This is a genomic window from Rhizobium terrae, from assembly GCF_003425685.1.
GTDB lineage: Bacteria > Pseudomonadota > Alphaproteobacteria > Rhizobiales > Rhizobiaceae > Neorhizobium > Neorhizobium terrae.
The window spans coordinates 1-97,133 of the sequence record NZ_QJKM01000020.1 but is presented as its reverse complement, the minus strand read 5'-3'; the positions used below and the strand labels follow the sequence as shown (position 1 = coordinate 97,133).

The following is a 97,133-nucleotide window of genomic DNA, read 5'->3' as shown; positions in this document are numbered from 1 at the left end:
CACCCTGCATCCCTCTCGACAATGCAGGATTCACCGAAATCTCAATCGTCATCTATTGCTCCTCTCAAAACAGAGGGGTCACTTCTTTATGCCGTCCGGGGGTCAATTGTGCATGTCGCCCGACAACTGGAACGTGTTGGCCGCAAGGATCCAGGCGATCCAATTGCCTGCGACATCGGTTCAGCCTACCACGCCTAATTCTGTCGAGGAGCGTATCCCCGTGGTCCCTATGCGGGACATGGTCTTGTTTCCGCACATGATCTCGCGGATTTTCGTGGCGCGCGACAAAACCCGTCAGGCCGTGGAACACGCTCTTGTCGGTGATCGGCGCGTTGTCGTTGTCGCCCAGAAGCGTATTACGGATGACCGCCCTAGCACTCTTGATGCTCTCCATCCGGTAGGCGTCATTGCAAACGTGGTCGATCGCCAGACACAGGTGGACGGGGCTCTCAAGGTCACCGTCTGCGGGTTTCAGCGAACAGGCATCGTCCGCATTACCGATGGCGAGTTCTTGGCGGCGGAGGTCACTCCGATTGGAGAGCAAGGTGGCCAATCGAAGGAGGCAGCCGCTCTTTCGAGTGCGGTTCTCGATGCCTATCAGATCTACGCCGAGGTTGATTTTTCCGCGCTTCCACCAGGATCCAAAGCGCGTTTCAGCCTGCCTTCAATCGGCGATCCAAGCCTGTTGGCCGATACAGTCGCTCCGTTGCTATCGACCGGTATAGAGCAGAAGCAGCAACTCTTGGAAACCAGTGACGTGGTGACTCGACTCAAAAGACTCATCGAGTTGATGAGCGCTGGCCGCCCCAAAGCTGTTGCATGAATCTAACTTTGGCAGCTGTCGCAGAATATGGAATTTTGCGATAGCCGCAATGTCCGCTCATGGCGGATACCGTTGAAAAAGGGGTGCGGTAATCTTGCTCCGATGTTTCCGTCGTAGGGACGTGCCGAGATATATTCCCCTTCACGCCGGTTTTGGGGTTGGTGCCGGGATCAGCTTTGCGAGTTTCCGGAGGTTTTGGGCTGCGGCTGCGAGGTGGAACTCATCACGCGCTCCGTTCGGACCTCGTAGTCGCAGGCGATCCAGTTTGAGGATGCGTTTAAGGTGCGCAAAAAGCATCTCAACCTTCTTCCTCTGATGCCTCGACGTAACATAGGCTTCGGTCTTGGCGATATCGCGCGCCATGTCGCGAGCGCCCTCATGGATGGAACGTGGTATCTTGCGCGCTGGAGCGTTCGGGCAGCATCGAGATTTTAGGACGCAGGCATCGCAGTCGAGCTTGCTGGCCCGATAGCGTACCATGCCATCTTCATCGACGAGCGGACGTTCGTTCTGGTAGGTGATCTGTCGCGAGCGTAACTCCTTGCCGCCAGGGCAGGTATAAAGATCGCGCTTGTGATCGTAAGCAAAGTCGGCGCGCTCGAATGTGCCATCACGCCGTTCGGACTTATCGAAGACGGGAATATGCGGCTCTATTCCGCGTTCGTGAACCAGCCAGCCCAACATCTCTGCTGAACCATAAGCACTGTCGGCAGCCAACCGTTCCGGATAGAGCCCGAAGCTCTCTTGAGTGCGCTCAATCATGGTGCGTGCCGCGCCGACTTCGGCCTGCCGGATCGCACGGCTCGCCTCCACATCAACGATAACGGCATTATCCAGATCAATCAGATAGTTGGTAGCGTACGCGAAGAAGGCATGGCCTTTCATTGCTCCGGTCCACTGCGCCGCCGGGTCCGACCTCGATACGAACTTCGGTTTTGCTTCGCTGGCTGCACCCCATGCCGCGTCATCGAGCGTGTCGAGATATTCCTGAACCGAGCGACGGGTCTCGGCCATAACTTCCCAGTCGACGGCCTCCGACCCCTCCGCCGAGCGCTGCTTGTTGGCATCCGCCTTGATCAGGCTCGCATCAACGGCGAAGCCTTCGCCACCGACGAGTCCCTCTTCGATGCAACGCCTTACTGTCGTCTCGAACAGTTCGCGCAGCAGATCGCTATCGCGGAAACGACCATGCCGGTTCTTGGAGAAGGTCGAGTGATCCGGGACATCGCCTTCAAGGCCGAGCCTGCAAAACCAGCGATAGGCCAGGTTCAGGTGTACCTCCTCACACAGCCGACGCTCCGAACGAATTCCGAAGCAGTAACCAACGATCAGCATGCGCATCATCAGTTCCGGATCGATCGAGGGCCGCCCGATCTCGCTGTAGAAAGGGCGCAAGTGAGTCCGAAGGCCAGACAGATCAACGAAGCGGTCGATAGACCGCAGAAGATGGTTCGCCGGGACGTGACGCTCGATGCTGAACCCGTAAAACAGTGCTTCCTGCGCCACTGTTCGCTCGCCCATCATCGGCACACCCTCCTAAATCCCTAGAAGGAGTGAATCAGAACTTTGCACTGACAGCAACGCCGACTTTTTCAACGCTATCGGCGCTAAGCGGCCACAAACACCCCATCTGTTGGCATCTGCCGCCGAATTCCACAAAAAAGCCGCGTCCTGAGACGCGGCTTTTTCTATTTCCCGAGAACGCCCCGAAGGGCAGATCATCAACGCGAGTAGAATTCGACGACCAGCTGCGGTTCCATGACGACCGCGTAAGGAACGTCGGTCAGGCCCGGAACGCGGGCGAAGGTCGCAACCATCTTGTTGTGGTCGGCTTCGATATAATCCGGAACGTCGCGCTCAGCGAGCGAAACGGCTTCGAGAACCGTCACGAGCTGCTTGGACTTCTGGCGGACTTCGATGACGTCGCCGGCTTTGCAGCGGTAGGAACCGATGTTGACGCGGACGCCGTTGACGGTAACGTGGCCATGGTTGACGAACTGGCGGGCGGCAAAGACCGTCGGAACGAATTTGGCGCGGTAGACGATCGCGTCGAGGCGCGATTCGAGCAGGCCGATCAGGTTCTCCGAGGTATCGCCCTTGCGGCGGTTGGCTTCGTCGTAGATGGCGCGGAACTGCTTCTCGCGCAGGTCGCCGTAATAGCCCTTCAACTTCTGCTTGGCGCGAAGCTGGACACCGAAGTCGGAGAGCTTGCCCTTGCGGCGCTGACCGTGCTGGCCCGGGCCGTATTCGCGGCGGTTGACCGGGGACTTCGGACGGCCCCAGATGTTTTCGCCCATGCGGCGGTCGATTTTGTACTTGGACGATTCGCGCTTGCTCATCGCATTTCCTTCTCAAACGGTTACATCGGTCTGTTACCAGACCGGATCAAGGAAACACGCCCTCCTCTGAGCCCTGATTTAAGAGCTCTGACAGGCCTCTCACGAAAGCGATCGGAGACGACCACGGGACATGTCAAATGAAACACCGGGCTTGAAGGCCCGGCGTTGGCGGGGTCTTTAGGCGGATGTCATGGAAATGTCAACAGCGCCCGGCGCCACTTCGCATCTTAACCTTTCGGCAAACCTGTTTGCAGGTTCTTTCGACTCCGCCGACCGCAACACCATATCCATAAAGAAGGTAACGTGTCATGATCCGTGGAAGGAGGTAACGTGTCATGCGTCCGAAAGCCTGGAAAAGCCCAATCAGGATCGAAAACCCCGAGACCGGCGTGATCCGCACGGTCAAGACCGTGCGCGAGGCAAAGACCGTGCTCGACCGTTTCTGGCCCGCCTATCACGGCAGCCAGCATCATCGCGCCGAAGAGGTATGCGCGGCGGCGCTGAATGGGAAATCAGAACCGACCGAAGCACGGCAGGCCTTCATCGCGGCGGCCGTCGAGGCGCATTTCCACATCCAGTGACGATCTATTCGGCCGCGGCGCGCGGTTCGCCCTCGTCCGGCGCATCGGCATTGCCGGGTGCGGTTTCCGCCTGGAGGTCCGGAAAAGCGACGATGCGCTTGCCGGAAAAGTCGGCATGCACGACGATCAGCCCCTGTTCCTCGAAATAACCCAGCAGGCGGCGGGCGCGGCGGGCCGAATGGGTGCCGTAGGCTCGTGCGATGCGCGCGTCGGATGGGCAAGGTTCACCGCCGATCGCCGCCTTCGCCATCATCAGGAAGACCCCTTGGAGGTCATCGGAAACGTTGATCGAGAGCGACAGTGCGGTCGCCCACGCATCGCTCGCCGCCGTCTGCGCATCGACGCCCGAACGGGCGATCGCGGCACGGCGGCGGAACTCCGAAAGAGACAGCGGCGGTCCCGGCAGGCGGCGCATGCGGGCGCGCACCAGAAAATCCTGATAGAGAACCGAATCCGTCCGGTAACCGGATTGCGGGTCGTCGAGGATTTCCGAGAGAACGGCGGCAAGCCGTTCCTCGCGCTCCTCCGGCGTCAGTTCCGGCTGGGCCGTGCGCGGTTCCTGCGGTGCCGGCGTTGCGGCCGGCATCGAGCGGGTGAGTTCGGCGAGGATATCCGTCGTCGGACGCGGCGCGGGCGTCGCGCGGCGCACCGCGACCGGCCGGGTGAATTCCTCCGGATCGGGCGTGAAGATCAGGTCCTCGACATCCTGCGGCGCATCCGGCAGCGGCATCAGCTTCGGGCTCGACGAGCGCGCGGACGTCTCGACCGCACCGATGACGATCGGCAGCGGCCGGCGCGACAGAGCGGGACCAAGCGCGACGAAATTGCCGCGCTTCAGGTCGCGGAACATTTCCGCCTGGCGCCGGTCCATGCCGAGAAGATCGGCGGCGCGCGCCATGTCGATATCGAGGAAGGTGCGGCCCATCAGGAAATTCGAGGCTTCGGCCGCGACGTTCTTGGCAAGCTTCGCCAGGCGCTGGGTGGCGATGACGCCGGCAAGGCCGCGCTTGCGGCCGCGGCACATGAGGTTGGTCATCGCGCCGAGCGAGAGTTTTCGCGCGTCCTCGGAAACATCGCCGCCGACCGAGGGGGCAAACATCTGCGCCTCATCGACCACGACAAGCACCGGGTACCAGAACTCGCGGTCGGCATCGAAAAGCCCGTTCAAGAAAGCGCCGGCGGCACGCATCTGCTCTTCGAGATCCAGTCCTTCCAGCGTCAGCACGCAGGAGACGCGGTTCTTGCGGATGCGGTTGGCGATGCCCGCAAGCTCGGCCTCGGTGCGCTCGCCATCCACGACCACATGGCCGAACCTGTCCGCCAGCGTGACGAAATCGCCTTCCGGATCGATGACGACCTGTTGCACCCAGGGCGCGGACTGCTCCAGCAGGCGGCGCAGCAGATGCGACTTGCCGGAGCCGGAATTGCCCTGGACAAGCAGGCGGGTGGCCAGAAGCTCCTCGATATCGAGCTTGGCCGGATCACCGCCGGACACAATTCCCATATCGATGCCGACCTGCAATGCACTTTCCTCTTACGCCGTTTCCTGAGCGGAGACTCGCCGGTTCCGCGACTCCGAAGCCTTAACAGAGATCGGGATTCGTTTCGCCGGGCAAGAGCGAAAATGCACAGAGTTTGCGGCTATTCGAAATTGATCTGCCAGGAGATGCCGAAGCGGTCTTCCAACCAGCAGAATTTTCGGCTGAAGCCATAGTTGTCGATCGGCATCATGAACGTCCCGCCCTCGCTGAGAGCCGCGGCCAGCCGCTCCAGTTCCTCCTCCGTCCCGCATTCGACGAAAAAGGAAAAGGACGGCGTGAATTCGAAGGCGTGCTTGACCGGACTGTCGATACAGTCCACCTGCTGACCGGCAAGCTCGAAAGTGGCGCGATACACGCTGCCTTCGGCTCCCATCTCACCCGACCCGTAACGCTTGATATCGACGATCCGGCTTTCCGGCAGCACCGACGTATAGAAGGCGATCGCCTCCTCGCACCTGTTGCCCTGGAACATCAGGAAAGGCCGGACGGATTTCACCGGTTTCGACATGATGCCTCCTTCTACGAAGCGGCCCGGCGATAGAGCGCAAGCGAACCCGCGAGCGCCAGAAGCGCGCCGCCGCAGGCGCGATCCAGCCAGAGCGCACCCTTCCGCTTCAACAGATGCACAGCCCGCGAGCCGAGCAACGCATAGGCGAACATCACCATGAAGTCGATCAGTGCAAAAACGATGGCGAGAATGGCGTATTGCGGAACCTGCGGCGCCTCCGGCGCGATGAACTGCGGCAGAAAGGCCGAGAAGAACAGGTAACCCTTGGGATTGGTAACCGCGACCAGAAAGCTCTTCAGGAAGATCGACCTTGCAGACCCCGAGCCTGACGCTACGGCACTTTCCGTTACGTCAAGCGAGCCTTTGGAGCGGATCAGCATGATGCCGAGGAAGGCGAGATAGGCCGCGCCCAGCCATTTGACGACCGTGAACCAGAATTCGGAGGCCGCGAGAAGCGCGCCGAGACCGAGCGCCACCGCGCCGATCAGCACGAAATCCGAAATCATCGCGCCCGCCATGCCCGGCAGCGCTCGCTTCAGGCCGTAACGCGAGCCGTTGGTAAGTGCGAGAAGCACGGTCGGCCCGGGCGTGGCGATGCCGATGAAGGCAACAATCGCAAAGGCGAGCAGGGTTACGTCGCTCATCAGTTTCCTCCTACCAGAGATGACGTCCGTCGATGACGGTATGCGGCCATTCCTCGGCGTCGAAATCGTCGAACAGCCGGGCATTGATGGCAAGTCGCCGTGTCTTGCCGTCCCAACTGCCATCCATCTGGAAATCCGGGCTGTCGCTATAGGTCGTGCAGCCGCAGGTGCCGCAGAAATGATGCGCCACCATTTTCATCTGCCAGCGATAGACCCTGTCGCTGGCAGGTTCGGCCGTCACCCGCACCTGGGCCGGCTCGTAATAGGCAAACAGATGGCCGCGGCGGGAGCAGAGGGTGCAGGTGCAGCGGGTCAAGGCCTGCGGCAGTTCGCCATCGACCTTGAAGGTCGTCTCGCCGCAATGGCATCTTCCGGTCAGCATGGGTTCCTCCTCCCGGAAAACTTCAGGCAGCGGCGCGCTTGAAGCCGAGCGACAACAGGCCGGCGCCGATCATCAGCGAACCGCCGGTCCGGTTGACGATCTTCTGCACCTTGGGCTTGCGGATCGTGTTGCGGGCCATCGACGCCAGCAGGCCATAAAGCGCCGCGTTGAGGGTGGCGAGCGTCAGGAAGGTGACTTCGAAGATCATCATCTGCGTGAACAGCGGCTTGGTCAGATCGAGAAACTGCGGCAGGAAAGCCACGAAGAAGACGATGCTCTTCGGGTTCAGCGCCGTCACCGCATAGGCATGCAGGAAGATGCGGAAGGGCCTTGCCGACGACACGTCGGCCTCGTCCACTTCGGCTGCGAGTTCCGAAACCGGGGCGCGCCAGAGCTTGATGCCGAGATAGATGAGGTAGGCCGCGCCCGCCCATTTCAGGATCGTGAAGAGAGCGGCAGACGTCGCAAGCAGGGCGCCGAGGCCGAGCATCGAGGCGGTCATTGCGGTAAAATCGCCGAGCGCCACGCCAGCCACCGTGGCAGTCGCCACCTTGCGGCCGTGGCTCAGCGCATAGGAAATGACGAGCAGGATGGTCGGCCCGGGAATGGCGAGCAGGACGGACGACGCGGCGACGAAGGCGAGCCAGTGTTCAAGCGACATTGCGAAATTCCTCCAGAGAAGGAGGCGAGCAAGCCACCGATTTTTCCGCTTTGCAAGCGGTGTTTTTTTGGAGATCAGGCAGCCTTGCTGTTGAGCGGCCGGACCGGCGGCTGCTCGCGCCTTAGTGCCTGCGCCAGATCATAATTGGCTTGCATGGACAACCACGCTCGAGCGGTGCTGACACCAGCCCGCTCCAGACGTACCGCGAGATCGGGGCTAACGGCAGCCCGGCCATGGAGCACCCGCGACAGAGCGACCCGCGACATGCCGAGACGTCCGGCCGCTTCCGTCACCGATAAACCTAGCGGCGCTAAAACATCCTCACGGATCAGTTCACCAGGGTGAGGCGGAAATCTCATCATCGCACGACGCCTTGAGTGATAGTCTTGATAGTTTTGCTGGTCGACCAGTTCGACGCGATACAAGTGTTACCTGAGCCACCGATAAAGCACGTCCGGCTCTCTTTCCTCATTTTCGGCGCCGTCGGTTTCCTCGACCATCACAAAGCCGCGCGCTTCGTAAAAGCGGCGGGCCGGAGCATTGCGTTGAAAGGTCCAGAGAAGAAGCTCGGGATACGCTGCCTTGGCAATCCCCAGAAGCTTCGAGCCGATCCCCTGCCCCTGCGCTTCCGGCAGGATGTAGAGCTGGTCGATCCAGCCCTCCCGGAAAGCGATCGTCCCGAGCAGGTCACCATCCCGCTCTGCACCCCGGATATCGCAGGTCCCGAAGAGATGGCCGCCCCAATAACCGCGATCTTCCTCCGGTGTATGCAGGCCGGCGAGCCAGGGCAGTCGCTCGTCGAAGGAGACCCGGTGGACCAGCGCGGCGGCCGGCATATCGGCCAAGGCGAGCTTGCGGAAGGTAGGGCCGGCGATCATTTTTGAGTGCTCGATAAATCATCGTGCGAAACTTCGCTCAACGCCGACAACCCGGCCTCGTCGAGCCGATAAAAGACCTTCGGCATTTCCGCCGCGCCAAGTCGGCCGTAGAATTTCTGCGCTCCCAGGTTGGACCGCTCCGTGGTGAACTCCAGCCTCAGACCGCCCCTTGCCAGAACCACCTTTGCCGCCTCGCACATCAGCAATTCTCCAACCCTCCTGCCGCGTGCGCCTGCGGAAACATAAAGCTCCTTGAGATACCACATCGACGTGAGACCGGTCGTGGGAAACATCTGGAAGAGCGAGGCGAAACCGAGGGCCTGCCGGTCCAGTGCGACAAGCATCACGCCCTCGCCCCCGTCCAGTGCTTCGGATAGCCGCGCCCTCGCGGTCATCCCGTCCACGCCATCATCGCCGTCATAGTGCCGCTCCATATCAAGGAACAGCGGCAGCAGGAGCTCGACGTCCCCGGCCGACGCCTCTTTGATCTCGATGTCCATATTACCCCTCGTTCACTCTCCAACGTCCATCAATGGAAATATCGCAAGTCGGATCCGTCTCCGACAATTCAGATCATGGCAAGCAGCCGTCTCGCTCCGGCGGATGGACCGCCGGAGCGAGGTTCATTGGGGATGAATCCGGATGCCCCAGTAGGAGAGCCTGCGCTCCCCGGGCGCATCCTCGATTTCTGGTAAGCCGACATCGCGGCGCATGCGGTTGGACAAGTGGGAGACGTCGTTCCGCTCCCGATGCCGCCGCCAGACTGCTGCGATGAGCGCACGAGCGGTGTTCCAAACTCCATATTCCCTGCACAGTTCCGCGATCGTCGCCGACAAAGGATCCGCAACCCAAGATTGTGATTTGCGCATAAGTTTTCCGTCCCGGCGCAGCTACGCAGCCAGGTCCTCTCGAAGGTGAAAAGACGCGCGGAGACGAACGCGAAAAACGCGAACAATCGCTTCGTCAGCCGATCACGTCAGATCAATGGGAAAATGCCAAATGGCAGAAATTTCAGGCTTAATTTGCCTGAAGGCAAATACCCCCCGGCATCGATACATCGAGCGTCGAAGCCGAAAGGACCATTCCGCCAGAGAGGCGCATAGTCACGAGAATGGGGGTCATCTCACGCCTCCTATGTTTGAATAGCGGACAGTCCTCATAGTACACGAAAACAGCCCGTCGGCAAGCGCACAATCTTGAATTGCAGGCATTCGCACCAAAAATGTGGCAGAAAAGCAACAATTACGATGGACTGGAGCAAAGGATGCTCAAACAATGCCGAACCATTTGAGCGTCCCGTTTTCTAAGCCACGGCCAGTCCGAAACCCTGCATCAGCCGGCGCGTCGCGAAGTCCGGATTGCCGGAGGTAAAGACCGCAAAGTCGTAATTGTCCGGATGTTCGGCCCCCTCCACGAGCGGCACTTTCCGGCGCGCCTGGCGGGCGATCGCCTCGGCCGGGTCGAGCCAGTCGACCGGCCAAGGAGCCAGCCGTCGGAAGACGTTGGCCATAAAGGGATAATGCGTGCAGGCGAGCACGACGATATCTGTCTGCTTGTCGTCCCTTTCGATGAAGCAGGGCGATATTTCCGCCATCACCGCTTCGTCGGCGATCGTCTCGCCGCGGATATAGGCCTCCGCCATCCGTGCAAGATTTTCCGAACCGACGAGCCGGACATGACATTGGGTCGCGAAGGACTGGATGAGATCGCGGGTATAGGCGCGCTTGACCGTGCCGGGCGTCGCCAGCACCGAGACGAGGCCTGAACGGGTGCGCTCAGCGGCCGGCTTGATCGCTGGCACCGTGCCGACGAAGGTCATGGCGGGAAACTTTTCGCGAAGGTCGGCGCCGGCCAGCGTGAAGGCGGTGTTGCAGGCGATCACGCAGATTTCCGGATTGTAGTCCTTCAGGAGTTTTTCGAAGAGGGTCAGTATGCGCTTGCGCAGCGCCGGCTCTTCCCAGCCGCCATAGGGGAAACCGGCATCGTCGGCAACGTAGACGAAGCCGCGTTCCGGCATCAGCACGCGCGCCTCGCGCAGCACGGTCAGGCCGCCGATGCCCGAATCGAACATCAGCACCGGCTTCAGCTCATTCCTCTGCGTCATTCCCGGTATTCTCCCCCGTCTTTTCCCCCGGCGCTCCCGCGGATTCGTTCGGGATCTCGTCCGCCGTTCGCTTCGGCCATCGGCGCGGAAAACGGTCGAGCGAGTTGATGACGCCCCGGAACACGCTGATCTCCTGTTCCGTAAAACCTCGCCGCGAGATGACGGCGCGGAGATTGTCGATCATTCTGGGCTTTTTCGAGGGCGGGTGGAAATAGTTGCGGGCGTCGAGCGCCTCTTCCAGATGTTCGAACAGGCCGAGCACCTGTTCCTTGGTCGAAGGCCGCTGTTCGATCGGCAGGAAAACCGTCTCGGCAAGATCGTCCATGCCGGATTTCATCCATTCGTAGGACATCAGAAGCACCGCCTGGGCGATGTTCAGCGAGGCGAAAGCCGGGTTTACCGGAAAGGTGACGATCTCGTCGGCCAACGCCACCTCCTCGTTGGTCAGCCCCCAGCGTTCGCGGCCGAACAGGATGCCGGTCTTTTCGGCTGCCTTGAACTTCCGACGCAAGGTATCGGCGGCCGTGACCGGCGAACGCACCGGTTTAAAGCCGTAGCGCTCCCGCGCCGTCGTCGCATAAACGAAATTCAGATCGGCGATCGCCTCCTCCAGCGTCTCGTAGACCTTGGTGCCGTCGATCACGTGGTCGGCCTTTGAGGCGGCGGACCGGGCTTTTTCGCTCGGCCATCCGTCGCGCGGGTTGACAAGCCTCAGTTCGACTAGTCCGAAATTCGCCATGGCGCGCGCCACCATGCCGATATTCTCGCCGAGCTGCGGTTCGACCAGAATGATCGCCGGGCCTTCGGCAATCAGTTCGCGCTCGCTGTTGGTGCCTGACATTCTCTGCTTCCGTCTCATGGATCCGGAGCCGGAATACCGGCGCGCGCTTCAATCGGCAAGTCTCACGCCACGGCCGGATAAAGCCTGCCCAGCATAGTGCCGATCATTTCCACGCCGACGCGGCTACCGTGCTTGAAGATCGGCAGGTACCTGCCCGCCGCGCGGTTCAAGTTGCGCCTGACGGCAAAGCATTCCGAGCCGCGCGGCGCGAGTGCCTCGATATTGCGCAGTATCTCTTCAAGCGCCGCCAGCACCTCGCCCTCCGGCCTCTGCCCCGCCTCGACCGCGTTTCGGGCAAAGATGCGCGCCCAATAGGTGGCGCCGAGAAAAATTCCAAGCGTCTGGCGCACCTGCCCGGGCCTGGTCACGATCGACCAGGAGGTGCCGAGCGGACGGGCGGCAACTGTCACGTCACGATAGGCCGCGTCGAGCTTGCGGGAAAGCTCGATCGCCTCGAAGCCGCTGCGGCCCTCCTTCACGGCGGAGAGCAGGTCCTTCAGCCCTCCGTACCAGCGGCCGAGCGCCTGATCGAGCGTCGAACGGGTCGGTGCGGGAAAGACCAGAAAGGCGACGATCGTGCCGGCGGCCGCACCGATCAAGGTTTCCTCGATACGCAATTTAAGAAGATCGACCGTCAGCGTGCCGGTCAGACCGTAGATCAGGCAGAGCACGATCGAGATGAAGAAGGTCATCGATGCATAGGAGACCTGCAGGAAATAGAAGCCGAGGAAGATGCTGAGGGCAATCAGCGGCACCGAGACCAGCGGCTGCGGACCGATGAATGTCGCGACCACCAGCCCGATGCCGATGCCGAGAAACGTGCCGGTCGATCGCTGCAGGGCGCGGATCGCGGTATCGCCGCGCGACTTGGTGTTGGTGAAGATCAGGAAGGCGGTCATGACCGCCCAGAACCAGCGGTCGCGCGACAGCATCAGGCCAAAGACCATGGCGAGGCTCGACGCGATGGTGATCTGCACCGCCGAGCGCATCACCGGGTTCTTCAGGGAGAAATCGGGCTTTGCGGCGGGCGGCGCCGCGGCGGAGCGCTCGATCGTCCGGAAGCCCGTCACCCGTCCCTCCCCGACCAGATCCGCGAGCGCCGTCCTCGCCTTCTGCAGCCAAATCAGCGCGCGGGCGGTCTCGGCGCTGCGTTCATCGCCGGCAACCGCGGGGCTTTCCGCTATCTTTTCCGCCAGTGCCTGATCGTTCTCGATCAGCGCATGCACGAGCACGAAGGGCGGCAGCGCTTCGAGCGAAAGGACGATGGCGCTCTCGGCCGCGAGATGAACGTCAAAGATCTTCATGGCAAGCGCCGTCAGCGGTTCGTCCTCCGCCTCGATCGCGCCGTCCGGCGGCCGCGGCAGAAAACCTTCCGCCATCAGCACGACGTCCTTCAGCCGTTCCTCAAGCTGGCGCAGCGCGCGACGGTCGGCGTCGTTCCAGGCCTTGCCGGCGGAAAGTGCCGCCAGCTTCATCAGGATGTCGCCCACCCTGCCCTGGATCGCCACCAGCGACTGGAGAAGATCGCGCCGCCAGTCATCCGGCAGCAGATAGGTCCGCACCAGATGGCCGGTGGCGATCGCGGTCGCCGGGCCGATCACGGCAAGCGGCAGATCGCCGAGGTTCGGCCTGAGATAAGCCCCCATGAAATAGGAGGTGAAGGCGAACATGCCGACCGCAAAGCCGCGCGGTCCGTAGACGCGTCCGACCGTGGCGCCCGCGATGATCACCAGGAACATCGGATCGGAAACGTAACGCCAGTCCTCCAGCGCAGCTGCGAGCCCGACACAGGCGAGACTGGCGACGCCGCCGATCAGCCGCGTCTTCAGCTGCTCCTCCGGCAGCCGGTCGCGCACCGCCACTCCGCCTTCGATCGACAGGATGATCGCAAGCCCATAGGCGATCGGCGGCATCGCCAGCCCGGCCATGTGGATCAGCGCCAGGCAAGCAACGGTCGCGACGACGGTCAGCGTCACGCGCGCAGCCATCCGGAAACGCGACAGGGCCGGATCGTTTGCGAGCAGCCAGTCGCGGATCTTTGCGGAAATTGGCATCAGGCACCCCAGGCGGGCCTCGAAGCGCCCTTCCGGAGACTGAATATATCGCCCCGAGACGGTTTGACGACACCCCACATCGGATCAGGCCGGTCCGGCCAAGACCAGCCAATCATGCGTCCCTGTCATTCATCCTTGTTGGTCACCCTTGTCGGTACCCTTGTCATTCGCCCTTGTCATTCGCCCTTGGCGATCGACTGCATTTCCTCGATCACCGAATCGCGCTCGTTGTCGACGACGCGATGAATGTCGTCGATGACGGGCTTGCCGCCTTCCTGGATCACGTCGAAATGCAGCTCGTTGACGCTGTCCTTCACCTCGGCCTCATCGATACAGGTCCACATCTTGAACGTCACCTTCACGTCGGTCATGCCGTTCTTGCCCGGCGACGGTACGATGGCGATCTCCTTCAGCGGACAACCGTCCTGGGAACTCGTGACCACATCGTAACCGAAGGGATCGCCCGGCTGGTTGTTCTCGGTGTCGTAGGCCGGATGCTTCGCCGCTTCCGCATAGGCCGACTGGAACTTCTTGCTGAACAGGCGCGACAGCGGATCGGCATCGAAAATGTACTTCCACTCGCTGTCGACCGTATTCCAGTTATCCTCGGTGACCTTCATCACCTCCTTGACGGGATCGGTCGCGTCGGCAGCCGACGCGAAGGTAGAGAGCAGCGAAAAGGCGATGGCGAGCGGCAAAGTCCGCATGGGTAGATTCCGGTCGTTCGAGAGAGATCGTGGCGGACATTAACCCCGCTTTGTGGTTTGGCAAGGGCAATCATCGGGCTCCCGGAAGAGCGCGCTGTTTCCGGCACGAAAAGCCGCATATACCGGCCTGAATGCCTTTGCGTTCCGGCCCGGCGATGCTATAGCGCACCCACTGGTGTCCACCCGTAGGGACCACGGTCCCCGCCATTTCCAAAGAGGAATTCCATGCAAAAGATCAAGGTAGCTAACCCGGTCGTCGATCTCGACGGCGACGAGATGACCCGCATCATCTGGCAGCTCATCAAGGATAAGCTGATCCTTCCCTATCTCGATCTCGACATCGAATATTACGACCTCTCGGTCGAAAACCGCGACGCCACCAACGACCAGGTGACGATCGACGCCGCCAACGCCATCAAGAAGCACGGCGTCGGCATCAAGTGCGCGACGATCACGCCGGACGAAGCGCGCGTGAAGGAATTCAATCTCAAGGAAATGTGGAAGAGCCCGAACGGCACGATCCGCAACATCCTCGGCGGCGTCATCTTCCGCGAGCCGATCATCTGCAAGAACGTCCCGCGCCTGGTGCCGGGCTGGACGAAGCCGATCGTCGTCGGCCGCCACGCCTTCGGCGACCAGTACCGCGCCACCGACTTCAAGTTCCCGGGCAAGGGCAAGCTGACCATCAAGTTCGTCGGCGAAGACGGTACCGTCATCGAGCGCGACGTCTTCAACGCGCCCGGCGCCGGCGTCACGATGGCGATGTACAACCTCGACGATTCGATCCGCGAATTTGCGCGCGCCTCGATGATGTACGGCCTGATGCGCAAGTGGCCGGTCTACCTCTCCACCAAGAACACTATCCTCAAGGCCTATGACGGCCGCTTCAAGGACATTTTCGAAGAAGTCTACCAGACCGAGTTCAAGGCGAAGTTCGACGAAGTCGGCATCACCTACGAACACCGCCTGATCGACGACATGGTCGCAGCCGCCCTGAAGTGGTCCGGCGGCTACGTCTGGGCCTGCAAGAACTACGACGGCGACGTGCAGTCCGACACGGTCGCACAGGGCTTCGGCTCGCTCGGCCTGATGACCTCCGTCCTGCTCACCCCGGACGGCAAGACGGTCGAAGCGGAAGCCGCTCACGGCACCGTCACCCGCCATTATCGCCAGCACCAGAAGGGCCAGGAAACCTCGACGAACTCGATCGCTTCGATCTTCGCCTGGACCCGCGGCCTCGCGCACCGCGCTAAGCTGGACGACAATGCCGAACTCGCCCGGTTCGCCACGACGCTCGAAAAGGTCTGCGTCGACACCGTCGAGGCCGGCCACATGACCAAGGACCTCGCACTCCTCATCGGCCCGGATCAGCCTTGGCTCTCGACCACCGCCTTCCTCGACAAGGTGGACGAAAACCTCAAGGTTGCAATGGCCGCCTGAGTCGCCGCTACTGCCCGATCATGAAGACCCGGCCGTCGGCCGGGTTTTTTGTTGCATTCCCGTCAAATCTATCCGCTAAGTTGCAAAAACCAAGGGGGCCGGAAATGACGTTAGACAGCATCGGGAAGATCAGCGACATCCTGTTCAAGGGAATTATCGCAACGGCCGCAAGCGTCGTTGCCATCTATTTGACCTGGCAGAAGAACAGCGGTGATCTCATTAAGCAGTGCGACACCTTCTACACCGCCCTGATCGAAAACGCTGCCGCAACCAAGTTCAGCGAGAGCGCGAATCTGCGGCTGGCCTTTCGCATCACAAATTACAACCGCATGTGCGAGCCGCTCAGCGAAACGCAGGTGCAGAACGTCCTAAACCTGATGGTCACTGAAATACCGCCGAGCCAGCCGCCGGAAGCGCTGAACAGCGACGTCTTGAAAGGCTGGGTCGCTCTGTCGCGAATCCCGGCCGGCCAATATGCCGACACTAATTTCGACGGCGCCGAGGGGAGCAGCCGCTTTTCGACGGGAGACGTCGTGAAAGCCCGCTGGAGCGTCAACCTCAGAGAAAAGAACACCCCGGTCGCCCGCGGCGACAATCCCGTCATCGGAATCATCGAAGCCGGGTCATGCGTCAGGATCGACGAACGCGTGACCGGCCAGTTGAACGAATGGGCAAGAATCAGCCAGCAGGCCTGCCCGCGCTAGGCTGGGTCCGCTCCGCCGCAAGCCAGCTGCATTCAACGGGGAAACCATCCCGTGAGCAGATGCTTTTGTTTCAGCAGAAAAATCAGCTAATCAATGGGCGGCGGGACTTGGGGTTCCGCCGTTTTTCATTTTGAGGAGCCGTCATGACCGTTACCGTCCGCCCGCTCGAACCGTCCGATCGCGCCCAGTGGGGGCCGCTCTGGGAAGCCTACCTGCGCTTCTACGAAACCGTGCTGCCAGAACAGCAGTACGAGCTCACCTTCAGCCGGCTTCTCGATCCGGCCGAGCCGATGTACGGCTTCGCCGCCTTCGAGGACGACAGAAAGATGGTCGGCATCGTGCATGCGATCTTTCATCGCTCCTGCTGGCTGCCGGACTGGTCCTGTTACCTGCAGGACCTCTACGTGCATATGAGCCAGCGCGGCAAGGGAACCGGTGAAGCGCTGATCGACGCGGTCGCCGATCTCGCCCGCCAAAAAGGCGCGAGCCGGCTTCACTGGCTGACCCATGAAAGCAACGCCACAGCGCGTCGCCTCTATGACCGGGTGGCGCAGAATGCCGGCTTCATCCAGTACCGCAAGCCGCTTTGACCACTGCATGGCGAATCCGTCTTGATTCCGCAATATCGACCTTCTAGAACATTTAGAGAACGATTGAGGAGAGCGTCATGACCGAAGAGCTGGTGCTTTACACCAACCCGATGTCGCGCGGCCGCATTGCCCGCTGGATGGTGGAGGAAGTGGGTGTGCCCTACCGTACCGAAATTCTGCATTTCGGTACGACGATGAAGGGCGAGGCCTACAAGACCGTCAATCCGATGGGCAAGGTGCCGGCGGTCGTGCATGCCGGCAGGACGGTCACCGAATGCGCGGCGATCTGTGCCTATCTGGCGGACGCCTTTCCGCAGGCGGGTCTTGCACCGCCGACGACCGATCGCGCCGATTATTATCGCTGGATGTTCTTCGCCGCCGGGCCGCTGGAAGCCGCCGTCAGCAACCGGGCGCTCGGTTTCGAAGTGCCGAAGGAACGGGAGCGGATGATCGGTTACGGCACTTATGCCGACGTGCTGGACACGCTCGAAAAGGCCGTGCGGACCAACCCCTATATCGCCGGCGACAGGTTCAGCGCCGCCGATGTCTATGTCGGAGCGCAGATCGGCTGGGGTCTGCAATTCGGCACGATCGAAAAGCGCGCCGCCTTCGAGCAATATTTCGGCAGGCTCGCACTCCGCGAAGCCTATCGGCGTGCCACCGAAAAGGACAACGCCGCGGCGGCGGAACTCCAGAAGGCGGGATAAGCCGGAATATTTTCCACGGTCAGCGGTCGATGCCGGCCGGCAGCCGCTTGCCCTTGGCACTGCCGGTGTCGAAGCGCAGCATCCACTCGTTGCTGGCGGAATTGGCCAGGACGATCTGCGACGTGGGAGCCATGGCCAGAGCTGCGGAAGCCGGAGCAGCCGGAGCGGAAACAACCGGAGTGGGAGCGGCCGGGGCAGAGGACGGCTGGGCGCTCGCCGTATGAACCGTCACGAAATCTGGCCTTTGAGCGGGGACCGGAACGACGGTCGGCAATGCGGGATCCGTCCCAGGGACGGATGCCACGTCGAATTCCTTCGCCTGGATCAAGCTCAACGGATCGGGCGTGCTCTGCACCAGCGCCAGCACGTATTCATCGGCCGGCTTCGGCGGCGGGGTCTGCAGCTCTCCGTCCCTGTCGCGCTTCTCGTAAAAGGCGTTGCCGCCGGCAACCGTCACATAATGCATGTTCTTGTAAGGGAACTTCAGCCCGTCCTTGTGGAAGAACATGGCATCCTTGACCTCGGGATTCCGCTCGCCACGAATGATCGCGTCAACGGCTTCGTCCAGCTCCGGAGCTGCCGTCGCCTTCACCTCGCGCGTCAGAACACCCGGCGCGAACTGCTTCTCCTGGCCGACGACGCCGCAGATGGTCGAAGCATAGGCCTGCGATGTCAGCCTGTTCATGATGACCGTGCCCACCGCCATCAGACCGTCGCGGCTGGACCGCTGCGATTCGAAATACATGGCCCGCTTCATGCAGTCGCGGTCGGCAGCCGTGTAGTGGTAAACCTGTTTTTTTGGAAGAGGAGCCGGCTTTACGGTCTTGGTGGGAGATACCGAGGAGGTCGTCTGGGTGGATGTACACGCGGATAAAAGGGCCGCTCCAACGAGACCGAGGGCCGGCCGAAGGAAGGTTTTTACGGTCACCGTCATGAGAATCCCCCGCGGTAGAACATCACAAATCATTACAGCGTGAAAAGCGATACCTCGAAAATCGATTCAGATCAAACGGGATTAAATCCACCGCGCGAAGCTGAGAAAACCATTCCTTCTTTCGAGACGGTTGCAGCCCGCGGGCGTCGCCGCATTCACTCCGCATGCAATTTCCGCAACCGCCTATGCAACCTCTCAGGATGATTTGTTAACCTGCCGTTAACTATGATTTACGAATTTCGCACCATTCCCTGGGGCCCATGACGCGGCCGATTCCTCCGGATAATCAGCCAGATAGATACAGGTTTTTCATGACGTCCATTCTCACGAATGCGGCCGCCGTTGCCGCGCTTCAAACACTTCGTTTTCTCTCCGGCCAGATGTCCGAGACCCAGCAGCAGGTCTCTTCCGGCCTTCGCATCGGCAAGGCCGAGGACAATTCCGCCTATTGGTCGATCGCCACCACGATGCGCTCGGACAATGGCGCGCTTTCGGCCGTCCAGGACGCTCTCGGCCTTGGCGCGGCTCAGGTCGATACCGCCTATTCCGGCATGGAATCAGCCATCGATGTCGTCGAGGAAATCAAGATGAAACTCGTCGCGGCGTCCGAAGCCGGCGTCGACAAGGCCAAGATCCAGGAAGAAATCAGTCAGCTTCAGGATCAGCTGCGCAGCATCTCGTCGTCCGCCTCCTTCTCCGGCGACAACTGGCTGCAGGCCGATCTTGGCGGCGCCTATGACGCCTCCAGCCGGCAGGTCGTGGCGACCGACAAGATCACCAAGCAGGTCGTCGGCTCCTTTATCCGCGACGGCAGCGGCAATGTCTCGGTGAACACCGTGCGCGTCGATATTGACGAAAGCAACGTGCTTTTTGATCTTTCCGGCGGTCACGCTGGCATTCTGGACCAGGGAGTTCTCGTCGGCGTGCGGGCCACCGGCTATTTCAACACCGCCGGCCAGGAGGTCTACGTCAAGACCACGGATTTCAACCCGAACTGGACGCAGGAGCCAGACGGCAAGTGGTTCGATGGCATGTTCCGCTATATTGAACTCGATGGCGCCTATATGCACTGGCTCGGCTCCGCGGGCGGCGGTCCATACCAGATCAATATCAGCACCGAGGCGACGCTCGGCGCCGCGAACTACGTCAACGAGATTTCCGTCTCGACGCTCGATATTACCAAGATCGACGATTACAAGACCAAGCTGCAGCTCGGCACGAATGCGCAGGATGGGCAGGTGCTGGCGACCCTGATCTCCCATGTCGACCAGCAGCTCGAAAAGATCATCAATGCTGCCGCGGTTCTTGGCTCGGTCGTGACGCGCATCAGCATGCAGGAGGATTTCGTCTCGAAGCTGAGGGACTCGATCGACCGCGGGGTCGGCCGCCTTGTGGATGCGGAGATGAACGAAGCCTCGACGCGCCTGAAAGCCCTCCAGACCCAGCAGCAGTTGGCGACCCAATCGCTGTCGATCGCCAATGCCGGCGCGGAAAACATCCTGTCGCTCTTCCGGCAGTAACGCGGTATCGGCCACCCGTCCGATCGCACTGGGGATACAGTCGGTGTACGGTCTGGCATATCTCGATCATCGGGGACGGCATGCCTCATGTCGTCCCAAGTCATTCCGCCCCTTCGATGTGGGGATGAAATCGGACTCGACTTCAGCCGAAACAAGCATTTAGATCTTCCGGCATCCCCGGCCTTTCCCGTGCCTATACTTTGCCCGCTTCCGTCGCCGGAGTGTTCGCGAGACGTTCGCGGGCAGGCGGGAGCCGGCGCTTTCATCGGAACCGTAACGTGCGGGGAAGGTGGAAGAGGTGAAAGCCATGGGAGAGGGGTTGCAAGACATCTTTCCCTATCAAGCCTCCCCCTGGCCGCCGGGCCGGGTTCGGTTGAGCCGTGCAAGTGGCGCCAATGCCACGCAGCGAGGCGAGGTGATCACCTGTAGGGACCGGAAGTCCTGACAAGACGCCGAAGGCCACGCGAATGCGGAGCCACACATATAAACTAAATGAGGTTCCGCATTCGTGTGGGCTCTCCGATCTTGACAAAACCACGGCAGGAAACTGCGCGGGGCTGCGGAGTGTTGGCCAAGGCCGGAAATCAATGCAATTGATTTCAACGACGCAGGCCTGAGCGCGTCCCGTGCGAAGGCTTACAATCCTCCTTGTCTGGATCGTCGGGCTTGACCCGAGTATCCAGGCACAAGCAAGAGCAACCGGCTGCGCCCCTGTTGATGGCGGTCACGCCGCCAAGGCCGGCATCGACTGCCTTATCAGCTCCGCAATCCCGGCGCCTCGTAACCCGTTCGCCCGACATATTCGGTGTATCCGCCGTCGTAGCGATGAATCCCCTCCGGCGTCAGCTCCAGCACCCGATTCGACAGCTCGGCGAGAAAATGCCGGTCGTGGCTGACGAAGAGCATCGTGCCTTCGTATTCCGACAGCGCCTTGATCAGCATTTCCTTGGTGTCGAGGTCGAGGTGGTTGGTGGGTTCGTCGAGGACCAGGAAATTTGGCGGATCGAATAGCATGGCGGCCATGACGAGGCGCGCCTTTTCGCCGCCCGAGAGCACCCTGCACTTCTTCTCGACATCGTCGCCGGAGAATCCGAAGCATCCGGCAAGCGCCCTGAGGGATCCCTGCCCGGCCCGCGGAAACTCGGCCTCCAGCCATTCGAAAACGGTCAGGTCACCGTCGAGCAGATCCATGGCGTGCTGCGCGAAATAACCCATCTTGACACTCGCGCCGATCGTCACGGCCCCCTCGTCGGGCTCGGTGGCGCCTGCGATCAGCTTCAGCAGCGTCGATTTTCCGGCGCCGTTGATGCCCATGATGCACCAGCGCTCCTTGCGGCGGATCATGAAATCGAGGCCTTCGTAGATCGTCCGGCTGCCATAGGCCTTGTGGACGCCCTTCAGGCTTGCGACATCCTCGCCAGAGCGCGGCGCCGGCTGGAATTCGAAGGCGACCGACTGGCGGCGCTTCGGCGGTTCGACACGCTCGATCTTGTCGAGCTTCTTGACGCGACTCTGCACCTGCGCCGCATGGGAGGCGCGGGCCTTGAAGCGCTCGATGAACTTGATCTCCTTGGCGAGCATGGCCTGCTGGCGCTCGAACTGCGCCTGCTGCTGCTTTTCGTTCTGGGCCCGTTGCTGCTCGTAGAAACCGTAATCGCCGGAATAGGTGGTGAGCGAACCGGCATCGATCTCGATGATCTTGGTGACGATCCGGTTCATGAACTCGCGGTCGTGCGAGGTCATCAGCAGCGCGCCGTCATACCCCTTCAGGAACTGTTCGAGCCAGATCAGGCTTTCGAGGTCGAGATGGTTCGACGGTTCGTCGAGGAGCATGACGTCCGGGCGCATCAGCAGGATGCGGGCAAGCGCGACGCGCATCTTCCAGCCGCCCGACAGCTTGCCCACGTCGCCGTCCATCATCTCCTGGGAGAAGCTCAGGCCCGCCAGAACCTCGCGCGCCCTGCCCTCCAGGCCGTAACCGTCGAGTTCCTCGTAGCGCGCCTGCACCTCGCCGTAACGTTCGATAATCTGGTCCATCTCGTCCATCCGATCCGGATCGACCATGGCGGCTTCCAGTTCACTCAGTTCAGCCGCCACGATGCTCACGGGACCTGCGCCCTCCATCACCTCGGCAACCGCGCTGCGGCCGGACATCTCGCCGACATCCTGGTTGAAATAACCGATGGTGACGCCCTTATCGACCGAGACCTGCCCTTCGTCCGGCAGTTCCTGGCCGGTGATCATCCGGAACAGCGTCGTCTTGCCGGCGCCGTTCGGGCCGACAAGGCCGATCTTCTCGCCGCGATTGAGGGCCGCGGATGCCTCGATGAAGAGAATGCGATGGCTGTTCGACTTGCTGATGTTTTCGATGCGGATCATGGCGGAAACTTCGAGATGGAGGATGGCAACAAAAAAGCCGGATCGTCGCCGACCCGGCTTTCTTATTCATGGGGTGTGAAGATTATTCGGCGCTGTCTTCAGCAGCCTTCTTCTTCGGAGCAGCCTTCTTCTTCGGAGCGGCGTCATCGCCTTCGGAAGCCTCGTCGGCGGCCTCGGCCTTGGCAGCAGCCTTCTTCGGAGCGGCCTTCTTCTTGGCCGGCTTCTCGGCGCTCTCCGAGCCGCCTTCATCCTCTTCGGCGAGCAGCTCTTCCTTAGTTACGGTCTTGTCGGTGACGTTGATTTCGGAGAGCAGCTTGTCGACGACCTTCTCTTCGAAGATCGGGGCACGCAGCGAAGCGGAAGCGCCGGGGGTGTTGCGGAAGAAATCGAGGATTTCCTTCTGCTGGCCCGGGAACTGCTGCAGCTGAGCATAGAGCGCGCGCTGCATTTCCTCTTCGGTCACTTCGACGCCGGCCTTCTCGCCGATTTCGGAGAGGACCAGGCCGAGACGGACGCGGCGCTCGGCGAGCTTGCGGTACTCGGCGCGGGCGTCCTCTTCCGTCGTGTCCTCGTCCTCGAAGGTCTTGCCGGACTGCTGGAGATCGGTGTTGATCTGGCGCCAGATGTTTTCGAACTCGGCGTCGACAAGGCTCTGCGGCGTGTCGAACTGGTACATGCCGTCGAGCTGGTCGAGGATCTGGCGCTTCACCTTCTGGCGGGTGACCGAGCCGTACTGGCTTTCGATCTGGCCGCGGACGATCTCCTTCAGGCGCTCGACCGATTCGATACCGAGCTTGGAGGCAAGTTCGTCGTTGATTTCGAGCGCGGCGGGGGCAGCAACATCCTTGACGGTGATGTCGAAGGTGGCTTCCTTGCCGGCGAGGTTGGCGGCCGGGTATTCGGCCGGGAAGGTCACGGTGATCTGCTTTTCGTCACCGGCCTTGACGCCGACGAGCTGGTCTTCGAAGCCCGGGATGAAGCGGTTCGAACCGAGCACCAATTCGGCATCTTCGGCAGCGCCGCCGTCGAAGGCAACGCCGTCGACCTTGCCGAGGTAGTTCATCGTGACGCGGTCGCCTTCGGCGGCCTTGCCCTTCTTGGTCTCGAAGGTGCGGGCGCTCTCGGCGATCTTTTCGATCTGCTCGTTGACCTCTTCTTCGGAAACCTCGACCACTTCGCGGACGACCGAGAGACCGTTGGTCGGCATCAGCTCGAACTGCGGAATGACCTCATAGGAGACCGTGAATTCGAAATCGGCCTGCGCGTTCAGGATCTTCTCGGCTTCCGCCTCATCCTCGGTCATCGAGATCGACGGCTGGGTCGCCGACTTCTCGCCGCGCTCGGACAGGATCTGGCCGGGGCGTTCGCGGACGATCTCGTTGACGAGGTCGGCCATGATCGACTTGCCGTACATCTTCTTCAGATGTCCAACCGGCACCTTGCCCGGACGGAAACCGTTGATGCGGACTTTGTCCTTGGCGTCGGCGAGGCGCACGTTCAGCTGCGCTTCCATATCCTGCTTGGGGATAACGACCTTGATTTCGCGCTTCAGCCCTTCAGCGAGCGTTTCGGTAACCTGCATTTTCAAACCTTCATATCGTGGCGGCGGTGCCCAAATATCTGGCGTCTACAGCCGTTGTTTCAGTGAGCACATCGCCGGAACTTCAAAGAGACCGGCCGCGGCTTCGCGGAGCGCATGTCATTCAGCCGAAAGCGGCTCCGACGGCGCTCCCGGCGGTTCTGGTGCGGGTAGAGAGACTTGAACTCCCACGCCTTGCGGCACCAGAACCTAAATCTGGCGTGTCTACCAATTTCACCATACCCGCGCCCCACCGCGTCAAAAATCCTCGTGGCCAGAGGCCTTCCGGAGCGCGCGTCTCTATATCACCCGTTTCAGCACACGCAAAGGGAAAATGACGCTTTTTTGGCAGTTCGGAGAATGCCGCCCGCGGACGGCAACAGCGGCCGAAAGCCTGCCGATCAGCGGATGCTTAACTTTTTATTAAATTCTAATGTGTACATTAAAAAGCATGAGAGGCGAAAGCCATGCAATGAATGCATGCCATCCATTCTCATATTGCACTGCACAATGCGGCCGCAATCTCATAATATGCAAATACAGAGATTGATTGGAACAGTTTTCGATCTCTCTGGTTCAAGCGGTTGGCATCCGCTTCGAATATGCAAGTGCCCTCGATGTTTTATCGAGACAGGAATTCGGGCCGCGCACTCCTCCTCCCAGCGCAGTCCCGATGGGACTGGCGATCCTCCTCCTCCCAAGTCGCCGGTCATTACAAATGACGCCCACCGGACCTCCTCCCCCGGTGGGCGTTATTTTTATCCGTTTCCCCGCATTCCCCTAAACGCCCATCATTTCATCACGAGACGCATGGTTAATAGTCTCGTAATGCGCCGGATGCATAGGTGGCATACCGAATAGGCGCTGTTTCTTTTCGCAGCGCAGCATATATTACCGGTCATGAGATTGAAGTCAGCGCCAAGAGGCAGCTGGCAAGGGCCATAGAAAGGGACAAATCCATGAACATAGCAAAGAAGCTCAACACCTGGCGCAAGTATCGCGAGACCGTGAACGAGCTCGGCCGCATGACTGACCGTGAACTCTCGGACCTCGGCATCGGCCGTGCCGACATCCGCCGCGTCGCCCGGACCGCCGTCGGCTTCTAAGCCGCCGATACATCGCCAAGACACTGCAAAGCGCCTCCCCCGGAGGCGCTTTTTCTTTTGTTTACAAAAACTTCACACTTAAAATGCCTGCCTGCTTTTAAGGCTTAGCCGCAAAAATCATCAATCTCTTGCACATTTGCATGGCAGTCGCATATTTTTTGCACTGCACATTCTTATTATGCGGATGTATAAGACTGCCATCGCTGATGACGAAACGAGCATCAGGACAAAGACACTGAGGAAACGACCATGAACCCGATCCGCATCGCCAAGAACTGGGTCAGCTACCGCCGCACCATGAACGAACTGGGCAACCTGTCCAACCAGGCGCTCAACGATATCGGCCTGACCCGCTACGACATCCGCCACATCGCAGCCCGTTCCTTCCGTTAATCCGCTTCCTGCAGGCGGACCCGCGCGGACCAAAGGCGCCGCGGCGGCGAGAAGCATATGACGGAATGCCCGGGAAATACCCGAGGACATGTCTGAAGGCACCTTTCCAGGTGCCTTTTTGATTCCTGGCCTCCTTGATTCTGGCCTTCCTGTTTCCGGCCTTTTCGTCTTCGATCATTCTTCGGGCGCGTTCCTTCGATCCCGGCCCTTTTTGATTCCGATCCGGCGAACGGCGTGATAATGAGCCGGCCATGAACACGAATTCTTCTTTCTCCACATCTCTCGCCCCCATCCATGTCGTCGGCGGCGGACTTGCCGGTTCGGAAGCTGCCTGGCAGGCGGCTTCCGCAGGCGTGCCGGTGATTCTCCACGAAATGCGCGGCGTGCGCGGCACGGATGCGCACAAGACCGATGGTCTTGCCGAGCTCGTCTGCTCCAATTCCTTCCGCTCCGACGATGCGACCGCCAATGCGGTCGGCGTGATCCATGCGGAAATGCGGCTTGCCGGTTCGCTGATCATGGCCTGCGCCGACAAGAATCAAGTACCGGCCGGAGGGGCGCTGGCGGTCGACCGCGACGGTTTCTCCGATGCGGTCACCGAAGCGATCGAAAAACACCCGCTGATCACCGTCGTGCGCGAGGAAATCCAAGGCCTTCCGCCCAGGGAATGGGATCTGGCGATCATCGCGACCGGGCCCCTCACCTCTCCGTCACTCGCCGCCGCCATCCAGGCGGAAACCGGAGAGGACCAGCTCGCCTTCTTCGATGCGATCGCGCCGATCGTGCATCGCGATTCGATCGACATGACCGTCTGCTGGTACCAGTCGCGCTACGACAAGGTCGGCCCGGGCGGCACCGGCAAGGACTATATCAACTGCCCGATGGACGAAGCGCAGTACAACGCCTTCGTCGATGCGCTGATTGCGGGCGATGCGGTGGGTTTTAAGGAATGGGAAGGCACGCCCTATTTTGACGGCTGCCTGCCGATCGAGGTGATGGCGGAGCGCGGCCGCGAGACGCTGCGGCATGGCCCAATGAAGCCGATGGGGCTGACGAACGCCCATAATCCCTCTGTAAAGCCCTATGCCGTCGTGCAACTCCGGCAGGACAATGCGCTCGGCACGCTCTACAACATGGTGGGTTTCCAGACGAAGCTGAGATACGGCGCGCAGGCGGAGATCTTCCGGATGATTCCCGGCCTGCAGGAGGCGGAATTCGCAAGGCTCGGCGGCCTGCACCGCAACACCTATATCCACTCGCCGGTTCTCCTCGACCGTACACTGACCCTGAAAAGCCGGCCGGGGCTCAGGTTCGCAGGCCAGATCACCGGCTGCGAGGGTTATGTGGAAAGTGCGGCGATCGGTTTGCTGGCTGGCCGTTTCGCGGCCTCGGAGCGCAAGGGCGCCCCGTTGTCGGCGCCTCCCTCAACCACCGCCTTCGGCGCGCTGCTTGGCCATATCACCGGCGGCCATCTGGTTTCGGAGGACGAGCCCGGCAAACGGTCCTTCCAGCCGATGAACGTCAATTTCGGACTGTTTCCCGAACTGGAGCCCGGCTCGATCGTTAAGCCGGACGGCGTCAAGCGCTTCCGCGGCAAGGACAAGACGGTGATGAAACGGCAGTTGCTCGCCGCCCGTGCCCTGAAGGATTGCGCTACTTGGCTTGGTCGGGATTGACGTCCCTTGCGGGAACCGGCGCATCCGCCTCCATCTCCCGGTCGGCGACGCTGACATAGTTGTCGAGGAGCCAGAGGGAAACCTCGGCCGCTTCCTTCTCCGACGAGAAGATGAACGTTCCGTTCTGGGTCGGCGCATCCAGGAATTCGACCGAGAATCCCTTGGCGTTCGGAAGCGGCAGGACGCGCACCCGTCCGGGCTCGATCAGATGGCAGGCATAGTGATTGCGGTGGCTTTTCATGAAGCCGGCCTTGTTGTCATGCAGCCTCACGAAAATCGCTTCGCCATCGGCGGTGATGTGTAGGCTGCGGATCGCCTCGTTGGGAAAGGCTCGGCCAAATTCGAGGATGGCGAGACCGGTGTCGTGGCGATTGCCCTCCTCGTCTTTGCCGGACGAAAGGCGCGTGACATAGTAGGCGAGCGCCATGAGGAGCACGAAGATGATCGACCAGACGACGACGGGGCTCAAACCGCTTCTCCTATGATGGGCCTGCCGCAGCCGCTTTAGACGACGAGCCTTGCGCGAATTTGGCGTCCGTCAAGGCTGGCCTCAGACGCGGCGAACCACGGCTGCCTTCAGAAGAAGCAGTTGGCGCCGCCATTGCGGCGGTTGAAGGGCGGTGTCCCATGCCGAAGCGCCGGCGCGTGCGGCCCGGCGCAGCACCGGTTCTGCCAATGCGACCGGCAGGAAGGCGGGGAATACCGACGCCGGAACCCGCCCCGCCTTGCGCGCCTTGACCAGATGTTCGAGGCCGAGGCCGGCAAAGGCTTCGATCGCCGCGGAAATGCGCGGCTTGTCCTCGCCGCGCAGGAAAGCATCGCGATCGAGCCCCGTCGCCGAGAGAATGTCCAGCGGCAGATAGAGCTGCTGGCGGCGACGATGGATGGGCAGCAGAAGCAGGACACCGGCAATCGCCTGCGCAACGCCCGCGTGGCCCGCGGCCTCCGCCGATCCCGCAGCGTCCGCGGCCGAAAGAACGAGGCTCGCAAGCTGGATCAGCGCCGATGCGGTTTCGCCCGCATATCCTTCGAAGGCGTAACGGTCGGTGAGCGGATCGTCATAGAGATCGAAGATGCGCGCCTCGATCATGTCGACCAGCGTCCGGCGCGGCAGTCGATAGGTCTCGATCGTTTCAAGAAGAGCGGCCGCGATCGGATTGCCGCCGCTATCGCCCTGCGCGGTCCCTTCCAGGAGATCGCGCCACCATTGCAGGCGGATCTCGCCCGGCAGCGGTTCACGCACCACGTCGCGGATGCGGGCGATCTCGGCATTGAAGGCGTAAAGCGCTGCGAGCGCGCCGCGTTTATCGGCCGGGGACAGAAGGCATGCCAGATAGCGATCCCGGTCCGTATCCCGCAGCGTAGCAAGGCAGATATCGTCGGATTGTCTGGAAATATCGGCCATGTCAGACCGCGACGAGTGCCGCGGCGACGGCGCGCGATTCGGCAAGCATGATGTTGAACGTACGGACCGCGGCGCCGGTGCCCATCGGGTCCGACGCTATGCCCCTCGCCTTCAAGGCGGCCTTGAGATCGGTCGGGATGGGCCTCAGGTTCCTGCCCGTGCCGACCAGCAGCACTTCGATGTCGCCGGCTTCCGCCAGAACCCTTGCGAAGGCCTGCACCGTCAGCGGATCGCCCTCCTGTATGTCCCAGCCGTGGATGCCGGAGGGAAGGCAAAGCAGCGAGCCGCGATGCGACATGTCGGCAAAGCGGAAACCGCCATTGCCATAGGCATCGATCGGTGCGCGGCCGGGAAAATGGGCGTCGCGGATTTCGATGCCTTTTGCCATGGGTCGCGCGTGCTTTCCGAATGTGGTGGGCGAGTAGGCCTGAAAGGCCTGAAATTTCGGGCCGGATGTTCCGGCCCGGCGGCATGGGCCTTGGGCGCGGAGCACCAGCCGATCAGGGTTTGCCGGCCGGCGCTTCCGTCTTGACCGGTTCGCCCTTGACGCGGACTTCGGCGATATAGGCGCGCATGGCGCGGATCTTCACGCCCTCGGCAATTTCGACTTCCAGTTCGGCGTCGTCCACCACCTTGGTGACCTTGCCGGTGATGCCGCCGCCCAGCACGACCTGGTCGCCGCGGCGGATGTTCGAGAGCGTTTCGGCACGCTTCTTCTGCTGGGCGCGCTGCGGCCGGATCAGGAAGAAGTACCAGACCACCATCAGCGGCGCGAAGAGAAAGAGCATCTCAAGGCCGGAGCCGAACGCGGAGGCTCCCGGTGCTGCGGCTGGGGCCTGGGCGAATGCTTCGGTAATGAACATCGAAAACTCCTAAGATTACCGGAAGCGCCAGGCCCCCGTTTCAAGCCGCCGGAATATAGTTGCGATAGGCCGGAATGCAACAGAAACACGACCGCCGGCGTACCGAATCCACGGCTCTCAGGCTTTTGATGCACAAACGAGCATGTTACCGCACCGAAAACGGCTCGATATTGGCCCAAGCGACCGGAGAAACACCATGAGCGACGACATCAACACCCAGATCCTGGCCGAGGTTCGCAGGCTCGCGGATGCAATGGAACGGCTCGCAGGCCCACCTGCTGCGGTCAACGACTGGAACGCTGCCGACTGTTTCGTCTGGGTGCCCGCCAACAAGCGCCTGCAGCCCGTGCCGCGGCCGAACCGCGTGGCGCTGAAACTCATCCGCGGCGTAGACCACGTGCGCGACATCCTGCACGAGAATACACTGCGGTTCGCGGAAGGCTTTGCGGCCAACAACGTGCTGCTCTGGGGGGCGCGCGGCATGGGCAAGTCCTCGCTCGTCAAGGCGGTGCACGAGGACGTCCGGGCCGCGACCGGCATTTCGCTCAAACTCGTCGAAGTGCATCGCGAGGACATCGCCTCGCTGCCCGACATGCTCGACATCCTGAAGGCATCCGGCCTGCGGGTCATCGTCTTCTGCGACGACCTCTCCTTCGACCATGACGACACCGCCTACAAGTCGCTGAAGGCGGCGCTGGACGGCGGCATCGAGGGCCGGCCGGACAACGTGCTGTTCTACGCGACATCCAACCGCCGGCATCTCCTGCCGCGCAACATGATCGAGAACGAGCAGTCGACGGCGATCAACCCGTCCGAGGCGGTCGAGGAGAAAGTGTCGCTCTCCGACCGGTTCGGCCTGTGGCTCGGCTTCCACAAGTGCAGCCAGGACGACTACCTGACGATGATCGACGGTTATGCCGACCACTTCGATCTCGGCCTCGACCGCGAGGCGCTGCACCACCAGGCGCTCGAATGGGCGACGACCCGCGGCGGACGCTCCGGCCGCGTCGCCTGGCAATATATCCAGGATCTCGCCGGACGGCTGAGGAAGCCGCTTTCCAGGGACTGAGCAATCCTCGCCCTCCCGGTGCAGGGATCCTGTCGGCACATCATCTCGTAGGGTATGCGCAGCAATTTCCTGCAGCCGGTCCCCGCTTGACTCTTCTAGGTCAATTGTCCTAAACAATCTCTAGGTCAATTGCCCTAGAGCATATCGATGCCGATGAGTTCGGGCTGGAGGAGATGCGGTGAGCGCGGAAGACACTCGACGGCAAATTGTGGACGCCGCCGACCGGCTGTTCTACGAACGAGGTTTCGAAGCAACGTCGTTTGCCGACCTCGCCTCTGCGGTGCATCTGTCACGCGGCAATTTCTATTACCACTTCAAGACGAAGGACGACGTTCTCAAGGCGGTAATCGCGCATCGCCTGCTCAATACCCGCCAGATGCTGGATGACTGGGAGACCCGGAACAGCCACCCGGCACAACGCATCGTCGCCTTTATCGAGATCCTTATCGCCAACCAGTCGGAGATCATGGCTCACGGCTGCCCGGTCGGCACGTTGTGCAACGAACTCGCCAAGCTCCAACATGCAGCCAAGGACGATGCCGCGCAGCTCTTTGCCCTGTTCCGCGACTGGCTTGCGCAGCAGTTCGCAGCCCTCGGCCGCGCGGCCGATGCCGATCAGCTTGCGATGCACGTCCTGATGCGCAGCCAGGGGGTCGCGACGCTTGCGACCGCCTTCGGCGACAGCGCTTTCATCCGCCGGGAAGTCGACAGCATGCGGGATTGGCTGGAGACGCAGCGCGCCCGCAAAGATGTCGTTTGACACTTTCCACCCCCAAAACTCATGCCAAACTCCAGGAGATATGCAGATGTTCGTGGTGACGCTCAGGTTCGCCGAAAACAAGACGAAGGCCCCCGATTTCATGCAGGGCCACAACGAATGGATCGCCCGCGGTTTCGCAGACGGCGTTTTCCTGTTGACCGGCAGCCTAGCACCCGGCCTTGGAGGCGCGATCCTTGCTGACGGCATGTCCCGGTCCGGTCTCGAAGAACGCCTGTTGGACGATCCTTTCGTAGCGGAAGGCATCGTCAGCCCCGAGATCCTGGAGATCGATCCGGGCCGAACCGACGAGCGCCTGGCATTCCTGAAGGCGTGATCCCCGTTCGATGCCATGAACGCAAAAAGCCCGGCACTGCCGGGCTTTTCTCCATACCTTGAAACGCACTACTTATTCAAGGAAGGTAATCGGGTTGACCGGGGTCGCATCCTTGCGGACTTCGAAATGGACCTGAGGCCGCTTGGCGTCGCCACTCATGCCGGAGGCGGCAAGCGTCTGGCCTCGGGTGATCTTCTGGCCGCGCGTCACGTTGATGCTGCCGGCATGGCCGTAGACCGTGACCTTGCCGTCGTCGTGGCGGACGAGAACCGTGTTGCCGAGCTGCTTCAGGCCGTTGCCGGCATAGATGACCACGCCGTTTTCGGCGGCCTTGATCGGGGTGCCTTCCGGAACCGAGATATCGATACCGTCATTGCGGTTGCCGTCGACATTCTGGCCGTAACCGGCGATGACCGCTCCGTTGACCGGCCAACGATATTTGCCGATGCCGGTGGACTGCGGCGCGGCGGACGCGACATCCGACTTCTTTTCGACCTCGGAGACGGAAGCCGTTTCGGCAACAGGCTTTGCCGCCGCCGGTGCGGAAGCCTGGACGACCGGTGCCGCGGGGGCGGCGGCCTTCGGAGCCGCCGCAGGCGCTGCCGCCGGCTTCTGCGGAATGGAGGCGGTCTTGACCGGATCGGCAGCGGGAGCCGCAACACCGTTGGCAACCTTCAGCGACTGCCCGATGCGGACGGAGCCGGTGGTCAGGTTGTTGGCGGCCTTCAGCTGGTCGATCGGCGTACCGGTCTCGCGTGAAATCTTGGAGAGCGTATCGCCGGCCTTCACGGTGTAGGTGCCGCCGAGCGGTTTGCCGCCGGCAGGCGGGGTCAGCTTGGCGGGTTCGGCGAGCGCTTTGTCGCGGGCCGGCGTCGGCAGGACGGCAACCTTCTGCTCCGGCTCGCGGGCGGGCGTCGGAACCTTGTTCTGCAGGTCGATCGTGCCGGCTGCGGTCTTGGCCGAGTTCGTCGCGGTACCGAAAGTCGGGATGACGACCGACTGGCCGGGAGCGACGGTGCCGCCGTTTGCCTTCAGGATTTCCTTTTCCGGAACACCATAGCGCCTGGAAAGGGTCGAAACCGTTTCGCCGGGCCTCAAAGTGACCTTCGGTGCATTGACCGTCGACCAGCCGGACATCGGTTGCCCCTGGGGCTGACCTTGGGGCCGACTTGCACTCTGGGGCGAACCGAGCGGCTTGGTCGTGCCGGTGACGAGGTTGTCGGACCTGGCGGCGGCAACCGAGGGAGCGGCAAGATGCGGAGCGGGCTCACGGCCTGGGAAGGGCTGGGCCATGGCTTCCTGGCGCGTCACCGGATCGCGGTCCCGCGGCGGCATGCTGCGCGGCGCGCTGGCGACGCTCGGGGGAGCGAGCTCCGTGCGCTGGACGGATACCGGTGCGGATGCCGCGCGGGCCGGTGAGGCGTAACCGCCGGACGGATAGGGCTGAGCCATGGCGGCGCTGCGCGAACCGTAGTCGTTCTGGGGGATCGGCGGCAGGGCCTGGGCGGCTCCGGACCCGAGGTCGGCGCGCGGCGTCGGCGTCACGCCGTAAGCCCCGCCACCCTGACGTTTCGGAATGGACGCCGTCGTTATATTGTCGGATTTGGAGAAAAGGCCGGAAAAGCGTGTCGCATCCGAGCTGCACCCTGTCGCCGCGCTGGCGAGAAGCGCCGCAACAGCAAACTTGACAACGGACTTTCCGAATTTCGGAGAACTCATATGACGCATGACTCGACCTACAGATACGCAACCATCGTAGGACTGATTAAAACGCGTTAGTCTTACTGCCCGGTTAAAGGGCATGCCTTCGATGAAAATTTTTGGGAAATTGATAACCATGACGCGCCAAACGCCCGGCAACGCCTGGAACAAACCGTCAGAGCGCCGCCGCGATATTGGGAACGATGGGCAGATAGGGCGCGGGAAACAGGTCTTCACGCTCGAATCGGCTGCCGGTCTTGGTAAGCCGAACCATCATGCAAGTCTCTTCGTCCACCATCAGCGGCGCGACCATGGAGCCGCCATGGGTGAGCTGCTCGGCATAGAATCGCGGCAATGACGGGAAGGCTGCGGTGACGAAAATCCGGTCGAACGTGCCCTCGCCCGGCATGCCGTTGCTGCCGTCGGCCTGGCGCACGATGACGTTGCGCAGGCCGAGCGCGTCGATGCGCGCCTGCGCTGTGGTGACCAGAGTGCGATAACGTTCGACGGTCAGCACCCGCTCGGCGGTCCGCGCCATCACGGCTGCGGTGAAGCCGCTCCCCGTGCCGACTTCCAGCACCCGGTGCCCGGGTTTGACCTGCAGGCGATGCAGGAGCCGGACGACGAGATCGGCGCCTTCCATGAATGATCCGCAGTCGATCGGTATCGTCCGGCTGGAATAAGCCTCATCGGCAAGCGGCGCCGGCACGAACTGCGAACGGGGCGTCTGCTCGACGGCAGTCAAAAGATCGAGGTCGGAAATGCCCTCCGACCGGAGCCGCAGCACGAGTGCTGCGAAACCCTCTTTTTCGACCATGCCCGATTTCAATCGGCAGCTCCGAATCCTAACGCCTTGGCGACACGATCCTGAACCGAATAGTCGGTGAGGTCCAGCTTGAGCGGCGTGACGGATATCTTATTCTCCTTCAGCGCCTGGATATCGGTGCCATCGCGGAAGTTGCCCTTCCGGTCGCCGAAGCGGAGCCAGTAATAGGGTTTGCCGCGACCGTCCTCCCGTGCATCGATCGTCAGGCCGAAATCGAGCTTGCCCTGCGAGGTCACCTCGACACCCCGGACATCCTTCGGCTCGCAGTTCGGGAAGTTGAGGTTGAGGAAGGTGCCATCCGGCAATTCCACCTCTATGAGCTTGCGGATGAGGTCGGGCGCGTAGGATTCGACGACTTCCCAAGGAGCGATCCGGCCGTTCTCGCGGCGCACCGCCTGGCTCAGCGCAAAGGAACGCACACCTTGAAGCGTGCCTTCGATCGCACCGGCGATCGTGCCGGAATAGGTGACGTCATCGGCCATGTTGGCGCCGTCGTTGACGCCGGAAAGCACCAGATCCGGCTTTCCCGGCAGGATTTCGCGGATGCCCATGATGACGCAATCGGTCGGCGTACCACGCAGCGCAAAGTGCTTCTCGCCCACCTTGCGCAGACGCAGCGGCTCGGACAGCGTCAGCGAGTGGGCGAGCCCGCTCTGGTCGGTCTCCGGCGCGACGATCCAGACATCGTCCGAAAGCACCCTTGCAACGCGTTCGAGCGCCGCGAGGCCCTCCGCATGGATGCCGTCGTCGTTAGTGAGCAGAATACGCATCAGGCGGCTCGTTCGATCTTCTTGAGGCCACCCATATACGGCAGGAGAACGTCCGGAATTGTGACCGAACCGTCCTCATTCAGGTAGTTTTCCATGACGGCGATCAGGCAACGGCCGACCGCGACTCCCGAACCGTTCAGCGTATGGACGAATTTCAGGTTCTTGTCGTCCTTCGCGCGATAACGCGCGTTCATGCGCCGCGCCTGGAAATCGCCGCAGACCGAGCAGGACGAGATTTCGCGATAGGTATCCTGACCCGGCAGCCAGACCTCGATATCGTAGGTCTTGCGCGAACCGAAGCCCATGTCGCCGGTGCAGAGGGTCATGGTGCGGAAATGCAGACCGAGACGCTTCAGCACGTTCTCGGCGCATTCCGTCATCCGCTCGTGCTCGGCAATCGACGATTCCTGGTCGGTGACCGAGACGAGTTCGCATTTCCAGAACTGGTGCTGGCGCAGCATGCCGCGTGTATCGCGACCGGCCGAACCCGCTTCCGAACGGAACGAAGGAGTGAGCGCGGTAAAGCGCAGCGGCAGCTTTTCCTGTTCCAGCGTTTCGCCGGATACCAGATTGGTGAGCGTCACTTCCGCAGTGGGGATCAGGTAGCGTCCGTCGGTCGTCTTGAAGAGATCCTCTTCGAACTTCGGTAGCTGGCCGGTACCATACATCGCCTCGCCCTTCACCATCAGCGGCGAGGAGACTTCCGTATAACCGTGCTCAGTCGTGTGCATGTCGATCATGAACTGCCCAAGGGCGCGTTCGAGCTTTGCAAGCTGGCCGGTCAGGACCGTGAAACGGGCGCCGGAAAGCTTGGCAGCGCGCTCGAAATCCATATAGCCCAGCGCTTCGCCGATCTCGTAATGCTCACGTGCCGCATGGTTCCAGCGCGGCTTTTCGCCGACGACATGCTTGACGACGTTGTCGTGCTCGTCCTTGCCGACCGGCACGTCGTCGAGCGGAATGTTGGGGATGCGCGCCAGAGCGTCTTCGAGGGCCGAAACAGCCTCCCGCTCTTCCTGCTCGGCCACCGGCATCGTGTCCTTGATGGACGCAACCTCAGCCTTCAGCTTTTCGGCGAGCTCGGTGTTCTTCTGGGCCATCGCCGCGCCGATCTCCTTGGAGGCGGCATTGCGGCGGGACTGCATGTCCTGAAGCGTCTGGATGACAGCGCGGCGCTTGTCGTCCAGCGCCAGCAGGGTTGCCGCCATGGGGTCGGCACCGCGCTTCTTCAGCGCGGCATCGAGAGCCCCTTCGTTTTCACGGATCCACTTGATATCGAGCATCGTTCCTAGCCTTAAACGCGAGACGCCGCACGTATCATAGGCTGAAGAAAAACCTCAAGCCTTCTCGGTTTCCGAAACGTCCGACGCTGCCTGCTCCTGGAGAGCATCTTCAGCACGTTTGCGCTCGACGAGTCGTGCGGCGTAGATGGAAATCTCGTAGAGAAGGATGGTCGGCAGCGCAAGGCCGATCTGGGACATCGGGTCGGGCGGGGTCAGCACCGCGGCGACGACGAAAGCCAGCACGATCGCGTATTTGCGCTTTTCCCTGAGCCAGGTGCTGCTCAGAATGCCGACGCGCGCCAGGAGGGTGGTGATGACCGGCAGCTGGAAGACCAGCCCGAAGGAAAGCACCAGCGTCATGATGAGGCTGAGATATTCCGAGACGCGCGGCAGGAGCGAAATGCCGACCTCGCCCTCGGTCGGCGCCTGCTGCATGGCCAGGAAGAACCACATCACCATCGGCGTGAAGAAGAAATAGACGAGCGCCCCGCCCATCAGGAACAGGATGGGCGAAGCGATCAGGAACGGCAGGAAGGCCGCCCGCTCGTTCTTGTAGAGACCCGGCGCCACGAACTTGTAGATCTGCGAGGCGATTACCGGGAAAGCGATCACCAGCGCGCCGAACATCGCAACCTTCACCTGGGTGAAGAAAAACTCCTGCGGCGCGGTGTAGATCAGCTCCGACTTTGCAAGATCCAGGTGAGCCCAGACGACCGCCCATTTGTAGGGAACGACCAGCAGGTTGAAGAGCTGCTTGGCGAAAAAGAAGCAGACGACGAACGCCACGAAAAACGCACCGATCGACCAGATCAGACGCGTGCGCAGTTCCATTAGGTGCTCGATGAGCGGCTGCGGCTTGTCTTCGATGTCACCGCTCATGCGTCATCCTTCGGCATATCGGTCTTCTTCGCCGCACGCTTGCGGGCGGGCGCCTTGACGGCCTCCGCCTCCGCCACCTGGGCCACAGGCGCAGGCTTGGCCGCGGCGCGGCTGCGCTTCGGTTTTTCGACGGCACCCGTCACGGCCGGCACAGGCGCCGGTTCGGCGGCGGGCTTCGCCTTGGCGGCAGCAGGCTTGCGGGCGGGCTTGGGCTTTTCGATGGCGGCGACCGGTGCGGATGCGGCTGGCGCCGACGCCGGCCCGGATTGCGCGGGAGCAGCCGCGGTCGCCTGAACGGTCGGCTGGCTTGAGGGCATCGCGGGCGCCGGCGACGGGAAATTCATCGGAATTTCCGGCGCGGCCTCACCCTCGGCCGTACCTTCGATCGCCTGCTGCGCCTCGACATCCGCCGGGCTCGCCTCCGGCGCGCCCGGCATCTGCGTCGCCTTCTGCAGGTCGGCCTTGATCTCCTGCCCCATCTGGCGAAGCGGATTGATCGCATCGCGCAGGGCATTTGTCGGGTTCAGCCGCTGCGCATCCGAAATGGTCTTGCGTACGTCGTCAAGCTCCGACTCGCGCAATGCCTCATCGAACTGCGTTCGGAATTCGCCGGCCATCTTGCGCAGGTTCGCCGTCATCTTCCCGAACGCCCGAAGCATGGGCGGCAGATCCTTCGGACCGACCACGACGATAAGGACGATCGCGATGACGAGTAGCTCGGTCCAGCCGATATCAAGCATGCAATAAGGCTCCCGGAACCTTCAACCCGGTCTTACGACCGGCTGGTTTCCTTGACCTCATCAGGCTTGTGATCGACCGTCTTTGCGGTGGTCGCCGCGCCATTTGCTTCCTGGGCGTCGTCGTCCGACATACCCTTCTTGAAGCTCTTGATGCCCTTGGCGAAATCGCCCATCAGTTCGGGAATCTTGCCGCGTCCGAAAAGAACGAGCACGATGACCAGAACGATCAGCCAATGCCACACACTGAAAGAACCCATAAGTCCAACTCCATTAGAAACGTAATACCGATGTAAGCCCTTTATGGCGCTTTTTCAAACACCAAAATATCCTCCAGGAATACCGGTATCGGAACCCCGTCAACCGGCGCGGAGACTGCCGGTTCACTTACTCGTCTACCCTTTCGACCTTACACGATCCACGACAGCCGTGGCGCCTTGCCGGACGCTTTAAGCCCCGACATCCCGGGGTACGAGGAAAATACGGTCCTATTCCTGATCGCCGCCGCCCGGCGCGAGGAGGCCGAGTTCTTCGAGGTCCAGCTGGGTGATCGGATCCTCGTCCTCCGAAAGCTCGTCGGCATGCTGCGGGACAGGGATTGCAAAGCCCGGCGGAATGCGGCCGGAAAGCAGTCCCGCCCCCTTCAATTCTTCGAGACCGGGCAGGTCGCGCAGTTCTTCGAGACCGAAATGATCGAGGAAATCAGGTGTCGTGCCCAAAGTCACCGGCCGGCCGGGTGTGCGGCGGCGCCCCCGAAAACGCACCCAGCCTGCCTCCATCAAGACATCGAGCGTGCCCCTCGATGTCTGGACGCCGCGGATCTCCTCGATCTCGGCGCGCGTCACCGGCTGGTGATAGGCGATGATCGCCAACACCTCAAGCGCTGCGCGCGACAATTTCTTCGCCTCGTTTTCCTCGCTGCGGATCACGAAGGAAAGGTCGGCGGCGGTGCGGAAGGCCCAACGGTCACCGGTGCGGACGAGATTGACGCCGCGGGTCGCATAGGAGGCCATCAGGCTCTGCATGATCGCCGCCACATCCGTGCCGCGCGGCAATCTGTCCGCCAGAAAGGCTTCCGAGACGGGTTCAGCCGACGCGAAGACCAGTGCCTCGGCAATCCGTTCCGCTTCCTCAAGCGTGAAATGCTGCTGCCCGACGCCTTCCTGCGGGGCCTCCGGCAGATTATCCATTTTCGACGTCAATCAGTGCCTCCCGGGCCAGCGCCTCCCGGGGCCGGCGCCAAGGGCCTCGGCCGCCCCTCCCCCTTGCGCAGATAGATCGGCTGGAAAGCGCCGTCCTGGCGGATCTGCAGGCTGCCTTCGCGCACCAGTTCCAGCGCCGCGGCAAACGCACTCGCAGTCGCGGTCACCCGGTCCTCCGGCGGCAGATACGGCAGGAGATAATGCTGCAGCGTCGTCCAGTCGGCGATCTCGCCCAACATGCGGGTGAGGAGTTCGCGCGCATCCACCAGAGACCATACCTTGCGCCGTTCGATCGTCACCTGGGTAACCGCATTGCGCTGGCGCAGGTTGGCATAGGCCGAAAGAAGATCGTAGAGCGTCGCATCATAGGCGGACTGCATCCGGTGCGGGATATGTTCCGGCGCGCCGCGGGCGAAAACATCCCGGCCGAGCCGGTTGCGGTTGACGAGCCGGGTCGCCGCCTCGCGCATCGCCTCCAGGCGTTTCAGGCGGAAGGCCAGCGTCGCGGCGAGTTCCTCACCGCTTGGCCCGTCGTCGCCCTTGGCCTGTTGCGGGATCAGCAGCTTGGACTTGAGGTAGGCAAGCCAGGCCGCCATCACCAGATAGTCGGCGGCAAGCTCGATGCGGACCCGGCGGGCGCTTTCGATGAACTGCAGATATTGCTCGGCGAGCGCCAGCACGGAAATACGGGCGAGGTCGACCTTCTGATTGCGCGCAAGGTGTAGAAGCAGGTCGAGCGGGCCTTCGAAACCGCCGACGTCGATCACCAATAACGGCTCTCCGCTCGCACGCTCTGCACCATCCTGCCAGAGCTTGTCCATCGGAATGGCGTCTTGCGGTGTATTGGTGGCCATTCCTTCAAACCTCTTTCCGGAGAGGACCGTCAGGAAACGGCAAGCAGGCCGTGGAACTCCGCGCGGATCGCATCTTCGTCGGCATCGTCTCCCGGACCAAAAGCCGCCTCCACCGCTTTTGCGCGCCTCAGCGCCTCACCAGCCAGCGGGATCGCCTCTTTTACAACGGCCTTCATTTCGTCCATGACGCCATTGCAATGCAAGACAATATCGCACCCACCCCCAACTATCCGTGCCGCACGCTCGCCGATCGTGCCTTTGAGCGCGTTCATGGAGGTATCGTCGGACATCAGGAGGCCGTCAAAGCCGATATGGCCGCGGATGATTTCCTCGATCACCTTGCGCGAGATCGTCGCCGGTTCGCTCGGATCGATGGCCGTGAAGACGATATGGGCACTCATCGCCATCAGTTCGTCCCTCATGGCGACGAAGGGCAGGAAATCGTGCGCTTCGAGTTCGGCGCGCGACACCGTCACCACCGGAAGCTCGTGGTGGCTGTCCGCCATGCCGCGGCCATGGCCGGGAATGTGCTTCATGACGGGCAGCATGCCGGCGGCCTTCAAGCCTTCCGCGGCAGCCTTGCCCATCTCGGCGACCGCCTTCGGGTCGAAACCGTAGGCGCGGTCGCCGATGACGTTGCTGGCACCTTCCACCGGCACGTCGAGCACTGGCAGACAATCCACGTTGATGCCGAACTTCGTGAGGTCGAAGGCATGCAGCCGGGACATCAGCCAGGCGGCACGCAACCCTTTGTCGCGATCCCGGCGATACAGCTCACCCAGCGCGGCGGCCGATGGATATTTCTCGATCATCGGCGGACGGATGCGCTGCACCCGGCCTCCCTCCTGGTCGATCAGGACCGGCGCGTCCGGCCTCCCGACACTGTCGCGCATGGCCGAGACGAGATCGGCGATCTGCTGCGGCTCCACGCAATTGCGGGCAAAGAGGATGAAACCCCACGGGCGCTCGTCGCGGTAAAGGGCGATTTCATCGGCGGTGAGGGTCGGGCCGCTGGAGCCCAGGATCATGGCTTTTGATTCGGTCATGGGACGATCCTAGAACATTCGGTGCTCAACGAAAAACGGGGCGCCCGGCGCCCCGTCCCGATTTCGTTCGTCACGTATTTCCGGCGATCCCGGAATTACCGGCCGACCAGGCAGCTCCCGCCAGCCGCGCGATACTTTTCGCAGAGCGCCACCGCGTCGTTCTTGCTGCCGGCCGGGATGCGGACACGGTAGAAGGTGCCCTTGCCGGCGATTTCGGCGGCCTTGATATCGACGCCGCGGCCGCCGATGACGCTGCCGAACTTCGACGACAGGCTCTGATAGGACTTCTGCGCTTCCGCCTGGGACGGCAGGGAGGCGATCTGGATCACGTAACCGCCCTCGCCGAGCGAGGCGACCTGGGCGGATGCGGCAGCCGGCTGGGCCGATGCAGCCTGAGCCTGGCCCGGTGTGCGGACGGTACCCTGGTCGGAGACCGCAGCGACCACGTTGACCGGCTGTTCGGCCGGGCGGGCCGCCGGAACCGGTGCCCTGGAGGTCGCCTGGACAGGCGCGAGGGTGGCGGCAGGCGTGACAGGAGCCAAGGGAGCGGATGGTGCGAGCGGAGCGGGAGATGCCGTCGCCGCAGGCGGAGCGACCTGGCCGCCCCTCGGAGCGGCGCCGTTTGTCGACGGGGCCGCCGTGTTGACCGGTGCGGAGACCGGAACGATGCCGGCCGGGCCTGCACCCGTTGCGGGCGGCGCGGGCTGAGCCGTTGCCGATTTGGCCTGGGCGGGAGCGCTGGCGGCGGGCAGCGATGCCACCTCCGTGGTCTTCTGGCCGGCAGGCGGAAGCTTCGCGGGTTCCGGTGCGGCGAGCGCCGGCACCGGAGCTTCCTGTTCCACCAGCTTGCCATCCGGGCGCACGATCATGGTTTTGACTTTGCGCGGCATGACGGTGACCGGCTGCTGTTCGGCAGAAGCGGCAGCCTGCTGTTCCTGCGGCAGCAGGCGCGGATCCCGCGTCTCGCCCACATCCGTCGGCTCGATGTCGTTTTCGCCTTCCAGCGGCAGCGTGTCGGGCATCAGCGTCTTCTGGACAACATCGACCGGCTGTTCGTTGGAGGAGATCAGCGCATGCTGCTTCGGCTCCTGGGGAGCCAGACCGGCGACGCGGTCGTAGACAGCCTTGTCTTGGTTCGGAACCGTCTTGCCGCCCGGATTTTCGGGGGCGACCTTCACCGGATCGGTATCGGCTGCGATGATGACCGGCTCGCCACCGGACACGACGCCCCGCACACCGTTGCCGAGCCAGGCATAGGCACCCGCGCCGCCAAGAATGACGACGCCGGCCAGAACCAGCGGCACGGCCCAGCTGCGGACCGAACGACGGGCATTCTCCACCGTCGCGACATAATCGGCGTCGGGATAATGCAGTTCCTCGCGGTCGGCAGGCGCCAGAGGCGCGGACAGGCTGCGGCGGAAATCCTCTTCGAGCGCGCGCTCGAAATCATCAAGATCGGCATAGTTCGGCGCACGCGCGGCCTGTGGCGGGCGATCGGACGACGAGAACGCCACAGTCGGCGTGACGGCGACCTCGGGTTTGGCGACCGGCGCGGCGTCGGCCCTGCCCGGCGTCATCAACAGCGATGCCAGTTCTGCATCGATGTCGAGATCGTATTCCGGACGATAAGCCGGCGGCTGCTCGGGTTCTTCGACGGGGAGCGCGGGTACGTCAAGCTCGGCGATCGCCTCCACCTGATCTTCGGAATCGGCGATCTGCGCCGGATCGAAGGGCAGGTCGGCGACCGCTTCGACATCCTCCGCCATCTCCGGCCCGGCGGCCACGGGAGCGGTGGCGACCGGTACGGCAGGTTCTGCCGCGACGACCGGCTTAGCTGTAGCTGCCTGCTCTTCCGCCTTGGCGACCGGTGCGGCGGCCGGCTGTGCGACGGCTTCCTCGACAACGATATCGGCAAGATCGAGTTCAAGCTCGTCGAGCGACAGTTCGAACGCGTCGTCGGCAAACGGATCCTGCTCGGCGGGCGTCGGCTCGTCCGCGACCGGAGCGGCGACGGCCGCCGCGGCAGGCGCCGATACGGCCGGGTTCGCGACGGGTTCGGCGGGAGCGACTGAGACAGGCTGCGACCACGTCAGCGGAGCCGTCGGTGACGGCGTGGCCGCCGTCGGCAGGGAATAGCGCTGCACGTCATAGATCAGCTCGTCGAGGGTCGAGAAGCGGTCCTTTGCCGGAGGCGTTTCGGACCATGTCGGCGAAGCGTCCGGTTTGGCGGCTGCAGCGGAGACCGGGGCGACAACAGGAGCCGGCTGCGGAGCATCGACAGGAAGCGCCGGCTTTTGGACGGGCGCCTCTTCCTTCGGCTGAGAGATGGAAGCTTCCGAGCTCCACGAAAATGCGGCAGCCGCGACCTGAGCTTCTACGGCAGGCGGCGGCTGCGGGGATGCAGGCGCGACGTCGCGCGCCGGATTGAAATTGGCGAGCGGCATGCGGAAGCCCGGAACGTAGCCCTTCGGCTTCTGCTCCAGCTTCACCTCGGGCTCGGGAGCGGCAACGAATACGGGTTCGGCCGCGACAACCGGCTCGCCGCCGATCGAGCTTTCCAGCTCGGCGGCAAGATCGAATTCGGCGACAGTGGGCTCGACCTCGACCACCGCTGCGGCCGGCACGGAGGAAACCGGGCCAGCCACGGGAGCGTCGGGAAGATCGAAGACCGGTTCGAAACGCGCGGTTTCAACAGGCTGTTCGGCAATCGGCTCGGAAGCGGAAAGCTGCGGCGCAGGATCGTCGGCCTGATGCGCTTCAGCGGATGCCTGCGGAGAGGCTTTCGGCTCGTCGTAACGCAGCGCATCGAAATCCACGCGGCCAGAGTCCGCCTGATCCGCCTCGAATACTTCAAGTTCATCGGGAACGAAACGCGGCTCTTCCCGTTCGGAGAACGGATTGAACAGAGCCGGCGGCGGCTCGATGCCGCGGCGCGGAGCTTCGTCAACCGCGATATCGTGGACCGGGTCGAGACGAGGCGCGTCGTAGCGCTCGAACTCCCGCAACAGCTCGTCTTCGAGATTGAAGGCAGGTTCACGCTTGGCCATCTGCGGCGCAGCCGCCGCAGGCCTCGACGCGACCGGCAGATCGTCATAACCTACGATGCGGGCGAGTTCTGCCAGCGGATCGTCATCGGCAAAGAAATCCGGCACATCATTCCGGCTACGCGCAAGGTTGTTATCGGCCATTACCTCGTCCACTCACCTACACTACTACGCATCTGCCAGTGCAATGTGGGGAAATGAGGGCGATATCTACCGCATTTCTTCCGGTGCCGCAGTGCCTGTGATCGCAAGTCCGGACTTCAAAACACAGGCGACAGCATGCACCAGCCCAAGTCTGGCAATGCTCAATTGTCGGTTTTTATCGTTAACAAAGCGTAATTCCGGTTGTTCCTTACCTTTATTCCAATGCGCGTGGAAGAAACTTGCCAGATCATACAGGTAAAAAGCAAGCCGATGCGGCTCCTGCGCCTGGGCCGCAGCCTCAATGATTCTGGGGTATTCGGCGAGTTTTGCGATCAGCTGCAGCTCGTTCGGGTCGTCGATCAGAGCCGTCGAACCCACAAGGTCGAGCGAATCGAAATCAAGGTCCGGAAACGCGTCCTTCGCCTGGCGGAACACCGAAGCGGTGCGGGCATGGGCGTATTGAACGTAAAAGACCGGATTGTCCTTCGACTGCTCGGTGACTTTCGCGAAATCGAAGTCGAGCGGCTCCGAACTCTTCCGGTAGAGCATCATGAAGCGCACCGCATCGCGGCCGACCTCGTCGACCACCTCGCGCAGGGTGACGAAATTTCCCGACCGCTTCGACATTTTCACAGGCTCGCCATTGCGGAACAGCTTGACGAGCTGACACAGGAGCACCGTCAGCTTGGCCGACCCCCCGGATACGGCCCGCGCCAGCGCCTCCAGGCGCTTGACATAGCCGCCGTGGTCGGCGCCGAGCACATAGATCATCTCGTCGTAGCCTCGGTCGTACTTGTCCTTGAAGTAAGCAACGTCGGCCGCGAAATAGGTATAACTGCCGTCCGACTTGATCAGCGGCCGGTCGATGTCGTCGCCCACCTCGGTGGAACGGAACAGCGTCTGCTCGCGATCCTCCCAGTCTTCCGGCAACTGCCCTTTCGGGGGTGGCAGAGTGCCCTTGTAGACATGCCCCTTGAAGGTCAGGTCGTTGATCGCCTGGCGGATGCGCTGCGCGCCGTTGGCATGCAGCGCACGCTCGGAAAAGAACACGTCGTGGGTGACGTTCAATGCAAGCAGGTCGTCGCGGATCATGGCCATCATCATGTCGATGGACTTGTCCTTGACGATCGGCATCCAATCTTCTTCCGGCATGTTGTGCAGCCGCGGACCATATTCGGCGGCCAGTTCCCGGCCGACCGGAACAAGGTAGTCGCCGGGATAGAGACCCTCCGGGATCTGGCCGATGTCTTCGCCCAGCGCCTCGCGGTAACGCAGGAAGGCCGAACGAGCCAGCACGTCGATCTGGCTGCCCGCATCGTTGATGTAATATTCCTTATCGACCTCGTAGCCGGCAAATTCCATGAGATTGGCTAGCGCATCACCGACAACGGCGCCGCGGCAATGGCCGACATGCATCGGGCCGGTCGGGTTAGCCGAAACGTATTCGACATTGGCCTTCCTGCCCTGACCAAGGGTCGAGCGGCCATAGCTCAGGCCGGCCTTGATCATCGAGGCCAGCAGGTTTTGCCAATAGCCGGTCGAAAGGCGGAGATTGATGAAGCCCGGACCGGCGACCGAGACCTCGCTGACATCGGGGTCGGCGCGCAGTGCGGCGGCGATCACGTCGGCAAGCGCACGCGGATTGGTGCCGAGTGGCTTTGCCAGCACCATGGCGGCATTGGTGGCGACGTCGCCATGGGTCTGATCGCGCGGCGGTTCCACCGTGATACGGCCGAAATCCACTTCGCTTCGCTTTTCCTTCACAATATCAATTGTTTCCAAAGCGTTCTTGATTCTAATTTCGAAGTCGGCGAACAGATTCATGTCACTCATCCGGGCAAGCCGGTCCTGGGGCCGTTAAGAGCCGTTAACAATGGCGGGGTGCCTAGCGCAAATCAGGAGTGTGGTCAAACAGCTCGCCATGCGCCTTGATGGCGAAAGTGTCGGTCATGCCGGCGAGATAATCCCCCACATGGCGAGCAAGCGCGGTCTCGCCCAGTCCGGCAATATGGTTGACCCAATAATGGCTGCGCATGAGGGACGGATCGTTCATGTAGGCCTTGAAAAGATCGGAGACGATCTGCGCCGCGCCGGCGCGGATGCGCATGATGTCCGGATGACGGTAGATGCGCGAGAACAGCAGTTTCTTGATCTGGCGGTCGGTTTCGGCCATTTCGCCGGAGAAAGTGGAAATGACCTGGTCGGCGGCGCGGATGTCGGCGACACTTTGCGGCTCCAGCTTGCGGAGATTGTCCTGTGAAACGCCGATGACGTCCTCCACCATGTGCGTGATCTGCCGGCGCGTTATCTCGTAGGCGAACCGGCTGTCTTCGAGATGCGGGTAACGTTCCCTCACCTCGCGCATCAGCGTCGCCAGGAACGGCACGTCCTCCAGCATCTCGAACGTCAGCAGCCCGGAGCGCAGGCCGTCGTCGATATCGTGGGTATTGTAGGCGATATCGTCGGCGATCGCCGCAACCTGCGCTTCGAGGCTGGCATAGCTTGCGATTTCGAGGTCGTGCAGCAGGCAATAGTCCCGGATCGGCTGTGGCACCGGTCCGCGCGTTCCTTCGCCCGCCTTGGTCAGCAGCGGGCCGTTGTGCTTGACCAGACCCTCCAGGCTTTCCCAGGTGAGATTGATCCCGTCGAATTCGGCGTAACGGCGTTCGAGCTTGGTGACGATCCGCAGCGACTGCGCATTGTGATCGAAACCGCCATAGGGCTTCAGAAGTTCGTCCAGCGCATCCTCGCCGGTGTGGCCAAACGGCGTGTGACCGAAATCGTGCACCAGCGCCACGCCCTCCGCCAGATCCTCGTCGATCTTCAGTGCGCGGGCGAGCGCGCGGGCAATTTGGGCGACTTCGACCGTATGGGTGAGCCGGGTGCGGTAGTGGTCGCCGTCCGGGCTGATGAAGACCTGCGTCTTGTGCTTCAGCCTCCGGAAAGCCGTGGTATGGACGATACGGTCGCGGTCGCGCTGGAATTCGGAACGCGTCAGGCTGCTGTTCTCGGGGAAAAGCCGGCCGCGCGACGCCCAGGGATTGGAAGCGTAGACCGCACGCTCGCCACTGCCGAACCCCAGCGCCACCGTATCGATCGTCATGCCTTCACCTGTTTCTTCATCGCCGGCCGCTGCCCATTGACGCGCCGTTCACGTCTTCATACCTATACTACGAGCTCTGCGCAAAGCAGGTGACATGAATCTCTCCGGGCTTCCTTCCCGGATCTCACCGGGCCTTGAACCCGGCAGGAGGCGAATATGAATGCGAATGTAACCCTTTCGGATGCCGCGGCCAGACGGATCGCCGAAATCGTCGGCGGCGATGCGGGCAAACAGGCTCTTCGCGTCTCGGTGGAAGGCGGGGGCTGTTCCGGCTTTTCCTACAAGTTCGACCTGGCCGAGGCACCTCAGGACGACGACGTGGTCATTGCCAACGGCGACGCCAAGGTGCTGATCGACAGCCTTTCGCTTGTCTACATGGCAGGCTCGGAGATCGATTTCGTCGACAACCTGCTCGGCCAGTCCTTCCAGATCAAGAATCCGAACGCGGTGGCAAGCTGCGGCTGTGGCACGAGCTTCTCGATCTGACATCTCATCTTCGCCCTTCCCATCGCTTGCCGTTTCGCTAAAAGGGAAGCGGAATAGACGGAGGGACGAGCCCATGAAGATCGCCACCTGGAACATCAACGGTGTCAAGGCGCGCATCGACAACCTGCGCCAGTGGCTGACCGACTCCTCCCCCGACATCGTCTGCCTTCAGGAAATCAAATCGGTCGACGAGACGTTTCCGCGGCTTGAGATCGAGGCGCTCGGCTATCATGTCGAAACGCACGGCCAGAAGGGGTTCAACGGTGTCGCCCTTCTTTCGAAGACCAGGCCGGACGAAGTGCTGCGCGGCCTGCCCGGCGGGGAGGATTCCGACGGACAGCCGGACGAGCAGTCGCGCTATATAGAGGGCGTTTTTTCCGTGCCGTCCGGCGTCGTCCGCGTTGCCTCGATCTATCTGCCGAACGGCAATCCGGCCGATGATCCGGTCAAATATCCCTACAAGCTCGCCTGGATGGAACGCCTGCGCCGGCATGCTCAGAACTGCCTGCTGCTCGAAGAGCCGCTGATTCTCGCCGGCGACTACAATGTCATTCCTGAACCGCACGACTGCTTCGATCCGGCAGTCTGGGCGACGGACGCGCTCTTCCTGCCGCAGACCCGCGCCGCTTTCCGGCGCCTCGAAAACCTCGGCCTCGTCGATGCGGTGCGCGCCACGACCGACGCGACGAAGCTCTATTCGTTCTGGGACTATCAGGCCGGCGCCTGGCAGAAGAACAACGGCATCCGCATCGACCATCTCATGCTTTCGGCCGAAGCGGCGGACCGGCTGAAGTCAACGGCGATCGAAAAGCATGTGCGGGCGTGGGAAAAACCCTCCGACCACGTGCCGGTAGTCGGGGTCTTCGACTTCACTTAAAACGAAACGCAAGATCGCCGAAGCATGGCGCGCAGCCGTTCTGCGGCGCGACATGCGAAAACGCGGACCGGACATGGCAGGCGGGCCCGAAGGTTCAGTCGGCGCCCTGGGCAAACTGCTGGGACAGGGCAACAGCGCCGCGACGATCTTCTTCGCCCGCAACCGAGAAGGCCTGTTCCTGCAACTGCTGCATCCAGATGCAATCCTTGGCGCTGCATTTGTCCAGCGCCGCCGTCATGAAGGCAAGCCCGCGCACCGTCTGGCCTTCCTGAAAGAGAACATTGCCGAACACCGCCATAGCTCCGGCATGGCCGTTGCGGCGCGCCTGGTTAAGCCATTTCTTGGCCTGCTGGATGTTGGCGCCGCCACCCTCGCCCGACAGCATCATCTTGGCGAGCTGGAACTGCGCTTCCGAAACACCGAAGGTCGAGGCGACCTGGAAATAAAGCTGGCGAGCCTGCGAAAGGTCGGGCTTGATCGGACTTCCCGGAATGCCGCGCCGATAATAGTTGGCAAGCGACAGAAGGGCATTGATGAAAAAGCCGGTGTCCTCGGAACCCGGCTCGACGCCCTGCGCGGCGATCTCGTTGTAGATCTTGAAGGCTTCGAAATCGTCCTTCGCGACGCCATCGCCGTAGGCATACATGTTGGCAAGCGCCCAGCGCGAACCTGTATGCCCCTTTTCCGCGGCATACCGGTAGGCTTCGACGGCATCTTCCTTCTGGCCGTTCTTGTAGGCCTTGAAGCCGAACTTGAAGAGGTCGAAGGGTCCGGACTCCTTGGTCACGCCGGACTTGATATCAAACGCTGCTGCGGTTCCGGCCAGAATCGAAGCGAACGACGCTCCAAGAAGCAATACTCTCATGGATCCGATATCAGACTTCGCCATCGTTCAGTTTCTCTCATGCCGCTGCAGCGCCATGGGATCGGCAGCCGCAGCTCGAGCATTGCAAGTCGTCGCGGATCGGTCACTCCGGCGATTTCCGGGAACCACTCCTTCCGACTGGCGAAGGAAACTGTAGATGCCGTTTCCGGCAAGACTAGGACCTGTTGCCGTCGCTTCCGTGGCACGGCCGGCGGATGCAAACATCCATCCGTCAGCGCGCAAAAAGCCCGGTTCTTCGTTAAGAAACCCGCCCATGTTACTCCAAAATACGCGCCCCGCCCCCGCGGCCCGCGCCCGTTACCCGTCTATCGCTGCGCCCCGTTTGTGGCGGGAAGTGGACAGAACGCCGCCTCTCGAGGCGCCCGACAATAGTCGCAAAAAAGTGTTGCCAAATCGTCACAACCCGACTTCTGCAACTTCGTGGACATCCACGATGGAGCCCGTTCGCGGATCCACGAGTTCACACGAATACGGAGGGAACGGCCAAAACCATTCCCTCCGTCCCGTAAGATCGAATGCTCAGAATTTAATGTTGTAGCTGGCGGTCAGCGCATAAGCCCAGTCGCCATCCGCAGTCGCGTTGAAATTCGCACCCTTGGCGGTGGACTGACTGCCGGAGGTCAGGTAGCTGACGGCGCCGCCGACGCGCAGCTGGCCCGGGCCGCAGTCAATGGCGGCACCGGCACCGAAGGTCCAGGTATCCGTCATGATGTCGGCACCGTTGCCGACGCCTTTGTCCCAGCGGATATTGACGGTACCAACGATCTTGTCGGTGAACTGATGGCCGACACCGCCCGAGATGGTCCAGCCGTCACGCCAGTTGTAGATGTCCTGCTGCGGCGGAAGGCCGGTGATGTTGTAGTCCAGCGTGTCGAGCACGCTCCAGTCCGTCCATTCCACGGCGCCATATACCAGCCAGCCCGGCGCAACGCCGCTCTGGACGCTGAGCTTCACCGACTGCGGCAGGGTGCCCTGGCCGGTGGCGCGAACCGGCGCAACACCCAGCAGAGGAGCCAAGGCCGCCGGGGTGAAAGTGCCGTCGGCCTCGTGATCGATCTTCGAGCGGTACATCAGCTGGGCGCGCAGGGCATATTCGGGAATGTCATAGCCGACGCCGAAACGGTAGCCGAAGGCAGAATCATCATCGAGGCGAAGCGTGCCGTAGAAGGATCTGGCCGTGTAGCTGAAATCCTGCATGAAGCCGCCGCCAAGGAAATGCAGGCGTCCCTGCCCGACAGCGAGGCTGACATCGCAGGTAATGCCATATTCGTTGGTGTCGAACTTCTTGCTGAAGTAATAATTCGCGCTGGCCGGAAGCCCTGCTGCGGCATCCGCCGCCCGCGCGTTAGGCCCGTATTCCGACTCCGCACCGTAAGGCCGCGTATAGGTGAACGCGCAGGCGAAAGCATCCGAGACGCGGCCCATGGCTGCAACATCCGGGATATAATAGTCCTGCGAGAATGCATCGTCGCTCGACTTGACGCCATTGATCGTATCGAACTCGCGACGCGGATTGACGTAGGTCACACCCGCCTCGATCGCCGCATTCTTGCGCTCGTAGAGGATGTCGGTGCTTGCCTCGCCCCATGAAAAGCCGCCGGCCAAAGCCGACGAATGCGCCGCCCCGACCGCAGCAAGAGCCAAGAGCCCCGTGGAAATGTGTTTTCTTACCATATTTGCTCCCACTCCCTGGTAAGTGATCGGAATCACTGTAGAGGCTTCAACCTAAATGACAACTTTCGGGTGTTCACCGCATCGCGCCGCAAATGTCATTCTGAGTTACGTAAAAAAGTCAGGACTGCGGGTTGATTTTAATCAATGCGCAAAGTTTTACCAAGTTTGGGTAAAATTCTGCATATATTTAGAAATTTATCTTTCCCAAGGCGCCGGTGTGTCAATGTGGCAACATTGCGGCTTTCTGCGAGTTCGCAGATGCACATCTGTGGAGCATAGGCGGCGATTATATCGTTTGAAACGCAAGATGCCGCCCCGATAGCTCGGCGCGGCATCCCGATACGGTGACCGAATCGCTACGATCAGCCGGCTTCGCTGATCCGAAGCAGTGCCGTCTTGAGGTTGGCCATCTGGATTTCCAACTCAGCGAAACGCTCACGCTCGGCGGCGACGACCTCCGGATCGGCATTGGCGATGAATTTTTCGTTGGCCAGTTTCTTGCCGATACGGTCCATCTCGCTCTCGGTCTTGCCGACCGTCTTTTCGATACGGGCCCTTTCGGCGGCAAGATCGATGAGGTTGCCGAGCGGCAGGCAGGCGGTCGCCTCTCCGACGACGATCTGGGCGGCACCCTTCGGAGCAACCTCCGCAAGTGCGATACTATCGACGCGGGCGAGCCGCTTGATCGCCGCCTCGTGGCGCTTCAAGCGGGATTGCGTCAGTTGGTTTGCACCCACCACGATGAGCGGGGCAATCGCGGACGGTGGCACGTTCATTTCAGCGCGGGCCGAACGAAGACCGGAGACGAGATCCACAAGCCAGTTGATCTCTTCGGCCGCAGCCTCGTCGGCGAATTCCGGCGCCGGCCAATCCGCATGGCAGAGCAGGCCGTCACCGGTGTCCGTGTGCGCCCACAGCTCTTCCGTCATGAACGGCATGAACGGATGCAGGAGCTTGTAGGTCTCTTCGAGAACGTAGGCCACGCAAGCCTGCGCCTCAGCCTTGGCCGCCTCGTCATCGCTGGCGAAAACCGGCTTCAGAAGTTCCAGATACCAGTCGCAGACCTGGTTCCAGACGAAACGGTAGAGGGCGCCGGCCGCATCGTTGAAGCGCAAAGCTTCGATCGCCTCGGTCACGTCGAGCACCGCCTTTGAAAGTTCCGTCAGGATCCAGCGGTTGATCGTCAGCTTCGTCGTTTCCGGCGAAAAGCCCGGGTCGCGCTTGACGCCGTTCATTTCGGCAAAGCGGGTGGCATTCCACAGTTTGGTGCCGAAGTTGCGGTAACCGGCGATGCGGGCCGGATCGAGCTTCACGTCGCGGCCCTGGGCTGCCATGATCGCCAGCGTGAAGCGCAGCGCGTCCGCGCCGTATTCGTCGATCAAGCTCAGCGGGTCGATGACGTTGCCCTTCGACTTCGACATCTTCTGGCCGTTCTTGTCCCGCACCAGGGCATGGATATAGACGGTGTGGAACGGTTCGACGCCGTTGCCTTCGTCATCCCGCATGAAATGCAGGCCCATCTGCATCATGCGGACGACCCAGAACGGAATGATGTCGAAACCGGTGACCAGGATGCTGGTCGGATAATAGCGGGCGAGTTCCTTCGTCCTCTCCGGCCAGCCGAGCGTCGAGAAAGGCCAGAGTGCCGAGGAGAACCAGGTGTCGAGCACGTCCTCGTCGCGGGTGAGGATTTCGCCCGGCTGGTAGTTCTCGATCCTTTCCTGCACCCAGGCCTTCCACGGACCTTCATGCGCAAGATAATGCTGGATCGCGGCTTCGAGCGCCTCCTCTTCGGTCTTCTCGACGAAGACCTGGCCGTCCGGACCGTACCAGGCCGGTATCTGGTGACCCCACCAGAGCTGACGGGAGATGCACCAGGGCTGGATGTTTTCCATCCATTGGAAATAGGTGTTTTCCCAATTCTTCGGGACGAAATTGGTGCGGCCTTCGCGAACCGAGGCGATCGCCGGCTGAGCCAGCGTCTTGTTGTCCACCCACCATTGGTCCGTCAGGCGCGGTTCGATCGGCACGCCGCCGCGGTCGCCATGCGGCACCATGTGTTTGTGCGGTTCAACCTTGTCGAGGAGGCCGGCTTCTTCGAAAATCTCGACGATGATCTTGCGCGCCGTGAAGCGGTCCTGGCCTTCAAGGCGATCCCAGGCGCCATGCAGCGCCGCCGGATGGTCGAGGCCTTCAAGGAAGTCCTCGTTGTCCTTGATGGTGATCGTGCCGTCGACGTTCATGACGTTGATAGCGCGCAGGCCGGCCCGCTTGCCGACTTCGAAGTCGTTGAAGTCGTGCGCCGGCGTGATCTTGACGGCGCCGGTGCCGGCTGTCGGATCGGCGTAGTCATCGGCGACGATCGGGACCTTGCGGCCGACGATCGGCAAAATGACATGCTTGCCGACGATCGACCTGTAGCGCTCGTCCTCGGGGTTTACGGCAATGCCGGTATCGCCAAGCATGGTTTCCGGGCGTGTCGTCGCGACGACGATGTAGTCGCGCGTCTCGAACTCGGTCGGCTTGCCCTCTTCGTCAAAGGCGACGGGATGTTGGTAGGTGACCCCCGGCTCCAGCGGATAGCGGAAATGCCAGAGATTGCCGTTGACCTCCAGCTGCTCGACCTCCATGTCGGAGATCGCGGTCAACAGCTTCGGGTCCCAGTTGACGAGGCGCTTGTCCTTGTAGATCAGGCCCTGCTTGTAGAGCGTGACGAAGACTTCTAGGACGGCGGCCGAAAGGCCTTCGTCCATGGTGAAACGCTCGCGCGACCAGTCGCAGGAGGCGCCGAGCCGCTTCAGCTGGTTGAAGATCAGGCCACCCGATTCCGCCTTCCACTCCCAGACCTTGTCGACGAAGGCCTCGCGGCCCATGTCACGGCGGCCGGGAAGCTGGCGTTCCATCAACTGGCGCTCAACGACCATCTGGGTGGCGATGCCTGCATGGTCCATGCCCGGCTGCCACAGCACGTCCTTGCCGCGCATGCGTTCGAAGCGGATCAGGATGTCCTGCAGCGTGTTGTTGAGCGCATGGCCCATATGCAGCGAACCGGTGACGTTCGGCGGCGGGATCACGATCGTGAAGGTTTCCGCCCCGGGCTTCGCATTGGCGCCGGCGCGAAAAGCGTCCGCCTCGTCCCAGGCCTGGGCGATCTTCGGTTCTACCGCTGCGGAATCATAGGTCTTATCGAGCATTTCCTGACCCGTTTTGTCTTTGTCTTGGGATGCTGGGTGTAAATAGGATGGGGTGTTCCAAGTCAATAAAAAAGCCGCCCCGTCGCCGGAGCGGCCGTTTCGATCAACCGGCCAAAGCGCGGTTGCGCTCTTTCAGGTTCGCTCGTCGCGCTTCAGTTTCTTGTTCCTGCGCATGTCGTCATCGCAAAACCGTTGCACACTTTTGCGCAGCATGCTTGAGGCGGATCGGCCAAGCAGCCCACGACCCGCGCCGCTGCCCCCTTTGATCAGCGGCGTGTGCCGCGCGCCACCCGTTCGATTTCCTCGCGCACCAGCCGCTCCACCAGCGTCGGCAGATTGTCGTCCAGCCATTCCTGCAACATCGGGCGCAGCATGTCTCCGGCCATGTCTTCCAGAGACCGACGCTCCATGCCGTTGAATACGGCGGCAAGCTCGCTGAACGACTTTGCGACCTGCGCTCCCGCTTCCACGGAAAGAAGGTTGGCCGCCTCCTCGATCTTTGCGGGCAGGCTGCGGGAGGCCGGGGGCTCCGGAGCAAGCCTCGGCTCCTGGCGAGGTTCCGACCGGACAGGCGTTTCGGACTTTACTGGAGCCGGCTCAGCCGGTTCGAAAATCGAAGGTGGAGGACGACGAACCGGTTCAGGCTGTGGTGCCGCCGGCTGGGCGGCGGCGGTCGGCGGATTGAGCGGTGCGACCGGAGCCGGCTCGCGGAACTCCGGCATGCGTGGCATCGACGGGCGCTCGGAGGCAGGCTCTTCCCGGCGCGAAGCCTGAACCGGCGCGGGCGGAGCGGGCGCCGTCGAGGCGGTGGCAAGGCGGACATTGCCCGGCTCCTGCTGTCTCACGGAAGCCGCGCGCACCCTTGCAGCCACGTCGGCGAGCGACAGCGTGCGCTCCGACTGGGCCGGCTGATTTATGGGTGCGGACGGGAAGTTCATCGGCTCGTTTCGCGAAGGTACACCAGGGTCGTTGGCAGCCATGTCCGGCGCGAAGCCCATCTCTTCGGCCTCATCGGTCTCCTCTTCGCCATAGACAGGCGGCAGTGGGCGGGACAGGACATTCTCGGACGTCGGCTCATTGCTCTCAATGATCCGGCGAATCGACGCCAAGATTTCTTCCATAGAGGGTTCACGCGCTACATTTGGCTGAGCCATTTCTATCCCCGCTGTTACCGGTACTCGATTCGGCTCCGAACGAGGAAGCTCCGAATCGACGTCACTCTAAGGTGTTGGGGGGGCTGGAAACAATGACAAGTGCCCCAGGCTGCCTACCGATACACAGTTTTGTTGGAGAAGTGAATCCCGGATGTCACACTTGCCCCGATGGATCGCAGGAGACCGCGACAGACGAGAAAGAGGCCCCTTGCGTCGACAAAAGGGCAAGGATCAGAAAACAAATTCCCGTGCCTTGCGGAAGCCCGGCAGAGGCTTGACGGAGGCATTGAAGAAAGCGCTCTCGGAGACAACGCCCTGTTCGCGTACAAGGACCTTCGCCTGGGCGGCGTTGCCGTATCCGATGACAGCCACCAGACGGCCACCGTCCCTCAATTGATCGATCAAAGCAGCAGGAACTTCCTCGACCGCACCATTGACGAAAATCAGATCGTACGGCGCCTCGCCGGCATAGCCATTTTCGAGGGCGCCGGTGACGATGGCGACATTGTCGTAGCCGAGCGAGGAAAGCGTTACCGAGGCCTGGCTTGCCAGGGCCTCGTCCGATTCCAGCGAAACCACGGAATCGGCGAGCAGGGAGAGGATCGCGGATGCATAACCGCTGCCGGCGCCGATTTCGAGCACCACGTCATTCTTGGTAACGGCGGCAAGCTGCAGGAGCTTGGCAAGCGGCGAGGCTTCCATGAGGTAGCGGCCCGGCGCCACCTCGATATCCGTATCGATATAGGCAAGCGACTTGGCCTTGGCCGGCACGAAGGCTTCGCGCGGAACGGTATAGAAAGCCCGCAGAACCGAATGCGACGTGACATCGGTGGTGCGGATCTGATTTTCCACCATCTTCGTCCGCGCTGCTTCGAAATCCATCATCTTGAGTGTCCCAAATCACCCGGCACCCGCCGGTCCATATCCGTCCGTCTTACTGACGCCTGGACACGCTTTCAAGACACAGCCCGGTTAGGATGAAAAAAACCGCAGGAAATCACAAGGTCGGAGAGCGCGTCCGACCGGATTTGCGAGGTCAGGCGTAAGCGGGCGGCGCTTCTTCGAGCTTGCGGGCGGTCGTGTAGTCCCGACCGTAGGATGTCCGCAGGCTGTGCCCCCTGTCGAAAGCGGATTGCTCGGCGAGCGTGAGCGGAAAAATACCGTCTGCGAACGTGCCCGTGCCTTCGAAATCGTTGGTCGGCTGACGCCATACGGTGATGATTTTCGTGATCATGTCGCTTTCCCTCCGTTCTGACCCGCTAAAAGCGATGAACAGGTCTTTCAGTTCCGAGCCTAAAGGGAGAAAGTTAAAAATTAACCATGTTGCAGCGCACACAAAGCCTTGTGGTAAACGCTTGGTTCCAAAGGAAGAATGGATTTTAGCAACAGGGTTGAATGAGGGGGAGATGGAGGCCTCGCCCGGAATCGAACCGGGGTGCAAGGATTTGCAGTCCTCTGCGTCACCACTCCGCCACGAGGCCGTCCGAACGCATGAAGAGCGAGTGGTGTCGGGCGTTTAGAACGAATCGAATGACGGTGCAAGAGAGCATTTCCGAAAAACATCCGGTCGATTCCCGAAATGTGTTGCGAGGCGCCCTTCGGCGCAAAACCTCTCGAACCGCGAGAATGGCCGTTCCGCCTCCGGCACGGCCATCTTCACCACCGGACAGCCCTCTTGCTACAGGACGAGCCCCGGCGCGGACAGCAGCAGGGCTCCCGCCCCGACGACGCCGACCTTCAGCAAATAGGCGGCGATCTTGGCAGGGCCTGGCCGATCCGACACCAAGGAAGGCTCGATATAGATGCGGCAGTAGAATTGCTGATCGTCCGAAGCGATCAGATTTTCGAACATGTGTGGCAGAATGCCGGTGTAGCGGCGAACCGAACCGCCCGTGGTTTTAATGAAAAGACGCTGCCGATCCGGATCGTAACATGCGGCCTTCAAATGCCTGCTGTTCAGGGATATCCACTGCATCGCACGCTCCATTCGCACCTGCAGCATTAACCCATCTGAGATGGTCCGCGTCAAGCGCGGCGGCAGCTGGAAACAGCCGGGGGTGCAATTCATGGAAAATTCATCATAACCTGGAACCAAACCCTCCCCGACGAGTTGTCCACGCCGTAATGCAAGGGTGTGGAACAATGCGTGACGTAGCTGAGGCGAGCGAAGTTCTTTGGAGTTCGCCAGTCAGAGTCCGGGTCGGATATGGTTTTCCCGAGACGATCCGAGGGCCAAGAGAGGCTCTGGAATATCTTAACTGGCGTTGGCCGGTGCGTGAAGGCACCTATTATATCAGGGCTTTAAAAGAGTGCGCTGCCTGCCTGCAGCGCAATATTCCGCTCGAAAAGGTGCGCGAGACCTTCGTACTTGCAAGTATCGAAGCCAAGATGCTGTCCTGACGCCGTGCCACTCCTGCGCCGGCGAGGCCGGTCGGCGCAAGACATTGTTAAACATTCTTATTCAGAAGTTTCTTAAAAGCTTTCTCCTAAAATTGTGCGCGGCGGCGATGTTGTCGCCATAATCCTTATGAGAAGGATCGCCATGACGGCGATGATCAGTATGAAGCTCACTGTCTCCGACGCCGTAGCGGCGTGCGCGACCATAGGGTCGCTTTCCAGTATTCTTTACGTAGGGCATCTGTTCATGGCCCTGTTCTAGGCGTCTCCACCAAGGCGACGCTTATGCCGGCCAATAGATATCCGAATCGAAATCCGGCGGGATGACGGCCAATCGGCCCAGCGCGTCCGCTACATAGCCGATCTGCATGGCCAGATAGCTGATTTCGCGCGGGATGGGGATACCCGTCAGCATATGACGGTTGCGCCATGTCTCGTATCCGGCAGCTTTCAGCCGTCGCTCGGCCTCCCGCAGCACGTCGTCGCGTTTTGGATCGCGCCCCCCGTCGCACATCAAGTCGCGCATCAACCCGCGCCTTGGCAGACCTTCGTGGACTTCCGCCACGTCGGCAGGCTTCGACGGGCGGTCCGCAAGCCCGCCCTCGATCACTCTGAACCGCATATTCGCCCTCGTCTTCAATCCCGGGAACGATCCTAGTGATTCGGGACGATCTGCGCCAGAGTCCCTGCTGCATCACTGATGTGGCGAAGTACGCGGATCAGTGGTAGGATATGCATCGTTGTCAGGCGGAGGAGACGCCGGGCGGCGGACATGCGGTAAGAGGAGACCGTCATGCAGTATCTGGAATTCATCACCACGCTCAATCCCGTCGTGCTGGCGATCCTTGCGGTCGTGCTGGCCTGCGGCGCCTATGATTATTGGGCGCAGTCGAAATAGGAAGTTCCCGGCCTTCCACGAGCCCCGGCGGACGTTCAAGCCGCGCAGGCAAACGTGCGCCTTTGCGCAGCACCCGAATGCTGCTATGCATCCCGGCACTGACGGCTGCGCGGAGCATCGATTTGAACGGAAGTCTCGAATTCGAAGATACCTCGACCTCGCTGAGCGGCATGCTGCGGCAGCTGATCAGCGGCATCAGAGGCCAGTCGGTGACATTGCGCGAGCTCATGGACGCGGTGGGCGAACAAGGTCTCCTCGTCATCTGCGCCATCGCCTCCCTGCCCTTCCTCCTCCCGGTCTCGATCCCCGGCGTCAGCACCGTCTTCGGCGCGGCCATCATATTGATCAGCCTGGCGATCACGGCGAACCGCCTGCCCTGGCTGCCGAAAAGGATCCTCGACCGGCAGCTCGACACCGGCAAGCTGGTGCCCGCCCTCGAAAAGGGCGCCAACATCGTCTCTCGCCTCGACCGTTTCCTGAAGCCGCGCCTGTCGGGTTTGACCACCGGCCGGATGGTCAATCGCCTCAACGGCCTCGCCATCACGGCGGCCGGCGTGCTTCTGATGTTTCCTCTCGGCCTCGTGCCCTTTTCCAACACGCTGCCGGGCATCGCCATCCTCATGCTTTCGACCGGCATGATGCAGCGCGACGGGCTCGTCGTGCTCGGCGGTTATCTCTTCAACGTCATCACGGTGGTCTATTTCGGCGTGCTTGCCTATGCCGCCTTCAGCGCCGGCCAGGGAATCGCCTCCCTTTTTGCGTGACGTCCCTTTCGCGACTTGGCTGACGAAAGTCCGAAGCGGCGGTCGACCGGCTGTCGGTGGCCGTCACTTCTGCTGGGTCTTGCCCGCCCGCCGCCTTGCCCACCAGATCGCCGTCCTGCGCCGCTGACGCCGGACGGCGGGCAGATCGTGCGACAGGACCAGAAAACCGAGCGGCAGCATCCAGAACCCGAGGACCGGCAAGAAACCGAGGGTGCCGCCGAAAATCAGGCCCATACCGATGGCGACTCGCCCGGTTCGCGACCGCGGCATGGGTATCTGCCAGCTGCCGAGTGCCAGTTTGCCGTTTTTCGGGTCGATGCCGAATCTCGTCGCTTTCCGTTCTTCCGTCAAACTCCGTCGCTCCTTGCCGCCGCCGAAGGCCAGTCCCCCCGCATATGGGGGCTTAAACGGGGATAAAACATCCAAGTTTGATTTTTTTGCAAAAACCGCTTGGCAAAACGGCAAAGCATTTGTATTACCCGCCGCACACGCCGCCACCGAGCGGATGATCCCTGGTAGCTCAGCGGTAGAGCATTCGACTGTTAATCGACAGGTCGCCGGTTCGAATCCGGCCCGGGGAGCCAGTTTTTCGCTAGAGCGCGCCAAAAGCGCGCTCTAGCCGTCTAGGACCCTCTAAACTACGATATTCTGCTCACTCCCCTCGATGGGCTAATCGGAGTTTGTCCTAGTTTTGGCGTCCCGGTGATCGGCCGAGCGCAAGATACCAGACCGGCAGCACAACGATCATTGGTGCTCTTGATGGGAGCTGAGCCGGCGCCCACTGGATCGACCGGCGGCCACAGCGCTGCCGCCATCTCCATTCTCCACAAATGCTTCCGTCGCTATGATCTACCTTTGTCAGCGATGCTACGAATGTAGGCGCAGAACATGTCAGCCATCGCGTCGGCAAAGGCTTCTATTTCAGTCAGACTGCGTGGTGTCTCTGAAAACTCCTTACCAACAGTGCTCATCGTCGTCATGATCAGGTCGGAGGCAAGCTGCCGAGCGATATCGGTCCCGTGGGGAAGCGCTTCCCGCATAAAACTTCCGAAGATGGGAGCGCCCTCCTCCTTTGCCTCTCGGGCTTCGGGCGCATCACGATAGAGCGGAGCGGCGTCATCGAGCGCGATGCGGACCGCCGCTTCCTCGCATTCGGACCGGATAAAGGCATGAACGAGGGCCCGTAGCCGCTGAAGCGGCGATTGTGAGCGATCATCCAGAATGCGCCGCAGAAGATCCGCGGTCTGCCGCCACTCGTCGCTTTGCAATCGAAAAAGGATCGCGGCCTTGTTCGGAAAATACTGGTAGAGCGATCCGATGCTCACGCCGGCTCTTTCCGCCACCCGAGCGGTCGTGAATCTCTGCGCCCCCTCCTCTGCCAAAACCTGAACAGCAGCCTGCAAAATGGCCTGAACAAGCTCGTTCGAACGGGCCTGCTTCGGCCGTTTTCGTGAGGATATACGGGTACTTGGTTGATCAGCCATCGAGGATGCCCGGCAATGCGATTAGCGAATGCGACGATTTATTCGTATTTTCGGTTTCAGCACAAGTCGCTTTCCTGCACGGAGCTTTTCATGACCGCCCTGACGACAGAACCTCTCGCACCGCTTCTCGATCGCCTGTTTGCCGAAGCTGACGCAGCGTCGAGCCCGGGGATGGCCTCGCTTTCGCACGACGAACTTGAGCGTCTCCTGCGCAGCAAAACGGAGTATCTCGATTTATACGGGCGGCTGAAGGATCTCTGGCTCCCGGTGTCGCGCGAGACAGGCACGATGCTCTACATGCTTGCCCGCAGTTGCGGCGCAAAATCGATCGTCGAGTTCGGGACATCATTCGGTATCTCAACGCTTCACCTTGCCGCAGCGCTACGAGACAACGGTGGCGGGCGAGTGATCACCAGCGAGTTCGAGCCTTCGAAGATAGTTCGCGCGCGGCAAAACCTGGCCGACGGAGGGCTGATCGATCTTGTCGAAATCAGAGAGGGTGATGCGCTCGAGACCTTGAGTTCCGATCTTCCCGAAACGATCGATCTGCTGCTGCTCGACGGAGCCAAGTCCCTCTACCGCGAGGTCCTGGATCTGGTGGAGGACCGTCTCAGGCCGGGCGCTCTCGTCGTCGCGGACAACGCCGATGCCTGCTTGGATTACTGCCCGGACTACCTTGCCCGTGTTCGCTCAACCGCGTCCGGCTACATCTCCGTGCCTTTCGCAGACGATGTCGAACTGTCCATGCGGATGTCGTGAATCCGACGCCGCCCCCAATTCCCAAGATCGGAGAAACATCATGCGCGTGTTCGTAACAGGTGCCACCGGCTGGGTCGGCTCGGCTATCGTGGAGGAGCTTCTGAGCGCCGGCCATCGCGTCACTGGCCTTGCCCGCTCTTTCTCGAAGGCCGAACGTCTTGCCGCTGCCGGCGCCAAGGTGATCCAGGGTTCGCTGGATCACCTTGATGTTCTGCGCGAGGCCGCGTCGGCGGCAGACGCCGTCGTCCATACTGCTTTCAACCACGACTTCATTCACGCCGATTTCAACAACGGCTTCCCTAAATTCCTCGAAAGTGCCGCCCTCGACCAGCGGGTGATCGAGATCCTCGGCGGTGCCCTCGAAGGATCGAACCGGCCTCTGCTGGTTACGTCCGGCTTGTCCGGCCTGCCGCGAGGCGCCACCGAACACGATCTCCCCAGCCCGGCCGCCCCGCGAAAGTCGGAAACCGCCGCGAGAGCGCTGGCTGAACGCGGCCTCTCCGCGGCGACCGTGCGGCTTGCACCATCGGTACACGGGATCGGCGATTATGGATTTATTCCGATCCTCGTGAAGCTGGCGCGTGAGACGGGCGTATCGGCCTATATCGACGGAGGACAGAACTGCTGGTCAGGTATCCATAGGCCGGATGCGGCACGCGTCTATCGGCTCGCTCTGGAACAGGGCGTGACGGAACCGGTGTATCACGCAGTCGCCGACGAGGCTGTCCCCTTCGAGGAGATCGCCACTGTAATCGGCGGACGGCTTGGCCTTCCGGTCGAGGCACGCCCGCGGGAACACTTCGGATGGTTCGCCGCTATGGCAGGCGCAGACATGGCCGCCTCCAGCGCACGGACCCGGACATTGCTCGACTGGCAGCCTTCCGGCCCCAGCCTTCTCGCCGATCTCGATCAACCTGGCTACTACGCCCGGTAATCGCGTTCAAAGCTCTCGACGCCGCGCACGTATTTACGTCCGGCCGTAAGCGTTCACGTTAACCAACGCACCCATCGACCCATCGACCCACCGACCCGGCGATCCATCCCGCAAAACGGCGCTTTGCGCCGCCTCCCGGTCGCGGTCCCTATTCGGAGTGCGTGAGCATGCCTGCTATTCAACGGCCAGATCCGGCCTATCGCCGCGTCGTCGCCCTGACGGCCGCCTTGTTTCTATCCTATCTCACGGTCGCCATATCGCTGTCGGCCGTAACCATTCATGTCGTGCAAGGCCTCGGCCTCGACAACGCTTACGGTGGCCTCGCCGTTGGCATCGCCTTTCTGTCGACGATCCTCACGCGAGGCTGGGCCGGCGCCTTGGCCGATCGGATAGGCGGCAAGTTGTGCATGCAGCGCGGCTTGATCATCTACGCGGCCGCCGGCCTGATCTGCCTTTCGGCGAGTTGGTCCGATTTGCCGGTGATCCCAAGCTATGAACTGCTGATCATCGGCCGCCTGCTGCTCGGCCTTGGCGAGAGTGTGGCGATGGTCGGCATGATCACATGGGCTATTGGGCTGATGGGCCAGGCCCGTTCCGGCAAAGTAATGTCGCTCGTCGGCATAGGCTTGTACGGCGCCTTTGCCGTCGGCGGTCCGCTCGGCCTGGCGCTGCTCGATCGTTTCGGCTTCCGCGGGTTGATGATCGTTTGCACCGGTCTGCCGATCGTCGGCTTGATCGCGATCTCTTGGATTCCCGCGGTAGCGCCTCAGCCAGGCCACCGGGAATCGTTCTGGCGGATTATCGGCCGGATTTGGCGGCCGGGTGCCGCTGTCGGATTGCAGGGCGTCGGCTTCGCGGCGCTGGGGGCGTTCTTTTCGCTCTATTTCCTGAGTCGCGGCTGGCCCTATGCCGGTCTGGGGCTGACATTCTTCGGTGTCGGCTTCGTGCTGGTCCGCCTGCTATTCGGCCACATGCCCGATCGGTTTGGCGGCCTGCGCATCGCGGTCGTCTCTCTTGCGGTGGAAGCGGTCGGCCAATACCTGCTCTGGCTCGCGCCGGGGCCAAGCTCCGCGCTCATCGGTGCGCTGCTGACGGGCGTCGGTTGCTCGATGGTATTCCCGGCAATGGGCTCGGAGGTCGTCAAGCAGGTGCCGGCGCATCTGCGCGGCACAGCGGTCGGCGGCTTCGCAGCGTTTCAGGATCTTGCCTACGGTGCGACAGGACCGATCGTCGGGCTTCTGGCCGATGTGCGGGGTTATGCCTCGGTGTTTATGATCGGCGGTCTGTCGGCCACCCTTGGGCTCCTCCTGGTGCTGTCCATGCGACGAAATAATCAAAGTCGGCGGTGACGGGTCCAGCCAGATGGTTTCCGGGACGTCGCCAAGCCGAGCCCTATCGCCGAGCACGTGCTTCATCCCTGAGCCTTGTCACCTGCGCGACGTCGTCACCCAAGAGCTGGTCGAGCTGACCTTCGCGAACCCATTGGATGATTTGAGCTTCGATATCGGTGCCGTATTGCATCAGCTTTTCATGGTAGTGGGCGGGCAAGTAGGTGAATGCGGCAAAGCCGTCGTCATGAAGCTGGCGTGCCTCGCCGCTGGCGAAATGATAGACCTCGATGTTCATCGCATCGAGGTTTGCCTGCCGAGCGATAGCGGCGGGATCGATCAGTCGAGAGTGCATCAGGCCAACGGTCGGCACTTCAGGGATCGCTTCCTTCACCGCCTTCAGCTGGACATAATCGAATGAGGAAAACTGCAGAAGGTCGGCGCATCCCAACTCGTTGATCAGCGCCCTGAGTTTAGGGAAAAATACGTCGTTGCGGTCGTATATCTTGAGCTCGAGCTGATAAATGATGCCGAGTTCGCGGGCAAGCTGCAGGGCATCCCTGAGACGCGGAACCCGCTCTCCGGCGAATTCCTCGCTGAACCAGCTCCCGGCATCGAGCTTGGAGATTTCCGAATAGGTCATCTTCTGTACGATGCCATGACCGTTGGTGGTCCGGTCGACGGTCTTGTCGTGCATCAGCACGAGTTCGCCATCGCTCGTGATGCTGAGATCGGTCTCGCAGGTAACGAGGCGGCCTGCATATTCGAAAGCCTTCCGAAACGCGGCAAGCGTGTTTTCAGGAGCACCGGCGCTATGGCCTCGGTGGCCGCCGAGGCGCATCGTCTCAATGGTCATTCTGAGCGGATTCATTCCTATTTCCTTTTATTCAACGGAGGCGCGCATCGAGACGATCGCGCAGGTAATCGCCAAGCAGGCTGATGGACAGGGTCGTGAGAACGATGACGGCACCGGGAAAAGCGGCGAGCCACCAGGCGATCGCCAGATAGTTCCGGCCATCGGCCACCATCAGTCCCAGGCTCGTCTCGGGCGGCTGGATGCCGAGCCCGAGGAAGCTCAGGCCGCTTTCCAATAGGATGATCTCCGGGAAGTTCACGGTGAACTGCACGATGAGCGGGCCCGCAATGTTCGGCAGCATGTGACGCAAGTAAATCCGCATCGACGGAACGCCGACGATGCGGGCTGCTTCCGCATAACCCTCTTCCTTCGCGCTGATGACGAGGCCGCGCGTCAGTCGCGCATAGCGTTCCCAGCTCGCCAAGCCAACGAGAAAGACGAACAGCAGCGGGCTGGTCCCGAACAGGGCAAGGACGCTGAGAGCGATGATGATGAAAGGCACCGCCGCCATCGCGTCGGCGAAGCCCATGACGGCATTGTCCACCCAACCGCCAAAATGGGCGGCGAGCAGGCCGAGACTCGTTCCGAGCAGGGCGCAGATCACCGATCCGAGCAGTGCAATCATCAAGGTCGTCTGGGTGGCGGCCAATAGGTTGCTGACGACATCTCGTCCCAGATAGTCGGTGCCGAGGAGATGCGCGGTAGACACGAAAGGCCGTGCGAACCGTGCCAGCGGGTCCTGATGCGTGTAATCGTAAGGTGCCGACCATTGGGCCGTGATGCCGACGATGACCACGATGGCGATCCATGCGCAGCACAGCCAGATGCTGGCCGGCATACGGTTGAACGGAGCCCACGCCGTGCTCCGGAGCGGGCGGGATGATGTCGCCGCCGTCATGTCAATGCTTCCTGATCTTCGGATTGAGAACCGCGTAGAGGACGTCGACGGTCAGGTTGATGGCGACCATGAAGACCGTGAACAGGACGATCATCGCCTGCACGACGGGCAGGTCGCCGGTGTTTGTTGCATTCACGAAGCCGCTGCCGAGGCCGGGCCATGCAAATACAGGCTCGATCAGTGCCGAGCCGCCGAGCAGGCCACCGGCGACGAAGCCGAGTGTCGTCACCATGGGGATCGCCGCATTCGGAAGCGCGTGACGAAGGATGATCTCCCAGGGCGGGATGCCGTCGGCGCGGGCGGCCGCGATATAGGGCTGACCGAGGACATCGATCAAGGTCGAGCGCATAAAGCGCGCCACGGCGGCGGCATTGAACAGAGCGAAGGTCGCGATGGGCAGGACCGCATGGCTCCAGGTCGAACTGCCCGAGCTCGGCAAAACACGGAGCCAAACCGCGAAGACAAAGATAAAGACCAGGCCGAGCAGGAAATTCGGAACGCTGTAACCCACGACCGCAGCGGCCATGACGCCTTTGTCGACTGCGGACTCACGCCGCATCGCCGCAAGGATTCCGGCCGGTATGCCGATCAGAATGCTCACGATGAAGGCCGACACGGTTACGATCAGCGTCTTGGGGATCCGCTCGCTGACGACGGTGAAAACCTCACGGCCGTCCGCGAACGAGATTCCGAAATCGCCACGAAGGACGTTGGCGACGTAGTACAGGTATTGTTCCAAGATCGACCGATCCAAACCCCACTTGGCATTGAAAGCGGCCAGGGCTTCAGGACCGGCGTTGTCGGACAGCATCTGCTGGGCGGGGTCGCCCGTCAGACGCAGAACGATGAAGACGAGCGTGACAGTGAACACGAGTACCGCGACGGCCCGCATCAGGCGGGCAAGAATAAATGCCGTCATAGCGCCGTCTCCTTCTGCGGCGTCCTGTCGACCCGCGGCACCGTTTCAATCTGCGGCGCGATCGATTGAGGAAACTCGTCGGCACGATGACATGCGGCATGCTGGCCGGCGCCGTGAACTCGGATTGGGCGGAGTTCGGGTATTTCCGTGGCGCACCTGTCGATTGCGAAGGGACAGCGTAACCGGAAGGCGCACCCTTGCGACACTTTCGATGCGTCGAGTTCCCCCTTGATAGGCGGCTCGATATTGCGGATCCTCGGGTCCATGGTCGGCACGGAGGCGAGAAGCGCTCGCGTGTAGGGATGCCGAGGCCATTCGTAGACGGACCTGATGCCGCCGGTCTCGACGACGCGGCCGAGATACATGACGGCGATACGGTCGACGAGATGGCGGACGATGCGCAGGTCGTGCGTGATGAAAACGTAGGCGAGATCGAGCTCCTGCCAAAGCTCTCGCAAAAGTGCGACGACCTGGGCCTGAACCGATACGTCGAGTGCGGATACCGCCTCGTCGAAAACGGCCAGTTTCGGGTCGAGGACCAGAGCTCGGGCAATCACAACACGCTGTCGCTGGCCGCCCGACATCTGGTGAGGATAGCGGCTCATCATCGCGCTCGACAGGCCGACGCGCTCGAACATTGCGGCGACGCGTTCATAAGCCCCGGCCCGGCCGGTGACATGGTGGACAAGCAGCCCTTCGGCGACCTGTTGCCCGACGGTCATCTGCGGATTGAGAGCGGAGAGCGGGTTCTGCTGCACCAGGGAGGTGCGCATCCGAAACGCCTTCCAATCCCGCGCCTGGCGCTGCTTGTGATTGACGCCTTCGAACCACACGTCGCCCCGCGTAGGTTCCGTCAAACCAAGCAGAAGCCGGCCGAGCGTCGACTTCCCACTTCCGGATTCGCCGACAATCCCGATCCGCTCCCGTGATGCGAGCTCCAGGCTGATCGAGTTCACCGCGAGCTGAATGGTGGGGCTCGCGAAGAGCCCGGTTTTGTGGCGGAATGCCTTGGCGAGACCGCTGGCTTTAAGGAGAGGTGTGCTCATGAGACCATCGGGTGATAACAGGAGGCCTCGTGGACGAAGCCGATATTGGCGGGCTCCGGGAAACGAGCCAAGCACTCGCCGCTCGCGCGCGAACAGCGCGGATGGAAGTGACATCCCGCCGGAAGGCTATCGAGAAGCGGCACGGATCCAGGGATAGCGGCCGGCGGTTCGAGATCTTCGGGATCGATGCTCGGCATGCAATCGATCAGAGCGAGCGCGTACGGATGTGCCGGCCGATCGAGCAGTTCGGCGACGGGTGCCGTTTCGACGATCTTGCCGCAATACATCACGGCAGCCTTGTCAGCGAGACGCGCGATGACGCCGAGATCGTGGGACACGATCATCAAGGACATACCGGTCTCGGCTTTCAACTCTTCGAGCAGATGCAGGATCTGGGCCTGCATGGTGACGTCGAGTGCCGTGGTCGGCTCGTCGGCGATCAGCAGCTGGGGCCTGGCCGCGAGCGCGTGGGCGATCATGACGCGCTGGTTCATGCCGCCGGAAAGCTGATGTGGATAGGCACGCAGCCGGCTCCTGGCGCGGTCGATGCCGACGCGCTCCAGAAGTCGCATCGCTTCCATCCGGGCATCCCTGCCCTTCAGCCCCTGGTGGCGGTAGAGCGCCGACTCCAGATAATAACCGATCGTGTGGACGGGATTGAGACTGCTGGTCGGATCCTGAAAGATCATGGCGACCTTCGGGACGGCCGGCTTGCCGGTCCCTGGACCACCGGGTTCGAAGGTCACGCTGCCGCCTGTGCGCGCGATGCCACGCGGAAGCATGTTGGCGACGGCATAACAGGTCATGCTCTTGCCGCAGCCGGATTCGCCGACAAGGCCAAGCGTCTGGCCGGCCTCCAGAGAGAAGCTGATGCCGTCGAGGATTTTTATGTTCCGCGCCGGGATCTCGACGACGAGGTCCCGGACGGTCAGGAGTTTGGACATGACTGTTCTCCAGACGCTGCGCGCACGAATGCGCGCAGCAGGTCGCTGGATTGTCGTTACTTGAAGCTGAGGTTGTTGCGGAATTCCATCATCTCGAAGCTGATCGGCCTCCAGTTGACGTCCTTGCGGGCGGCATAGACGTCGAAAGGCTGGTAGAGGATAACGGCCGGTGCTTCTTCCTCGAAGATGTCGCGCAGGCGATTGTAGGCGTCGAACCGCTCCTTGCCTTCAGGCATTTGCGATACCTTCGTGCACAGCTCGTTGAATTCCGCCGGCGCCTTCCAACCCCATCGCTTCTGGACCTGGCCCTTGGGTCCGAATTCCGGAACGATGGTGGCGTAGGCGTCGGTCATCCACTGGCCGTTGGACCAGTTCCTCATGTAGCTGTCCTGGTCCTTCGGTGCCGCACCCGGAGCGTAGACCTTCGGCACGACGTTGACGCCGATCTGCTTCCACATCTCGATCATCATCATCAATGCGGGAATGGCGTTGGCGTAGTAGTTGCCCATCGTGTGGTAGGTGATCGGCGTACCGTCGTAGCCGCTCTCCTTCACCAGGCGCTTGGCCTCCTCGACATTGTATTCCATGGGGCGCCGGTTCGGATCGAAGGTCTTGCCATAGTTCGGGAAGTTGAAGCCGTTCGGAATGGACGCCTTGTTCTGCCAGAGGGATTGAACGATCAGCGGGCGATTGACCGCAAGCGCCAGTGCCCGCCGCAGCGTCTTCGACTGGAAGATCGGCTGGTTCATGTTGAAGGTGAACATGTGGAAATTCTCAACGATATTTCCGCGCGTCTCCAGGTCGGGGTAACCGTTTATGAGGTTCATGTCGTCGGGCGTCAGCGTCGTGATGATATCGTATTCGCCGCTGATCAGTCCGGCGACCCGCGTCGCCGGCTCCGCAACGAGCTGATAGGTGATTTTCGATGCGGCCGGCTTGAGACCCCAATAATCGTCGTTGGCTTCGACGACGACACGGTCGTTGGCGACGAATTCGACGAACTTATACGGGCCTGTTCCGATCGGCTTGGTGCCGAAAGCGACCGTTCCAAGCTTCTTGTAATATTCCTTGGGAACGATGCGGCCCATCCAGGATGCAACGTAGGACTCGGTCAGAGCGGTAGGAGTCCTGGTGCGCAGCACCACCGTGTACCTATCTTCGACGACGGGCTCTTCGAAGTCGAGCGAGTAGGAGCCGCCGAGCGGGATCGTCTTGATCGCTTCCGGACCCCACAACCGTTCCGAGGAGAACGTGTAGGCGACATCTTCTGCCGTCATTTCGACGCCGTTATGGAACATGACCTTCTGGCGCAGCTTGAAACGCACCGACTTGTCGTCGATCCGCTCCCACCTCTCTGCCAGCGCAGGCATCAGATCAATGCCGTTGCCCGGTGCGCCCTTGCCGAAAAAGTCGCGCACGATCAGCGTGTCGAAAATCTGATTGACGATGCGGGGGCCGACATTGCTGATGGCGTTGATGGGTTCCAGCGTAACCGGAATCCCATTGACACCGATCCTCAATGCGCGCCGTTCCGCTGCGAAGGCAAACCCGGCACCCGCGGTCGAAGCAAGTGCCGCGACGCTTGCGCCGATCATGAACTTTCTACGGTTGGTCTTGAGCATCTGTTGTCTCCTGGTTGGAAGATGCTGTTGATGGGAACTTTGATTTGCCTAGTTCGCGATGAGGAACTTCTTCCGCAGCTTCTCGGGCGCTGCGTCGATGATGGATCTCGTGCCGAAGTCGGTCACGATGACGCCGACGTCTTCGATCTTCGCGACGACGGAGAGGCTGGATTTTGTGAACTTCGAGTGATCGGCCACGACGATCACTCGCCTCGACACCTCGATCATGGCGCGAGCAACGCTCGCATTCATGGGCGAAACCGTGCAGATCAATCCGCGGTCGACGTCGATTGACGCGGCGTTGAGAATGAGCTTGTCGACATTGAACTGGCGGATGAACTGCTCCGCCAACGGCCCACGGAAGGACCGGTTCGTCTCGGTATATTCGCCGCCGACCGAATAGATGTTCTGTCCATCGAAACGCGTTAGTTCGGCAACGATGTCGAGACCGTTCGAAATGAACGTAAGGCTGCTTCGTCCGGTCAGCTTCTTGGCAACTTCCAGCGCGGTGGTGCCGGCATCGAGAAGCACCGTGTCCCCATCGGCAACCATCCCCGCAACGACCGTGGCTATGGCGGCCTTTTCAGCCTGTTTCCAGACCAGGCGGGCCGCATTCGTCGTGTCCAGCGCGACCTGGTTGAGGTTGACAGCGCCGCCATGGGTCCGGCGCAGCAGTCCGGCCTCTTCGAGTTCACCGAGGTCACGGCGAACAGTCGCCACCGAAATATCGAAACGTTCCGTCAAAGTGCGGATGTCGACGAAATTCTGCTCGCGCAGCAGTTCGACGATTTTCGCCTGACGATCTTCCGCCTGAGTCAGCACCGGCTCGCTCCATGTTGTCATTTGACGGATATCGCTCAATTGCTTGAGCGATATCTATCTTTGATGAATGACAACCATGTGACGAAAATCCCACCGTAGTGGGAGCCGACTACGTTAGAAATTGCTTACAAGCACACAAGGAATGATCGAAATCGATCACGCATCCTATCTATCGGATCTTGCGCGGATTATTGCAAGTGCCACCGCATAAAGACATCGAGGCGCTTGCCGCGGAAATCGACGAGGCGGCTCGGAAGTCTATCTCAGGTCCGATGCGGGATATGTCGGCTCCCCTTGAGCCGTTTCGATCATCGGAACGTGGACCTTTTTCCTTTGCGCGGCGGTCAATTTATAAGGTAGCCGGAGATATCGGAGGAGGGTTACGGACGCCCCCCAGGTCAAACGAGAGCATGGAATCCGGCGATCGATCGCTATGGTCGTCACATTGCTCCCGGTCTTGAATGGGCGGCCGGCGCACAGACAACATTGGGACGGATCATGACATTCCATGCAGACCATGCGGTCGGCATCCTGTTCGTCGGGATCGGCGGCATCGCCGTCTATCTCGGCCTGGATTACGGCTTCGGCAGCCTTTCGGAAATGGGGCCTGGCGCGCTCCCCGTGCTGCTCGGCACGACGCTCTTCATCTTCGGCGTCGCGCTCATTTTGCAGACCACAATGGCAAATGCCGGCGCGGCGGCAACCGCCCTCATCCCGCGTGGAGAAATCAGGCCTTTCCTGACGATCCTCGCGGCTCTGCTGGTCTTCGGCCTGCTGATCGATCGCCTCGGACTGCTGCCCGGCGTCGCGGCGCTCGTCGGAATCGGCTGGCTTGCGGATAAACGCGGCCGAGCCAGGGAACTGCCGATCCTCGTCCTGGCGATCGTCGCCGTCATCCTCGGAATTTTCCACATCGGCCTGGGCATTCCCTTCCATCTCTTCGACTGGAGCTTCTGACGTGCCGGATTTCGTTTCGTCCATCGCTCTCGGTCTGCAGGTCGCAGCCAGTATCGACAATCTCTTCTATTGCCTTCTCGGCGTGACGCTCGGAACCGCAATCGGCGTGCTGCCGGGCGTCGGCCCGATCATCACCATCTCGCTGCTCCTGCCCTTGACCTTCGGCCTGCCGCCGGAGGGTTCGGTGATCCTGCTCGCCGGCATCTATTACGGCGCCGCTTATGGCGGATCGACGACCTCGATCCTGCTCAATCTGCCCGGCGAAGCCTCCTCGGCCGTCACCTGTCTCGACGGCTACCAGATGGCGCGGCAGGGCCGAGCGGGCTCGGCACTCGCCATCGCCGCGCTCGGCTCCTTCTTCGCCGGTACCGTCGGCACGCTGCTGATCGCGCTCGCCGCACCCGCCATGGCCTCCGTCGCGGCAAAGTTCGGCTCGGCGGAATATGCCGCCCTCGTCTTCTGCGCGCTCATCGCCACCGCCTCGATCGCCAAGGGCGGTTTCATCAAAGGCATCGGCTCGGCAGTACTCGGCGTGCTTCTCGGACTTGCCGGCGCCGACGTCGCTTCCGGCGTCTTCCGCTTCACCTTCGGAATCGCCGAGTTGCGCGACGGCATCGATTTCGCGGTGCTCGCAGTCGGCCTCTTCGCGGTTTCGGAAATCATCACAACGATCGGCAGCACGGCGACGCCGGAACTCGTCACCTCGAAAGTGGGGCGTCTGTGGCCAAGCCGCGAGGAATTTCGCCTGGCCTGGCCGGCAGCGCTGCGCGGCACCGCCCTCGGCTCGTTCCTCGGCATGTTACCGGGCGCCGGCCTCGCGATGAGTTCGTTCTCCGCCTACATGGTGGAAAAAAGCATCTCGAAACAGCCCGGTCGTTTCGGCAGCGGCGCGGTGGAAGGTGTCGCGGCTCCCGAAGCGGCCAACAATGCCGCCTCGCAGACCGCCTTCATCCCGACCCTCATGCTCGGCGTGCCCGGCAGCCCGGTCATGGCGCTCTTCCTCGGCGCGCTGCTGATCCAGGGCGTCAATCCGGGGCCGAGCATGATCACCAACAATCCGCAGCTCTTCTGGGGGCTGGTCGGTTCGATGTGGATCGGCAACCTGATGCTGGTCATCCTCAACCTGCCGCTGATCGGGCTCTGGGTGAAGCTGCTCACCGTGCCCTATCACTGGCTCTACCTCTTCGTCCTCGCGTTCGCCTGCGTCGGCGTCTATTCGATCGGCTTCTCGTCGCTGCAGATCCTGACGCTCGTCATCTTCGGGGCCGTCGGTTATCTCCTGAAGCGGGCCGACTGCAGCCTCGCCATGTTCATTCTCGGCTTCGTGCTCGGGCCGATGTTCGAGGAGAATTTCAGGCGCGCCCTGTCGCTCTCGCGCGGCGACCCGATGACCTTCATCAACCGCCCGATCAGCCTGACCTTCGTGGTGCTCGGCATCGCCATCCTGCTCGCCGCCACCACGTCCTTCGTACGAAAGGGTGCGCAGGAAGCGGCGGATTGAGGCAGGGCTCGATCGTCCTCCCAAGACGAAGAGACCGGGACATCGAAGGATGTCCCGGCCGCAAGCCCTTGTCGAACGCGAACAATGGCGTTACCGGCGCAGAGTTCGAAACAGCGCGCCAAGGTCATCGACCTCGTCGAGATTGAGCAGAGAAGCGGCCAGTTCCTCGCCGGCCGCTTGCGAGATCACGCCGCGGACATTTGCCCGGAACTTCCGGAGGTACCCCTCCCGCGTGATCGGATTGCGGCGGGTTCCCGGCATGTCATCGATGGTATGGGAAAACTCGCGCCCATCCTTCATGCGGATCGTCACCGCCGCGCGCGAGCGGCTGATATCGGCAGCCGCTACCATGTCCGGCCGGTGGACCACCCGGTCGGCCACGGCATTGATGACCGGATGGGCAAGGCTCTCCGGCGCATAGGCATCCTTGTCCATCCGGCCGAGCACCAGCGCCTCGGCAACGGTGTGCTGCAGGCTGATGCGCCCATGCCACGAGGTGCGCGGCCGGCGCTTTTCCTCGGCCGGTTCGCAGACGGTCGCGAAGGACCGGGGCATGATATCGCAGTATATGACCTCCACGTCCTCCGGCTTGATGCCGTGGGCATCGCGAAGTGCGATCGTCGCGGCGATGAACGGGATCATCGTATAGGCGCAAGGATGTGCCTTGGAGGCAATGTTGAGTACCTCCCATCGTTCGCCGAGTTCATCCGTCAGGGCCGAGAACCGAAATTCCGGACGGGACTGGAAATAGCTCCCGAACCAGCCGAACTTGCCCTCGAAGACCGGATGCGGGCCGGAAATGCCCTGGCTTGCCAGCGCCGCGGCGCGGATCGCCGCCGAGGCCGCCATGCCGACATGCAGGGTTTTGGTGGACGTGCCGTCCTCGAAGGAAGCGATCGAGCCCGCCGACAGGCTAGCGGCCGCGCCGATCGCATCGACGGTTTGCTCGACCGAAAAGCGTCGAAGATGCGCCAGCCCCCAAACTGCGCCGAAAACACCGTAGACTGAGCTCGGATGAAAACCCACTTCGTGCATCCGGATCGGCGAGACCAGACCGAGGCGACACAGCAGTTCACTGCCGATGAGCAAAGCCTCGACGAGGTTCCTGCCCGAAAGGCCGAGCCGCTCGCATTCCGGCAGCAGAGCCGACAGCACGACGCCGGTCGGGTGGATGTTCGACTGGATATGGGTGTCGTCGAATTCCAGAACGGACGACAGGACGCCGTTGACGAACGCGGCAGCGGCGGGGGTCATCGATGCGGCGTCGGTTACCGAAAATGCGCTCCCCCGCCCACCGTCCGACTCCGTCATCGCGCGTTTTGCGGCCGACACGACTTCAAGACCGCTCGAGGCGATCATGACGCCGATCACGTCCAGGATCCGCAGCCTGGTATTCTCCAAGACGGCCTCGGGAACGGCATCGAACGAAAATCCCGTCATCCATTCGGCGGCGGCGGCGCTGAGGGTCGGGGTGGCGGAACGCCTGTCGAGCATGGGTCGATCCTTGTCTCTTACATGAAAACGATACGCGCCAGCAGATGGCGCGTATCGGGTATGGCGGTCATTATCCGGACGGCTCGGGCGGTTATTTCTTGTTGAGATCCATGCTCTTCAGGAGCTCGCCGAAATAGGCATATTCCGCCTCCAGTTCCTGCTGCAGCTGTACGCCGGTGCGGAAACGGGGCGAGAAGCCGGCACGGGTGAGAGCGGCGCGGAATTCCGGGCTGCCATCGGCATCCTTCAACGCTTTCTCGATCATCGCGACCAGTTCCTTCGGGGTGCCGGCAGGGGCCATGACCGCCTGCCAGCCGCCGGAGCGGATGTCCTTCAAGCCCACTTCCCTGAACGTCGGGACATTCGGAAAATCCGGCAGGCGCGCTTCGCCCGGCACGGCGATCGGCACGAGCTTGCCCTCCCGTGACGGCGGAATGACCATTGCGTCGATCACGAACTGTACGTCGCCGGAAAGCAGCGCCTGGACTGCCTGCGATGCGCCGCTATAGGGAATATGCCGCGCATTGACGCCGGCGCTGCGCAGGAAATCGACACCGATGATATGGCCGGTCGAACCGACGCCGACCGAGGCGTAGTTCAGGACGCCCGGATTGGCTTTTCCATAGGCAACCAGTTCCTGGTAGTTTTTCACCCCGAGACCCGGCGGTACGCTCAGCATGCGCACGGATTCGCTGACATTGGCAATGGCGACGAAATCCTTGAGCGGGTCGAAGCCGATCTTGGTGATATGCGGCGCGGTTGTGAAGATGGCGCTGCCGGCGAGAAGCAGCGTCGCTCCGTCCGGCTTGGCGCGGGCCGCCTTTTCCGTGCCGATCGTGCCGCTGGCGCCGCCGATATTCTCGATGACCACCGTCGTCTTCAGGCGCCTGCTGATCTCCTCCGCGATCATGCGGCCGGTGATGTCGCCGCCACCGCCCGGCGCATAGGGCACGATCATGCGCACCGTCGGAATGGGATACTGGTCTGCCGCCCAGACGCCCGCCGCATTTGCCAGCACGGCGGTCAACGCGGCCAGTCCATTCCTCATCCATCTTTTCCAGGCAGCCATAAACCCCTCCCTCAAGCATGGCGTTTCCAGTGATCCCATCCTGACAGCCGTTCTCCTCGATTGCAAAAAATTGCCCGGAGCGTTTCGAACAGTGGAATTGAAAACCAAGGCTACCAGACGAAACGGGCCGAACCCACTATGCCGTCGGAAGCGCGGTCGGGCGAAATGGATTTTAGTGGAGAAATGAACATGAGGAAGTACTTCGAGGATTTCGTGGTCGGGCAATCCTGGGAAAGCGCCAGCATCACGCTGTCCGAGGAGGATATCATCCGTTTTGCCCGGGAATACGATCCGCAGCCCATGCATACCGATCCGGCGGCAGCGGCAAACGGTCGGTTCGGCGGTCTGATCGCCAGCGGTTGGCAGGTGACGGCGCTTTCGATGAAGCTCTTCGTCGAAAGCGGCGCCTACGGCGAAACGCCGATGGTCGGCATGGGGATAGACGAGCTGAGATGGCGCAAGCCCGTGCGGCCGGGCGACACGTTGAGCGTCCTGCGCGAGGTCGCTGCGCTCGAAAGGTCGGAGAAAAAGCCGGGCTACGGCATCGTCAAGACGCGCGTCAGCGTCAGGAACCAGGATGGTGACGTGGTGATGAGCATGATCTCGCTCGGTCAGGTACCGGCCCGGCCGGCCGCAGACGTCATTCCAGAAGTCACTCCGCCCCGTTGAGACAGCCTCGTGAAACCTGTCTGGCGGGCTTCCGCCCGCAGTTGCCCGAACGGTGAGCCGGGCCGCAGATCAGGTCCGGTCCCCCCAATAAGGTTCGCGCAGCTGTTGCTTCAGCACCTTGCCGACCGGCGAGAGCGGCAGGCCGTCACGCAATTCGATGGCCGATAGACGCTGCATCTTGCCGAGCCTGCCGTTCGCCCATTCCAGAAGCCCGGCCGGGTCGGGCGCGGCACCCGGTTTCGGCACGACCAGCCCGAGCGGTGTCTCGCCCCATTTCTCGCTCGGCACCGCGATGACGGCGGCTTCGAGCACGTCGGGATGGGCGAGCAGCGTCTCTTCCAGGTCCGAGGCATAGATGTTGAAGCCGCCGGAAATGATCATGTCCTTCTTGCGGTCGACCAGGACGAGGAACCCGTCTTCGTCGAAGAAGCCGATGTCGCCGGTGCGGTGGAAGACGGTGCCTTCGGCATCCGTGAACCGGAAAGCTTCGGTTGCAGCCTCGTTGCGGAAATAGCGCGACATCATCATCGGCGACCGGCCGATGATTTCTCCGCGCGTGCCGGTCGGGACGCTTTTGCCGTTTTCGTCTATGATCCGAATATCGTTGCCGGCCGACGGACGGCCGACCGTATGTGCCTTTTCGGGATGGGCGCCGGCATCGAGAATGCAGGTGCAGCCACCCTCGGTCAGCCCATAGACTTCCAGGAAACGGCCTGGCCAGCGGGTGACAAGCTCCTGCTTGACCGTCGCCGCAATCGGTGCGCCGGTCGACTGTTTTACCTTGAACGACCCGAGATCGCGCCGCGCAAAGCTTTCAGCGGCGAGGATGCGCTGGTACTGCACCGGCACCAGCATCGTATGGGTTCCGCGCAACGTCTCCGCAAGGTCGAGATAGGCTTCCGCGTCGAATTTCGGCATCAGCACCGCATATCCGCCATGGAAGAGCGCAGCGAGAAGCGGCATCAGCGTCGTGTTGGAATAAAGCGGGGTGGCGAGCAGCATCACGCTCGATCCGTCGATTCCGAACAGGCTTCGCGCCGTCTGCCGATAACGCATCGAATGCGAATGGACGATGCCCTTCGGCCGCCCGGTCGTGCCGGAACTGTAGATGATGTTGAAATCGTCGGCAGGATCCGCCTGCGGCGCATCGTCCAGCGGTGGAGCCGACCCGATGAAATCGTTGAGCGGCACGATGTTGTCCGTCGCGAAATCGAGCCCAATCACCGTCTGGCCCGGCATGCCGTCCAGGAGGTGCAGCGCGCCTTTGTCGGCGAAGATCAGCGACGGCTCGCAATCCTCCACCATTCCGCGCAAAGCCGAGGGATGCGCCGAAGCCGGCAGCGGCACGGCGCAGCCGCCGGCCGCGATGCCTGCCAGATAGGCGACGACGAGGTCGGTGCTGTTGGTGCCCAGCAGCCCGATCCGGCCGGGCTTTCCACCGCATGCGGCAGAGATCGCGCCAGCAGCGGCCAATACCTGCCGGCGCAGGCCGCCGCTTGTCAGCGTGCGGTCGCCGGACGTCAAGGCCGGACTGTCCGGGCTTGTCAAGCCGCGTTCGAGGATGAAGCGGATCAGGGAACCCTCATCCACGAGGGGCGGGCTGATGGAAGGCATCGTCTCAGGCATCGGCGATCAGCACTATGTTGCGGGCGACGGCGGCCGGCTTTTCAGAGTTTTCCAGTTCCATCACCGCGTCGGTTTCGATGCGGGTGAACGCGCCCTGCGGTTCGACGGAGACGAGATTGAGGTTGAGGCGGACCCGGCTCCGGACCGGCACCGGGCTCGTGAAACGGACGCGTTCGTAGCCGTAATTCAGGCCGCGGCCGCGCCTCTCGATTCTGTAGACCTGCCGCTGCAGGACCGGGATCAGCGAGAGGATGTAAAGCCCGTGGGCGATCGTCCTGCCGCCCGGCATCTCCTTTTTGGCGCGCTCCACATCCACATGGATCCAGTGGTCGTCACCTGTCAGCCGGGCGAAATCGTCGATCGCCGCCTGTTCGATCGTCAGCCAGTCCGACATGCCGATACTGCCGCCGACGTGGGTTTTGAGGTCGATGGCCTTTTCAACATTCAACATGCGGCAATGCGCTCCCGGCGCGGCGAAGACGGTATTTCGCTTGCAAGAGCGGCATCGACGGCCAGCACGACCTTGCCGATCTGCTGGTTGGCATCGAGGATGCGATGCGCTTCCGCCACGTCCGCGAAGGGCAGGATCGCATGGATGCGGGTGGTAATTCGGCCATCTTCGATCAGCGGCCAGACGTCGCGGACGAGCTCCGCCGCAAGCCGGCCCTTGTAGGCAGGCGGACGGGGCCGGAGCGTCGAGCCGGTCATGGTCAGCCGGCGGCGGACGAGCGAACGGATGTTGACCTCCGCCGTCTCGCCGAGATGGCTGGCGATGAACACCAGCCGGCCGTCGAATTTCAGCAGATCGAGCTGCCGCTGGGTATAGGGACCTGCCTGGGCATCGAGGATGACGTCGACCCCCTCGCCGTCGGTCAGCTTGCGGATTTCCTCGTCCCAGGCACCGCGATAGTCGACCGCCGCCTCGGCGCCGATATCGGTGCAGACCTTGCGTTTATCCTCGCTGCCGGCGGTGACATAGACGGTCGCATTGCGCAGCTGTCGGGCGATCTGAATCCCGGCCAGGCCGACGCCGCTCGTGCCACCCTGAATCAGCAGGGTTTCGCCCTCGCCGAGGCGGGCCAGCCAGATCAGATTGTTCCACGCCGTGAAGAAGACTTCCGGAAGCGATGCCGCTTCGACGAAATTCAGGCCGCGCGGGAGCGGCATGCACTGGACCGCGGGCACGGCGCAGAATTCCGCATACCCGCCGCCGTTGGTGAGTGCGCAAACTGCATCGCCGACGGCGACACCTGTCACGTTCTCCCCGATTTGCTCGACGATTCCGGCAATATCGAGCCCGAGAATTTCCGTCGCGCCAGGCGGCGGCGGATAAAGTCCGCGCCGCTGCTGGACATCCGGCCGGTTGACCCCGGCGGCCGCGACCCGGACCACCACTTCGCCCGGTCCGGCGACGGGGCGTGGACGCTCGACGAGTTGCAGCACCTCCGGTCCGCCCGGTTTTTCGACCTCAACAACGCGCATCATGCTCAACGCCACCCTGCCTCCACTCAAACTCGGATATCCTGTCATGCCACGTCCAAACCGACGAGTTTCGAGGGATTGTCGCGCACCATGAGGCGGACGTCGTCCTCCGAAAAACCCAGGGCCAGGCAAAGCTTGATCGCCTGCCGCATGCCCTCCACCGGCGAAGGATTGTCCACCTGGCCGAGATCCGATCCGATCGACGAATGCGCTACGCCCGCCGCCAGGATATGCTCCTTCAATTCCTGAGGAGAAAACACGTTGAAGCGGGAATCAATATAAAGGCAGGCGGATTGTTCGATCAGTGCGCCGAATTCCGCCAATCCCTTGATGTCCTCATAGGTGAAGTGCAGGCCGTACATCGGATGGTTGACGAGCAGCCGTTTGACGCCGCGCTTCTTCGCCTCTTCGAACAGCGTCCAGATTTCCGAGACGTGCAGATGCCCTGACGAAAGGATGGCGTTGAATTCGGCGATGGAATCGAGGACCTGCTTCACTTCGTCGAGCAGGTTGCCGTAGCTGTCGACGACGGTCAGCATCGGCGACGGCCGGAGCTTGACATTGGAGGCGAGTCGCGTCTTTCCGTGCGAACTGCGCACATGGTTCGCCGATTGCGCCGTCGGCATCCAGATGAGTTTAGCACCCATCTTGAGCTGCGCATCGACCACGAACGGGTTCAACCCGCCGACCGTGTTGTTCAGCACCAGGCCGCTATACATCGAGACGCCGAGATGACCGATCAGCCGCTCCATGATCGGAATGAACGGCGCAACCGAATAATGGTGGTCCTTGAAAAGGATGCCGCGCATGCCCGCCGCGGCAGCCTCCTCGGTTGCCTGCATGTGGTCGAGCTGGCGCGGCATGGTGGATGGTCCGGAATGGACATGCAGGTCGACCGCCCCCTTCAAAAGGGCATTCGCGACGGCGTCGTCGATGCTGGAAATGAGTTCCCGCGCCGCTTCGCGGTGATTGGTCGAAGCCATGATTTTCCTCCCGTCTGGTCGTGGCCCTGCTTAGAACTTGACTCCCGGGGGGCACATCGTAATGTCCCACCATTCCGCCAGTCGGAACGGTGCCTGTCGCACCGCGGGAGGAGAACAGCATGGGTATTCGGGCAGTGGAACGCGCCATGCGCGTTCTGCAGGAAATGAATCTGCAGCCGATCAGCACGATCGCCCATCTGCATGCGCGAACACGCCTGCCCAAACCAACCCTGGTGCGTATTCTTCACACCCTGGAAGAGGCCGGTTACGTGGAGAACGATCCACGCCAGGGCGGCTATCAGGTAAGCGGCCTCGTCACCTCACTCTCCTCCGGATACCACAAAGAGCCGATGGTGGTGGAGGCAGGCCGGCCGTGGGCAATCGCCGTCACCCGCAAATACAAGTGGCCGACATCGATCGCGCTGCTGGACCACGATGCCGTCGTGGTGCGATTCAGCACCGTGGCGGAAAGCTCGATCTCCCCTTTCCATAAGACGGTCAACATGCGCTTGCCGCTGTTCACCCGCGGGCTCGGGCTTGCCTATCTGGCCTTCACGGACGCGGAGGAGTTCAACCTGATCGTCGATATCCTGCGCAGGACCGAAGATCCAGAAAACGCGCTGGCCCACCATCCCGAAAAGCTGAAACGCCTGGTGGACCAGGTGCGCGAGGCGGGTTATGCGACCCGTTCCTCCTTCGTGGAACCCAAGAACTCCAACACCATCGCCGTGCCGATCTTCAACGAGGAAGGCCGGGTGCTGGCGAGTCTCGGACTCACCTATTTCACCACGGCCTTCAAATCGGAGAAGGAAGCCTGTGAGCGTTACGTGCCGGCCCTGAAATCGGCCGCCGCGGAAATCCTGCTGGACCTGAAGCGCCTGCAGGCGAGCGCGCTTTGATCCAGGTCAGGGCATTGGATAATCGTCTGCGTTGAGCACCCAGCCCGGCTTCGAGGAAAAATCGAGCCGCGGCGGCGCGAAGATGTCGACGAGCTGGTTGAGACCGAGATCTTCCGCCGTGGAGGTGTGGATCGCCGGCGGCGGGATGACGCAGACCGACGGCGACAGGCAGAGCGCATGCTCGTCCTCCCGCCATATCGTCATGTCCGTCGTCCAGGGCCAGCGGATGTGATGCGTGAACGAACCGTCCAGCGCCAGCGAGCATTGCTCGAAATCGTCGTGATGATGCGGGGAAACTTTCGTGCGGTCGCGCGGGCCGATGCGTGGATCGAGATAGTTGACCATGAATGTCGTACAGCGGAAAATCTTCCCGAACCGGCCCGGCTCCACGGGCACGTCGAGGCTGTACCACCTGAGTTTCAACCCGCCGGGCGGCTCAGGCCAGGCGACGAAGGGCGGCACGGTGGGATGCGGTTCCGCGAAGTTTCCGGCATTCGAGGCAAGGCTTGCCAAGTCTTCCGACTTCGGCGTGAAGAGCCTGACGATCCGGCCCGCGGCCAGCACGCGGACCACGGTTTTGCCGGGCGGGATGAAGGCGACGCTATAGCCGGGCACGGTTTCCGTTCCAGCCTCCGTGGTGATCTCGACGCTCGTCCCGGCATCGGGAACGATCAGCGCGTATTCGTCCAACTGCCCTTCCCGCGCGAAAACCGCGCCGGCCCGGCAGTCGCTGTAGGCGATGACGAAATTCTGGCCGCGGGTGATCCAGGTGCGACCGCTTGCATCGTCGATCTGCGGTGCGGTTTCGTAGAACCGGCCATATTCCGTCCCGGCAAAGCGCGCCGGCGGCGGTGCCGCCTTCTTTTCGGCAGCGGCCAGGGAAGACCTTGGATCACTCTTATCGTACATTGCGTTGCGTCCTCATTTCTCAAAGCGGCCGGCCGTACCGACCCGGCGGAAAAATTTCACGCGCCAGCATCAAGAGCCACGTAGGATTGCCAACGTTTCGGCATGAGAAATGGATCGAGTTTCTCTCTTCCGGCGAGCGCACCGCCGACTAAGGTCGTATCCGAAAAATCAAGGGAGGCATCATGAAACCGTCGTTCACGCAGTTCCGCCAAAGGCTTGTCGCCCGCGAACCGTTGCTTGGAACATTTGTCAAACTGCCGACGACCCAGGCGATCGAAATCTTCGGCGTGGTCGGCTTCGATTTCGTGGTGATCGACCAGGAACATGCGCCGCTCGACCGTGCACAGGTGGATCTGATGGCATTTGCCGGCCGCGCCAGCAATGTCGCGCCGATCGTCCGCGTCGGCGACGCGGGCGACGCTGCCGTGCTCTCGGCACTGGACTGCGGCGCATCGGGCATCATGTTTCCGCATGTCACGAGCGTCGAAAAGGCGAAATCCATCGCCGCCTCCTGCCGCTACATCGGCGGCAAACGGGGATTTGCGTCCATGTCCCGCGCAGGTTCATGGGGGGCACGCGGCATCGTCGATCACATGAAGGCGCAGGATGCGGAAGTCGCCTGCATCGCGATGATCGAGGACATCGACGCAGTATCGCTGACGGCGGAGATCGCGGCCGTTGACGGCATCGATGCGATCTTCATCGGCCGTGGCGACCTGACGGCCTCCTTCGGCGATGATCCGCACGCGTCCGCCAAGGTGGCGGAGGCCGCCCGCACGATCGCGGAGGCCACGCGCGCTGCCGGCAAGACGCTGATGATCCTTGCAACCAGCACGGCGGACGCGGAAACGTTTCGCGGCCACGGAGCTTCTGGCGTGCTGGTCTCCAGCGACCACAACTTCCTCAAAACAGCCGCGGCCGCCGCTTATCGGGATTATGGCGTGAAGACGGACAATGCCAGAATGTAAAGAGGCCTGAATGGACGGCGGGCGGCCGTTCCGAACGCCCGCCTCAACAGGCTTCAATTCGGCTGAATCAGACCGGCCTCAACCACCGGGCGGATTGACGCGATTTCCAGATCGATCGCCTTGCCGAGCCTTTCCGGCGCTCCGCCGAGCGGGACCATGCCCAGCGATGCCAGTTTTTCCACCGCTTCAGGCTTGGCGAGCCAGGCGTTCACCGCATCGGATATCTTCCTGGCGATCTCGGGCGGCATGCCTTTCGGTCCGACGGCTCCGAACCAGAGCGTGGCCTCGTATCCGGCCATGCCCTGCTCGGCCACGGTCGGCACATTGGGCAACCGGGGGATCCGCTTGGCCGAAGTGGCGGCGACCGCACCGATCTTTCCCTCGTCGATATGCGGGATGTAATTTGAGGCGGTATCGAGCGCGAAATCGATATGGCCGCCGAGGAGATCGGCCAGCAGCGGCGGCGACCCCTTGTAGGGAATGTGGTTGATCTCGATACCGGCCCGCTGGGCGATGATCGCGGCTGCGATATGCCCCTTGGTACCGGCCCCCGGCGTTCCGTAATTCACCTTCCCGGGGTTCTTCTTGGCATAGTCGATGAACTCCTTCAGCGTCTTGGCCGGCGCATTTTTCGAGCAGGTCAGAAGAAGCGGTGTCTCGGCCACGAGGGAAGCGGGCGTGAAGTCCGCCTGCGGATCGTAGGCTAGCCCTTTCTGGACCACCTTGTTGGCGGCGAGCGGCGCGCTGGCGCTGACAAGGAGCGTGTAGCCGTCCGGCTTCGACCGTGCCAGCTTACCGGCCCCGAGAGCGCCGGATGCTCCGGCAAGGTTCTCGATGACGAACTGCTGCCCGAGCGCCGCCGTCAGGACATCGGCGACGAGTCGCGCGATGATGTCGCTGCCGCCGCCCGGCGGATAGGGCGATATGACCGTCACCGCCTTGTTCGGCCAGTTGTCCGCAAGAGCGGTGCCGGTCGATGCCAGCAGGGTCGCGGCTCCTCCGAGCACGATGAATTCACGTCTGTTGATTGTCATGGTGTCTTACCTCCCAATAATCTTTGGCCATCGCCCTCAGCCACCCCGTCGGCTCCCCTGCGATATGAGGAAAGGTATAAGGCTCCTGGCTGTCCTCGGTGCCGGCAATTGCGGCCATTCCGCCACACGGAATGCCAAGGTGCGCGGCAGTTTGAAGGCTTTCCGCGCCCGCTGCCGAAGAATTTCAATCGCCGCCGGCGAGCCAGCGTTCCTCCTTCGCATGGAAGGCCGCGAGTTCCTCCGGCCGGTCGTCGCCGAGCAGGTTCTGATCGACATGCACGTTTCGGCTTGCCTGCACGTAGGTGATGAAGCGGTAGGAACTGCGCAACGTCGAGAGAAACTCTCTGTCGACCTCGAGATTTTCTCCGGGAACGACCGCCTGCATCGTGTCCCGCTCGAAGATGACTTCAAAGGTTCGCAGTTTCCAGGCGCCGTTCTCGCGCACGGCGCGTGAAAAAAACCGGCAGAAGACGAAGAAATCGACCTCGACGCCGTTGGGCTTGGCGCGGTTGAAGATCATCGCCGGGCTCTCGACCGTCGCCCGGTCGCCTGCGACCTGCGCGAAGGCGGGAAACACCCAGTGCTTGCTGCTGCCGGTCCGGCTCATCCATTCGCGCGTGGCATCCACATAAGCCTGGCCGCCGTGCCCCTCATACCAGGTGGTGCGGATATAGGCGTCGTCGTGGAAACAGGCCCTCATCACCTCGAAGCGGCGCTGGTCGCGTGCAAAACGTTCGCGCCGCACCAGGTCGAACAGTTCCTCGCGGTCGAGCATTGCCTGGAGGCGGCCGTCGTTGTCAGGCTGCATAATGTTCCTCGTCTTCTGGCGCTTGCAGACATGTGCGCCGGGATGTGCCTTTCGGTCTGTTGACACTGCGGGCTTCCCGGCAACGTCATCGGTGTTTGTGAGGGTGCCTGGCCGGAGCGCCCTCCCCGCCTTGGGTGCAATATCGCCCCGGCGCCTGTGCGAGCGTCAGGTCGGCTCCACCAGACCAGCCTCGACCAGCGGACGGATCGAACCGATCTCCAGCTCGGTCGCCTTCGCCAGCTCTTCCGGCGTTCCGCCGATCGGGGTCATGCCGATCGCCGCCAGCTTCTTCTGGGCATCCGGGGTGAGGATCCAGGCCTTGATCGTCTCGTAGAGCTTCCTGGTGATCTCGGGCGGCAAGCCTTTCGGGCCGACGGCGGCGAACCAGCCGGTCACGTTGAAGCCGTCGATCCCCTGTTCTGCCACCGTCGGGAGGTTCGGCAGGACCGGCGCGCGTTTGGCAGAAGTCGCCGCGAGCGCACGGATCTTGCCTTCCTGGATATGCGGCAGGTAGTTCGACGCCGTGTCGATCCCGAACTGGATGTGGCCGCCGAGAATGTCGGAAAGCAGCGGCGGCGACCCCTTGTAGGGAACGTGGCTGAGCTTGATGCCCGCCTTGCTGCCGAGGATCGCGGCGGCGATGTGCCCCTTCGTTCCCGCGCCCGGATTGCCGATATTCGCCTTGTCCGGATTGGCCTTCACGAAGGCGATGAATTCCTGAACCGAACGCACCGGAACATTGGCGGCGCAGGTGAGCAGTAGCGGCGTTTCGGACACCAGCGAGATCGGGGTGAAATCCGCCTGCGGATCGTAGGCAAGGTTCTTCTGGACCACCTTGTTGGCCGCGAGCGGCGCACTGCCGCTGACGAGGATCGTGTAACCGTCCGGCTTGGACCTTGCCAGTTTGCCGCCGCCAAGCGCGCCGGCGGCACCGGCGATGTTTTCGATGACGAACTGCTGCCCGAGAGCGGCGGTCAGAGCGTCCGCGACCATGCGGGCTATGATGTCGCTGCCGCCGCCGGGCGGATAGGGCGAAATGACGGTGACCGGCTTGCTGGGCCAGCTATCCGCCAGGACGCTGCCGGCCGATGCCAGCAGCACTGCGGTGCCGCCCAGCGCCATGAATTCACGTCTGTCGAGTATCATGAAAGTCCCCTCCACGTTTTTCTGGTCGCATCCTCCGCCTCCGTCTTCGGATGCGACGGAAAGTCTAAGACCGCCCGGCTTTCGGCTGCATTCGAAATCGGAACCATTCCGTCTCCCGGAACGGAAGGCCTGCGGGCAACGCGTCATCCGGTCCCGTAGCGCGACGACCGGCGGCGTCGGCCCCGCTCGCTCAGTCGGTTTCCTGCAATGCCTCTTCCCTCACCTTGCGGAAACGCGGCGAAACGATCGAAACCACCAGGCCGACCGCGATCAGCAGCGTGCCGAGGCTGACCGGGCTCGTGACAAAAACGCTCGCATCGCCATGCGACAGAAGCAGCGCCCGGCGCAGATATTCCTCCGCCATCGGCCCGAGGATGAGAGCGAGAAGCAGCGGCGTGAGTTCGGCATTGAGTTTCCTGAAGAAATATCCAAGCGCCCCGAACAGGGCCATCAGATAGATCTCGAAGGCGCTGTTGCCGATGCTGAAGGCGCCGATCGCGCAGAACACGCAGATGAGCGGAAAAAGGTAGTGATACGGCACCGAGATCAGCTTTGCCCACATGCCGACCAGCGGCAGGTTCAGAAGCAGGAGAAGCAGGTTGCCGATCCACATGGAGACGACCAGGCCCCAGAACAGGGTGGGCTGCTGCGACAGCACTTCAGGCCCCGGCTGCACGCCCTGGACGATCAGCGCGCCGATCATCAGCGCCATGGTCGCGGTCCCCGGCAGTCCGAGCGTCAGCATCGGGATGAACGAGGTCTGGGCAGCGGCATTGTTGGCGGATTCCGGTGCGGCGACCCCTTCGATCGCGCCCTTGCCGAATTCGGCGGAACGGCGGGACATCTTCTTTTCCAGGGCATAGGCCGAGAAAGACGCGAGCAGCACCCCCGCACCCGGCAGGACGCCGAGAAGCACGCCGACCCCCGTGCCGCGCAGGATCGGCGCCGTCATACGCCGCCAGTCCTCACGGGTCGGGAACAGCGTCTCGACCCTGGCGACGACCGCGTTTCGGGTCTTCTCGTTCTCAAGGTTCGCTAGCACGTCGCCGATACCGAACATGCCGGTTGCAACCACGACGAAATCCAGTCCGTCGAGCAGATCCGGAAGGCCGAACGTGTAGCGGGCAGCGCCCGAATTGACGTCGGTGCCGATCATGCCGAGAAGAAGGCCGAGCAGCGCCATGCCGAGAGCCTTCAGCAGCGAGCCGTTGGTCAGCACCATCGACGTGACCAGGCCGAGAAGGATGAGCGAGAAATATTCCGCCGGCCCGAAGCTCAGCGCGAGGCCCGCCAATGCCGGGGCCGATATCGCAATGAAGAGCGTGCCGACGGTCCCGGCGAAAAAGCTGCCGATCGCGGCAGCGGCGAGCGCCCGTCCCGCCTTGCCCTGCTTCGCCATTTCGTGGCCGTCGAGCGCGGTTACCACGGACGAGGCCTCGCCGGGAAGGTTCATCAGGATCGCGGTCGTCGAGCCGCCGTATTGCGATCCGTAGAAGATGCCGGCCAGCATGATCAGCGCGGTATCGACCGGTAGCCCGAAGGTGAACGGCAGCAGCATCGAGATGGTGGCGACCGGCCCGAGCCCCGGCAGCACGCCGACCGCCGTGCCCAGCAGAACGCCGACGAAACAGTAGGCGAAGTTTGTGAAAGTTGTCGCCGTCGAGAGACCGAGCAGCAGCCCGTTGAAGATATCCATATTGAACCACGCGTTGGGTTAGAAGCCGCCAATGCCTTGCAGCCAGCTTCCAAAAACGGGAAAGGGCAGGCCGAGAAGCTCGACGAAAACGAAGGCGCAGAAGACCGAGAACAGCACGGCTCCGGCGAGCGCCTTCCAAGTCAGCTGAAATTTGTGGCTGGCCGCTGCACAGCCGATTGTGAGCAGCAGGACATCCAGCACGAGCCCGAGCTGCTCGGCGAGCAGCCCGAACAGCACGATGGCGCCCGGCACCAGGATGAGCTGCTTCCACGGCAGCGACCGGATGGGCTCGGACGTGTCGTAGCGGAAGCGCAAGAGAAGGATGATGCCCACGCCCGCAAGCAGCGTCGAGATGATGATCGGGAAATAGCCCGGTCCCATGCGGCCGGACGTTCCCAAGGGATAGTGCATGGCGATCGCGCCGGCGGTCACGCCCGCCACCACAAATACCAGCCCCAGAACGATATCCTGGCCCAGCTTCCCCGAAGGCGCCTTAGACGGTTTCAAAGCGTTCTCTCCCCTTTCATGTCGATTGGTGCGCCAACCGCCTGGGAGAACTCGCCCGGTGCGTGGCGCCTTACGATCTTCTCAGTGTGTCAATCTAGTTCATCCGCCCCCATGCGGGACAGGAGCACTGGTTTGCTATTTCACACAGTGGAATGCAAAAGGCACCCAAGCGGCAACGGCCGGAGCAGCTCTCCTCCGCGACCCTCGGACGTCAACCTGCCTCCCGCCTGCCTTCGGCCTTGGCCGGCGCTGGTCTAAGCAGGTGCTCTGCCCGCAGGTTCAACCCGGATATCCGAGCACGGCCTTCACCTCGAGATATTCCTCGAAACCGAAGAGACCGAACTCGCGGCCGTTGCCGGACTGCTTGTAGCCGCCGAACGGCAGGCTGCGGTCGAACCCGGCGCCGTTCAGGTAGACCCGGCCGGCGCGGATCCGGTTGGCGACCTTGCGGGCCCGCTCGGGGTCTTTCGACTGCACGAAGCCCGCCAGTCCGAACGGCGTATCGTTGGCGATCTCGATCGCCTCCTCCTCCGTCTCGTAGCTGATGATCGAAAGCACCGGGCCGAAAATCTCCTCCCGGGCGATGCGCATTTCCGGCGTGACGTCGGCAAAAACGGTCGGCCGGACATAGTAGCCGCGGTTCAGTTCCGCCGGCCTTCCCGGACCGCCGGCCACCAGGGTGGCCCCCTCGTCTATTCCCGCCTGGATGAGACCCTGCACCTTGTCGAACTGGGCCTGGCTGACGAGCGGCCCCATGGTGGATGCGGGATCGAGCGGATCTCCGAGGCGGATCGTATCGACCGCACTGCGGGCCGCCTCCAGCGCCGCATTACGCTGCGAGCGATGGATCAGCATGCGCGTCGGCGACTGGCAGTTCTGACCGCCATTGGTGTAGCAGGCATGCACGCCCGATATCACCGAGGCCTTCAGGTCGGCATCGGCCAGGATGATATTGGCGGACTTGCCGCCCAGTTCCTGCGCCACCCGTTTCACGGTGTCGGCGGCCAGTTTCGCGACCTTGATGCCGGCCGAGGTCGATCCGGTGAAGGACACCATGTCGATCTCCCGATGACCGGCAATCGCCTCGCCGACCGTCGGCCCGTCACCGTTGACGAGGTTGAAGACGCCCGCCGGCAGACCGGCCTCGTCGATGATCTCCGCCAGCAGCATCGAACTCAGCGGCGCAATTTCGCTCGGCTTCAGGACGACCGTGCAGCCCGTCGCCAGCGCCGGCGCGACCTTGGAGGCGACCTGATTGAGCGGCCAGTTCCAGGGCGTGATCAGCCCGCAAACACCGATCGGCTCGCGGCGGACGATGCCGACGCCCATGCGCGTTTCGAACGCGTAATCGGCAAGGACGCGGGCCGCCTCCTCGAAATGGAACAGCGCGACGGTCGCCTGGCGCTCGGTCGAGAAGGTGATGGGCGAGCCCATTTCGAGGGTCATCATGCGGGCCAGTTCCGGCAGACGCGCCCGAAAACCGTCGATGATCCTGTTGAGATACGAAAGCCGCCGTTCGACACTGGAATCGGCATAGATCGGGAAGGCACGACGGGCGGCCTTCGCGGCACGGTCCACATCTGCCGCGGAGCCGAGGCTGATCCTGGCGAAGGTCTCCTCCGTCGCCGGGTTGACGATCCCGAGCGTCCGCGGTTCGGCCGGCTCCACCCATGCACCATCGATGTAGAATTTCAGTTTGTCCATTGTCCCTCCCGGACGATCTGTCATGTCATGCTCGGTCCGCGGCATCTCCATGCCATCACGAGATCCACGGCGTGTTTTTGCAACCTTCACAAAGGCCCGTTTCGTCAGGCGAACAGCCCTAGAGATGCCGGCCCTCGTCGACCGGGACAACGATGCCGGTCGAACTGGTCAGATGAACGATGCAGGCGGTCACCGCGCGCGCCACATCGTCGGGCGTGGTGACATGGGCAAGCGGCAATTTCTCGGCGGTCTTCTGCAATTGCTCACGGCTGCGGCCTGGCACGAAATCCGTGTCCACCCCGGCCGGAGAGACGGAAAAGACACGGATATTCGGGGCGAGCACCTTGGCAAGCGCTATCGTCAGGGAATCAAGCCCGCCCTTGGCGGCCAGATAGGCAAGGCTGCTGCCGAGACCGGTACGCGCCGCGATGGAGGAAATGTTGACGACCGATGCACCTTCGCCGCGCTCCAGCAGCGGACGGAAGGCACGCACCATGGCGAAGGGTCCACGCAGGTTGATCGCAACGGTGCGGTCGAAGATCTCGTCGGTCAGCCTATTGAAATCGTTGGCCGGAACGGGTGTCGTCGCTCCGCCGCAATTCACCAGTGCGTCGAGGCGACCGAACCGTTCGCCGACGATGGAGGCGGCTTCGGCAACCGACGCCGGTTCCTCCACCGCGATGCGCATCGCCATATGCCCGGTCCCTTCAAGGCCGCGCACGACGTCCTCGGCCAGCTCGCGCCGGCTGTTGTAGCCGACCACGACCGAGGCGCCGAGCGCGGCCAGGCGCGCGGCGGTCGCCCTGCCTATCCCGCTGCTGGCCCCGGTCACGAGCGCCACCTGCGGAACGGCGAGCGCGGGTATTTCGATGGCGGCCAACGATATCCTCCCCAAAAGCCTTCGCTGCTCCGGCTCCGGTTCGTGCTAGGATCGAAGCGACGGGCAATCTTATGGGTCCCTGACATAGAGGTCATGGCTGGAGGGTTGAAGCGTCGCCCTCCGTCCATTCCGCGAGACGAAACGCAGCCGCGGCGTCACGGGCACCCAGGGCGAATGGATATACCTCGTCCGAAAGCCGATCTAGACGGCGGGAATGAACGGAAGGCCAACGGTTACGGTCGCGCCTGGGATTAATGGAAAAAAGCAGGGCCGAAGACGCCAGGACCTGACGCAGATAAGAGCCCGGCTACGTTTCATGCATCGCCGCGAAGGCGTGCCGATACTCCATAGACAGCCGCGGCGACAACCGCCCGTCAGAACACGCGGCCGATCAGCCGGGCAAAGAGGGTATAGGACGGACTGTCCGGCACATGGTCGCCGACCGGAAAACCGAGCGTCAGTTCCAGCGTCAGGCGGTTGTCGAACGAATAGGACATGCCGGTGCCGATGCCCGTCAGGCTCACCTTCTTGGGGCTTGTGGAATAGACCGCGCCATGGTCGAGGAAGGTGAAGAAGTCGAAGGTGCCGACATCCCCTGTGAAGCTCTTATGCAGTTCGAAATTCGCATAATAGCCGCTGCCGCCCGCGACCGTATTGCCGCCATAACCGCGCACCGTGGTGGCGCCGCCGATCTGGAAAAGCTGGTCGCCCGTCACCAGAGGCTTCGATGCGACCTGCCAGGCGCCAAATCCCTGGAAAACGACCTCCTGAGGCAGGACGGCCGTCACCGACATCGTGCCGTTGAAGAAATGCGCTTGGTCGCTGCTGTCCGTCACCCGGATATCCGTCGTGCCGAAAGAATAGGACGGCGAGAAGGAGACCGCCAGATTCGGCGCGTAATAATTCAGCGTCGCCCCGATCATCGGCTTGAATGTCAGGTTGTCGGTGAAGGGCACCCCGTCCTGATCGGTCGTCGAGTGCGTCAGCGTCGCGCCGACGTTGAGCAGCACCAGCCATTCCGAATCGGAAAACAGCGGCTGCACGAAGTTGATGCCGCCCGCCTGCGAGCCGCCTGTCACGTTGAGGTCCTCGAAGGCGCCGTCGATGATCTTGATCCGCGAGGCCGAATAGCTGAGGCCGAGGCGGCCGCCCGTCGGCGTGATGCCGAATGTGTAGGACAGGTTGCCCGACAGGTTGCCCTCGGAATTCACGCCGTAGAACTTGAAGCGGTCATCGAGGCCAAGCAGGCCGTAATGCTGGAAGAGCATGCCCCGCTGGAAACGGCCGGTCGTCGGAGAGCCCAGATTGTCGACGAAAACGTCCAGCAGGTCGCTCTTGGGTTCGGTCACCGAAAGCGTCACGTCGGTCTGTCCGAAGTCCGTGCCGGGCTGCAGGGCGGTGCGTACGCGCGCCTCGCCGATGCGGTTCTGCGCCGCCATGCGGGCACCCAGCGCCGGCACATCGACCACTTCACCGGGCTGCAACCGGGCACGACCGCGAATATAATCGGCGGAGGTCGAAGCGCCCTCCATCGTCACTTTTCCGACGCGGCCTTCGACCAGCTCGATGCGCAGCACCCCGCCGTCGAGATCCTGTTCGGGCAAGGAAGCACTGGCCGTCACGATGCCGCGCTCGGCATAACGGGCGTTGACAGCGTTGACGATTGCCTGGATGCCGGCGAAATCCAGCTTGCGGCCGACGAAGGGCGCGGCGATCGCGGCCAGTTCCTGAGGCTTGAAGAAATACGATTCGTTGAACTCGACCCGCTTGAGAACGAATGTCGGCCCGCCACCCGGCACGAGCGGTGCCGCGGCGCGCGCCGGCCCCGTGACCGCGCCCGCATCGTCGGATGCGCCTGGCGCCACACGGTTTTCCAGATCGCGCCGAAGACGGTTCGTCCTGTTCTGCAACGCGCCGGCGTCCACTCCCGGCGGAGGCTGCTGCGCTTGGACCAGGGAGGCATCCGCAGCAAGGATCATGAGCGCGAGCGTGAAACCGGGCACACCTCGCCGCATGGAAATGCGTTGGATCAAGCTCGGCGTCCCCCTGCCTCGGCGTGCAACAATCCCCTTCGTCGCCACGGACTAATTCTGTATCGCATTCGTCACCGTTTCGTCCAGCCTGACGGCAGGGCCACCGGCATCGCCGGCCTCCACGACAAGCATCGGGCTCGTCTGCATGGCGAGGAAGCTCGCGAGCGACGAGGCGGTGAGCTGTGCCATGTCCACCCCAGTGCCCAGCGGGGAAATTTCCCCGCCATCGTCGCTGTTTGCGGACTGCATGGCTTTCGCGGCTTCGCGCATCAGGCTGAGGCCGGTATAGACGATACCGTCGCGCTCGAAGAACACTTCGGAGCCTTCGCCGAACTGGACGATGAAGGCGTTGGTGGTCGTACGCATGCCGTCCTGTGTCACCCTGAACGACTTGCTGGGCTGGAAGAGTTGAACGTCGATGCTGGTTGCCGGAGCCGCCGAGCGATTGTCCACGAAGAGATTCCGGAGCGCGGTCCGGAGCGACATCGTGCCGTTGACGACCCCGCGGGCGATCAAGACGAAGGAACCGCTGGTCTCGATCGTCGAATTGGCGACCCGATAGTCCCCGATGGCAATACCGAGCGGCGTCGTCAGATAGGCCTGCATGCTCGTCGCATTGCCGCCACCCACGCCGGTCACGTCGAGCGCGAACCGGCCGGACGTGCCGCTCTGGATCAGGTTGCCGATGCGGATGTCGTCAGCCGCAAGCGCCGCGCTGCTGCCGATCACAAGGTCATCGGCATCGAACCGTGCGGCCCCGACGATCGCGAGGCGCACCGCCTCCGCCCGTCCAAGATTGATCGAGCCCCCCGCCTCGGCTTCCAGTTCCAGGATATCCTTCGAGATCGTGGAGATCGTAAGCCCATCTTCGCTGACGGCGTTCCCGATCGTCACGACCGGCGCGGTGACGATCAGCGCCTCCTTTGCCCTCAGCTCGTCCGCCTGGATTTCGGTCGCGGCCGCGATATCGACCGTGCGGGCGCCGGACAGGGTACCGATGTTCACCGCGTTCGCGGATGATGCGACCCGCACCGCACCGCCGGCCATGGCGGTGCCAATCCCGACATATCGCCTTGCTTCGACCGAGAAGGCGGCTCCCGAGGAGGCCTTTCCGAGCGTTGTGCCTTGCCCCGACTGCGTGCTGATCGCACCGCCAGCGACGAGCGTCTCGATGTCTATGGCGCCGCCCGCGGCGATCGCGGCATTCCCAGCCGAAGACCAGGAGGTACCGCCGACATCGGCTGCCGACGCCACGTTCAGGTCGCCCCCTGTGCTGAGGCTCGCAACCTCGACATCGCCGCCTGCGAACAGGCTTGCGCTGTTGCCTGCGTCCAGCGTCGCGATGTCGATCATGCCGCCCGCGGACAAGCCGACGAAGCTGCCCGTCGTCAGTGTCCCGATATCTACCGCACCGTCTGCGGCAAGCGTCGCGGAACCGCCGGTGGTCAGGGTCGTGACCAGGATGTCACTGCCCGCATCGAGATCAGCCGACGTGCCCGCATCGAGAGAGGTGACCGTAATGTCCGTTCCAGCCGTGCTGGTGACGGAGCTGCCAGCAGTCAGCGTCGCGATAGCAATCGCTCCATCGGCAAACAGAGTGGCGGAGCCGCCGGTGGTCAAGGTGGTGACGAGGATGTCCCTGCCCGCATCGAGATCGACCGAGGTGCCGGCCAGCATGTCGGCGGCACTGATCGTCGTGCCTACCGTCAGGTCGATGAACGTGCCCGCATCCATCCCGGTGACGGCGATGTCCGTTCCAGCCGTGCCGGTGACGGAGCTGCCCGTCGTCAGCGTCCCGATGTCGATCGCTCCGTCTGCGGCAAGCGTTGCAGAGCTGCCGGTAGTCAGCGTAGTGACGCGGATGTCCCTGCCCGCATCGAGATCGACCGAGGTGCCGGCCAGCATGTCGGCGGCACTGATCGTCGTGCCCGCCGTCAGGTCGATAAACGCGCCGGCATTAACGCTGGTGACGGCGATGTCGGCTCCAGCCGTGCCGGTGACGGAGCCGCCGGCAGCCAGGGTCGTCACGCCGATCGAACCGCCGGCATCTGCCGTCACCGAACCATCGGCACCAATATCGTCCGCATCGATGCCGTCATGCGCGTCGAGGATGGCATTGCCGCCGGCTGCAAGCGTCCCGAGGTCGATCGAGCCGCCCGTCGAGGTCAGCCGCGTGTCGCCCGTCCCCGTCATCGTCGTCGTCGTCGCCATGTCGATCAGCCCACCCGAAGTGACCGTCATCGACGTGCCGGCGCCCGTCGTACCGAACCTCGTCGTCGTGCCTGCACCGCTGGTCAGCACCGTGCCGATGTCGAGCGTCTCGATATCGATCGCTCCGTCGGCAAACAAAGTGGCGGAACCGCCGGTGGTCAGGGTCGTGACGCGGATGTCACTGCCCGCATCGAGATCAGCCGACGTGCCGGCCAGCATGCCGCCGACACTGATCATCGTGCCTGCCGTCAGGCCGATGAACGTGCCGGCATCGAGATAGGTAACGGCAATGCTTCTTCCGGCATCCGCCGTCACCGAACCGCCTGCACCAACATCGTCGGCATCGATGCCGTCATGCGCGTCGAGGATGATATTGCCGCCGGCTGCGAGCGTCCCGAGATCGATCGAACCGCCCGTCGAGGTGAGCTTGGTGTCGCCCGTCCCCGTCATCGTCGTCGTCGCCATGTCGATCAGGCCACCCGAAGTGACCGTCATCGAGGTGCCGGCACCCGTCGTGCCGAACACCGTCGTCGTGCCTGCACTGCTGGTCAGCACCGTGCCGATGTCCAGCGTCGCGATATCGATCGCTCCGTCGGCAACCAGAGTGGCGGAGTTGCCAGTGGTCAGAGTGGCGATGTCGATCGCATCGCCGGCGGCAAGCGTCGCGGAGCCGCCGGTGGTCAGGGTGGTGACGACGATGTCGCGGCCCGCATCGAGGTCGGTGGACGTGCCCGCGTCGAGAGAGGTGACGGCAATGCTTCTTCCGGCATCCGCCGTCACCGCACCGTCTGCACCAATATCGTCCGCATCGATGCCGTCATGCGCGTCGAGGATGGCATTGCCGCCGGCGGTGAGTGTCCCGAGGTCGATCGAGCCGCCCGTCGAGGTGAGCCTGGTGTCGCCCGCCCCCGCCATCGTCGTCGCCGCCATGTCGATCAGGCCACCCGAGCTGACCGTCATCGAGGTGCCGGCACCCGTCGTGCCGAACCTCGTCGTCGTGCCTGCACTGCTGGTCAGCACCGTGCCGATGTCGAGTGTCGCGATGTCGATCGCTCCGTCTGCGGACAAAGTGGCGAGGCCCCCGGTGGTCAAGGTCGTAATGTCGACCGCACCGTCTGCGGCAAGCATCGCGGAGCTGCCGGTGGTCAAGGTGGTGACGCGGATGTCGCTGCCTGCATCGAGGTCGGCGGACGTGCCCGCATCGAGAGAGGTGACCGTAATGTCCATTCCAGCCGTGCTGGTGACGGAGCTGCCAGCAGTCAGCGTCCCGATGTCGATCGCTCCGTCTGCGGCAAGCGTTGCAGAGCTGCCGGTGGTCAAGGTGGTGACCAGGATGTCACTGCCCGCATCGAGATCGACCGAGGTGCCGGCCAGCATGTCGGCGGCACTGATCGTCGTGCCTGCCGTCAAGCCGATCGACGTGCCCGCATCCATGCCGGTGACGGCGATGTCGGCTCCAGCCGTGCCGGTGACGGAGCCGCCGGCAGCCAGAGTCGTCACGCCG

92 protein-coding genes and 3 tRNA genes are annotated in these 97,133 nt (G+C 62.3%); 26 read left to right on the top strand and 69 right to left on the bottom strand.

The genetic code is table 11. From position 1 onward, the window contains the following. Positions 1–4: 4 nt before the first annotated feature. Complete coding sequence (locus DMO26_RS28420) at positions 5–823, top strand: LON peptidase substrate-binding domain-containing protein (protein WP_226951450.1); 819 nt, start codon at positions 5–7, stop codon at positions 821–823. Positions 824–964: 141 nt separating this feature from the next. Here DMO26_RS28420 and DMO26_RS28415 read toward each other — a convergent pair whose 3' ends face one another. Continuing rightward, positions 965–2,347 carry a transposase gene (locus DMO26_RS28415; RefSeq protein ID WP_117195682.1) on the bottom strand — a complete coding sequence of 461 codons (1,383 nt, stop codon included), beginning with the start codon at positions 2,345–2,347 and terminating at the stop codon, positions 965–967. A 197-nt stretch (positions 2,348–2,544) separates the two neighbouring features. After that, complete coding sequence (rpsD, locus tag DMO26_RS28410) at positions 2,545–3,162, bottom strand: 30S ribosomal protein S4 (RefSeq protein WP_117195681.1); 618 nt, start codon at positions 3,160–3,162, stop codon at positions 2,545–2,547. Between the two features lie 335 nt (positions 3,163–3,497). Between rpsD and DMO26_RS28405 the strand changes: the two genes are divergently transcribed. After that, on the top strand, positions 3,498–3,743 hold the full coding sequence (locus DMO26_RS28405) for a DUF982 domain-containing protein (RefSeq protein WP_117195680.1): 246 nt from the start codon (positions 3,498–3,500) through the stop codon (positions 3,741–3,743). 4 nt (positions 3,744–3,747) lie between these two features. Here DMO26_RS28405 and DMO26_RS28400 read toward each other — a convergent pair whose 3' ends face one another. The 12 genes from DMO26_RS28400 to DMO26_RS28340 form a co-directional block, all read right to left on the bottom strand. Beyond that, positions 3,748–5,265, bottom strand: a complete 1,518-nt coding sequence (locus tag DMO26_RS28400) for an ATP-binding protein (RefSeq protein WP_117195679.1) — start codon at positions 5,263–5,265, stop codon at positions 3,748–3,750. Positions 5,266–5,384: 119 nt separating this feature from the next. Then, positions 5,385–5,792 carry a VOC family protein gene (locus DMO26_RS28395; RefSeq protein WP_205421271.1) on the bottom strand — a complete coding sequence of 136 codons (408 nt, stop codon included), beginning with the start codon at positions 5,790–5,792 and terminating at the stop codon, positions 5,385–5,387. Positions 5,793–5,803: 11 nt separating this feature from the next. Further along, complete coding sequence (locus DMO26_RS28390; protein ID WP_117195678.1) at positions 5,804–6,436, bottom strand: LysE family translocator; 633 nt, start codon at positions 6,434–6,436, stop codon at positions 5,804–5,806. A gap of 10 nt (positions 6,437–6,446) precedes the next feature. After that, positions 6,447–6,818 carry a GFA family protein gene (locus tag DMO26_RS28385; RefSeq protein WP_117195677.1) on the bottom strand — a complete coding sequence of 124 codons (372 nt, stop codon included), beginning with the start codon at positions 6,816–6,818 and terminating at the stop codon, positions 6,447–6,449. A 22-nt stretch (positions 6,819–6,840) separates the two neighbouring features. Next, positions 6,841–7,479, bottom strand: coding sequence for a LysE family translocator (locus tag DMO26_RS28380; RefSeq protein ID WP_117195676.1), 639 nt, complete (start codon positions 7,477–7,479; stop codon positions 6,841–6,843). Positions 7,480–7,553: 74 nt separating this feature from the next. Further along, positions 7,554–7,841, bottom strand: a complete 288-nt coding sequence (locus tag DMO26_RS28375; protein WP_117195675.1) for a HigA family addiction module antitoxin — start codon at positions 7,839–7,841, stop codon at positions 7,554–7,556. Positions 7,842–7,907: 66 nt separating this feature from the next. Continuing rightward, positions 7,908–8,357 carry a GNAT family N-acetyltransferase gene (locus DMO26_RS28370; RefSeq protein WP_117195674.1) on the bottom strand — a complete coding sequence of 150 codons (450 nt, stop codon included), beginning with the start codon at positions 8,355–8,357 and terminating at the stop codon, positions 7,908–7,910. Continuing rightward, positions 8,354–8,857 (bottom strand): GNAT family N-acetyltransferase, encoded by a 504-nt coding sequence (locus DMO26_RS28365; RefSeq protein ID WP_117195673.1) that lies wholly within the window; start codon positions 8,855–8,857, stop codon positions 8,354–8,356. Before DMO26_RS28365 ends, DMO26_RS28370 begins: the two co-directional genes overlap by 4 nt. Before the next feature lie 803 nt (positions 8,858–9,660). Then, positions 9,661–10,461 (bottom strand): glutamate racemase, encoded by an 801-nt coding sequence (gene murI, locus DMO26_RS28355; protein WP_117195671.1) that lies wholly within the window; start codon positions 10,459–10,461, stop codon positions 9,661–9,663. Continuing rightward, positions 10,445–11,302 (bottom strand): RNA methyltransferase, encoded by an 858-nt coding sequence (locus DMO26_RS28350; RefSeq protein ID WP_117195670.1) that lies wholly within the window; start codon positions 11,300–11,302, stop codon positions 10,445–10,447. Before DMO26_RS28350 ends, murI begins: the two co-directional genes overlap by 17 nt. 62 nt (positions 11,303–11,364) lie before the next feature. Next, on the bottom strand, positions 11,365–13,356 hold the full coding sequence (locus DMO26_RS28345) for an FUSC family protein (protein WP_117195669.1): 1,992 nt from the start codon (positions 13,354–13,356) through the stop codon (positions 11,365–11,367). 176 nt (positions 13,357–13,532) lie between these two features. Further along, positions 13,533–14,063, bottom strand: coding sequence for a hypothetical protein (locus tag DMO26_RS28340; protein ID WP_117195668.1), 531 nt, complete (start codon positions 14,061–14,063; stop codon positions 13,533–13,535). A 225-nt stretch (positions 14,064–14,288) separates the two neighbouring features. Between DMO26_RS28340 and DMO26_RS28335 the strand changes: the two genes are divergently transcribed. The 4 genes from DMO26_RS28335 (at position 14,289) to DMO26_RS28320 (ending at position 17,504) form a co-directional block, all read left to right on the top strand. Then, entirely contained in the window at positions 14,289–15,503 is a 1,215-nt protein-coding gene (locus DMO26_RS28335) for an NADP-dependent isocitrate dehydrogenase (protein ID WP_117195667.1), read from the top strand. Between the two features lie 20 nt (positions 15,504–15,523). Then, on the top strand, positions 15,524–16,207 hold the full coding sequence (locus tag DMO26_RS28330; protein ID WP_162895091.1) for a hypothetical protein: 684 nt from the start codon (positions 15,524–15,526) through the stop codon (positions 16,205–16,207). Positions 16,208–16,350: 143 nt separating this feature from the next. Next, positions 16,351–16,797: a GNAT family N-acetyltransferase gene (locus DMO26_RS28325; protein ID WP_117195665.1), complete on the top strand. Its 447-nt coding sequence runs from the start codon at positions 16,351–16,353 to the stop codon at positions 16,795–16,797. Between the two features lie 77 nt (positions 16,798–16,874). Further along, a complete protein-coding gene (locus DMO26_RS28320) occupies positions 16,875–17,504 on the top strand; it encodes a glutathione S-transferase family protein (protein ID WP_117195664.1) in 630 nt (209 codons plus the stop codon). A 19-nt stretch (positions 17,505–17,523) separates the two neighbouring features. Here DMO26_RS28320 and DMO26_RS28315 read toward each other — a convergent pair whose 3' ends face one another. Beyond that, positions 17,524–18,249 carry a cell wall hydrolase gene (locus DMO26_RS28315; protein ID WP_404947093.1) on the bottom strand — a complete coding sequence of 242 codons (726 nt, stop codon included), beginning with the start codon at positions 18,247–18,249 and terminating at the stop codon, positions 17,524–17,526. Between the two features lie 500 nt (positions 18,250–18,749). On the opposite strand from DMO26_RS28315, the gene DMO26_RS28310 reads away from it, so the two are divergent. After that, entirely contained in the window at positions 18,750–19,958 is a 1,209-nt protein-coding gene (locus DMO26_RS28310) for a flagellin N-terminal helical domain-containing protein (protein ID WP_117195662.1), read from the top strand. Positions 19,959–20,714: 756 nt separating this feature from the next. Here DMO26_RS28310 and DMO26_RS28305 read toward each other — a convergent pair. From DMO26_RS28305 to DMO26_RS28295, 3 genes are all read right to left on the bottom strand, one after another. Continuing rightward, positions 20,715–22,337 (bottom strand): ABC-F family ATP-binding cassette domain-containing protein, encoded by a 1,623-nt coding sequence (locus tag DMO26_RS28305; protein WP_117195661.1) that lies wholly within the window; start codon positions 22,335–22,337, stop codon positions 20,715–20,717. An 82-nt stretch (positions 22,338–22,419) separates the two neighbouring features. Further along, entirely contained in the window at positions 22,420–23,919 is a 1,500-nt protein-coding gene (tig, locus tag DMO26_RS28300) for a trigger factor (RefSeq protein ID WP_117195660.1), read from the bottom strand. Between the two features lie 159 nt (positions 23,920–24,078). Continuing rightward, a tRNA-Leu gene (locus DMO26_RS28295) sits at positions 24,079–24,163 on the bottom strand. 712 nt (positions 24,164–24,875) lie between these two features. On the opposite strand from DMO26_RS28295, the gene DMO26_RS28290 reads away from it, so the two are divergent. The 3 genes from DMO26_RS28290 to trmFO all read left to right on the top strand — a co-directional run bounded on the left by DMO26_RS28290 (position 24,876) and on the right by trmFO (position 27,091). Beyond that, on the top strand, positions 24,876–25,022 hold the full coding sequence (locus tag DMO26_RS28290; protein WP_117195659.1) for a DUF1127 domain-containing protein: 147 nt from the start codon (positions 24,876–24,878) through the stop codon (positions 25,020–25,022). Positions 25,023–25,271: 249 nt separating this feature from the next. Further along, on the top strand, positions 25,272–25,415 hold the full coding sequence (locus DMO26_RS28285; protein ID WP_117195658.1) for a DUF1127 domain-containing protein: 144 nt from the start codon (positions 25,272–25,274) through the stop codon (positions 25,413–25,415). A 251-nt stretch (positions 25,416–25,666) separates the two neighbouring features. Then, on the top strand, positions 25,667–27,091 hold the full coding sequence (gene trmFO / locus DMO26_RS28280; protein WP_117195657.1) for a methylenetetrahydrofolate--tRNA-(uracil(54)-C(5))-methyltransferase (FADH(2)-oxidizing) TrmFO: 1,425 nt from the start codon (positions 25,667–25,669) through the stop codon (positions 27,089–27,091). Here the strand turns inward: trmFO and DMO26_RS28275 are convergent. From DMO26_RS28275 to yajC, 4 genes are all read right to left on the bottom strand, one after another. Continuing rightward, positions 27,069–27,518, bottom strand: a complete 450-nt coding sequence (locus DMO26_RS28275; protein ID WP_117195690.1) for a hypothetical protein — start codon at positions 27,516–27,518, stop codon at positions 27,069–27,071. The two genes, trmFO and DMO26_RS28275, sit on opposite strands and share 23 nt — an antisense overlap. Positions 27,519–27,641: 123 nt before the next feature. Beyond that, positions 27,642–28,496 carry a phytoene/squalene synthase family protein gene (locus DMO26_RS28270; RefSeq protein WP_117195656.1) on the bottom strand — a complete coding sequence of 285 codons (855 nt, stop codon included), beginning with the start codon at positions 28,494–28,496 and terminating at the stop codon, positions 27,642–27,644. Between the two features lies 1 nt (position 28,497). Further along, positions 28,498–28,884, bottom strand: coding sequence for an Mth938-like domain-containing protein (locus DMO26_RS28265; protein ID WP_117195655.1), 387 nt, complete (start codon positions 28,882–28,884; stop codon positions 28,498–28,500). 112 nt (positions 28,885–28,996) lie between these two features. Beyond that, positions 28,997–29,359 carry a preprotein translocase subunit YajC gene (yajC, locus tag DMO26_RS28260; protein ID WP_117195654.1) on the bottom strand — a complete coding sequence of 121 codons (363 nt, stop codon included), beginning with the start codon at positions 29,357–29,359 and terminating at the stop codon, positions 28,997–28,999. 196 nt (positions 29,360–29,555) lie between these two features. On the opposite strand from yajC, the gene DMO26_RS28255 reads away from it, so the two are divergent. The 3 genes from DMO26_RS28255 (at position 29,556) to DMO26_RS28245 (ending at position 31,522) form a co-directional block, all read left to right on the top strand. Then, the gene (locus DMO26_RS28255; protein WP_117195653.1) at positions 29,556–30,428 is read left to right on the top strand and encodes an ATP-binding protein; all 873 of its coding nucleotides are present in this window, start codon (positions 29,556–29,558) and stop codon (positions 30,426–30,428) included. A gap of 178 nt (positions 30,429–30,606) precedes the next feature. Then, positions 30,607–31,188 (top strand): TetR/AcrR family transcriptional regulator, encoded by a 582-nt coding sequence (locus tag DMO26_RS28250; RefSeq protein WP_117195652.1) that lies wholly within the window; start codon positions 30,607–30,609, stop codon positions 31,186–31,188. 46 nt (positions 31,189–31,234) lie between these two features. Beyond that, positions 31,235–31,522 carry a YciI family protein gene (locus tag DMO26_RS28245; RefSeq protein WP_117195651.1) on the top strand — a complete coding sequence of 96 codons (288 nt, stop codon included), beginning with the start codon at positions 31,235–31,237 and terminating at the stop codon, positions 31,520–31,522. Positions 31,523–31,594: 72 nt separating this feature from the next. Here the strand turns inward: DMO26_RS28245 and DMO26_RS28240 are convergent, their stop codons facing one another. The 13 genes from DMO26_RS28240 to DMO26_RS28180 all read right to left on the bottom strand — a co-directional run bounded on the left by DMO26_RS28240 (position 31,595) and on the right by DMO26_RS28180 (position 47,111). Beyond that, complete coding sequence (locus DMO26_RS28240; RefSeq protein WP_117195650.1) at positions 31,595–33,250, bottom strand: peptidoglycan DD-metalloendopeptidase family protein; 1,656 nt, start codon at positions 33,248–33,250, stop codon at positions 31,595–31,597. A gap of 148 nt (positions 33,251–33,398) precedes the next feature. Then, positions 33,399–34,040, bottom strand: coding sequence for a protein-L-isoaspartate(D-aspartate) O-methyltransferase (locus DMO26_RS28235; RefSeq protein WP_404947092.1), 642 nt, complete (start codon positions 34,038–34,040; stop codon positions 33,399–33,401). 8 nt (positions 34,041–34,048) lie between these two features. Further along, entirely contained in the window at positions 34,049–34,819 is a 771-nt protein-coding gene (surE, locus tag DMO26_RS28230) for a 5'/3'-nucleotidase SurE (protein WP_117195648.1), read from the bottom strand. Beyond that, entirely contained in the window at positions 34,819–36,102 is a 1,284-nt protein-coding gene (gene serS / locus DMO26_RS28225) for a serine--tRNA ligase (protein ID WP_117195647.1), read from the bottom strand. Before serS ends, surE begins: the two co-directional genes overlap by 1 nt. A gap of 54 nt (positions 36,103–36,156) precedes the next feature. Then, positions 36,157–36,981, bottom strand: coding sequence for a twin-arginine translocase subunit TatC (tatC, locus tag DMO26_RS28220; RefSeq protein WP_117195646.1), 825 nt, complete (start codon positions 36,979–36,981; stop codon positions 36,157–36,159). Further along, positions 36,978–37,721, bottom strand: a complete 744-nt coding sequence (gene tatB / locus DMO26_RS28215; protein WP_117195645.1) for a Sec-independent protein translocase protein TatB — start codon at positions 37,719–37,721, stop codon at positions 36,978–36,980. The genes tatC and tatB overlap by 4 nt, the downstream gene beginning before the upstream one ends. Before the next feature lie 32 nt (positions 37,722–37,753). Continuing rightward, on the bottom strand, positions 37,754–37,978 hold the full coding sequence (locus DMO26_RS28210) for a twin-arginine translocase TatA/TatE family subunit (RefSeq protein ID WP_117195644.1): 225 nt from the start codon (positions 37,976–37,978) through the stop codon (positions 37,754–37,756). Between the two features lie 228 nt (positions 37,979–38,206). Continuing rightward, positions 38,207–38,908 carry an SMC-Scp complex subunit ScpB gene (gene scpB, locus DMO26_RS28205; RefSeq protein WP_117195643.1) on the bottom strand — a complete coding sequence of 234 codons (702 nt, stop codon included), beginning with the start codon at positions 38,906–38,908 and terminating at the stop codon, positions 38,207–38,209. Positions 38,909–38,916: 8 nt separating this feature from the next. Next, a complete protein-coding gene (locus DMO26_RS28200; RefSeq protein ID WP_226951449.1) occupies positions 38,917–39,774 on the bottom strand; it encodes a segregation and condensation protein A in 858 nt (285 codons plus the stop codon). Between the two features lie 29 nt (positions 39,775–39,803). Continuing rightward, positions 39,804–40,820: a beta-N-acetylhexosaminidase gene (gene nagZ, locus DMO26_RS28195; RefSeq protein ID WP_117195642.1), complete on the bottom strand. Its 1,017-nt coding sequence runs from the start codon at positions 40,818–40,820 to the stop codon at positions 39,804–39,806. A 95-nt stretch (positions 40,821–40,915) separates the two neighbouring features. Further along, a complete protein-coding gene (locus DMO26_RS28190) occupies positions 40,916–44,008 on the bottom strand; it encodes an SPOR domain-containing protein (protein WP_117195641.1) in 3,093 nt (1,030 codons plus the stop codon). Positions 44,009–44,074: 66 nt separating this feature from the next. Beyond that, positions 44,075–45,832, bottom strand: a complete 1,758-nt coding sequence (argS, locus tag DMO26_RS28185) for an arginine--tRNA ligase (RefSeq protein ID WP_117195640.1) — start codon at positions 45,830–45,832, stop codon at positions 44,075–44,077. 61 nt (positions 45,833–45,893) lie between these two features. Continuing rightward, positions 45,894–47,111, bottom strand: a complete 1,218-nt coding sequence (locus DMO26_RS28180; RefSeq protein WP_117195639.1) for a deoxyguanosinetriphosphate triphosphohydrolase — start codon at positions 47,109–47,111, stop codon at positions 45,894–45,896. A gap of 156 nt (positions 47,112–47,267) precedes the next feature. On the opposite strand from DMO26_RS28180, the gene erpA reads away from it, so the two are divergent. Both erpA and xth read left to right on the top strand, forming a co-directional pair. Then, positions 47,268–47,597: an iron-sulfur cluster insertion protein ErpA gene (erpA, locus tag DMO26_RS28175; RefSeq protein ID WP_117195638.1), complete on the top strand. Its 330-nt coding sequence runs from the start codon at positions 47,268–47,270 to the stop codon at positions 47,595–47,597. A gap of 73 nt (positions 47,598–47,670) precedes the next feature. Then, positions 47,671–48,474, top strand: a complete 804-nt coding sequence (gene xth / locus DMO26_RS28170) for an exodeoxyribonuclease III (RefSeq protein WP_117195637.1) — start codon at positions 47,671–47,673, stop codon at positions 48,472–48,474. A 94-nt stretch (positions 48,475–48,568) separates the two neighbouring features. On the opposite strand, the gene exoR is transcribed toward xth, so the two are convergent. The 8 genes from exoR to DMO26_RS28130 all read right to left on the bottom strand — a co-directional run bounded on the left by exoR (position 48,569) and on the right by DMO26_RS28130 (position 57,450). Beyond that, positions 48,569–49,363 carry an exopolysaccharide production regulator ExoR gene (gene exoR / locus DMO26_RS28165; protein ID WP_117195636.1) on the bottom strand — a complete coding sequence of 265 codons (795 nt, stop codon included), beginning with the start codon at positions 49,361–49,363 and terminating at the stop codon, positions 48,569–48,571. 516 nt (positions 49,364–49,879) lie between these two features. After that, positions 49,880–51,034, bottom strand: coding sequence for an OmpP1/FadL family transporter (locus DMO26_RS28160; RefSeq protein WP_117195635.1), 1,155 nt, complete (start codon positions 51,032–51,034; stop codon positions 49,880–49,882). A 362-nt stretch (positions 51,035–51,396) separates the two neighbouring features. Next, positions 51,397–54,228, bottom strand: coding sequence for a valine--tRNA ligase (locus tag DMO26_RS28155; RefSeq protein WP_117195634.1), 2,832 nt, complete (start codon positions 54,226–54,228; stop codon positions 51,397–51,399). A gap of 266 nt (positions 54,229–54,494) precedes the next feature. Then, positions 54,495–55,382 carry a PopZ family protein gene (locus tag DMO26_RS28150; protein ID WP_117195633.1) on the bottom strand — a complete coding sequence of 296 codons (888 nt, stop codon included), beginning with the start codon at positions 55,380–55,382 and terminating at the stop codon, positions 54,495–54,497. Between the two features lie 231 nt (positions 55,383–55,613). Continuing rightward, positions 55,614–56,267, bottom strand: coding sequence for a protein-L-isoaspartate O-methyltransferase family protein (locus DMO26_RS28145; protein ID WP_117195632.1), 654 nt, complete (start codon positions 56,265–56,267; stop codon positions 55,614–55,616). A 151-nt stretch (positions 56,268–56,418) separates the two neighbouring features. After that, entirely contained in the window at positions 56,419–56,616 is a 198-nt protein-coding gene (locus DMO26_RS28140) for a hypothetical protein (protein ID WP_117195631.1), read from the bottom strand. A gap of 173 nt (positions 56,617–56,789) precedes the next feature. Next, positions 56,790–56,863, bottom strand: a tRNA-Cys gene (locus DMO26_RS28135). A gap of 197 nt (positions 56,864–57,060) precedes the next feature. Then, positions 57,061–57,450 carry a KTSC domain-containing protein gene (locus DMO26_RS28130; protein WP_117195630.1) on the bottom strand — a complete coding sequence of 130 codons (390 nt, stop codon included), beginning with the start codon at positions 57,448–57,450 and terminating at the stop codon, positions 57,061–57,063. 74 nt (positions 57,451–57,524) lie between these two features. Here DMO26_RS28130 and DMO26_RS33905 point away from each other — a divergent pair, with 74 nt between their 5' ends. Next, entirely contained in the window at positions 57,525–57,782 is a 258-nt protein-coding gene (locus DMO26_RS33905) for a DUF982 domain-containing protein (protein WP_162895090.1), read from the top strand. Positions 57,783–58,062: 280 nt separating this feature from the next. Here DMO26_RS33905 and DMO26_RS28120 read toward each other — a convergent pair whose 3' ends face one another. Beyond that, positions 58,063–58,401, bottom strand: coding sequence for a hypothetical protein (locus DMO26_RS28120; protein WP_226951448.1), 339 nt, complete (start codon positions 58,399–58,401; stop codon positions 58,063–58,065). A gap of 446 nt (positions 58,402–58,847) precedes the next feature. Here DMO26_RS28120 and DMO26_RS28115 point away from each other — a divergent pair, with 446 nt between their 5' ends. Further along, on the top strand, positions 58,848–59,441 hold the full coding sequence (locus DMO26_RS28115) for an exopolysaccharide biosynthesis protein (protein ID WP_117195688.1): 594 nt from the start codon (positions 58,848–58,850) through the stop codon (positions 59,439–59,441). A 63-nt stretch (positions 59,442–59,504) separates the two neighbouring features. Here the strand turns inward: DMO26_RS28115 and DMO26_RS28110 are convergent, their stop codons facing one another. Then, positions 59,505–59,792, bottom strand: coding sequence for a hypothetical protein (locus DMO26_RS28110; protein ID WP_226951447.1), 288 nt, complete (start codon positions 59,790–59,792; stop codon positions 59,505–59,507). A gap of 158 nt (positions 59,793–59,950) precedes the next feature. Here DMO26_RS28110 and DMO26_RS28105 point away from each other — a divergent pair. Next, positions 59,951–60,025: transfer RNA gene (locus DMO26_RS28105), tRNA-Asn, on the top strand. Between the two features lie 258 nt (positions 60,026–60,283). Here DMO26_RS28105 and DMO26_RS28100 read toward each other — a convergent pair. Next, positions 60,284–60,925 (bottom strand): TetR family transcriptional regulator, encoded by a 642-nt coding sequence (locus DMO26_RS28100; RefSeq protein ID WP_117195628.1) that lies wholly within the window; start codon positions 60,923–60,925, stop codon positions 60,284–60,286. 90 nt (positions 60,926–61,015) lie between these two features. Here DMO26_RS28100 and DMO26_RS28095 point away from each other — a divergent pair, with 90 nt between their 5' ends. The 3 genes from DMO26_RS28095 (at position 61,016) to DMO26_RS28085 (ending at position 63,967) form a co-directional block, all read left to right on the top strand. Further along, positions 61,016–61,684, top strand: a complete 669-nt coding sequence (locus tag DMO26_RS28095) for an O-methyltransferase (protein WP_117195686.1) — start codon at positions 61,016–61,018, stop codon at positions 61,682–61,684. A gap of 40 nt (positions 61,685–61,724) precedes the next feature. Continuing rightward, positions 61,725–62,618 (top strand): SDR family oxidoreductase, encoded by an 894-nt coding sequence (locus DMO26_RS28090; protein WP_117195627.1) that lies wholly within the window; start codon positions 61,725–61,727, stop codon positions 62,616–62,618. 167 nt (positions 62,619–62,785) lie between these two features. Continuing rightward, positions 62,786–63,967, top strand: a complete 1,182-nt coding sequence (locus tag DMO26_RS28085; RefSeq protein WP_117195626.1) for an MFS transporter — start codon at positions 62,786–62,788, stop codon at positions 63,965–63,967. Positions 63,968–64,010: 43 nt separating this feature from the next. On the opposite strand, the gene DMO26_RS28080 is transcribed toward DMO26_RS28085, so the two are convergent. From DMO26_RS28080 to DMO26_RS28050, 7 genes are read right to left on the bottom strand one after another with little or no spacing between them, the layout of a single operon-like run. Beyond that, complete coding sequence (locus DMO26_RS28080) at positions 64,011–64,817, bottom strand: glycerophosphodiester phosphodiesterase family protein (RefSeq protein WP_117195625.1); 807 nt, start codon at positions 64,815–64,817, stop codon at positions 64,011–64,013. 16 nt (positions 64,818–64,833) lie between these two features. Next, positions 64,834–65,700 (bottom strand): ABC transporter permease, encoded by an 867-nt coding sequence (locus DMO26_RS28075; protein ID WP_117195624.1) that lies wholly within the window; start codon positions 65,698–65,700, stop codon positions 64,834–64,836. Between the two features lies 1 nt (position 65,701). Further along, positions 65,702–66,619, bottom strand: coding sequence for an ABC transporter permease (locus DMO26_RS28070; RefSeq protein ID WP_117195623.1), 918 nt, complete (start codon positions 66,617–66,619; stop codon positions 65,702–65,704). Further along, a complete protein-coding gene (locus tag DMO26_RS28065; RefSeq protein ID WP_117195622.1) occupies positions 66,616–67,665 on the bottom strand; it encodes an oligopeptide/dipeptide ABC transporter ATP-binding protein in 1,050 nt (349 codons plus the stop codon). The genes DMO26_RS28070 and DMO26_RS28065 overlap by 4 nt, the downstream gene beginning before the upstream one ends. Then, positions 67,662–68,609, bottom strand: coding sequence for an ABC transporter ATP-binding protein (locus tag DMO26_RS28060; protein ID WP_162895088.1), 948 nt, complete (start codon positions 68,607–68,609; stop codon positions 67,662–67,664). The genes DMO26_RS28065 and DMO26_RS28060 overlap by 4 nt, the downstream gene beginning before the upstream one ends. A gap of 56 nt (positions 68,610–68,665) precedes the next feature. Further along, the gene (locus DMO26_RS28055; protein ID WP_117195621.1) at positions 68,666–70,231 is read right to left on the bottom strand and encodes an ABC transporter substrate-binding protein; all 1,566 of its coding nucleotides are present in this window, start codon (positions 70,229–70,231) and stop codon (positions 68,666–68,668) included. A 48-nt stretch (positions 70,232–70,279) separates the two neighbouring features. Beyond that, positions 70,280–71,074, bottom strand: coding sequence for a DeoR/GlpR family DNA-binding transcription regulator (locus DMO26_RS28050; RefSeq protein ID WP_117195620.1), 795 nt, complete (start codon positions 71,072–71,074; stop codon positions 70,280–70,282). Positions 71,075–71,551: 477 nt separating this feature from the next. Here DMO26_RS28050 and DMO26_RS28045 point away from each other — a divergent pair, with 477 nt between their 5' ends. After that, the gene (locus DMO26_RS28045; protein ID WP_117195619.1) at positions 71,552–72,010 is read left to right on the top strand and encodes a tripartite tricarboxylate transporter TctB family protein; all 459 of its coding nucleotides are present in this window, start codon (positions 71,552–71,554) and stop codon (positions 72,008–72,010) included. Between the two features lies 1 nt (position 72,011). After that, entirely contained in the window at positions 72,012–73,511 is a 1,500-nt protein-coding gene (locus DMO26_RS28040) for a tripartite tricarboxylate transporter permease (protein ID WP_117195618.1), read from the top strand. Between the two features lie 90 nt (positions 73,512–73,601). On the opposite strand, the gene DMO26_RS28035 is transcribed toward DMO26_RS28040, so the two are convergent. Together DMO26_RS28035 and DMO26_RS28030 are read right to left on the bottom strand one after the other, a co-directional pair. After that, complete coding sequence (locus DMO26_RS28035) at positions 73,602–75,005, bottom strand: MmgE/PrpD family protein (protein WP_117195617.1); 1,404 nt, start codon at positions 75,003–75,005, stop codon at positions 73,602–73,604. Between the two features lie 91 nt (positions 75,006–75,096). Then, positions 75,097–76,053 (bottom strand): Bug family tripartite tricarboxylate transporter substrate binding protein, encoded by a 957-nt coding sequence (locus tag DMO26_RS28030; RefSeq protein WP_162895087.1) that lies wholly within the window; start codon positions 76,051–76,053, stop codon positions 75,097–75,099. A gap of 210 nt (positions 76,054–76,263) precedes the next feature. Here DMO26_RS28030 and DMO26_RS28025 point away from each other — a divergent pair, with 210 nt between their 5' ends. Continuing rightward, entirely contained in the window at positions 76,264–76,743 is a 480-nt protein-coding gene (locus DMO26_RS28025) for a MaoC family dehydratase (RefSeq protein ID WP_117195615.1), read from the top strand. A gap of 69 nt (positions 76,744–76,812) precedes the next feature. On the opposite strand, the gene DMO26_RS28020 is transcribed toward DMO26_RS28025, so the two are convergent. From DMO26_RS28020 to DMO26_RS28005, 4 genes are read right to left on the bottom strand one after another with little or no spacing between them, the layout of a single operon-like run. Then, the gene (locus DMO26_RS28020; RefSeq protein ID WP_162895086.1) at positions 76,813–78,357 is read right to left on the bottom strand and encodes a class I adenylate-forming enzyme family protein; all 1,545 of its coding nucleotides are present in this window, start codon (positions 78,355–78,357) and stop codon (positions 76,813–76,815) included. Positions 78,358–78,361: 4 nt separating this feature from the next. Then, a complete protein-coding gene (locus DMO26_RS28015) occupies positions 78,362–78,820 on the bottom strand; it encodes a MaoC family dehydratase (protein ID WP_117195613.1) in 459 nt (152 codons plus the stop codon). Next, positions 78,814–79,854 (bottom strand): NAD(P)H-quinone oxidoreductase, encoded by a 1,041-nt coding sequence (locus tag DMO26_RS28010; RefSeq protein ID WP_319025413.1) that lies wholly within the window; start codon positions 79,852–79,854, stop codon positions 78,814–78,816. The genes DMO26_RS28015 and DMO26_RS28010 overlap by 7 nt, the downstream gene beginning before the upstream one ends. Positions 79,855–79,895: 41 nt before the next feature. After that, entirely contained in the window at positions 79,896–80,834 is a 939-nt protein-coding gene (locus DMO26_RS28005) for a DUF6282 family protein (RefSeq protein WP_117195612.1), read from the bottom strand. A gap of 119 nt (positions 80,835–80,953) precedes the next feature. Here DMO26_RS28005 and DMO26_RS28000 point away from each other — a divergent pair, with 119 nt between their 5' ends. Continuing rightward, positions 80,954–81,733: an IclR family transcriptional regulator domain-containing protein gene (locus DMO26_RS28000; RefSeq protein ID WP_117195611.1), complete on the top strand. Its 780-nt coding sequence runs from the start codon at positions 80,954–80,956 to the stop codon at positions 81,731–81,733. Positions 81,734–81,739: 6 nt separating this feature from the next. Here DMO26_RS28000 and DMO26_RS27995 read toward each other — a convergent pair whose 3' ends face one another. After that, the gene (locus DMO26_RS27995; protein ID WP_117195610.1) at positions 81,740–82,642 is read right to left on the bottom strand and encodes a cupin domain-containing protein; all 903 of its coding nucleotides are present in this window, start codon (positions 82,640–82,642) and stop codon (positions 81,740–81,742) included. 182 nt (positions 82,643–82,824) lie between these two features. Here DMO26_RS27995 and DMO26_RS27990 point away from each other — a divergent pair, with 182 nt between their 5' ends. Beyond that, the gene (locus tag DMO26_RS27990) at positions 82,825–83,610 is read left to right on the top strand and encodes an HpcH/HpaI aldolase family protein (protein WP_117195609.1); all 786 of its coding nucleotides are present in this window, start codon (positions 82,825–82,827) and stop codon (positions 83,608–83,610) included. Between the two features lie 53 nt (positions 83,611–83,663). On the opposite strand, the gene DMO26_RS27985 is transcribed toward DMO26_RS27990, so the two are convergent. From DMO26_RS27985 to DMO26_RS27945, 9 genes are all read right to left on the bottom strand, one after another. Next, a complete protein-coding gene (locus DMO26_RS27985; RefSeq protein ID WP_117195608.1) occupies positions 83,664–84,644 on the bottom strand; it encodes a Bug family tripartite tricarboxylate transporter substrate binding protein in 981 nt (326 codons plus the stop codon). Between the two features lie 184 nt (positions 84,645–84,828). Then, the gene (locus DMO26_RS27980) at positions 84,829–85,452 is read right to left on the bottom strand and encodes a nuclear transport factor 2 family protein (RefSeq protein ID WP_117195607.1); all 624 of its coding nucleotides are present in this window, start codon (positions 85,450–85,452) and stop codon (positions 84,829–84,831) included. Positions 85,453–85,617: 165 nt separating this feature from the next. Continuing rightward, positions 85,618–86,598: a Bug family tripartite tricarboxylate transporter substrate binding protein gene (locus tag DMO26_RS27975; RefSeq protein WP_162895085.1), complete on the bottom strand. Its 981-nt coding sequence runs from the start codon at positions 86,596–86,598 to the stop codon at positions 85,618–85,620. 190 nt (positions 86,599–86,788) lie between these two features. Then, entirely contained in the window at positions 86,789–88,294 is a 1,506-nt protein-coding gene (locus tag DMO26_RS27970) for a tripartite tricarboxylate transporter permease (protein WP_117195605.1), read from the bottom strand. Between the two features lie 18 nt (positions 88,295–88,312). Beyond that, entirely contained in the window at positions 88,313–88,801 is a 489-nt protein-coding gene (locus DMO26_RS27965; RefSeq protein WP_117195604.1) for a tripartite tricarboxylate transporter TctB family protein, read from the bottom strand. 279 nt (positions 88,802–89,080) lie between these two features. Further along, a complete protein-coding gene (locus DMO26_RS27960; protein WP_117195603.1) occupies positions 89,081–90,505 on the bottom strand; it encodes an aldehyde dehydrogenase family protein in 1,425 nt (474 codons plus the stop codon). A 118-nt stretch (positions 90,506–90,623) separates the two neighbouring features. Beyond that, positions 90,624–91,385 (bottom strand): SDR family NAD(P)-dependent oxidoreductase, encoded by a 762-nt coding sequence (locus tag DMO26_RS27955; RefSeq protein ID WP_226951446.1) that lies wholly within the window; start codon positions 91,383–91,385, stop codon positions 90,624–90,626. Between the two features lie 374 nt (positions 91,386–91,759). Further along, positions 91,760–93,418 carry a ShlB/FhaC/HecB family hemolysin secretion/activation protein gene (locus DMO26_RS27950; protein WP_162895084.1) on the bottom strand — a complete coding sequence of 553 codons (1,659 nt, stop codon included), beginning with the start codon at positions 93,416–93,418 and terminating at the stop codon, positions 91,760–91,762. 51 nt (positions 93,419–93,469) lie between these two features. Beyond that, positions 93,470–97,133: beta strand repeat-containing protein (locus DMO26_RS27945; protein WP_162895083.1), on the bottom strand; the 3,664-nt coding region annotated here is incomplete at its 5' end.

What these genes read in the sequence shown, in the direction of transcription:
- DMO26_RS28265 (WP_117195655.1), bottom strand. Translation starts at nt 28,884, where the DNA reads ATGGCAAAAGGCATCGAAATCCGCGACGCCCATTTTCCCGGCCGCGCA.
- DMO26_RS28085 (WP_117195626.1), top strand. Translation starts at nt 62,786, where the DNA reads ATGCCTGCTATTCAACGGCCAGATCCGGCCTATCGCCGCGTCGTCGCC.
- DMO26_RS28045 (WP_117195619.1), top strand. Translation starts at nt 71,552, where the DNA reads ATGACATTCCATGCAGACCATGCGGTCGGCATCCTGTTCGTCGGGATC.
- erpA (WP_117195638.1), top strand. Translation starts at nt 47,268, where the DNA reads ATGAATGCGAATGTAACCCTTTCGGATGCCGCGGCCAGACGGATCGCC.
- DMO26_RS28310 (WP_117195662.1), top strand. Translation starts at nt 18,750, where the DNA reads ATGACGTCCATTCTCACGAATGCGGCCGCCGTTGCCGCGCTTCAAACA.
- DMO26_RS28235 (WP_404947092.1), bottom strand. Translation starts at nt 34,040, where the DNA reads ATGGTCGAAAAAGAGGGTTTCGCAGCACTCGTGCTGCGGCTCCGGTCG.
- trmFO (WP_117195657.1), top strand. Translation starts at nt 25,667, where the DNA reads ATGAACACGAATTCTTCTTTCTCCACATCTCTCGCCCCCATCCATGTC.
- DMO26_RS28330 (WP_162895091.1), top strand. Translation starts at nt 15,524, where the DNA reads ATGAAGACCCGGCCGTCGGCCGGGTTTTTTGTTGCATTCCCGTCAAAT.
- DMO26_RS28080 (WP_117195625.1), bottom strand. Translation starts at nt 64,817, where the DNA reads ATGAATCCGCTCAGAATGACCATTGAGACGATGCGCCTCGGCGGCCAC.
- DMO26_RS28130 (WP_117195630.1), bottom strand. Translation starts at nt 57,450, where the DNA reads ATGAATTGCACCCCCGGCTGTTTCCAGCTGCCGCCGCGCTTGACGCGG.
- DMO26_RS28255 (WP_117195653.1), top strand. Translation starts at nt 29,556, where the DNA reads ATGAGCGACGACATCAACACCCAGATCCTGGCCGAGGTTCGCAGGCTC.
- tatB (WP_117195645.1), bottom strand. Translation starts at nt 37,721, where the DNA reads ATGCTTGATATCGGCTGGACCGAGCTACTCGTCATCGCGATCGTCCTT.
- DMO26_RS27995 (WP_117195610.1), bottom strand. Translation starts at nt 82,642, where the DNA reads ATGTACGATAAGAGTGATCCAAGGTCTTCCCTGGCCGCTGCCGAAAAG.
- DMO26_RS28270 (WP_117195656.1), bottom strand. Translation starts at nt 28,496, where the DNA reads ATGGCCGATATTTCCAGACAATCCGACGATATCTGCCTTGCTACGCTG.
- DMO26_RS28150 (WP_117195633.1), bottom strand. Translation starts at nt 55,382, where the DNA reads ATGGCTCAGCCAAATGTAGCGCGTGAACCCTCTATGGAAGAAATCTTG.
- DMO26_RS27980 (WP_117195607.1), bottom strand. Translation starts at nt 85,452, where the DNA reads ATGCAGCCTGACAACGACGGCCGCCTCCAGGCAATGCTCGACCGCGAG.
- DMO26_RS28285 (WP_117195658.1), top strand. Translation starts at nt 25,272, where the DNA reads ATGAACCCGATCCGCATCGCCAAGAACTGGGTCAGCTACCGCCGCACC.
- DMO26_RS27970 (WP_117195605.1), bottom strand. Translation starts at nt 88,294, where the DNA reads ATGGATATCTTCAACGGGCTGCTGCTCGGTCTCTCGACGGCGACAACT.
- DMO26_RS28340 (WP_117195668.1), bottom strand. Translation starts at nt 14,063, where the DNA reads ATGCGGACTTTGCCGCTCGCCATCGCCTTTTCGCTGCTCTCTACCTTC.
- DMO26_RS28010 (WP_319025413.1), bottom strand. Translation starts at nt 79,854, where the DNA reads ATGATGCGCGTTGTTGAGGTCGAAAAACCGGGCGGACCGGAGGTGCTG.
- xth (WP_117195637.1), top strand. Translation starts at nt 47,671, where the DNA reads ATGAAGATCGCCACCTGGAACATCAACGGTGTCAAGGCGCGCATCGAC.
- DMO26_RS28290 (WP_117195659.1), top strand. Translation starts at nt 24,876, where the DNA reads ATGAACATAGCAAAGAAGCTCAACACCTGGCGCAAGTATCGCGAGACC.
- DMO26_RS28305 (WP_117195661.1), bottom strand. Translation starts at nt 22,337, where the DNA reads ATGATCCGCATCGAAAACATCAGCAAGTCGAACAGCCATCGCATTCTC.
- rpsD (WP_117195681.1), bottom strand. Translation starts at nt 3,162, where the DNA reads ATGAGCAAGCGCGAATCGTCCAAGTACAAAATCGACCGCCGCATGGGC.
- scpB (WP_117195643.1), bottom strand. Translation starts at nt 38,908, where the DNA reads ATGGATAATCTGCCGGAGGCCCCGCAGGAAGGCGTCGGGCAGCAGCAT.
- DMO26_RS28065 (WP_117195622.1), bottom strand. Translation starts at nt 67,665, where the DNA reads ATGAGCACACCTCTCCTTAAAGCCAGCGGTCTCGCCAAGGCATTCCGC.
- yajC (WP_117195654.1), bottom strand. Translation starts at nt 29,359, where the DNA reads ATGTTCATTACCGAAGCATTCGCCCAGGCCCCAGCCGCAGCACCGGGA.
- DMO26_RS28115 (WP_117195688.1), top strand. Translation starts at nt 58,848, where the DNA reads ATGCTGCGGCAGCTGATCAGCGGCATCAGAGGCCAGTCGGTGACATTG.
- DMO26_RS28050 (WP_117195620.1), bottom strand. Translation starts at nt 71,074, where the DNA reads ATGACAACATGGAGCGAGCCGGTGCTGACTCAGGCGGAAGATCGTCAG.
- DMO26_RS28015 (WP_117195613.1), bottom strand. Translation starts at nt 78,820, where the DNA reads ATGTTGAATGTTGAAAAGGCCATCGACCTCAAAACCCACGTCGGCGGC.
- DMO26_RS28395 (WP_205421271.1), bottom strand. Translation starts at nt 5,792, where the DNA reads ATGTCGAAACCGGTGAAATCCGTCCGGCCTTTCCTGATGTTCCAGGGC.
- DMO26_RS28145 (WP_117195632.1), bottom strand. Translation starts at nt 56,267, where the DNA reads ATGATGGATTTCGAAGCAGCGCGGACGAAGATGGTGGAAAATCAGATC.
- DMO26_RS28075 (WP_117195624.1), bottom strand. Translation starts at nt 65,700, where the DNA reads ATGACGGCGGCGACATCATCCCGCCCGCTCCGGAGCACGGCGTGGGCT.
- DMO26_RS28070 (WP_117195623.1), bottom strand. Translation starts at nt 66,619, where the DNA reads ATGACGGCATTTATTCTTGCCCGCCTGATGCGGGCCGTCGCGGTACTC.
- DMO26_RS28155 (WP_117195634.1), bottom strand. Translation starts at nt 54,228, where the DNA reads ATGCTCGATAAGACCTATGATTCCGCAGCGGTAGAACCGAAGATCGCC.
- DMO26_RS28210 (WP_117195644.1), bottom strand. Translation starts at nt 37,978, where the DNA reads ATGGGTTCTTTCAGTGTGTGGCATTGGCTGATCGTTCTGGTCATCGTG.
- DMO26_RS27960 (WP_117195603.1), bottom strand. Translation starts at nt 90,505, where the DNA reads ATGGACAAACTGAAATTCTACATCGATGGTGCATGGGTGGAGCCGGCC.
- DMO26_RS28005 (WP_117195612.1), bottom strand. Translation starts at nt 80,834, where the DNA reads ATGGCTTCGACCAATCACCGCGAAGCGGCGCGGGAACTCATTTCCAGC.
- DMO26_RS28090 (WP_117195627.1), top strand. Translation starts at nt 61,725, where the DNA reads ATGCGCGTGTTCGTAACAGGTGCCACCGGCTGGGTCGGCTCGGCTATC.
- DMO26_RS28370 (WP_117195674.1), bottom strand. Translation starts at nt 8,357, where the DNA reads ATGATCGCCGGCCCTACCTTCCGCAAGCTCGCCTTGGCCGATATGCCG.
- DMO26_RS27990 (WP_117195609.1), top strand. Translation starts at nt 82,825, where the DNA reads ATGAAACCGTCGTTCACGCAGTTCCGCCAAAGGCTTGTCGCCCGCGAA.
- DMO26_RS28095 (WP_117195686.1), top strand. Translation starts at nt 61,016, where the DNA reads ATGACCGCCCTGACGACAGAACCTCTCGCACCGCTTCTCGATCGCCTG.
- DMO26_RS28315 (WP_404947093.1), bottom strand. Translation starts at nt 18,249, where the DNA reads ATGTATTTCGAATCGCAGCGGTCCAGCCGCGACGGTCTGATGGCGGTG.
- DMO26_RS28320 (WP_117195664.1), top strand. Translation starts at nt 16,875, where the DNA reads ATGACCGAAGAGCTGGTGCTTTACACCAACCCGATGTCGCGCGGCCGC.
- DMO26_RS28385 (WP_117195677.1), bottom strand. Translation starts at nt 6,818, where the DNA reads ATGCTGACCGGAAGATGCCATTGCGGCGAGACGACCTTCAAGGTCGAT.
- DMO26_RS28030 (WP_162895087.1), bottom strand. Translation starts at nt 76,053, where the DNA reads ATGAGGAATGGACTGGCCGCGTTGACCGCCGTGCTGGCAAATGCGGCG.
- DMO26_RS28025 (WP_117195615.1), top strand. Translation starts at nt 76,264, where the DNA reads ATGAGGAAGTACTTCGAGGATTTCGTGGTCGGGCAATCCTGGGAAAGC.
- DMO26_RS27975 (WP_162895085.1), bottom strand. Translation starts at nt 86,598, where the DNA reads ATGATACTCGACAGACGTGAATTCATGGCGCTGGGCGGCACCGCAGTG.
- DMO26_RS28375 (WP_117195675.1), bottom strand. Translation starts at nt 7,841, where the DNA reads ATGATGAGATTTCCGCCTCACCCTGGTGAACTGATCCGTGAGGATGTT.
- DMO26_RS28140 (WP_117195631.1), bottom strand. Translation starts at nt 56,616, where the DNA reads ATGATCACGAAAATCATCACCGTATGGCGTCAGCCGACCAACGATTTC.
- argS (WP_117195640.1), bottom strand. Translation starts at nt 45,832, where the DNA reads ATGAATCTGTTCGCCGACTTCGAAATTAGAATCAAGAACGCTTTGGAA.
- DMO26_RS28055 (WP_117195621.1), bottom strand. Translation starts at nt 70,231, where the DNA reads ATGCTCAAGACCAACCGTAGAAAGTTCATGATCGGCGCAAGCGTCGCG.
- DMO26_RS28350 (WP_117195670.1), bottom strand. Translation starts at nt 11,302, where the DNA reads ATGTCAGGCACCAACAGCGAGCGCGAACTGATTGCCGAAGGCCCGGCG.
- DMO26_RS28380 (WP_117195676.1), bottom strand. Translation starts at nt 7,479, where the DNA reads ATGTCGCTTGAACACTGGCTCGCCTTCGTCGCCGCGTCGTCCGTCCTG.
- DMO26_RS28365 (WP_117195673.1), bottom strand. Translation starts at nt 8,857, where the DNA reads ATGGACATCGAGATCAAAGAGGCGTCGGCCGGGGACGTCGAGCTCCTG.
- DMO26_RS28390 (WP_117195678.1), bottom strand. Translation starts at nt 6,436, where the DNA reads ATGAGCGACGTAACCCTGCTCGCCTTTGCGATTGTTGCCTTCATCGGC.
- DMO26_RS28200 (WP_226951449.1), bottom strand. Translation starts at nt 39,774, where the DNA reads ATGGCCACCAATACACCGCAAGACGCCATTCCGATGGACAAGCTCTGG.
- tatC (WP_117195646.1), bottom strand. Translation starts at nt 36,981, where the DNA reads ATGAGCGGTGACATCGAAGACAAGCCGCAGCCGCTCATCGAGCACCTA.
- murI (WP_117195671.1), bottom strand. Translation starts at nt 10,461, where the DNA reads ATGACGCAGAGGAATGAGCTGAAGCCGGTGCTGATGTTCGATTCGGGC.
- DMO26_RS28020 (WP_162895086.1), bottom strand. Translation starts at nt 78,357, where the DNA reads ATGCCTTCCATCAGCCCGCCCCTCGTGGATGAGGGTTCCCTGATCCGC.
- DMO26_RS28345 (WP_117195669.1), bottom strand. Translation starts at nt 13,356, where the DNA reads ATGCCAATTTCCGCAAAGATCCGCGACTGGCTGCTCGCAAACGATCCG.
- DMO26_RS33905 (WP_162895090.1), top strand. Translation starts at nt 57,525, where the DNA reads ATGCGTGACGTAGCTGAGGCGAGCGAAGTTCTTTGGAGTTCGCCAGTC.
- exoR (WP_117195636.1), bottom strand. Translation starts at nt 49,363, where the DNA reads ATGGCGAAGTCTGATATCGGATCCATGAGAGTATTGCTTCTTGGAGCG.
- DMO26_RS28160 (WP_117195635.1), bottom strand. Translation starts at nt 51,034, where the DNA reads ATGGTAAGAAAACACATTTCCACGGGGCTCTTGGCTCTTGCTGCGGTC.
- DMO26_RS28035 (WP_117195617.1), bottom strand. Translation starts at nt 75,005, where the DNA reads ATGCTCGACAGGCGTTCCGCCACCCCGACCCTCAGCGCCGCCGCCGCC.
- DMO26_RS28180 (WP_117195639.1), bottom strand. Translation starts at nt 47,111, where the DNA reads ATGACGATCGATACGGTGGCGCTGGGGTTCGGCAGTGGCGAGCGTGCG.
- surE (WP_117195648.1), bottom strand. Translation starts at nt 34,819, where the DNA reads ATGCGTATTCTGCTCACTAACGACGACGGCATCCATGCGGAGGGCCTC.
- DMO26_RS28240 (WP_117195650.1), bottom strand. Translation starts at nt 33,250, where the DNA reads ATGCGTCATATGAGTTCTCCGAAATTCGGAAAGTCCGTTGTCAAGTTT.
- DMO26_RS28415 (WP_117195682.1), bottom strand. Translation starts at nt 2,347, where the DNA reads ATGATGGGCGAGCGAACAGTGGCGCAGGAAGCACTGTTTTACGGGTTC.
- DMO26_RS28325 (WP_117195665.1), top strand. Translation starts at nt 16,351, where the DNA reads ATGACCGTTACCGTCCGCCCGCTCGAACCGTCCGATCGCGCCCAGTGG.
- DMO26_RS28335 (WP_117195667.1), top strand. Translation starts at nt 14,289, where the DNA reads ATGCAAAAGATCAAGGTAGCTAACCCGGTCGTCGATCTCGACGGCGAC.
- nagZ (WP_117195642.1), bottom strand. Translation starts at nt 40,820, where the DNA reads ATGACCGAATCAAAAGCCATGATCCTGGGCTCCAGCGGCCCGACCCTC.
- DMO26_RS28190 (WP_117195641.1), bottom strand. Translation starts at nt 44,008, where the DNA reads ATGGCCGATAACAACCTTGCGCGTAGCCGGAATGATGTGCCGGATTTC.
- DMO26_RS28000 (WP_117195611.1), top strand. Translation starts at nt 80,954, where the DNA reads ATGGGTATTCGGGCAGTGGAACGCGCCATGCGCGTTCTGCAGGAAATG.
- DMO26_RS27985 (WP_117195608.1), bottom strand. Translation starts at nt 84,644, where the DNA reads ATGACAATCAACAGACGTGAATTCATCGTGCTCGGAGGAGCCGCGACC.
- serS (WP_117195647.1), bottom strand. Translation starts at nt 36,102, where the DNA reads ATGCTCGATATCAAGTGGATCCGTGAAAACGAAGGGGCTCTCGATGCC.
- DMO26_RS28100 (WP_117195628.1), bottom strand. Translation starts at nt 60,925, where the DNA reads ATGGCTGATCAACCAAGTACCCGTATATCCTCACGAAAACGGCCGAAG.
- DMO26_RS28120 (WP_226951448.1), bottom strand. Translation starts at nt 58,401, where the DNA reads ATGCGGTTCAGAGTGATCGAGGGCGGGCTTGCGGACCGCCCGTCGAAG.
- DMO26_RS28060 (WP_162895088.1), bottom strand. Translation starts at nt 68,609, where the DNA reads ATGTCCAAACTCCTGACCGTCCGGGACCTCGTCGTCGAGATCCCGGCG.
- DMO26_RS28245 (WP_117195651.1), top strand. Translation starts at nt 31,235, where the DNA reads ATGTTCGTGGTGACGCTCAGGTTCGCCGAAAACAAGACGAAGGCCCCC.
- DMO26_RS28405 (WP_117195680.1), top strand. Translation starts at nt 3,498, where the DNA reads ATGCGTCCGAAAGCCTGGAAAAGCCCAATCAGGATCGAAAACCCCGAG.
- DMO26_RS28275 (WP_117195690.1), bottom strand. Translation starts at nt 27,518, where the DNA reads ATGGCGCTCGCCTACTATGTCACGCGCCTTTCGTCCGGCAAAGACGAG.
- tig (WP_117195660.1), bottom strand. Translation starts at nt 23,919, where the DNA reads ATGCAGGTTACCGAAACGCTCGCTGAAGGGCTGAAGCGCGAAATCAAG.